Annotated in this window: 108 protein-coding genes, 3 tRNA genes, 3 rRNA genes and 1 riboswitch (2 of these 115 running past the window's edge); of the genes, 102 read left to right on the top strand and 12 right to left on the bottom strand. The window is 30.4% G+C overall.

Translation table 11 applies throughout. The annotated features are described in order from the left end of the window. The 17 genes from DY249_RS05980 to DY249_RS05900 all read left to right on the top strand — a co-directional run. Positions 1-188: the end of a DNA-3-methyladenine glycosylase family protein gene (locus tag DY249_RS05980; RefSeq protein WP_115595515.1), read on the top strand. Its footprint begins 718 nt before the window's first position; 188 of the gene's 906 nt are visible here — the last part of the coding sequence; the start codon falls outside the window, past its left edge; it ends in the stop codon at positions 186-188. 207 nt (positions 189-395) lie between these two features. Further along, complete coding sequence (locus DY249_RS05975; protein ID WP_101539369.1) at positions 396-941, top strand: TIGR01440 family protein; 546 nt, start codon at positions 396-398, stop codon at positions 939-941. A 66-nt stretch (positions 942-1,007) separates the two neighbouring features. Continuing rightward, positions 1,008-2,387 (top strand): NAD(P)/FAD-dependent oxidoreductase, encoded by a 1,380-nt coding sequence (locus DY249_RS05970; protein WP_101539368.1) that lies wholly within the window; start codon positions 1,008-1,010, stop codon positions 2,385-2,387. 1 nt (position 2,388) lies between these two features. Beyond that, positions 2,389-3,210 (top strand): alpha/beta hydrolase family protein, encoded by an 822-nt coding sequence (locus DY249_RS05965; protein ID WP_115595514.1) that lies wholly within the window; start codon positions 2,389-2,391, stop codon positions 3,208-3,210. Between the two features lie 82 nt (positions 3,211-3,292). After that, complete coding sequence (locus DY249_RS05960) at positions 3,293-4,432, top strand: THUMP domain-containing class I SAM-dependent RNA methyltransferase (RefSeq protein WP_115595513.1); 1,140 nt, start codon at positions 3,293-3,295, stop codon at positions 4,430-4,432. Then, the gene (locus tag DY249_RS05955) at positions 4,429-5,847 is read left to right on the top strand and encodes a L,D-transpeptidase family protein (RefSeq protein ID WP_245943540.1); all 1,419 of its coding nucleotides are present in this window, start codon (positions 4,429-4,431) and stop codon (positions 5,845-5,847) included. The genes DY249_RS05960 and DY249_RS05955 overlap by 4 nt, the downstream gene beginning before the upstream one ends. An 8-nt stretch (positions 5,848-5,855) precedes the next feature. Beyond that, positions 5,856-6,677, top strand: a complete 822-nt coding sequence (locus DY249_RS05950; protein WP_115595512.1) for an energy-coupling factor transporter ATPase — start codon at positions 5,856-5,858, stop codon at positions 6,675-6,677. Continuing rightward, complete coding sequence (locus DY249_RS05945) at positions 6,674-7,531, top strand: energy-coupling factor transporter ATPase (RefSeq protein ID WP_115595511.1); 858 nt, start codon at positions 6,674-6,676, stop codon at positions 7,529-7,531. The genes DY249_RS05950 and DY249_RS05945 overlap by 4 nt, the downstream gene beginning before the upstream one ends. Continuing rightward, positions 7,524-8,318, top strand: coding sequence for an energy-coupling factor transporter transmembrane component T family protein (locus tag DY249_RS05940; protein ID WP_101539363.1), 795 nt, complete (start codon positions 7,524-7,526; stop codon positions 8,316-8,318). Before DY249_RS05945 ends, DY249_RS05940 begins: the two co-directional genes overlap by 8 nt. Beyond that, positions 8,315-9,058 (top strand): tRNA pseudouridine(38-40) synthase TruA, encoded by a 744-nt coding sequence (gene truA / locus DY249_RS05935; RefSeq protein ID WP_115595510.1) that lies wholly within the window; start codon positions 8,315-8,317, stop codon positions 9,056-9,058. The genes DY249_RS05940 and truA overlap by 4 nt, the downstream gene beginning before the upstream one ends. Beyond that, positions 9,051-9,482: a hypothetical protein gene (locus DY249_RS05930; RefSeq protein ID WP_115595509.1), complete on the top strand. Its 432-nt coding sequence runs from the start codon at positions 9,051-9,053 to the stop codon at positions 9,480-9,482. The genes truA and DY249_RS05930 overlap by 8 nt, the downstream gene beginning before the upstream one ends. Further along, entirely contained in the window at positions 9,472-10,668 is a 1,197-nt protein-coding gene (locus DY249_RS05925; protein ID WP_115595508.1) for a DUF4097 family beta strand repeat-containing protein, read from the top strand. Before DY249_RS05930 ends, DY249_RS05925 begins: the two co-directional genes overlap by 11 nt. 37 nt (positions 10,669-10,705) lie before the next feature. Continuing rightward, positions 10,706-12,508, top strand: coding sequence for a DNA helicase RecQ (recQ, locus tag DY249_RS05920; RefSeq protein WP_115595507.1), 1,803 nt, complete (start codon positions 10,706-10,708; stop codon positions 12,506-12,508). A 37-nt stretch (positions 12,509-12,545) separates the two neighbouring features. Then, a riboswitch (TPP riboswitch) is annotated at positions 12,546-12,641 on the top strand. Positions 12,642-12,835: 194 nt separating this feature from the next. Then, complete coding sequence (locus DY249_RS05915) at positions 12,836-13,129, top strand: thiamine-binding protein (protein WP_101539358.1); 294 nt, start codon at positions 12,836-12,838, stop codon at positions 13,127-13,129. Beyond that, a complete protein-coding gene (locus DY249_RS05910) occupies positions 13,098-13,871 on the top strand; it encodes an ABC transporter permease (protein WP_245943538.1) in 774 nt (257 codons plus the stop codon). Before DY249_RS05915 ends, DY249_RS05910 begins: the two co-directional genes overlap by 32 nt. Positions 13,872-13,874: 3 nt before the next feature. Further along, positions 13,875-14,969, top strand: a complete 1,095-nt coding sequence (locus DY249_RS05905) for an ABC transporter substrate-binding protein (protein WP_115595505.1) — start codon at positions 13,875-13,877, stop codon at positions 14,967-14,969. Then, complete coding sequence (locus tag DY249_RS05900; RefSeq protein WP_101539355.1) at positions 14,966-15,703, top strand: ABC transporter ATP-binding protein; 738 nt, start codon at positions 14,966-14,968, stop codon at positions 15,701-15,703. Before DY249_RS05905 ends, DY249_RS05900 begins: the two co-directional genes overlap by 4 nt. 29 nt (positions 15,704-15,732) lie before the next feature. Here the strand turns inward: DY249_RS05900 and asnA are convergent, their stop codons facing one another. Beyond that, positions 15,733-16,746, bottom strand: a complete 1,014-nt coding sequence (gene asnA, locus DY249_RS05895) for an aspartate--ammonia ligase (protein ID WP_115595504.1) — start codon at positions 16,744-16,746, stop codon at positions 15,733-15,735. A 220-nt stretch (positions 16,747-16,966) separates the two neighbouring features. Here asnA and DY249_RS05890 point away from each other — a divergent pair, with 220 nt between their 5' ends. The 17 genes from DY249_RS05890 (at position 16,967) to DY249_RS05810 (ending at position 33,572) form a co-directional block, all read left to right on the top strand. Beyond that, a complete protein-coding gene (locus DY249_RS05890; protein WP_115595503.1) occupies positions 16,967-18,322 on the top strand; it encodes a uracil-xanthine permease family protein in 1,356 nt (451 codons plus the stop codon). 158 nt (positions 18,323-18,480) lie between these two features. Continuing rightward, on the top strand, positions 18,481-19,500 hold the full coding sequence (locus DY249_RS05885) for a substrate-binding domain-containing protein (RefSeq protein ID WP_101539352.1): 1,020 nt from the start codon (positions 18,481-18,483) through the stop codon (positions 19,498-19,500). A gap of 4 nt (positions 19,501-19,504) precedes the next feature. Beyond that, entirely contained in the window at positions 19,505-20,365 is an 861-nt protein-coding gene (gene pstC, locus DY249_RS05880) for a phosphate ABC transporter permease subunit PstC (RefSeq protein WP_101539351.1), read from the top strand. Positions 20,366-20,384: 19 nt separating this feature from the next. Further along, positions 20,385-21,197 carry a phosphate ABC transporter permease PstA gene (gene pstA, locus DY249_RS05875; protein ID WP_101539350.1) on the top strand — a complete coding sequence of 271 codons (813 nt, stop codon included), beginning with the start codon at positions 20,385-20,387 and terminating at the stop codon, positions 21,195-21,197. A gap of 186 nt (positions 21,198-21,383) precedes the next feature. Beyond that, positions 21,384-22,175, top strand: a complete 792-nt coding sequence (gene pstB, locus DY249_RS05870; protein WP_172540097.1) for a phosphate ABC transporter ATP-binding protein PstB — start codon at positions 21,384-21,386, stop codon at positions 22,173-22,175. Between the two features lies 1 nt (position 22,176). After that, positions 22,177-22,794 (top strand): phosphate signaling complex PhoU family protein, encoded by a 618-nt coding sequence (locus DY249_RS05865; protein ID WP_115595502.1) that lies wholly within the window; start codon positions 22,177-22,179, stop codon positions 22,792-22,794. 2 nt (positions 22,795-22,796) lie between these two features. After that, positions 22,797-23,456, top strand: a complete 660-nt coding sequence (locus DY249_RS05860) for a response regulator transcription factor (RefSeq protein WP_101539348.1) — start codon at positions 22,797-22,799, stop codon at positions 23,454-23,456. Next, a complete protein-coding gene (locus DY249_RS05855; RefSeq protein ID WP_115595501.1) occupies positions 23,453-25,105 on the top strand; it encodes a sensor histidine kinase in 1,653 nt (550 codons plus the stop codon). Before DY249_RS05860 ends, DY249_RS05855 begins: the two co-directional genes overlap by 4 nt. Before the next feature lie 73 nt (positions 25,106-25,178). Continuing rightward, positions 25,179-25,472 carry a hypothetical protein gene (locus tag DY249_RS05850; protein ID WP_115595500.1) on the top strand — a complete coding sequence of 98 codons (294 nt, stop codon included), beginning with the start codon at positions 25,179-25,181 and terminating at the stop codon, positions 25,470-25,472. After that, on the top strand, positions 25,469-26,992 hold the full coding sequence (locus DY249_RS05845; RefSeq protein WP_115595499.1) for a 4Fe-4S dicluster domain-containing protein: 1,524 nt from the start codon (positions 25,469-25,471) through the stop codon (positions 26,990-26,992). The genes DY249_RS05850 and DY249_RS05845 overlap by 4 nt, the downstream gene beginning before the upstream one ends. Before the next feature lie 19 nt (positions 26,993-27,011). Continuing rightward, a complete protein-coding gene (locus tag DY249_RS05840; protein WP_115595498.1) occupies positions 27,012-28,088 on the top strand; it encodes an ABC transporter substrate-binding protein in 1,077 nt (358 codons plus the stop codon). Then, positions 28,066-28,809 (top strand): ABC transporter permease, encoded by a 744-nt coding sequence (locus tag DY249_RS05835; RefSeq protein ID WP_115595497.1) that lies wholly within the window; start codon positions 28,066-28,068, stop codon positions 28,807-28,809. The genes DY249_RS05840 and DY249_RS05835 overlap by 23 nt, the downstream gene beginning before the upstream one ends. Next, positions 28,802-29,362, top strand: coding sequence for an ATP-binding cassette domain-containing protein (locus DY249_RS05830; RefSeq protein ID WP_115595496.1), 561 nt, complete (start codon positions 28,802-28,804; stop codon positions 29,360-29,362). The genes DY249_RS05835 and DY249_RS05830 overlap by 8 nt, the downstream gene beginning before the upstream one ends. Before the next feature lie 58 nt (positions 29,363-29,420). Continuing rightward, a complete protein-coding gene (murJ, locus tag DY249_RS05825; RefSeq protein WP_115595495.1) occupies positions 29,421-31,052 on the top strand; it encodes a murein biosynthesis integral membrane protein MurJ in 1,632 nt (543 codons plus the stop codon). A gap of 358 nt (positions 31,053-31,410) precedes the next feature. Beyond that, positions 31,411-32,163 carry a hypothetical protein gene (locus DY249_RS05820; protein WP_115595494.1) on the top strand — a complete coding sequence of 251 codons (753 nt, stop codon included), beginning with the start codon at positions 31,411-31,413 and terminating at the stop codon, positions 32,161-32,163. Beyond that, entirely contained in the window at positions 32,147-32,944 is a 798-nt protein-coding gene (locus tag DY249_RS05815; protein WP_115595493.1) for a hypothetical protein, read from the top strand. The genes DY249_RS05820 and DY249_RS05815 overlap by 17 nt, the downstream gene beginning before the upstream one ends. Next, complete coding sequence (locus tag DY249_RS05810) at positions 32,925-33,572, top strand: ABC transporter ATP-binding protein (protein ID WP_115595492.1); 648 nt, start codon at positions 32,925-32,927, stop codon at positions 33,570-33,572. Before DY249_RS05815 ends, DY249_RS05810 begins: the two co-directional genes overlap by 20 nt. Before the next feature lie 107 nt (positions 33,573-33,679). On the opposite strand, the gene DY249_RS05805 is transcribed toward DY249_RS05810, so the two are convergent. After that, positions 33,680-35,401, bottom strand: coding sequence for a vWA domain-containing protein (locus tag DY249_RS05805; protein WP_115595491.1), 1,722 nt, complete (start codon positions 35,399-35,401; stop codon positions 33,680-33,682). After that, positions 35,394-36,299: an AAA family ATPase gene (locus tag DY249_RS05800; protein WP_115595490.1), complete on the bottom strand. Its 906-nt coding sequence runs from the start codon at positions 36,297-36,299 to the stop codon at positions 35,394-35,396. The genes DY249_RS05805 and DY249_RS05800 overlap by 8 nt, the downstream gene beginning before the upstream one ends. Positions 36,300-36,406: 107 nt before the next feature. On the opposite strand from DY249_RS05800, the gene DY249_RS05795 reads away from it, so the two are divergent. The 3 genes from DY249_RS05795 to DY249_RS05785 are packed head-to-tail and all read left to right on the top strand — an operon-like array spanning position 36,407 to position 40,489. Then, positions 36,407-36,850, top strand: a complete 444-nt coding sequence (locus tag DY249_RS05795) for a MarR family winged helix-turn-helix transcriptional regulator (protein ID WP_101539335.1) — start codon at positions 36,407-36,409, stop codon at positions 36,848-36,850. Next, complete coding sequence (locus DY249_RS05790; protein WP_115595489.1) at positions 36,847-38,607, top strand: ABC transporter ATP-binding protein; 1,761 nt, start codon at positions 36,847-36,849, stop codon at positions 38,605-38,607. Before DY249_RS05795 ends, DY249_RS05790 begins: the two co-directional genes overlap by 4 nt. Further along, positions 38,600-40,489: an ABC transporter ATP-binding protein gene (locus DY249_RS05785; protein WP_115595488.1), complete on the top strand. Its 1,890-nt coding sequence runs from the start codon at positions 38,600-38,602 to the stop codon at positions 40,487-40,489. Before DY249_RS05790 ends, DY249_RS05785 begins: the two co-directional genes overlap by 8 nt. 166 nt (positions 40,490-40,655) lie before the next feature. On the opposite strand, the gene DY249_RS05780 is transcribed toward DY249_RS05785, so the two are convergent. Together DY249_RS05780 and DY249_RS05775 are read right to left on the bottom strand one after the other, a co-directional pair. Beyond that, the gene (locus DY249_RS05780) at positions 40,656-41,447 is read right to left on the bottom strand and encodes an ABC transporter permease (RefSeq protein ID WP_101539332.1); all 792 of its coding nucleotides are present in this window, start codon (positions 41,445-41,447) and stop codon (positions 40,656-40,658) included. After that, a complete protein-coding gene (locus tag DY249_RS05775) occupies positions 41,440-42,069 on the bottom strand; it encodes an ABC transporter ATP-binding protein (protein ID WP_115595487.1) in 630 nt (209 codons plus the stop codon). The genes DY249_RS05780 and DY249_RS05775 overlap by 8 nt, the downstream gene beginning before the upstream one ends. Before the next feature lie 197 nt (positions 42,070-42,266). Here DY249_RS05775 and DY249_RS05770 point away from each other — a divergent pair. From DY249_RS05770 to DY249_RS05680, 19 genes are all read left to right on the top strand, one after another. Next, positions 42,267-42,341: transfer RNA gene (locus tag DY249_RS05770), tRNA-Gly, on the top strand. A gap of 193 nt (positions 42,342-42,534) precedes the next feature. Beyond that, positions 42,535-42,608, top strand: a tRNA-Cys gene (locus DY249_RS05765). A 47-nt stretch (positions 42,609-42,655) separates the two neighbouring features. Further along, on the top strand, positions 42,656-43,336 hold the full coding sequence (locus tag DY249_RS05760; RefSeq protein ID WP_115595486.1) for a DUF6873 family GME fold protein: 681 nt from the start codon (positions 42,656-42,658) through the stop codon (positions 43,334-43,336). Positions 43,337-43,572: 236 nt separating this feature from the next. Then, positions 43,573-44,880 (top strand): branched-chain amino acid transport system II carrier protein, encoded by a 1,308-nt coding sequence (brnQ, locus tag DY249_RS05755; protein ID WP_115595485.1) that lies wholly within the window; start codon positions 43,573-43,575, stop codon positions 44,878-44,880. A gap of 667 nt (positions 44,881-45,547) precedes the next feature. Next, positions 45,548-46,102 carry an ATP-binding protein gene (locus DY249_RS05750; RefSeq protein ID WP_245943537.1) on the top strand — a complete coding sequence of 185 codons (555 nt, stop codon included), beginning with the start codon at positions 45,548-45,550 and terminating at the stop codon, positions 46,100-46,102. Between the two features lie 9 nt (positions 46,103-46,111). Beyond that, positions 46,112-46,345, top strand: coding sequence for a 4Fe-4S dicluster domain-containing protein (locus DY249_RS05745; RefSeq protein ID WP_218565046.1), 234 nt, complete (start codon positions 46,112-46,114; stop codon positions 46,343-46,345). Positions 46,346-46,354: 9 nt separating this feature from the next. Then, entirely contained in the window at positions 46,355-47,422 is a 1,068-nt protein-coding gene (gene vorB / locus DY249_RS05740; RefSeq protein ID WP_115595484.1) for a 3-methyl-2-oxobutanoate dehydrogenase subunit VorB, read from the top strand. Then, complete coding sequence (locus DY249_RS05735; protein ID WP_115595483.1) at positions 47,415-48,164, top strand: thiamine pyrophosphate-dependent enzyme; 750 nt, start codon at positions 47,415-47,417, stop codon at positions 48,162-48,164. The genes vorB and DY249_RS05735 overlap by 8 nt, the downstream gene beginning before the upstream one ends. 1 nt (position 48,165) lies before the next feature. Beyond that, the gene (locus DY249_RS05730) at positions 48,166-49,296 is read left to right on the top strand and encodes a 2-oxoacid:acceptor oxidoreductase family protein (RefSeq protein WP_101539325.1); all 1,131 of its coding nucleotides are present in this window, start codon (positions 48,166-48,168) and stop codon (positions 49,294-49,296) included. Between the two features lie 14 nt (positions 49,297-49,310). Further along, a complete protein-coding gene (locus tag DY249_RS05725) occupies positions 49,311-50,402 on the top strand; it encodes a Leu/Phe/Val dehydrogenase (protein ID WP_101539324.1) in 1,092 nt (363 codons plus the stop codon). Between the two features lie 198 nt (positions 50,403-50,600). Beyond that, a complete protein-coding gene (gene hisS / locus DY249_RS05720; protein ID WP_101539323.1) occupies positions 50,601-51,890 on the top strand; it encodes a histidine--tRNA ligase in 1,290 nt (429 codons plus the stop codon). A 75-nt stretch (positions 51,891-51,965) separates the two neighbouring features. After that, positions 51,966-52,328: a desulfoferrodoxin family protein gene (locus DY249_RS05715; RefSeq protein WP_101539322.1), complete on the top strand. Its 363-nt coding sequence runs from the start codon at positions 51,966-51,968 to the stop codon at positions 52,326-52,328. 371 nt (positions 52,329-52,699) lie between these two features. Continuing rightward, positions 52,700-53,845: an acyl-CoA dehydrogenase gene (locus DY249_RS05710; RefSeq protein ID WP_115595482.1), complete on the top strand. Its 1,146-nt coding sequence runs from the start codon at positions 52,700-52,702 to the stop codon at positions 53,843-53,845. A 9-nt stretch (positions 53,846-53,854) separates the two neighbouring features. Then, positions 53,855-54,640: an electron transfer flavoprotein subunit beta/FixA family protein gene (locus tag DY249_RS05705; RefSeq protein WP_101539320.1), complete on the top strand. Its 786-nt coding sequence runs from the start codon at positions 53,855-53,857 to the stop codon at positions 54,638-54,640. A gap of 10 nt (positions 54,641-54,650) precedes the next feature. Continuing rightward, positions 54,651-55,655, top strand: coding sequence for an electron transfer flavoprotein subunit alpha/FixB family protein (locus DY249_RS05700; protein WP_101539319.1), 1,005 nt, complete (start codon positions 54,651-54,653; stop codon positions 55,653-55,655). Between the two features lie 72 nt (positions 55,656-55,727). Then, positions 55,728-56,507, top strand: coding sequence for an enoyl-CoA hydratase-related protein (locus DY249_RS05695; RefSeq protein WP_101539318.1), 780 nt, complete (start codon positions 55,728-55,730; stop codon positions 56,505-56,507). A gap of 10 nt (positions 56,508-56,517) precedes the next feature. Further along, positions 56,518-57,360 (top strand): 3-hydroxyacyl-CoA dehydrogenase family protein, encoded by an 843-nt coding sequence (locus DY249_RS05690; protein ID WP_101539317.1) that lies wholly within the window; start codon positions 56,518-56,520, stop codon positions 57,358-57,360. 62 nt (positions 57,361-57,422) lie between these two features. Beyond that, positions 57,423-58,607, top strand: coding sequence for an acetyl-CoA C-acetyltransferase (locus DY249_RS05685; RefSeq protein WP_101539316.1), 1,185 nt, complete (start codon positions 57,423-57,425; stop codon positions 58,605-58,607). 198 nt (positions 58,608-58,805) lie between these two features. Then, complete coding sequence (locus DY249_RS05680; RefSeq protein ID WP_101539315.1) at positions 58,806-60,146, top strand: acetyl-CoA hydrolase/transferase C-terminal domain-containing protein; 1,341 nt, start codon at positions 58,806-58,808, stop codon at positions 60,144-60,146. Between the two features lie 114 nt (positions 60,147-60,260). On the opposite strand, the gene DY249_RS05675 is transcribed toward DY249_RS05680, so the two are convergent. From DY249_RS05675 to DY249_RS05665, 3 genes are all read right to left on the bottom strand, one after another. Beyond that, positions 60,261-60,671 carry a PaaI family thioesterase gene (locus DY249_RS05675; protein ID WP_115595481.1) on the bottom strand — a complete coding sequence of 137 codons (411 nt, stop codon included), beginning with the start codon at positions 60,669-60,671 and terminating at the stop codon, positions 60,261-60,263. A gap of 143 nt (positions 60,672-60,814) precedes the next feature. After that, positions 60,815-61,429 carry a hypothetical protein gene (locus DY249_RS05670; protein ID WP_115595480.1) on the bottom strand — a complete coding sequence of 205 codons (615 nt, stop codon included), beginning with the start codon at positions 61,427-61,429 and terminating at the stop codon, positions 60,815-60,817. Beyond that, positions 61,429-61,911 carry an aminoacyl-tRNA deacylase gene (locus DY249_RS05665; protein WP_101539312.1) on the bottom strand — a complete coding sequence of 161 codons (483 nt, stop codon included), beginning with the start codon at positions 61,909-61,911 and terminating at the stop codon, positions 61,429-61,431. The genes DY249_RS05670 and DY249_RS05665 overlap by 1 nt, the downstream gene beginning before the upstream one ends. Before the next feature lie 81 nt (positions 61,912-61,992). Between DY249_RS05665 and DY249_RS05660 the strand changes: the two genes are divergently transcribed. The 20 genes from DY249_RS05660 to DY249_RS05565 all read left to right on the top strand — a co-directional run bounded on the left by DY249_RS05660 (position 61,993) and on the right by DY249_RS05565 (position 86,306). Then, entirely contained in the window at positions 61,993-62,769 is a 777-nt protein-coding gene (locus DY249_RS05660) for an MBL fold metallo-hydrolase (protein ID WP_115595479.1), read from the top strand. Positions 62,770-62,814: 45 nt separating this feature from the next. Beyond that, entirely contained in the window at positions 62,815-63,669 is an 855-nt protein-coding gene (locus DY249_RS05655) for a DegV family protein (RefSeq protein WP_115595478.1), read from the top strand. 176 nt (positions 63,670-63,845) lie between these two features. Beyond that, entirely contained in the window at positions 63,846-64,382 is a 537-nt protein-coding gene (gene infC / locus DY249_RS05650; protein WP_115595477.1) for a translation initiation factor IF-3, read from the top strand. Continuing rightward, positions 64,372-64,569 (top strand): 50S ribosomal protein L35, encoded by a 198-nt coding sequence (gene rpmI / locus DY249_RS05645; protein WP_101539308.1) that lies wholly within the window; start codon positions 64,372-64,374, stop codon positions 64,567-64,569. The genes infC and rpmI overlap by 11 nt, the downstream gene beginning before the upstream one ends. 18 nt (positions 64,570-64,587) lie before the next feature. Beyond that, on the top strand, positions 64,588-64,941 hold the full coding sequence (rplT, locus tag DY249_RS05640) for a 50S ribosomal protein L20 (protein ID WP_101539307.1): 354 nt from the start codon (positions 64,588-64,590) through the stop codon (positions 64,939-64,941). Next, positions 64,941-65,663 (top strand): TrmH family RNA methyltransferase, encoded by a 723-nt coding sequence (locus tag DY249_RS05635; protein WP_115595476.1) that lies wholly within the window; start codon positions 64,941-64,943, stop codon positions 65,661-65,663. The genes rplT and DY249_RS05635 overlap by 1 nt, the downstream gene beginning before the upstream one ends. Before the next feature lie 233 nt (positions 65,664-65,896). Further along, positions 65,897-66,919, top strand: a complete 1,023-nt coding sequence (pheS, locus tag DY249_RS05630; RefSeq protein WP_101539305.1) for a phenylalanine--tRNA ligase subunit alpha — start codon at positions 65,897-65,899, stop codon at positions 66,917-66,919. An 8-nt stretch (positions 66,920-66,927) separates the two neighbouring features. Next, positions 66,928-69,315: a phenylalanine--tRNA ligase subunit beta gene (gene pheT / locus DY249_RS05625; protein WP_115595475.1), complete on the top strand. Its 2,388-nt coding sequence runs from the start codon at positions 66,928-66,930 to the stop codon at positions 69,313-69,315. Positions 69,316-69,323: 8 nt separating this feature from the next. Next, positions 69,324-69,815, top strand: a complete 492-nt coding sequence (locus DY249_RS05620; protein ID WP_115595474.1) for a cell division protein ZapA — start codon at positions 69,324-69,326, stop codon at positions 69,813-69,815. Further along, positions 69,815-72,019, top strand: a complete 2,205-nt coding sequence (locus tag DY249_RS05615; RefSeq protein WP_115595473.1) for a peptidase U32 family protein — start codon at positions 69,815-69,817, stop codon at positions 72,017-72,019. The genes DY249_RS05620 and DY249_RS05615 overlap by 1 nt, the downstream gene beginning before the upstream one ends. Next, positions 72,019-74,364: an endonuclease MutS2 gene (locus DY249_RS05610; RefSeq protein WP_115595472.1), complete on the top strand. Its 2,346-nt coding sequence runs from the start codon at positions 72,019-72,021 to the stop codon at positions 74,362-74,364. The genes DY249_RS05615 and DY249_RS05610 overlap by 1 nt, the downstream gene beginning before the upstream one ends. Before the next feature lie 9 nt (positions 74,365-74,373). Continuing rightward, entirely contained in the window at positions 74,374-76,071 is a 1,698-nt protein-coding gene (argS, locus tag DY249_RS05605; protein ID WP_115595471.1) for an arginine--tRNA ligase, read from the top strand. Then, positions 76,071-76,757, top strand: a complete 687-nt coding sequence (locus DY249_RS05600) for a hypothetical protein (protein WP_115595470.1) — start codon at positions 76,071-76,073, stop codon at positions 76,755-76,757. Before argS ends, DY249_RS05600 begins: the two co-directional genes overlap by 1 nt. A 1-nt stretch (position 76,758) precedes the next feature. Then, positions 76,759-77,856, top strand: a complete 1,098-nt coding sequence (locus tag DY249_RS05595; RefSeq protein ID WP_115595469.1) for a tetratricopeptide repeat protein — start codon at positions 76,759-76,761, stop codon at positions 77,854-77,856. A 45-nt stretch (positions 77,857-77,901) separates the two neighbouring features. Continuing rightward, entirely contained in the window at positions 77,902-79,452 is a 1,551-nt protein-coding gene (locus DY249_RS05590) for an NAD(P)/FAD-dependent oxidoreductase (RefSeq protein ID WP_115595468.1), read from the top strand. Between the two features lie 489 nt (positions 79,453-79,941). Further along, a 16S ribosomal RNA gene (locus DY249_RS05585) occupies positions 79,942-81,469 on the top strand. A gap of 141 nt (positions 81,470-81,610) precedes the next feature. Continuing rightward, a tRNA-Ala gene (locus DY249_RS05580) sits at positions 81,611-81,686 on the top strand. Positions 81,687-82,044: 358 nt separating this feature from the next. After that, positions 82,045-85,213: ribosomal RNA gene (locus DY249_RS05575) — 23S ribosomal RNA — on the top strand. Positions 85,214-85,376: 163 nt separating this feature from the next. Further along, a 5S ribosomal RNA gene (gene rrf, locus DY249_RS05570) occupies positions 85,377-85,493 on the top strand. Together the 16S, 23S and 5S rRNA genes with 1 tRNA gene alongside form the textbook arrangement of a ribosomal RNA operon. A gap of 528 nt (positions 85,494-86,021) precedes the next feature. Further along, complete coding sequence (locus tag DY249_RS05565) at positions 86,022-86,306, top strand: hypothetical protein (protein ID WP_115595467.1); 285 nt, start codon at positions 86,022-86,024, stop codon at positions 86,304-86,306. Positions 86,307-87,069: 763 nt separating this feature from the next. Here DY249_RS05565 and DY249_RS05560 read toward each other — a convergent pair. The 3 genes from DY249_RS05560 to DY249_RS05545 all read right to left on the bottom strand — a co-directional run bounded on the left by DY249_RS05560 (position 87,070) and on the right by DY249_RS05545 (position 91,423). Further along, the gene (locus DY249_RS05560) at positions 87,070-87,612 is read right to left on the bottom strand and encodes a hypothetical protein (protein ID WP_101540872.1); all 543 of its coding nucleotides are present in this window, start codon (positions 87,610-87,612) and stop codon (positions 87,070-87,072) included. 1,019 nt (positions 87,613-88,631) lie between these two features. Then, a complete protein-coding gene (locus DY249_RS05555; protein ID WP_115595466.1) occupies positions 88,632-89,324 on the bottom strand; it encodes a ZinT/AdcA family metal-binding protein in 693 nt (230 codons plus the stop codon). A 500-nt stretch (positions 89,325-89,824) separates the two neighbouring features. Further along, positions 89,825-91,423 (bottom strand): Na/Pi cotransporter family protein, encoded by a 1,599-nt coding sequence (locus DY249_RS05545; protein WP_115595465.1) that lies wholly within the window; start codon positions 91,421-91,423, stop codon positions 89,825-89,827. A 232-nt stretch (positions 91,424-91,655) separates the two neighbouring features. On the opposite strand from DY249_RS05545, the gene DY249_RS05540 reads away from it, so the two are divergent. The 14 genes from DY249_RS05540 to DY249_RS05480 all read left to right on the top strand — a co-directional run bounded on the left by DY249_RS05540 (position 91,656) and on the right by DY249_RS05480 (position 104,626). Further along, complete coding sequence (locus tag DY249_RS05540; protein WP_172540064.1) at positions 91,656-92,765, top strand: GH25 family lysozyme; 1,110 nt, start codon at positions 91,656-91,658, stop codon at positions 92,763-92,765. Positions 92,766-92,782: 17 nt separating this feature from the next. Then, complete coding sequence (locus DY249_RS05535; protein ID WP_101540868.1) at positions 92,783-93,007, top strand: YdbC family protein; 225 nt, start codon at positions 92,783-92,785, stop codon at positions 93,005-93,007. 95 nt (positions 93,008-93,102) lie between these two features. Further along, on the top strand, positions 93,103-94,164 hold the full coding sequence (locus DY249_RS05530; RefSeq protein ID WP_115595463.1) for a cysteine desulfurase family protein: 1,062 nt from the start codon (positions 93,103-93,105) through the stop codon (positions 94,162-94,164). 111 nt (positions 94,165-94,275) lie between these two features. Continuing rightward, positions 94,276-94,950 carry an ABC transporter ATP-binding protein gene (locus DY249_RS05525; RefSeq protein ID WP_115595462.1) on the top strand — a complete coding sequence of 225 codons (675 nt, stop codon included), beginning with the start codon at positions 94,276-94,278 and terminating at the stop codon, positions 94,948-94,950. Further along, entirely contained in the window at positions 94,937-95,698 is a 762-nt protein-coding gene (locus tag DY249_RS05520; RefSeq protein ID WP_115595461.1) for a hypothetical protein, read from the top strand. The genes DY249_RS05525 and DY249_RS05520 overlap by 14 nt, the downstream gene beginning before the upstream one ends. Then, positions 95,688-96,602: a hypothetical protein gene (locus DY249_RS05515; RefSeq protein WP_115595460.1), complete on the top strand. Its 915-nt coding sequence runs from the start codon at positions 95,688-95,690 to the stop codon at positions 96,600-96,602. The genes DY249_RS05520 and DY249_RS05515 overlap by 11 nt, the downstream gene beginning before the upstream one ends. Then, entirely contained in the window at positions 96,599-97,282 is a 684-nt protein-coding gene (locus DY249_RS05510; RefSeq protein ID WP_115595459.1) for a response regulator transcription factor, read from the top strand. The genes DY249_RS05515 and DY249_RS05510 overlap by 4 nt, the downstream gene beginning before the upstream one ends. Further along, positions 97,279-98,463, top strand: coding sequence for a sensor histidine kinase (locus tag DY249_RS05505; protein ID WP_115595458.1), 1,185 nt, complete (start codon positions 97,279-97,281; stop codon positions 98,461-98,463). The genes DY249_RS05510 and DY249_RS05505 overlap by 4 nt, the downstream gene beginning before the upstream one ends. A gap of 38 nt (positions 98,464-98,501) precedes the next feature. Continuing rightward, a complete protein-coding gene (mnmA, locus tag DY249_RS05500) occupies positions 98,502-99,605 on the top strand; it encodes a tRNA 2-thiouridine(34) synthase MnmA (protein WP_115595457.1) in 1,104 nt (367 codons plus the stop codon). A gap of 26 nt (positions 99,606-99,631) precedes the next feature. Beyond that, complete coding sequence (locus DY249_RS05495) at positions 99,632-100,546, top strand: helix-turn-helix domain-containing protein (protein WP_115595456.1); 915 nt, start codon at positions 99,632-99,634, stop codon at positions 100,544-100,546. A gap of 83 nt (positions 100,547-100,629) precedes the next feature. Then, complete coding sequence (locus tag DY249_RS09160; protein WP_172540063.1) at positions 100,630-100,770, top strand: hypothetical protein; 141 nt, start codon at positions 100,630-100,632, stop codon at positions 100,768-100,770. Positions 100,771-100,973: 203 nt separating this feature from the next. Further along, positions 100,974-102,242, top strand: a complete 1,269-nt coding sequence (locus DY249_RS05490; protein ID WP_115595455.1) for a CAMP factor family pore-forming toxin — start codon at positions 100,974-100,976, stop codon at positions 102,240-102,242. Between the two features lie 144 nt (positions 102,243-102,386). Then, positions 102,387-103,427 carry a hypothetical protein gene (locus tag DY249_RS05485; RefSeq protein ID WP_115595454.1) on the top strand — a complete coding sequence of 347 codons (1,041 nt, stop codon included), beginning with the start codon at positions 102,387-102,389 and terminating at the stop codon, positions 103,425-103,427. A 56-nt stretch (positions 103,428-103,483) separates the two neighbouring features. Continuing rightward, the gene (locus DY249_RS05480) at positions 103,484-104,626 is read left to right on the top strand and encodes a hypothetical protein (protein WP_115595453.1); all 1,143 of its coding nucleotides are present in this window, start codon (positions 103,484-103,486) and stop codon (positions 104,624-104,626) included. Between the two features lie 35 nt (positions 104,627-104,661). On the opposite strand, the gene DY249_RS05475 is transcribed toward DY249_RS05480, so the two are convergent. Beyond that, positions 104,662-105,489: an exodeoxyribonuclease III gene (locus DY249_RS05475; RefSeq protein WP_115595452.1), complete on the bottom strand. Its 828-nt coding sequence runs from the start codon at positions 105,487-105,489 to the stop codon at positions 104,662-104,664. A 147-nt stretch (positions 105,490-105,636) separates the two neighbouring features. Here DY249_RS05475 and DY249_RS05470 point away from each other — a divergent pair, with 147 nt between their 5' ends. The 12 genes from DY249_RS05470 to DY249_RS05415 all read left to right on the top strand — a co-directional run. Beyond that, positions 105,637-106,968, top strand: coding sequence for a hypothetical protein (locus tag DY249_RS05470; RefSeq protein ID WP_115595451.1), 1,332 nt, complete (start codon positions 105,637-105,639; stop codon positions 106,966-106,968). A 66-nt stretch (positions 106,969-107,034) separates the two neighbouring features. After that, positions 107,035-107,934, top strand: a complete 900-nt coding sequence (locus DY249_RS05465) for an RluA family pseudouridine synthase (RefSeq protein ID WP_101540854.1) — start codon at positions 107,035-107,037, stop codon at positions 107,932-107,934. Between the two features lies 1 nt (position 107,935). Further along, the gene (locus DY249_RS05460) at positions 107,936-109,465 is read left to right on the top strand and encodes a YifB family Mg chelatase-like AAA ATPase (RefSeq protein WP_101540853.1); all 1,530 of its coding nucleotides are present in this window, start codon (positions 107,936-107,938) and stop codon (positions 109,463-109,465) included. Further along, on the top strand, positions 109,465-110,025 hold the full coding sequence (locus DY249_RS05455) for an ATPase, T2SS/T4P/T4SS family (protein WP_174919109.1): 561 nt from the start codon (positions 109,465-109,467) through the stop codon (positions 110,023-110,025). The genes DY249_RS05460 and DY249_RS05455 overlap by 1 nt, the downstream gene beginning before the upstream one ends. 65 nt (positions 110,026-110,090) lie before the next feature. Further along, on the top strand, positions 110,091-110,381 hold the full coding sequence (locus DY249_RS05450; RefSeq protein ID WP_000587722.1) for a CD1845 family protein: 291 nt from the start codon (positions 110,091-110,093) through the stop codon (positions 110,379-110,381). An 85-nt stretch (positions 110,382-110,466) separates the two neighbouring features. Next, entirely contained in the window at positions 110,467-111,450 is a 984-nt protein-coding gene (locus DY249_RS05445; protein ID WP_115595450.1) for a replication initiator protein A, read from the top strand. 14 nt (positions 111,451-111,464) lie between these two features. Beyond that, positions 111,465-112,322 carry an ATP-binding protein gene (locus tag DY249_RS05440; protein WP_115595449.1) on the top strand — a complete coding sequence of 286 codons (858 nt, stop codon included), beginning with the start codon at positions 111,465-111,467 and terminating at the stop codon, positions 112,320-112,322. A 14-nt stretch (positions 112,323-112,336) separates the two neighbouring features. Beyond that, positions 112,337-112,828, top strand: coding sequence for a PcfB family protein (locus DY249_RS05435; protein ID WP_115595448.1), 492 nt, complete (start codon positions 112,337-112,339; stop codon positions 112,826-112,828). 55 nt (positions 112,829-112,883) lie between these two features. Continuing rightward, complete coding sequence (locus tag DY249_RS05430; RefSeq protein WP_010245415.1) at positions 112,884-113,243, top strand: type II toxin-antitoxin system RelE/ParE family toxin; 360 nt, start codon at positions 112,884-112,886, stop codon at positions 113,241-113,243. Next, the gene (locus DY249_RS05425) at positions 113,236-113,520 is read left to right on the top strand and encodes a helix-turn-helix domain-containing protein (RefSeq protein ID WP_010245412.1); all 285 of its coding nucleotides are present in this window, start codon (positions 113,236-113,238) and stop codon (positions 113,518-113,520) included. The genes DY249_RS05430 and DY249_RS05425 overlap by 8 nt, the downstream gene beginning before the upstream one ends. Positions 113,521-113,574: 54 nt before the next feature. Next, entirely contained in the window at positions 113,575-113,736 is a 162-nt protein-coding gene (locus DY249_RS05420) for a hypothetical protein (protein WP_245943536.1), read from the top strand. A 70-nt stretch (positions 113,737-113,806) separates the two neighbouring features. Then, positions 113,807-115,343: the 5' portion of a VirD4-like conjugal transfer protein, CD1115 family gene (locus tag DY249_RS05415; protein ID WP_115595446.1), read on the top strand. The gene runs 236 nt beyond the window's last position; 1,537 of the gene's 1,773 nt are visible here — the first part of the coding sequence; the start codon lies at positions 113,807-113,809; its stop codon lies off the right edge, out of view.

Below are 115,343 nucleotides of genomic sequence, written 5' to 3'. Positions count from 1 at the left end.
CCTATCATAGACGAGAAACTTTTCCGGTAGATGTGTGGATAAAACGTGTTATGGAAACACTTTTTATAGGTCATGACGTTCCAAAAAAACAAGTAGATAATTATGCTCGTGATTATTTTGGAGACCTTGCTGGTTATGCTCAACAATATTTGTTTTACTATGGCAGAGAAGAAAAAATTGGTAAATGAGGCTGTTGCAGAATGAATAAACCATCCTAAAATCATTAGAAGAACCTCCACGGAAATTTTGCCTCCACTAGCCGGCAGGCTATGTAAAAAATTTCTAAGAGAAGCTTCTAATGATGGGACGGTATTTATTCATAGTTTTGCAATAGCCCCATATTTTTTTGCCTAAAAATCTTTTTTGACCGTATAGTAAAAACAAGGAGAGATTAAATGCAAGATATTAAAAAAATTAAAGAACAAACTAAAAATGCTATAGTTGAATTAATTGAAGAAGCATCCTTAAAAGAAAATGATATTTTAGTCTTAGGTGGATCTACAAGCGAAATAGCCGGGGGGACTATAGGTAAGGACTCAAGTCTTGATATTGGAAAAGCAGTTATTGAGGAAATTTTAAAAATAACAAATGATAAAAAAATATATTTAGCTGTCCAATGCTGCGAACATCTAAATCGTGCTATAGTAGTAGAAAGAGAAGTAGCAGAGAAAAATAATTTTGAGATTGTATCAGTTATACCAGCTCTTCATGCAGGTGGAGCAATGTCTGTTGCTGCATATGATCAAATGAATGATCCGGTTTTGATTGAACATGTAGACGCAAAAGCTGGTATAGATATTGGCGATACAGAAATAGGCATGCATGTAAAATTTGTCCAAGTTCCTCTAAGATTAAAAGAAAAGTACATAGGTCAAGCAAGGATAACAGCTCTTAAATCTCGTCCAAAACTTATAGGTGGAGTTAGAGCTATATACGAGTAAATTTCTTGTTATTTATATTTAATATCGTATAATACCTTAGGTTAAAGACAGAAATGAGGAATAATAATGGAAAATTATGATGTGATAGTTGTAGGGGCTGGAGCTGCTGGGGCTTTTATGGCCTATGAGTTTAAAAAATTGAATACTGATAAAAAAGTTTTGGTTATTGACGGGGGTAGGCAAGTAGCTAGTAGAAATTGCCCGATTACTTCTGGTAAAGTAGACCATTGCATTCACTGTGATCCTTGTAATATTATGTATGGTTTTGGTGGAGCTGGTACACTTTCGGATGGAAAATATAATATAACTACAAGTTTTGGTGGAGATCTTCACCAATATATAGGCGATGATAAAGCCATGGAGCTAATGGAGTATGTTGACTCTGTTTTGATGAAATTTGATGGAGGCAATGATTTAGCTCTTTATTCTACAGATAGAAATGATTTAAAAACAAAATGTCTTCAACATGATTTGCACCTTTTGGATGCAAAAGTACGTCACTTTGGTACAGAAAGAAATAAAGTTATTTTACAAAAAATATATGATTATGTAAAAGAGAATATAGACTTTAAGTTTAAAACTATGGTTACAGATGTTTCCTATGAAAATGAATTATACACTGTAAAAACAAATGATGGTAAAATTTTCACTTGTAAAGACCTAGTCTTAGCTGCTGGTCGTTCTGGATCAAAATGGATATCAGAGGTTTGTGATAAATTTAAAGTACCTACCCGCAAAAACCGTGTAGATATAGGAGTGCGTGTAGAAGTACCAGCAGAAGTTTTTAAACACATTACAGATGATGTTTATGAAGCAAAAATAATGTATCAAACTAAACAATACAATGATATAGTGCGAACATTTTGTATGAATCCAAATGGGCAAGTAGTTGTAGAAAATACTAATGGAATCCAAACAGTAAATGGGCATTCATTTACAGACCCATCTTTGCAATCAAAAAATACAAACTTTGCCCTTCTAGTTACAAATAGATTTACAGAACCATTTGAAGATTCTAATGAATATGGGGAATCCATTGCAAGACTTTCCAATATGCTTGGTGGTGGAGTGTTGATGCAAAGATTTGGAGACTTAGTAAAAGGTCGCCGCTCATCAGAAAGACGTATGGCAAAATCATTTACAAAACCAACCTTAAATGCAACAGCAGGAGACTTATCCCTTGTTATGCCTAAAAGACAATTGGATGATATTATAGAAATGATCTATCAATTAGATAAAATTGCACCAGGTATGGCAAATGATGATACCCTTTTATATGGTATAGAAGTTAAATTTTATAATTCTGTAGTAGATGTAGATGGCAACTTTGAAACAAAGCAAAAAGGCTTATACTGTCTAGGAGATGGATCTGGTGTAACACACTCCTTATCCCAAGCATCAGCATCTGGTGTTCAAATGGCTAGAATCTTAACTGAAAGAGAGTAACATGCAATATTTCTATGAACAAATGTCAAAAAAAGATGGAATTATTTTAAGAGGAGTAGTCAATACCCCTGATGATTTTAATCCTAGCAAAAAATATCCAACTGCTATTTTCTATCATGGTTTTGGTGGAGATCGCAATGGTAGTGCTTGGTTTCGTGGACAAAATTCTCAGTATTTAACAGATAGAGGCTACATTACAGTTCGCTTTGATTTTTCTGGGACTAATGAGTCAGACGGTGACTTTTATGATATGACTGTTAGCCGAGAGGAAGAAGAAGCTATAATGATTTATGATTTCACTAAGCTTCGCCAGTTTGTAGATAGAGATAGGATTTATTTAGTTGGGCATTCTTTGGGAGGAGTTATTTCTACCCTTATTGCTCCAAAAGTAAATCCAAAAGCCATAGTACTACTAGCTCCAGCAAGTGATATGAATGATCTTAATTATTTAAAAATAATGGGAATAAACTTTTTAGAAGAAAAATCTGAAGAAGAAATAAAATTAGATAAAAAAGAAATTTTAAAAAAAGCCCATGATTTAGCGGCTGTAGATATTGGTGGTGAAAAACTAAACATAGGATTTTTAAGAGATTTTCTGCCAAAAGATATTTATGGTCAAGCTAGCAAATATCAAGGAAATGTTTTAATTATGCGTGGAACTGAGGATGAATTGGTTTTTAATGATTCCAACGAAAAATTAGAAAAAGCTTATCCGAATGCAAGTTACCAGCAAATAGAAGGGGCAGATCATTCCTTTAAAAATTATGACCATAGGCAAATAATCTTTAAAAAAATGTATGATTTTTTAGAGTCTAATAAATAAAATTCCACCTAAGGGTGGTTTTTTATTGTAAAATACTAGTATTTCAAGATGAAAAATTAGTATTTAAAGTTATAATAAAGGTATGACAAAATTTTTGATTACCACTAGCTTTGGACTAGAAGCCCTCGTTAAAAGACAGCTTTACGATATGGCTTATAAAGACTTTAAGGTTAGTGATGGGATGATTAGCTTAGAAGGCAAATTATCAGATATTTCAAAACTAAATATAAACTTGCGAGAAGCAGATAGAGTCTACCTAGTAGTAGATTCTTTTAAAGCGAGTAATTTTGATGATCTTTTTGAAAAAGTAAAAAATATACCATGGGCAGACTTTTTAGCTAAGGATAATAACTTTATAGTAAATGCAAGAAGTCATAAATCCAAATTATTTTCTTTAAGAACTATTCAATCAGTTAGTGAAAAAGCTATAATTGAGTCTATGAGAGAAAAGTATAAGATAAATCATTTTGAAAAATCTGGATTTAGAGTACAGATAGAAATTATGCTAGATAATGATATAGCTACTATTGCTATAGATACTTCTGGCGAAGGATTACACAAGCGTGGCTACCGTGAGGATACAGTAAAAGCACCTCTTCGTGAAAATTTAGCTGCAGCACTTGTAGATTTATCTTTTTATAATCCAGATAGATTTTTATTTGATGGATTTTGCGGATCGGGAACTATATTAATAGAAGCCGCTCGTAAGGCTCGCAATATTGCCCCTGGCATAGATAGAGATTTTGATTATGAAAAATTTATTTTTATAGATAAAGATCATCATAAAAATGCTAAAAAAGAGGCTCTATCACTTATCAATTATGACAAGAAACTTAATCTACTCGGCTCAGATATATCTGGTAGAGCAGTTAGCCTTGCAAAAAATAATGCTATTAATGCTGGTGTTGAAGAAGATATTTCATTTATTAGTCGTGATATTTCTAATGTAGCCTTAAAGGATGATTATGGAATAATAATTACAAATCCGCCCTATGGCAAAAGACTCTCACAGACTAATACTGATGATATTTATAAAAAGATAAATGATAAGTTTAAAAATATGAACACATGGTCTTGTTATTTTATAACTAGCGATGAAAAATTTGATCAAAAATTTAAAAGAAAACTTTCAAAGAAAAGAAAGCTATATAATGGTGGAGAAAAAGTAGATTTTTACCAATATTATGGCAAAAAACCTGATAATAAGGGAGGAAATAATTGACTGAAAGAAAAAATGGAAAAGACGGAAAAAGAATTGGACTTATAATTCTTTCCGTACTTGTAGCAATTTATTTAATAGGAACAATAATATTTTCAAATATAGCTTTGCCAGGAACATATTTAAATGGCAAAGACATTTCATATGCTTCAAAAAAAGAAGCCCTAGAATCAGCACCAGATGATTTTAGCTTAACTATAAATGCTCGTTCTGATAAAAGTTTAAAAATTAATCCTTCAGATATAGATTATAATGCAGAAGTACCTAGCGATGCAAAAATAGATCAAAATCCATTTACTTGGCCAAGTGCTTTGTTTGGCAATAAAAAAGAAAATTTTGATTTTGACTATAAGGTATCTTATGACAAAGATAAACTTGATAAAGTAATCGATAATTCAAGTTTGATGAGCAATGTTACCGAACCCAAAAATGCAAAAATTGCTATGAAAAATGGAGAATTTTATATTGAAGATGAAGTCCCAGGTAATAAAGTTGATAAGGAAAAATTAAAAAAAGCAGTAATAGATAATATCAATACCAAAAGTAATGAATTAGATTTAGATGATAGCTATTATGTAAATCCAGAAGTCACAAGTAAATCAAAACAAATTAAAGATGCATTATTAGATGCACAAAAATTAAAAGACATGTCAATTAAATTTAATTTCAATGGTTTTGACTTAAAACTTGAAGGAGATTCACTACTTGATTTATTTGACATGAACGATGTAGGTCCAGAATTAAATTATGATAAAGTATATGAATATGCGAAATATCTTGCAAGTGAAACTGATACTTATGGAAAAAATCGTAAATTTAATGCAACAGGAATTGGCGAAATAGTGGTAGGTCCTGGAGTTTATGGTTTTAAACTTGATGTAGAGGGTATGGTTGATAAAATTTATGAACAAGTAAACTCTAGAAAAAGTGGTGTTATCGAACCAGTTTATTCAAATATTGCCTATGTAAGAACAGATGATGGTGGAGATATTGGTGATACCTATGTAGAAGTAGACATTTCTCGTCAACATTTATGGTTCTATAAAGATGGCAATCTAATTGTAGAATCTGATTTAGTTTCAGGAAGACCAGTTGATGGTTGGGCAAGTAATGTTGGAGTTGGACAAATCGTAAATAAAGTTGCTAATACAAAATTAAGAGGCTTAAACTTTGATGGTCAAACTTCATATGAAACACCAGTATCATATTGGATGCCAATAGGTTGGGATGGTGAAGGATTCCACGATGCCCCATGGCGTAGTGCTTTTGGAGGAAATATTTATCTAACAAAAGGATCTCATGGATGTTATAATTTACCACCATCAGTAGCAGGTGCTTTGTTTAAAAATGTAGATTATGTAACTCCGGTTGTAGTTTACGAATCAAGCACAAATAATTCACCAGGGATGGCTTACTAATATAAATTATGATTAAAATAGAAAACTTAAGTTATTCTTATCCAAGTAATGATGAAAAAGAAAGCCATTTTGCTTTAAACGGCATAAACCTTGAGGCCAATAAAGGAGATTTTATTGCTGTTTTAGGACATAATGGATCTGGCAAGTCAACTTTAGGAAAACTTTTGAATGCTCAAATTTTTCCAAGCATAGGTGATATTTGGATAGATGATTTAAATAGTAAAGATGATAATTCAATATGGGACTATAGATCAAAATGTTCAATGGTTTTTCAAAACCCTGATAACCAGATGGTAGCAACTACTGTAGAAGAAGAGGTGGCCTTTGGTGTTGAAAACTTGCAAGTACCAAACCCACAGTTGCGTGAGAGAGTAGACAATGCTATCGAACTTGTTGGCATGAGTGATTTTAAAACGAGAAATCCAGCCAACCTTTCTGGGGGTCAAAAGCAAAGAGTTTCTATAGCTGGTGTAGTTGCTATGATGAGCGACTACATTATTTTTGATGAACCAACTGCTATGCTTGATCCAAAGGGGCGTAAAGACGTTATAAAACTTGTAGAAGAGCTAAATAAAAATTATGGCAAGACAATAATATACATTACCCATTATATGGAAGAAGCAATAATAGCTGATAAAATAATAGTTTTAGATAAGGGTAAAGTTGCCCTAGAAGGCGGGGCTCGTGAAGTTTTTTCTAAAGTCGATCAAATGAAAGCTTTAGGGCTTACAGTTCCACAAGTTACTGAAACTGCCTACGAACTTAGCAAAAAGGGTGTAAAATTTGATAAGCTACCTTTAAGTATTGATGAATTTTTGGAGAGTATATGAATATAGATATAAAAAATGTAGATTATATTTACAATCAAGGTATGCCTGGGGAAGTATATGCTCTAAGAGACATCAATTTAAATATAGGTAGCCATGAAGTTATAGGTTTAATTGGGCAAACAGGATCAGGAAAATCAACGTTAGTACAGCTGTTAAATGGTCTTTTGATTCCATCAAATGGTGATGTCATCGTAGATGGTATCAATACCAAAGATAAGGAAAATCGTAGGAATATACGATTTAAAGTAGGCTTAGTTTTTCAATATCCAGAACATCAACTTTTTGAAGAAACTATTGCAAAGGATGTAGCTTTTGGTCCGACAAATATGGACTTATCAGAAGATGAAGTATATATACGAGTAAAAGAGGCTATGAATAAGGTAGGTCTTGAATATGAAACTTATAAAGATGTTTCACCTTTTGAAATATCTGGTGGTCAACAAAGAAGAGTTGCTGTAGCAGGTATTATATCCATGAATCCAAAAGTTTTGGTATTAGATGAACTTACAGCAGGTCTTGATCCTGCCGGTCGTGAAGAGATTTTTAAAGAGATTATAAGCATTTATGAAAATGACCCAGAACTTACTATTGTCTTAGTTAGCCATTCTATGGAGGATGTAGCAGAGTATGTAGATAGGGTCATTGTTATGAATAAAGGTGAAGTTTATAGTAATGCTTCAACCTATGATACATTTACAAAAGTTGATTTAGAAAAAATTGGTTTAGATGTTCCACAAATTTCTAAATTTATGAGAGCTTATAAAAAACAAGGCAATAATATAAGAGATGATATATATACTATACAAGATGCAGTAGAAGAGCTTAGCAAATATTTAGGAGTAACTGATGAATAAAGTAACAATAGGACAATACTTACCCTTTGATACATTTATGCATAGGTTAGATCCTAGGGTAAAACTTATAGGGGTTTTTGCCTATATCATTACAATATTTTTTGTAGATGACTTTATAACCTTTATTCCATTTGCAATCTTACTTTTTGCTATGCTTTATACCGCAAAAATCCCTGTAAAAAGTGTATTTAAATCCTTAAGGCCTCTATTATTTATTATAATAGTTACAGCGATTATTAACCTTTTTACTGCACCTGGTAATACATTGTTAAGCTTTGGACATTTAACTATTACAGATGAGGGTGTATATAAAACGCTTTTTACAGTTATTAGATTGATATTAATAATACTTTCAACATCTATTTTAACTTATACAACTAGCCCTATGGAGCTTACTTATGGTCTTGAGAAATTATTTTCTCCATTAAAAAGATTTGGATTTCCAGCAGGAGAACTTGCTATGATGATAAGTATCTCTCTTAGATTTATACCAACATTATTTGATGAAGCGAATAAAATAAGAATGGCTCAAATGGCTAGGGGAGCAGATTTTGAATCGGGTAATATAATAAACCGTGCAAAAGCTATGATTCCACTATTAGTTCCACTTTTTATAAATTCATTTAAAAGAAGTGATGAACTAGCTACAGCTATGGAAGCTAGAATGTATAGGATAGGTGAAGAGCGTACAAGGCTAAATGAAATATTTATGGATAAAACGGACTATACTACTCTATATGTGTTTCTTGGATTTTGTGTATTAGTAATTTTAAAACATTATATATGATAAAAAATATACTCTTAAAAATTGCTTATGATGGAACAAATTTTCATGGTTACCAATATCAAGAAGATTTAAGAAACGTAGAAAGTGAAGTCAAAAAAGCAATCCATAAAGTTACTGGAGAAAGTAATCGCATAATTGCAGCAGGTAGGACTGATGCAGGAGTCCATGCCTATGCACAATATGTAAATTTCTTGACAGCTACAAATATTAATCCAAAAGCTTTTAAATATCATATAGAGCCATTTTTACCAGAAGATATCATATCTTTAGAATCCCAAGAAGTAGCTCTAGCTTTTCATGCTAGATTTTCTGCAAAAACAAAAACCTATAAATACGTCATTTGTAGAGATAAGATAGTGCATCCTATTTATAGAAACTATATGGAACAAATTACCTATAATTTGGATTTAGAAAAACTTCAAAAGGGTCTTGATATATTAAAAGGAGAGCATGACTTTAAGGCTTTTATGAGAGTAGATAAGGATTTGAAAATAAATACTGTTCGTACTATAGAAGATGCTTACTTTAGAGAAAATGAAAATAAACTTGAGATATACTTTAAGGGCAATAGCTTTTTGCATAATCAAGTAAGAATTATGACAGGAGCTTTAATTGAGCTAAGCCGAGGAAGACTTAACATAGATGATTTTAGAAGATTTTTTGATCCGAATAATACAAAAAAAGCCAATCCAGCCCTTTCAGCTAGCGGCTTATATTTATGGAGCATAGATTATGAGTGATATGAATGAAGAAAAAAAATCAAAAATTAGTTTTATGGAAGAATTTAAAATATTTTTGCTGATTCTCACAGCGGTTTTTGGATTTTTATATGTGCCAGAAGAAAAATTAATGTTTTTTGCTTTTTTTTCTTCCATATTATTAATTATAGCGACAATATACATAAAAGATAGGGGCTTAAATTTTACAAAACACATATTAAATATCCTTATAAGCCTATATAATATAATTAGTTTGTTTTTTATGGTACAATATTTTATATCAAAAGATGTAGAAACCAAAGTATATGAAAAATTATTAATGCCTTTTTTTAATAATGCTAGCTTTAATATTCCACTTATAATATGGATTTTTGTCCTTACTTTGTTTTTACAAATTTTACAATATCAGTTAAATAAGCCTAAGGGAGAAACCTATGGAAGATAATAATAAAAATAATAATCAAGAAGAGCTATACGATCCAGAACTTGAAGAAATTTTAGATGAAGAAAGTAAGAATCAAAGCAAAAGAAGAAAAAAAACAGAAAGTTTAAATCGTAAAAATCTTTTAATAGCTGTCCTAGTAGTTATTATTTTAATAGCTGCTCTTTACTTTGTAAATAAAAAACAAAATTCTGATCCGAATGAAAGCCAAACATCTGAAGTTATAGATCAAAATTCATATAATGAATCTACAATAATGCGTGTAGATTTAGATCAAGTAAATAAAATTAATATTGATTTGGATACTGTGGATATTCGTATACAACGTTCAAATACAAATCCTTATATTGAATATACCAAATTATCTAAGGGTGATGAGGATGAATATTCTATAGATGTTTCTTATGAAAATGGTAATCTAAATCTAAAATCCGATATCAAGGGTAAGGAACTAAATATGAAAAATAAGGTGCCTATCCTTAGGATATTTTTGCCAATGGATAAAAACTTAGATGAAATAAAAGCAAACATCAAAGCAGGAGATGTTAAAGTAACTGATCTTGAAGTAAGAAATTTAGATTTAAATGTAAAGTCAGGTAATATCGGTTTTGAAAATTCATTTTTTGGTGGAAGTGTATCAACTGAGTCGGGAGATATTATTTTTGACAAATCAGAACTTTTAGATACAAAACTTTCAACAAATACTGGAGATATTATCGTAAATGATAGTAAATTAGGCACTAAATCGGATTTTACTACTCAAACAGGAGATATTATAATTAGCTCAACAGATGCTATAGATAATTACAATGTAAAAGCAAGTTTAGAAGTGGGTAATTTTGTTTTGGGTAATATTTCATATAGAAATATAAAAGATGGCTTTAGTAAAAATAATAAAGCACAAAAAGACATCACTTTAAAAACAAAAGTTGGTGATATAAGCTTCAATAAAGGAGAAGGGGCTATCCTTGAAGAAGAAGAATATATCACTAATAAAAGTTCTAGAGATAGCGATGGTGAAGAGGATGATCAAACAGGTCAAGACCAAGAACAAAGCGAAGAAAAAACTCAAACTGATACAAATCAAGAAGAAAATAAAGAAGATTTAACTGAAGATTCAAAAGAAGATGTAAATCAAGAAAATAATAGTGAAAATAAAGTTAATGAAACTGAAGAAAAAGATAATTAAGTTCTTAGGAGCTTAATTATTTTTTTTAGGATTAATTATGACAGAAAATTTATTAAAAGAAAACTTAAAAAAATATTTTGGATACGAAACTTTTCGAGCAGGCCAAGAAGAAATAATTACTAATATTTTAGATGGTAATGATGTACTGGGAGTTCTACCTACCGGTGGGGGAAAATCTATTTGCTATCAATTACCAGCAATGATTATGGAAGGAATTACTCTGGTTATTTCTCCACTGATATCACTTATGAAAGATCAGGTAGATGCTTTAAATGAAAATGGAATTAGCTCAGCTTACATAAATTCCACTTTAAATAAAGATGAATACAAAAAAACTTTAAGTGACATTAGCCGTGGCAATATAAAATTATTATATATTTCACCAGAGCGTTTAGAAAATGACTTTTTTATAGATTTTATAAAAAGTTTAAATATAAATTTTGTTGCGGTAGATGAGGCACATTGCATTAGCCAGTGGGGACATGATTTTAGACCGGCTTATAAAATAATACCATCCATATATGAAGTTTTGGGAGATATACCAGTAGCAGCTTTTACAGCTACGGCTACTAAAGAAGTGCGCGATGATATTATAAAAAATTTAGAGCTTAATACTCCCTTTGTAAAAGTAACAGGTTTTGATAGGGAAAACTTAACCTACATTGTAGAAAAACCTAAGGATAAGCTAAGATTTCTAAAAACATACTTGAAGAATCATAAAGATAAATCAGGTATAATTTATGCATCAACTAGAAAAAAAGTAGATGAAGTCTATAAATCTTTGAAAAAAATGAACCTAGATGTAAGTAAATACCATGCAGGTCTTGCTGAAAAAACAAGAATCAAAAACCAAGATGACTTTATTTATGATCGCAAAAAAATAATTGTAGCAACCAATGCTTTTGGTATGGGTATTGATAAGAGTAACGTAAGATATGTTATACACTATAATATGCCCAAGGATATGGAGTCTTACTACCAAGAAGCAGGACGTGCAGGTCGAGATGGAGAAGATGCTGATTGCATTTTACTTTACAATGCTCAAGATATTATTATCAACAAATTTTTGATAAATCAGACTAATAATTTTGCTTTCAAAAGATATCAGTTAGAAAAGCTACAGATTATTATAAACTATGTAAATACAAGCAATTGTCTTAGAGCTTTTATTTTAGATTATTTTGGTAGTGAAAGCATGGACTTTTGTGATAATTGTTCAAACTGTTTAAGTAAAGTAGATAAAATTGATGCCACAATCGATAGCCAAAAAATATTATCTTGCATTTATAGGCTAGATCAAAGATATGGTTCAAAAACAGTTGTTGATTGCCTAAAAGGATCTAAAAATAAAAATGCACGTGAGAAAAATTTATCTAGCCTTTCTACTTTTGCCATTATGAAAGAAAAAGATGAGAAATATATAAAGGATCTAATAGGGACTTTGATTGCAGATGGATATATAAGAGTAAGTGGTGGACAATATCCTATTTTAAAGTTAACAGAAAAATCAAAAGATGTTCTTTTTGATAATGAAAAAGTATTTGTATTTGAAAATAAAACTGATCCAGTAAAACAAATGGAAAACAAAACAATTAATCGAAGAGACTATGATGATAAATTATTTAACCACCTTAAAAAAGTTAGGTTAGAATTGTCCAAGGATAGAAATATACCCCCATTTATAATATTCTCAGATGCATCTTTAAAAGATATGGCAACTTTAAAACCTCAAACAGAACAAGCATTCTTAGAGATAAAAGGTGTTGGTGATAAAAAACTTCTTCAGTACGGAGATATATTTATAGCAGAAATTTCAGAATTTATTAGTGATAGTAATTGATAAGATTGCAAAAAAAGTAAGAAAGTTTTATAATGATAAGCAAGGCTAGGGGTGCTTAAGCTGAGAAGTCAACAGACTAACCCTTTAACTTGATGCGGTTAAAATCGTCGTAAGGAAGCAAGAGATTATTTTGGGGCTGTTGCAAAACTATGAATAACTATCGTCCCATCATTAGAAGTTTATCTTAGGAAACTTTACCTCCCATGACCGGTGGGTCAATTTTAGCCTGACGGCTCGTTTAGGTAAAATTTCTGTGGAGGTTCTTCTATTGATTTTGGTACGGTTTATTCATTCTGCAACAGTCCCTTTTTTATTTAAGGAGGATTTATGCAAGGATCAATAGCAATTCAAGTTTTACCTGAAACTGATAGAGAAGATATTTTTAATAAAGTTGATAAGGTAATTGCCTATATAGATCAAACTGGCTTAGACTACGAAGTTGGAGCATTTGAAACTACTGTTGATGGAGAATTTGATGAGCTTATGGATATTATCAAAAAAGCTCACGAACTTATGCTTGAGGAAGATATGGATGGAGTAAATTGTTACATAAAAACAAGTTTTAGAAAAAATGGAGATGGATGGTCTATTGAAGACAAGACAAAAAAATACAGGAAATAAACTTATACCTATTGGATTATTTATACTTATTCTTATCATCTGGCAATATATAGTTGCTAAAGGCAAGGTAGAAAGATATATATTGCCAGCTCCATCAGATATTATAAAAGTATTTAAAACAGAATCAGCTATACTTTTTGAACACTCACTAGTAACTATGAATGAAACCATAATTGGTCTTTTGATAGGAATTATGCTTGGATTTATCCTTGCAATCTTAATGGATAGATTTAATTTTGTTAGAAGTGCTTTTTATCCTTTTATAGTTTTATCACAAACTATACCAACTGTATCAATAGCGCCAATACTTGTAATTTGGTTTGGCTATGAGATGCTACCAAAAGTTATTTTGATAGTTCTAACTACTTTTTATCCTATAGCTATGGGAGTATATGATGCCTTACAACAAATTGATAGTGACTATATGGTTTTACTAGATAGTATGAAAGCTAGTTCATTTGATAAATATAAGTACGCAAAAATCCCTATGATAGGTCCAAATTTTTTCTCATCATTAAAAATTTCTACCTCATATGCAGTGATAGCAGCGGTAGTTTCAGAATGGCTTGGTGGATTCAAAGGACTTGGTGTTTATATGACCAGGGTTAGAAAAGCTTACGCCCTTGATAAGATGTTTGCGGTTATATTAATAACATCTCTATTAAGTATGGTTTTGGTTGGAATTGTAACTATAATTGAAAGATCCATTTTAAAATGGAATTATGTAGATAAAGAGGAATAGAATATGCAAAAAAGATTAATACCAGCTGTATTTGCATTAGTAATGGGACTTACAGCTTGTTCAAATAATCAAGATGTAAATAAAGCTGATGATAAAAATACAGTTACTAGTGATAATAATAAAAAGTCTAGTAGGAAAGCAGAAAATAAGAGTGATGAAGTTGTAAAAGAAGAAAAAGATCCAGATACAAATGAACTCAAAAAAGTAACGGTTGTTCTTGATTACACACCAAATACAAATCATACAGGACTTTATGTTGCAAAAGAGAAAGGATATTTCAAAGAAAAAGGCATAGATGTAGATATAGTTCAACCACCAGAAAATGGTGCAGAAGCCTTAGTTGCATCAGGAAAAGCAGATTTTGGTGTTTCTTACCAAGATAGCATGGCAAATGTTTTAGCTGGTGATGCCAAAATGCCTATCACAGCAATAGCAGCTATTATTCAACACAACACTTCTGGAATTATGGCACGTACAAATGAAGGAATAGATAGACCAAAAGGTCTTGAAGGAAAGAGATACTCAACTTGGAATTCTCCAGTTGAATTAAATACTATCAAAAAAGTTATGGAAGTAGATGGTGGAGATTTTGACAAACTTAGCCTTATACCATCTACTCCACTTGATGAAGTAGCAGCTTTAAAAGAAAAACAAACAGATGCTATTTGGGTTTTTGAAGGATGGGGCAAAGTAAACGCTGATATAAAAGATTATCCAGTGGATTATTGGAACTTTAAAGATATAGATGATACATTTGATTTTTATACTCCAGTATTAATTGCAAATAACAGTACAATTGAAAATGACAAAGAATTAGTCCAAGACTTTGTAGATGCAACACGCAAAGGTTATGAATATGCAATTGATAACCCAAAAGAATCTGCAGATATACTTTTAGAAAATGATGATTCCCTAGACAAAGACCTAGTTTATGCATCACAAAAATTTTTAAGCAAAGAATATAAAAAAGATACTGACAAGTGGGGTATCTTTGATAAAGAAAGATGGGCAAAGTACTATACTTGGCTAAATGACAATGACCTTGTGGATGAAAAATTAGATGTAAACTCAGGGTTTACTAACGAATTTGTAGAATGAATGTATTAAAACTAGATAATATTTATAAATCATTTGGAGAAAAAGATGTGCTCAATGGCATATCTTTTTCTGTTGATAAAGGAGAAATTATTGGCTTACTTGGCGTAAGTGGGAGCGGTAAATCAACCATTTTTAATATAATTTCAGGAAATTTACTCCCTAACCAAGGTAAAGTTTTTATAAAGGGTGAGCAGACAACAGGAGAAACTGGCCATGTTTCATATATGCTTCAAAAAGATTTGCTTTTTGATCACATGAAAGTTATAGATAATGCTGCTTTGCCCCTTAGAATAAAAGGAGTAAGCAAAAATGAGGCTAGAAAAGAGGCAAGTTCATATTTTAAAGAATTTGGTTTGGAAAATCAAGATAATAAATACCCTAGAGAATTATCAGGTGGCATGAGACAGAGGGTAGCACTTCTTAGAACATATTTAAATAAAGAACCCTTAATCTTACTTGATGAACCATTTTCGGCTTTAGATCAGCTTACAAAAAATAAACTACACACTTGGTTTTTAGATATTATTAAAAAATATGATATGACAGGCATTTTTATAAGCCATGATATAGATGAAGCCATTTATTTATCAGATAGAATATTAATTTTAAAAACAGATGGAAAATTACATGACCAAATAGTCATCAAAGAAAAAAATAGAAATGAAGATTTTAAGCTTTCAGAAGAATTTTTAGCTTACAAAAGAGAAATTGTAAATAAACTTAATGAGAATTAAAAGATTCGGTATGGTTACCGAATCTTTTTTTACAATAATGTAACTCCCTTATTTTCTAGAGCCATTCTGTAATCATCTGGCCAATAAGAAACTTGTACTTCACCAATGTGAGCTTTTTGTAAAAAGAACATACAAAGTCTTGATTGACCTATACCGCCACCAACGGTTTGAGGTAATTTGCCATCAATTAGCATTTGGTGGTAGTTATATTTTAATCTATCAAGTTTATCGGATTGTTTTAATTGTTCGTTTAATCTATCAGGATTTACTCTAATACCCATAGATGATAATTCTAATTGATCATCTAAAATAGGGTTATAAACTATTAAATCGCCATTTAGTAACCAATCATCATAGTCTGGTGCTCTATTATCGTGTTTTTTGCCATTTGAAAGAGTAGTTCCGATTTGCATTAAAAATATAGCACCATATTCTTTAACTGCAAGTCTTTCACGCTCTGTAGAATCTTCTATATCAGGATACTTGTCTAAAAGTTCTTGACTAGTTATAAATGTAATTTGATCTTTTAATAGTTTGTGCCTTTGTGGAACTAAGTTGCAAAGATATTCATCCAAAGATTTTAAAGTACGATAAATAACATTTACTACTTTTTTTAAATACTCTTCGCTGCGTTCATCATCTTGCATTATTAATTCCCAGTCCCATTGGTCTACATAAAATGAATGTGTATTATCAGGAACCTCACAACGACGTATAGCATTCATATCTGTATATAGACCCTCATGCATTTTAAAATTGTAATTTTTTAGGGCATAGCGTTTCCATTTTGCAAGAGAGTGAACTATTTCAAGTTCTTCATTATTTGCTTCTGGTACATCAAAAATAACTGGACCTTCAAAACCGTTTAAGTTATCATTTAGACCTGAGTCTGTTGATACAAATAAAGGTGCAGATACTCTTTTTAAATTTAAATTATTTGCCAAATTTATTTGAAAGTAATCTTTTATTTCTTTTATTAGCAATTGTGTAGTATATAAATCTGGATCTGATATGTACCCTTCTGGTACTATTATTTTGCTCATATAAAACCTCTTTTTCTCTGTAATTACTTAATGATTATAATTTTTTACAATTTGTTGTCAAGGATAACGTTTTTAGCTACTCATTTTTAATAAAATTTTATATTTTACCAATTATATACAAAAATTTTTTATAAAATTGTTATAAAATAAAAACAGATTATTATTAAGGAGGTTAATCTGTCGGCTGTTACTTTTTATATTTAAATGTTAAGGAGAGATAATGGATAAAAATTATTCTAATTTATTTACTAATGATGGAACTATTAGTTTAAAACAATCATTGCCTCTAGCTTTTGAACACCTTATTGCAATGATTGCAGGTTGTATAGCACCAACTTTAATTTTTGCAGGAGCTGCAGGACTTACATATGCTGATTCTATTTTGTTGGTACAAATGTCTTTAATTGGTTCTGCTTTAACAACTCTTTTAATTATTATGGCTCCAGCACATCTTATTGGAAATAAACTCCCTATGATATATGGGGTAAGTTTTTCTTATGTTCCAACTATGATTGCACTTGCTAATCAGTTTCAAAACTTGGGTTCTAAAGGTATCGTTGCTATTGTTTTGGGAGCACAATTAATTGCTGCTATTGTTTCTTTTATTTTTGGATTTGCTCTTAAATATGTTTTGCCATATTTCCCACCACTAGTAGCTGGTACTGTTGTTTTATCAATAGGTCTTTCACTATACCCAGTAGCTTTAAATTATATGGGTGGTGGTGGAGATGTTAGTATGGCTGGTTGGGGATCATGGCAATATTGGTTTATTGCAGCTGTTACCCTTCTTGCAAATATTATATTCACCCATTTTGGTAAGGGAATGGTTTCTTTAGCATCAGTTTTACTTTCAATGATTGTTGGCTATATTTTGGCATTTTTTATGGGATATGTAGATTTGACTCCTGTAAGTGATGCAAATTGGTTTTCTTTTATAAGACCAATGTATTTTGGTATAAAATTTGAGCCATCAGCTATAGCTGCCTTTATAATTATTTTCATAGTTTCTTGTATTGAAGGTATAGGAGATATGAACTCAACAACTATAGGTGGTATGGATAGACCGGCAACAGATGATGAGTTGCGTGGAGGAATAATGGGTTTTTCTCTAGCTAATATGCTTGGAGCGTTTATTGGTACTCTACCAACAGCAACTTTTTCCCAAAATGCAGGTATTGTTTCTATTAATAAGGTAATTAACAAAAAAGTATTTATTACTTCATCTATTATGATTTTAATAGCAGGTCTTGTACCAAAATTCTCATCGCTTTTACTTACAATTCCTTATCCAGTTATAGGTGGAGCTACTATTTCAGTTTTTGCAGCTATAACAATGAATGGAATTAGAATGATAACTAGCCAACCACTTTCTATGAGGAATACATATATAGTAGGTGTATCTGTTGCAATCGGATTTGGTTTTACACAGGTTGTTACTGCAGCTCATAATGCAGGAGTAACATTTATGCCAGAAAGTTTAGAAGTAGCTATAGGGTCATCACCAGTAGTTCTTACAACTTTATTTGCCTTTTTAATGAACCTAGCTATACCAGAAAAAGAAGAAGATAAGGCTTGATGTTTTAAAATTTTTAAGTGGGTATATAGATAATGTAGGAAAAGCTAATGTTAAGGGCGAATTTTACATAAACTTTACAAAACTTTAAAATAGATTAAATAAAGTTTATGTAGAATACTGAAGTAAAGAAATATATGGAAACTATAAGGAGATTTTTCATGACACTTAAAAATTCAAAAATTATTGCTGCAGCACTATCCCTAGGATTAGTTCTAACAGCATGTGGTAACAATAACGAAGATAATAAAGCTGAAGATCAAAATTCTACAGAAACAACAGATAATGCAGCTGAAACAACTGATGATTCTAACAAAGAAGATGAAAAAACAGATGATACAGCTGATGAAGCAAAAGATGATGATAAATCAGAAGACTCTGATACAGCTAATGCTGAAGACTATGACTTTACAGTAGTATCAAGAGAAGATGGTTCAGGTACAAGAGGAGCTTTCATCGAACTTGTTGGTCTTGAAGAAGAAGCTTCAGACGGAAGCAAAGAAGATAAAACAACTACAGACGCTGTTGTTCAAAACTCAACAAACGGAGTTATGACAACTGTGGCTCAAGATCCAACTGCTATAGGATATATATCACTTGGTTCATTAAATGATACAGTAAAAGCAGTTAAAGTTGAAGGTATAGAAGCAACAGAAGAAAATATCGAATCTGGAGATTACAAAATCTCAAGACCATTCAACCTTGCATACAAAGAAGATGGACTAGATGATGTTTCTAAAGACTTCTTAGATTACTGTCTATCAAAAGAAGCTCAAGATATTGTAAAGGAAGAAGGCTATGTACCTTTAAAAGAAGCTGAAGAATACAAAGCTCCAGAAGGATTAAAAGGATCAATCACAGTAGCAGGTTCTACATCTGTAACTCCATTAATGGAAAAATTCATCGAAGCATACCAAGAACTTAACCCAGATGTAAGCATTGAATTACAATCTAATGGTTCATCTGCAGGCATTGAAGCAGTTATTGATGGAGCAGCAAATATTGCTATGGCTTCAAGAGACTTAAAAGATGAAGAAAAAGATGAATTGAAACCAGAAGTAATCGCAACAGACGGAATCGCTGTTATTGTTAATAAAGATAGCAAAGTTGAAGACTTAACAGTAGATCAACTTAAAGACATCTTTTCAGGCGAACTTAAAAATACTGGAGATTTAAACTAAAAAAATGAAAAATACAAAGGAAAGATTTGGTGAAATCTTATTCCTTATATCAGCAGCAATGTCCGTAATACTTATATTTTTAATTATATTCTTTATCTTTAGATCAGGAATAAAATTCGTAAGTAAATACGGACTTGTTCCGTTTATAACGGGAGAAAAATGGGCGCCTACAGCAAAACCAGCAAGCTTTGGAATCTTGCCTATGATTGTAGGCTCTCTTATTGTTACAGGCTTATCCACTCTGATAGCCCTACCATTTGGTCTAGCAGTGTCTATATTTATGGCTTATTATGCTGATAAAAGTTATAACTTTCTCAAATCATTAATAAATTTATTGGCAGCTATCCCTTCAGTAGTATATGGTTTCTTTGCTATGGTTGTATTAGCACCTAGAATTGGCAAAATATTCCATACAGCTCAATTTAATATGCTCACAGCATCTATATTGCTAAGTATTATGATTTTACCTACCATGGTAAATATTTCAGAAAACTCTCTTCGCCAAGTACCAAAAGTATTTTATACTGGATCTCTAGCACTTGGGGCTACAAAAGAAGAAACTATTCATCATGTTATGATTCCTTATGCTAAAAGCGGTATTTTTTCTTCAATAATCCTAGCTATTGGTCGTGCTATAGGTGAAACAATGGCGGTTTACTTAGTTGTAGGTAACCAACCAAGAATGCCAGGTTCTATTTTAGATGGATCTCGTACATTAACAACAAATATCGTTCTTGAAATGGGTTACGCATCTGGTATGCACAGAGAATCGTTAATTGCAACAGGCATGGTTTTATTCTTCTTTATTTTATTAATAAATATTATATTTAATATCATAAGAAGTAAAAACCAACAAAAGTATTAATTATTAACTAGGAGTATATATGACTAAAGCTTATAAAATTTTTGTATGGCTATTTACAGTATTGGCATATGCTTTTGGTGGGATAATTATTCTTTACATCTTAACTCAAGGTATACCAAACATATCGCCTTCACTTTTTGAATGGAAATACACTTCAACTAACGTTTCAATAATGCCATCATTGATAGCGACATTATTTACTATAATTTTAACATTACTTATTACTTTACCTATTGGTATTTTTACAGCTATATACTTATCAAATTATGCTGAGAACAAATATGCAATAAAAGCTGTAAGATTTGCTACTGAAATTTTATCTTCAATTCCATCTATTGTTTATGGATTATTTGGATATTTATTTTTCGTAACAGATGCAAATTTAGGTTTAGGTATGGGGTATTCTCTAATAGCTGGTTGTCTTACAGTAGCTATTATGATTTTGCCAACAATAATTAGAACTACAGAAGAAGCGATTTTAACAGTAAATCCACTTCAAGCTCATGCTTCTCTAGCTCTTGGTGCTACAAAAATACAAACTATTTTTAAAGTTGTATTACCAGAAGCCATGGATGGTATTCTAGGTGGTATATTCCTAGCAACAGGAAGAATTGTTGGAGAATCAGCAGCATTAATTTATACAATGGGTACCCAACCATCTATACCAAAAAATGTAGGAAGTTCAGCAAGAACACTAGCAGTACACATGTATATGCTTTCTTCAGAGGGTTTCCACGTAAATGAAGCTTACGCTACTGCAGTTTTACTATTGGTATTCGTTATATTAATTAACTGGATATCAGGAAAAATTACTAAAAGCTTAGTTAACTAAGAGGAGAAATAAATGGATAAAAAGACATTCGGACCTTCCGATAAAAGAAAGGCTAGAGTAGATGAAAATCTAGAAAATAATTCAGATGTAAATGATAAAAATACATCTGATATTAGTGAGGTTAATAAAACTAATATTGATACAGCTTCTAATCTAGATAATGCTCAAAAATCTGATAGCAAATCAGTGCATACACTTGATCTAAAAAATAAATACTCTGATCTCGAAACAGCCATTTTAGTAAAAGATCTTGACTTATACTATGGTGACTTTAAAGCACTAAAAAAAGTAAATATGGATATTAAAAAAGGTCAAGTTACAGCTTTTATAGGACCATCAGGTTGTGGTAAATCAACAACTCTAAAATGTTTTAACAGAATGAATGACCTTGTAAAAAATTGTAAAATAGACGGTCTTATAGAAATAAATGGAAGAGATATTTACAAGCCAGATGTAGACGTTGTAAAATTACGTCGCAACGTAGGTATGGTTTTCCAAACACCAAACCCATTTTCAAAATCAGTTTACGACAATTTAACTTATGGACCAAAACTAGATGGTATTAAAGATAAGGATTCTCTTGATGAGATAGTAGAAACATCTTTAAAACAAGCTGCAATCTGGGATGAAGTAAAAGATAAATTAGATCAAAATGCTCTTTCATTTTCAGGTGGTCAACAACAAAGAATTTGTATAGCAAGAACACTTTCTGTAAAACCTGAAATTGTTTTAATGGATGAACCAACCTCAGCGCTAGATCCTATTTCTACATCTTCAATAGAAGATTTGATGCAAGATTTAAAAGAACAATATACAATAGTTATTGTAACTCACAATATGCAACAAGCAGCTCGTATATCAGATCAAACTGCATTTTTCTTAACAGGAGAAGTTATAGAAATGGATGATACAAAACAAATCTTCGAAGATCCTAGAGATAAGAGAACAGAAGATTATATCACAGGAAGGTTTGGCTAATATGAGAACAAGATATAGACAAGATCTAGATTCTATTAGAAATATGAGCAATGAACTAATGGAGCTTGTTATTCTTTGCTATGACAAAGTAGATTTATTTTTAGAAAATAATAATAAGAAGAATTTAGAAGAAATAATTGAACTAAATGATGATATTAGACGCAATGCAGCTGATGTAGAGAGATTTTGTTTTGAACTACTAGCTCTACAACAACCAGTAGCCAGAGATTTGAGATTTTTACAAATGTCTATTAAGCTTGCTTCAACTTTTAAAAGAATAGCAAGTCATCTTGCCCAAGCTTCTATGATAATGATAGAATATCCACTTACAGAAGAAGAAGTTGATTTTGTAAAAAGATTTATTTCTAATCAAAAACAAATGGCTAGTGATAGTATAAATAGCTTCATCAATAATGATAATGACCTAGGTCTTAAAACTATCGAAGATGATGAAGTAAATAATAAGCTATTTGTAGAAGCGGTAAATTATATAGCTGATTTAAATAAAAATAATAGTATAGGTGCTATTGAACTTTCTGAAAAAGTTCTACTTTATAAATATTTCGAAAGACTAGGCGATCGCTTAGCAAGAGTCGGCGATTTAGCTACGAGGCTGTAATAATGATTTATGTAGTTGAAGATGATAAGTCTATAAGAAATCTAGTAGACTATGCTTTAACTGAAAAAGGATACGAAGTGGCTAGCTTTGAAGATGGACTTGATATAGTAAATATCATTAAGCAAAAAGGTGGTCAACTTTTAATACTTGATATTATGCTACCAGAAAAAGATGGTATAGAAATATTAGAAGAAATTAGAGAATTTTCTGATATACCAGTAATCTTGTTAACAGCTAGAACAGATGAATTTGATAAAGTTTTAGGCCTAGAATCAGGAGCAGATGACTATATAACGAAACCATTTTCAATTCTTGAGCTTATATCAAGAGTCAAAGCCGTTTTAAGAAGATCTGTAAAAAAAGATAGTGACCATATAAATTATGAAAATATCACTATAAATACTAAAAAAAGAACTGTAAAAATAGATGGCAAACCTATAGACTTAACATTTAAAGAATTTGAAATGCTATTATTATTTATGAATAATATCGGAAATGTTATAACTAGAGAAGACTTCTTATTAAAAATATGGGGTTATGATTATGAAGGAGAAACCAGAACAGTAGATGTTCATATAGCCTCTCTTCGTAATAAACTTTTAAATGAAGGTCGCCATATAAAAACAGTTAGAAATTTAGGATATAAATTTGGGGAAATATGAAACAACTTGCAAAAAAATCTATGAAAAGACTGGCATTTACAATTTTAGCCATAACTTTTTTAATTAGCAATGGTATTTCTTATAGGATAGAAGATGAAGCTCAAAGTGATTTTGCAAAAAATGCTTTGAGCTTTCTTTTAATGAAAGAAGAAGACGATGACTTTATAGAAAGTTTAGAAAAATTTAATGATGAACATAATAATCTTTCAGTAGTCTATATAGATGATAAAAATCAAATTTTATATAATCCAGATAAGATTAATATTAAAAACTATCAGAAAAATTACTTTGAAAGTAAAAATTATGCAAATGACGAAAACTTTTACTCTGCTTTAGAAGAACAAGAAGTTTACGGTGCAAAATCTAAAAATATATTGTTAATTGCTTATGATAATAATATTTGGTACTACTTAAATTTATATCTTTTATTAGCTCATGCTTTTATGGCTATTTTGGCAAATTTTCTAATTAATAGATATGTTGATAAAGAAATTGATGAGTATATTTCTCAAATAAGCTTTGAAAATTATGGTAATATTTTAAAAGATAACAAATACAAAGAAATTAATTATTATCTAAAAGATTACATAGATAAAATAGATGAATTAAGTGAAGAAAGAGATATATTAAAATCGAGATTATTTGAGTTTATAAATATAACTGGCAATATGAAAGAAGGATTTATCTTATTTGATGGTAAGGGAAATGTTGAATTGATAAACTCATCTGCTAAAAAATACTTGAAAGTTGATGATGATGCACACATTAGCAATTTAATTGATAATAAAGAATACAATCTTGCCCTTAGAGAAGCTTCTATTTTAAAACGAAGTAAAAGCCTAGATTTATATATAAATGAATACTATCTAAGAATATTTATAGATCCTTTAAGCACGAGTGAGAAAAAAGCTTATGCAATGATTATTGTAGATAATTCAGAGAATGTCCGTGCAGAGCAAATGCGTAGGGAGTTTTCTGCAAATGTAACCCATGAGCTAAAAAGTCCTCTTACATCAATAAATGGCTATGCAGAATTAATTGCTACAGGTATTGCTAAAGAAGATGATGTAGAGAAATTTGCGGAAATTATTTATACAGAAGGAAATCGACTGCTTGATATAATAGATGATATTCTTAAAATTTCTAGACTAGATGAAAATAATTTCGATAAGGATTTTGTGTTAGTAGATATATATGATGTGGTAGCTGATAGTATAGAAAAATATAAAAGATTAACTGACAAAAAAAATATTGTGGTTACAAATAATTTAGAATCTTTTAAAATAAAAACATCGCAGTCTTTATTTTATGATTTGATTTCAAATATTTATGAAAATGCAATTAAATACAATAAATTAGGTGGCTCTATAACTTTTAACTATTATTTAGATCAAAATTCTTATTTTTTATCTATAGAAGATACTGGAATAGGTATGGCAACTTCAGATACAAAAAGGATTTTTGAAAGATTCTATGTAGTAGATAAGTCAAGAAAGAGAAATCAAAAATCTACAGGATTAGGTTTATCTATCGTAAAACATATTATTAATTACTTAGATTATGATATAAAAGTAGAATCAAAACTAAATGAGGGAAGTAAATTTATTATAGAAATACCACTTGAGTTGGATAGGAAAGATAGTTTATAATCACTGATAATTTTTTATCATTGATTATAAACTTTTTCTTTGCTATAATTTAATTAAACAATAAGGAGGATTTATGAAAGTTGTAATTTGTTCATGCGCTAGATGCACATCAGCTGGAAGTGAGGTTCTATTAGACTCAGTATATGAAGTAAAAAGTGATTTACAAAAAGCTTATGCATATGGGAAAATAGATAAAAAACCCGATATAGAAGTGGAATTCACAAATATTATGAATGATATGGATCAATTAGGTAATGTTTCGACGTTAGCCAAAGTTGATGATACATATTATGAAAAAATAATGCCTGAACAACTTATGGAACAAATATATGATGAATATAGCCCAAAAGATGAGGTAAATAAATGAAAGAAACTTACATAGATATATTAAATATTAGAAGAGCTGCCTTTGAGCATATTGCAAAAATTGCTTATGAAAATAGATCAATAACAGATATAGCATTAGAAGTATATGACATATTACCAGGTGAACAAAGTATATTTAGAGGAAATATATTTTTAGAAAGAGCAGTAATGGGTGAAAGACTTAGACTTGGTATAGGTCTTGATGCTAGAACTGCTGATAAAACTGATGCTGTCACTAAAGGCTTAGATGAAATGGACGTAAACCATAGAATTTACAATCCTCCTCTAGTAAGCGTAATAAAAATTGCCTGCCAAGCTTGTCCAGAAAATAAAGTCACAGTTACAGATCAATGTATGGCTTGTATCGGTCATCCATGTGTGAATGTCTGCCCCAAGAATGCAATTACATATACTCCAAAGGGATCTATTATTGATCAAGATAAGTGTATCAAATGTGGAAAATGTGTTGAAGCTTGTCCATATAATGCAATTAACCATCAAAAAAGACCTTGTGCATCTAGCTGTGGTGTAAATGCTATTCATTCAGATGAATTAGGACGCGCAGATATAGATTCAGATACTTGTGTAGCTTGCGGTAGATGTATAAGTACTTGTCCATTTGGAGCAATTTCTGATAAATCTGAGATTTATCAATTAGTTAAGTCTATTCAATCTGCTAAAAAAACTTATGCGATAATTGCTCCGTCTTTTGTAGGACAATTTGGACCAAATGTTAGTCCAGAGCAAACTCGTGAAGCTATCAAGAAATTAGGTTTTGATGAAGTTATAGAAGTAGGACTTGGAGCGGATTTAACCACTATGAATGAAGCTCATGAATATTTAGAAAAAGTACCTACTGGTGAATTTCCATTTATGGGTACATCATGCTGCTTTTCTTGGAAATTAATGGTTAGACAAAAATTCCCTGAGATTAATGATTATATTTCAGAATCATCTACACCTATGATATATACAGGATTACAACTTAAAAAGAAAGATCCTAATTGTGAAATAACCTTTATAGGACCTTGCATATCTAAAAAATTAGAAGCCTTAGAACCAGAAGTAGCTGAGGTTATAGACTTTGTAATTACCTATGAAGAGCTTTTAGGAATGTTTTTGGCAAAAGGCATAGAGCCATCTGAAATAGAAGCAGATGAAATAATGATGGACGCATCAGAGACAGGTAGAAATTATGCCAATAGTGGTGGAGTTGCTGAAGCGGTTGTAAGACGTGCCAAAGAAATTAAACCAGGCATAGAAGTTGATGTTGAAGGAGCAGAAGGACTTGGAAATTGTGTGAAACTAGCTCAAATGGCAAAACTTGGTCGTATGGACGGTAAACTTATCGAAGGTATGGCTTGCCAAGGAGGATGTGTTGGTGGACCAGGAGTAGTTATAGCCGAAAATAAAACAGGTAAAGCAGTAAAAGCATTTGCCAAAGCATCTGAATTCAAGTCTCCAGCTGATAATATTCATATACCTAAGCAAGATAGACCAAATGATGAAATACTAAAATAAAACTAAAAGGAATTAATGAATGAAATTTAATAAAAAGTCACTAGCTATTCTATTAGCCTTAGGTCTAGCAGGATGTGCAAATAATGCAGAAACTGAAAATAATACCAAACGAGAAGTAGAGACAAAAGAAGAAGTTAATAATAACGATCAAAGCGAAAAACCAGAAGAAAAAGAAGAACAAATAGTTGAAGATAAAAATCAAGCTCATTATGATGTAAATCTCTCTATGTTAAAAGGTCCAACATCTGCTGGAGCAATAAATATGGTTGATTGGTCAAAAAATGATGATGACCCAAATTTCTCCTTTAATGAATCAGTAGAGGGAGCTCCAGATGCAGTAATTCCTCAACTTGTTTCAGGAGAAAGCGATATGGCGATCATTCCTCCAAACCTAGCAGCTACTGTTTATAACAAAACTGAAGGGAAAATTAAAGTTTTAGCTATAAATAATCTAGGTGTTTTATATTTAGTAGAAAACGCAGATCTAAATATAAATTCAATTGAAGATTTGGTAAATAGTGGAGAAACTATCTATACATCTGCTAAAGGAGCAACTCCAGATCTTGCTATTAATGAAGTTATAAAAGATGCTGGATTTAATGAAAGTGATGTAGATATTGAGTATCTAGCAGAGGCAAGCGAAGTAGCTCAAAAAATGATAGCTGGAGAAGCAAAAGTAGCTTTACTTCCAGAACCAATGGTAACAAATGTTCTAATGAAAAGTGAAAATGCAAAAGTGGCTCTAGATATAAATGAACTTTACGAAAAAGAAACAGGCAACCCACTTATATCAGCAGTTTTAGTAGCAAGAAGTGATTACTTAAAAGATATAGATGTGCCATTACTGTTAGAAACATATAAAAAATCAATTGAAGAAGCAAATTCAAATATAGATGCTACCGCAGCATTACTTGATAAATATGATATAATGCCAGAAGCTGTAGCAAAAAAGGCTTTACCAAAACTTGCTTTAACATATATTGATGGCGAACAGATGCAAACTATGATTAAAAATCATTTGGAATATTTATACCAAAGTAATCCACAATTAGTGGGTGGATCATTACCAGAAGATGACTTCTACTACACAAAATAAATTTAGAAAAATAATTATAGCTATAATTTGGATAATAATATGGCAAATTATGGCAAGTTTTATAAAAGAGGAGATACTTTTACCATCTCCTCTTATTGTATTTAAAAAATTTATATACTTACTAGGTCAAGTAGATTTTTATAAGGCTATATTTCTTTCTACAATAAAGATCATAGCTGGTTTTTTAATTTCTATTGCAATTGGAGTAATATTTGCATATTTAGCTTATAAAAATAAATTATTCTATGATTTTATTAGCCCACTTATTCGTATTTTTAGGTCAATACCATTAGCTAGTTTAGTAATATTTTTATTATTTTGGGCTAATAAAGATTATTTATCCATATATATAAGTTTTATTATGGCAATGCCTTTAATATTTCAAAATGTATATGATGGATTATCAGATATTGATAAGAATATTTTACAAATGGCTGATATTTATAAAGTAAGTGAGATAAAAAAAATAAAATATATTTACAAAATAAAGGTAAAAACTTTTTTGTATTCTTCTATAGTAAGTATATCAGGCTTAGTTTTTAAAGCAGGTATTGCTGCCGAAGTCATAGGACTTCCAAAAAATTCTATAGGTAATAATTTATACAATGCAAAAATTTACTTAGATATGCCAAACTTATTTGCATGGACTTTGGCAATTTTGCTAATATCTTCTTTTTTTGAAATAACCCTTAAAAAGCTTTTAGGAGCAAAAAATGATTGAGTTTAAAAAAGTAAGTAAATCCTATGATAAAAAAGTTTTACATAATTTATCGTTTAAAATAGCTGATGGAAATAGTATGGGTATTTTTGGTAAATCTGGAATTGGGAAAACTACTATTTTAAAATTGCTTTTAAACTTAGAAAAGGCGGATCAAGGATTTATAGAAACAAATTTTACAAATGCTTCTGTAGTTTTTCAAGAAAATAGACTGATTAATGAAATATCTGCCCTAGATAATCTAAAATTAATTGAAAATGATGAACAATTATTAATTGATACATTAAAAAGATTCGGAATTAATGATGTAAATCAAAAAATATATTTATTAAGTGGAGGTATGCAAAGAAAAGTAGCTCTAGCTAGAGCCTATGTGTTTGATGGGGATATTTTAATTATGGATGAACCTTTTACAGGCATAGATTATGCTAGTAAGATCTATTTAGCTAGTACAATCAAAGAAAGATTTATGGACAAATCTATAATAATTGTTTCTCATAATACTTGTGATTTTGAACTTTTTGATATAAAAAAAGATAATATACTATTTTTATAGTTGTATTTAACTTTTTTTATAGATATAATAAGTAGATGAAATAATAAGAGAGGTTGTTATGGGTCAAACGACATTTATGCTCATGTTTATAACTATAATCTCAAAAGTCTTTGGATTTATTAGAGAAGCGGTTATGGCAAATTATATAGGAGCGGGTGAATTAAAATCTATATATACAACTGCAAATACTTTGCCTGTAGTGGTATCAAACTTTGTTGCTGTTGGAATTATATCAGGATTTATTCCCATCTATAATAGAGCAAAAAACGAAGAAGGTGAAGCTTCCGCTGAGAAGTTCACTTCAAACATTTTTAATATATTGATGGTATTTGCAACTATTGCATTAGTAATAGGATTAATCTTTGCAAAACCATTTTCTAAGATTCTTTCTCCAGATTTAGATGGTCAGTGGTTGGACTTAGCTGCTGATTATACAAGAATAATGATGTTTGCAGTCTATGCTTATCTTTATTCTGCAGTATTTAGAGGGTATCTAAACATTAAGGGAGATTTCTTTAATCCTGCTATTACTGGAATAATAATGAATATTGTTATTATTATATTTACAGTACTAACAGGAAAAACTGGCAATGCTTATCTATTGATAATAGGAGCTTTATTAGGAAATATTTTACAATACATATTATTTCCTAAAGCTACTAGAAATGCAGGCTATCACCATGAAAAACTTATAGATTTTTCAAATAAATATGTCAGACAACTGATGATTATTGCTATACCAGTTATAGTATCGTCTGCAGCTGGTGAGATTTCAATAATTGTTGATAACTCTATGGCTTCAGCATATTTTGGAAAAGCATCTATTTCAAAATTATTTTATGCAAAAACTATGCTAACACTAATTACTGGTGTAATTACAGTTTCTGTTACAACTGCTCTTTATCCAAGAATTGCAGAATTAGGTCAATCAAATAAGATAAATGCTATGAAGAAATCTATTTCTTCAGCAGTGGTTACAACTCTTTTACTTGTTGTGCCAGCAACTATTGGTATGTCAGTACTTTCTCAACCAATAATTGAGCTAGTGTTTCAAAGAAATGCTTTTAAATCTGAAGATACTATAATTGTAGCAAGTTTATTATCATCATATGCACCATTTATTATTTTTCAATCAATATCTGACGTAGTTGACCGTGGATTCTATGCAGTAGGAGATTCTAAAACTCCAGTTATAATTGTAGTTATCCAACAAATTATTAATATCATTTTTAATATAATTTTGATAAACTTTTTTGGTATAAACGGATTAGCACTTTCAACAGTAGTTTCTACTATAGTTGGATCTATTTTAATGATTTATAAATTTAGAGCTAATTTTGGTTCATTTAATTTCAAAACTGCTCTATTATCTATAATCAAAATCTCAATTGCAACAGCTATGATGGCTGTAACTGCTAGTGGTGTGTATAATTTAACAAGTGGAAAGATGCCACACATACTAGCTATTTTCATAGCGATAATATTAGCGGCTATTGTATATTTATTTTTAATATTAATAGCTAGAATACCAGAGGTAATGAATACGGTAAATACCATATACCACAAGAAGTTTAAAAAGCGTAGTGCAAAAAAACATTTGAAAAATAATCAAAACTCAATTCAAAAAACAAAAATTAAGAATTCAAATAAAATTATATATTCAGATGTAGATAAAAAAAGTAATAGATAATTATATATAGTATTTTATATAAATATAAAATCAACAATTCAATAATAAGTACAGAAAAATTATTGTGTTAATGATATCTGGAAAAGACTATGGATAAATCATCTTTAGTCTTTTTTTTATAAAAAATTACTAAGTTAGAATACACTTTTCAATTTGATTTAATCGTTTTTATTTATAATTTTGTAATTTGTATTTTTTCAGATTTTTATTTAACTTTAGATATATGTATATAAAAGTATATTGTTTTCCAAATTAATTATCTAATGAAAATTTAACAATCTTAACTATTGACAAAACAATGAAAGTTATTATAATTAGTAGTGTATGGTGAGCGCCATAACACTAAAAGGAGATTTTTATGAGTTTATTTTATAAATTAGTCAAAAGAAAAATACCACTAACTGTTATATGGGGATCTATATATTTAATCATCCTTATTTTATCTATTATAAGTACTAACAAAAACTTTTTAATAGATTATCCTATAGAACCATATATATCTGGATCAGATTTTCCAGATTTTATTTTCCCTTTGATAGTTTCATTGCCATTTGTTTACTATAGTTTTTATTTAACTAAAAACAACTTTTTGGATTATGTATCTATGAGAATAAAATCCAAAGATTATATAAAAAAGCAAATTATATCTTGTGTATTATCAATTTTCATAATGGTATTTATAGTAAATTTCATTGGAATTATTTTTTCGATTAATATAGCATCTGTTAGATCAAGCGTACAAAAGCCTGATTATAATGGATATATTTTAGGAAGCATGCAAATAAATAAACCTATTGCCTTTGGATTTTTATGGTCTTTACATAAAGCCCTTATAGGGGCAATGATTTGTTTATTTGGTCAAATTGTTTCTTTATATGTAAATAATTTATTTTTAGCACTTACAGGGACTTTTTTATTTACTATGTTAGAAAATTTTATTACAGCTACTATGGGACTTCAAAGGTTTAGTTTAACTACAGCATTTGTTCTAGACCGTTTAGACCCTAGTGTAATGGATTATAAAAATATATTAATAGCCATATTTGTCTTTGCAGCAGTTATATTTATAATGGAAAAGATATTCAGGAAAAAATATGAAGAAAAACGTTAAAGAAAATTTAATAAATATATTTTATAAAAATCGTGTTTTATTATTAATTTGCTATCTTTTATCAATCCTTACTTCTATACAAGATAGAATAATTTATAAAAATATGGATATTAGTATATTTGATTTCATGCTATTAATGTATGCAGATCATTATAATACAATGTATTTTATTTTACCAATAGTTTTTATAATTATTGCAAGAGATATAAAAGAGATTAATGATATAGAAGTTTTAAGATATAGGAATATTTTCTCATATACTTCTCAAAAAATATTAAAATTTAGTATTTTTATATTTGTCCATATATTTATAATTTCTATTATTAGGTTTATGATAGGACTGGGTTGTTTTTCGTTTACTAGCATATTAAAGCCTATAGAATTTAGTGGAGTTAATGAAGTTTTGGATATTTTTAATACTTATACAGAGTATTTTAATAATGGTTTAGTTGCACTTATATGTACGAGTCTTTATTTAAGTTTGGGATTGATATTTTTCTATGCAGTACTTTCTATTATAAATCAGAAATTTTCTTATCAACTTATGGTAGGTTTAGGAATAATACTATATATAATGGCTTATATAGGTTTTAGGAGTCGCTCTAATATACTTGCATTTATTTTTTTAAATAATTATTTACTTTTACATCAAGGACTGTTTAGAAATAATTTGTGTGTGCTTGTAATATTAATTTTTGTAGAAATTATAACAATGATTTACAATCTTGTTAGGTCATATTATCTATTGAAGGGAGAAAAGCATGAATTTTGTAGAAATTAAAAATATTAGTAAAAGCTTTGGGGATCATATAATATTTGATGATGTATCTTTATCTATTGATCAAGGGCAATGTGTAGGTTTTATTGGAGAAAATGGAGTAGGTAAAAGTGTATTATTTAAGATGATAGCCGGTCTAGTAGAAGCCGATAAGGGTCAAATTTATGTTAAGGATCAATTAGTAGGTAGGAATGAAAATTTCCCGACAAATATAGGATTTTTTGTTAACCAACCAAGTTTTGTAGATATTTTTGATGGATTTGAAAATCTTAAACTTCTTGCTGAAATTAAAAATAGTATTGATGATAAAAAAATAAGAGATACTATGATAGCAGTTGGTCTAGATCCAGATAATAAAACAAAATTTAAAAGTTATTCTACTGGAATGAAGCAAAAATTAGCAATAGCTCAGGCAATTATGGAAGATCAAGATTTAGTTTTGCTAGATGAACCTTTTAATGCTTTAGATACGAAATCAAATTTAGAAATTATAAATGTTATAAATAAACTTAAAGAAGAAGATAAAACCATTTTTTTGACATCCCACCAAGAAGAATATTTAAGAAAACTTTGTAATGAAATATATTTAGTCAATGATAATAAAATTAAAAGGATTGATAATAAAATATAGTTGCATAAAAATTAGACTACGATAAATTAAATATCATACGAATTATGCCATGCATTAGCTCTATTATATATACAAAAGCGGATTAACTTTTTGTAATTAATCCGCCTTTAATTTAATATTTGATTTTTCATAAAAATTGAAACTATTTTACTAAAGTTTTCTAAGTTAGTTATCCTTACAAAATCTTTATTATATATAAGTTTTGCATTTTCTACATCTTCATCTTCTCCAGTGAAAACTCCTAGGATAGAAACATTGTCGTTTCTCAAATTTCTAATTTCAAAAGCTGTATCATCAACGGCAATCTCACCTGTATATTGGTCTTTATCTTTTATTTTGGAAGTATTTATATTTGCTTTCTCATCATTTGGTTTACCATCGGATAATACAATCATTATATGGCGTACATCATCATTTGTATCTATAAGATGGTGCAAGGTTTTAAAAGCTAGACCATCTCTATTGGAACCTGCTGCAAAAAATTTATAAATCTCAGTATTTTTGTTTTTTTCGTTATAATCTCTAAAAACATTAAAAACTGTATGCTCGCGCAAGGTTGAATAGCTTGTTACTCTTATAGGTATACTTACTTCATCCATTGCTTTTTCTATAATATAGGCTTGGTTAGCGACAATATGTTGGCGCCTTATTTGGCTTGCTGATGCATCTAAGATTAAGTCTACTTGAAATTTAGCAACTTCATCATTTTCTTGGTTAAAAAAAACATCGTAATCATTAATGACTGGTGCTCTCCATACTTTTGAAGAATCGATTGTCCCATAGTTTTTAGTTATATCCACGTATTCTTCAAAGGTTGCAAGTGAATTTTTTATAGCAAGGGAGAGTTGGTTTATATTTCTGTGGTTAATAGCAAAGTTACTTTCTATATAGCTTTTATTCTTTTCAAATTGCTCTCGCCTTGTCTGCTTATAAAACCTTGCATTTGGTTTATGAGAGTATTCACCTTTTGTAAAATAAAGCTTTTTATTAGAGTGAATTCCTGTTGCTACTTTTTTTTCTAATTTTTCTACTTGTCCTAGGGGCAATATTGGTTTACCAAAAAAATCTTCTATAAATTCACTAGAAGAGTGGTAGTCATCTTGGGAAGAATTTAAAAACATCAAGTTTTTATTTAAATCTTCTTTTTTATCTTCATAGTAAATAAGACCAGTAAATTCTGCAGCACCTATAGCAAATTGCTCTTCGATATTCTCATCGCTATATTCTTCATGGCTATTATCATCTTTACTTTTGAAATCTTGAGGCTTATTTTCCTCAACCATTTTTTCAAATAGTTCATCTTCTTCTTTTGCTCTTTCAAAGTTAAAATAAGTTTTAAAAACAACATTTAATTCATCTACTAGAGTACTGGTATCTGTTGTATATATTTTAAAAATAGCATCATAAATTGACTTAAAAATAGGTCCTTCGGTTATAGGTTTATTTAAAACTTTGCCGTAATAAGCTTTTTCTATTTGTTCAATAAGATTATCTGGATCATGGTAGCGGTATCTTACTAGCTTTTTTTTAGCATATTCTTTTTGTAAATCTTCTATAACTAGATTTTGCTTTTTAAGTTGTCTAAATGATATATCCTCTACTAAGAGATTTGTTATAAATTTAAATTCTTCATAAAATGGATTTTCATTTCTTAAATATGCAAAAAACGAATTTAGTATCTTAGTATCAAAACTTTTATACGTAAATCCATAGATAATATTTTTGTAAACTTCATCCATAGGATAGGATTTACTTGGGGTAAATCTATAATTGCCAGCAAAATCCCATATAATGTTGTATTGACGGATTCTATCGATAGTTTCAGTCATTAAAAATATTCTCCTCAATAACCGGTGGTACTTTAGTTTTTATAGTATCAATTACAATTTGTCTTTCAAATTCATCAAATGATTTATTAGCAAGACCCATTAGGACAGCATCATAAGGGTTTAGCCCAATTTCTATAGTTTGGATTGCAGATATTAGTCCACGCAAGTCTACAGATTTTGTAGAAATTTCGTTATTTTCACTTTTAAATTGTAGAGATATAAACATATCTAAAAATGCTTCTCTATATTTTTCTTTAAGTTTAGGGAAAGTATCGATTAGTAATTGATTTAGATTTTCATGAGTAATATTTGGCATATTTATAATCATAAATCTTGAAGCTAAAGCCTCATTTACTTCACGAGTGCCTACATAGCCATAGTTCATTGTTGCAATAAATCTAGTATTAGGATCTAAAGTTATTTTTTCATAACCTGGTAAATCTATTATTCTTCTATGGTCTAAAGTAGCATGCAAAACAGAAATTGCTTCGTTCTTTGCCATATTAATTTCATCTAATACTGCAAAACCGCCATTAATTGCTGCTTCATATATAGGACCTTTTCTAAAAACAACTTCTCCATCTTTAAAGGTATCAGCACCTATTAGCGAATTAAAATCAGTATTTACGTGGAAAGATACATTCCATGATGGTCTAGAAAAAAGGTAGGAAAGATTAGATGCAAGCACATTTTTACCGGTGGCTTTTGCTCCAGTAAGTAAGATATTTTTGCCAGCTAGAATTGCTGCAATAGCTTCTTCTAAAACTTCTTTGCCATAATACTGAAACTCTGGCTTTGTTATGCGTGGATCATCAATTAATCCATTTTTTTCTCTGTATATTTCAACTTGTTTTATAAGATTTTTATTTACATTTTGTTTTTCTAAATATTCAATCATTATTACTCCTTTTAATCATAATATTATACAATTTATTTGCAAAAAATCACTTGACAAAGTCCATTTATAGACTATACTAATATAGTATTTATAAAGGAGGTCTATAATTGGACGAAAAATCATGTGAACTTTTTAATATATTTAGCTTAGTAAAGAAACTAAGTGGTCTTAATAAGCAGAGAGTAGAAGCTTTTGGCTTAAATAATCTAGAAACTATAATTTTATTTCATATAGATAAAATAGACAATTTGACTCAAAAAGATTTGGTAAATAAATTACAAATGCCAAAGCAAACAGTAAATAGTATTATTTTAAATTTAAAAGAGAATAATCTAATTAGCATGCAAGCATCAAGTTATGACAAAAGAGTGAAAACTTTAGTACTTACAAGTAAAGGAGAAGATGAGGTAAAAAAAATAACCCGTTCTCTTAGTTTATCCAACCAAAAAATTTATGATCAATTAGGTGAAGATAAAATAAATGCTATTGAACAAGATTTAAATGAACTAATATTTGTTTTAGAAAAAAATATTAATGAGGAGGTTATATGAGTAGTTTAAAAGAGTTTAATAAAGCTTTTTCTTATTTAAAGCAATATTTAAATCAATACAGTAAAAATAGAATAATATCTATGATAATGACCGTTTTAGAAACTATTTTTGAACTTTTGATACCTGCTGTAATGGGGATTATATTAAATGAAGTCATATATCAAAAAGATTCAAGTGAGGCTTTAAAATATGGAGCTTTAATAATTGCCTTATCTTTACTTTCTATGTTTACAGGCATAAAAGCTTCACAAAATGCTGGTTTAACATCTACAGGTCTTACTGATAATGTAAGAAAAGCTCAGTTTAGAAGAATTCAAGTTTTTGCTTTTGAAGATTTTGAGTATTTTGGTGTACCGTCACTCTTAACGAGATTAACAACTGATATGCAATCTTTAGCTCAATCAACATTTATGACTACAAGATTTGTTATAAAAACTATAGTAATGGCTCTTGTTTCATTTATACTAGCCTTTAGAACTAGTTCAAAACTATCTATTATATTCTTAATTTTGATGCCAGTTTTAGTAATATTATTATTATCCATTACATCAAAGGCTATACCAAAATTTAGGCAAACTCGTAAGCAATACGATAAATTAAACTTAATTATTGAAGAAAATTTAAACAATATGAGAGTTGTAAAAGCCTTTGTTAGAAAAAAATATGAAATGGAAAAATTTGCTATGGCAAATGAAGAAATGTTTAAGCTTGCCGATAGTTCTGAAGGAGCAGTTTCATATGTATTCCCAACTGCAAATGCCATTCTTTATGCAGCCTTTGTAGCTCTTACATGGTTTGGTGGTATTGAAATAATAAATGGTAGACTTGGTGTAGGAGATTTGGTCTCATTTAATATGTATGCAATGATGCTTTTAGGCTCTCTTATTGGATTATCAATGGTTATCACTATGCTAATGACAGCATCTCCATCAGTAACTCGTGTAAAAGAAGTATTAACTCGTGAAATTTCAATGGATAATGATGATAAAATTGATGGACTAAGCTTAGAAGATGGTTCAATTGATTTTGATAATGTAAGTTTTAAATATGAAGAGGATACTGATGCTTACCAACTAAAAGATATAGATTTGCACATAAAATCAGGTGAAGTAATCGGTATTTTAGGTCCTACAGGCTCATCAAAATCAACTTTAGTACAACTTATACCAAGACTATATGATATAACTGAGGGAAGTTTAAAAGTTGGAGGTCATGATATAAGAGATTATGATTTACAAACTTTAAGAGATGATGTTTCAATAGTTTTACAAAAAAACACTTTATTTTCAGGAAGTATTTTAGAAAACTTAAAATGGGGAGATCCTGATGCTAGCTTCAAAGAAGTAGTAGCCATGGCTAAACTTGCTCAAGCAGATGAATTTGTAAAAGAAAGAAATGATGAATACGAATCAGAGCTAGGTCAAGGTGGTACAGGAGTTTCTGGTGGTCAAAAGCAAAGATTAACCATAGCTAGATCACTACTTAAAAAGCCTAAAATTTTAATCCTTGATAACTCTACTAGTGCTGTTGATACTAAAACAGAATCCAAACTTTTAGAAGGATTTTCTAAATTAGATAAAGATATGACCCAAATTATTATATCACAAAGGCTATCATCCTTTGACCAAGCTGACAGAATAGTAGTCATGGATAACGGAAGTATTGCTGATGTAGGAACATCAGAAGAATTATATCAAAGAAATGAAATATATAGATTGACATATGATATACAAAATAAAGGAGGGGAAGATGAGTAATAGTAAAGCTGAAGTAAAAACAGAAGAAGTTAAAATTTCTACTGATAAAAAATCCCATGATCTTGACTGGACTTCATTAAAAAAACTTTTTGCCTATCTTTTTGATCATAAATGGCAAATGATATTAGTATTTGTCTGTGTAATCGTATCATCTGTTACTCAAGTTTTAGGTATATCAATGATGCAGCCTATTATAGATAATCACATTTTAAAATCTGATATGGGAGGCTTAAAATCAGCAGTTATAAAAATGGCCTTTGTATATTTAGTGTCTGTAATTACTACATTTATTTACAATAGGCTAATGATTCGTATCGGTCAAAGATCAATAAAAAAACTTAGAAATGACCTTTTTGTAAAAATTCAAAAAATGCCTATAAACTTTTTTGATAGCAACCAACATGGTCAAATAATGAGTAGATTTACAAATGATACAGATACTTTATCTCAATCATTATCATCAACCTTACCAACGCTAATTAGATCGGTTTTAATGATAATTGGGACTATAGTAGTGATGATTACTCTATCACCAATGCTTACAATAGTTATGTTTATAGGCCTTATAGTTATGGTTTTTATTTTAAAAAACATTGTAAGTACAACTGGAAAATTATTTAAAGAATCACAAAAAAATGTATCAATTTTGCATGGTTTTGATGAAGAGATGCTTTCTGGTCAAAAAGTTATAAAAGTATTTAATAAAGAAGATGATATTATAGAACAATTTGATAAAAAATCTGAAAATCTTAGATCATCAATGGCAGAAGCTTTAATAAATGCAGGTAAAATGATGCCTTTTTTAGTGAATTCTATTAATATAATGTATGCTATCCTTGCGGTAATTGGAGTTATGTTAACTATAAATGGATCAATCACTGTAGGTATCCTTGCGACATTTTTGACAACGGCTCGTCAACTTCAAGGACCTATTTCAAATATATCCCAACAAGCAAATGCTGTTTTCTCAGCCATGGCAGGTGCTAGCCGTATATTTGAAATAATTGAAATGCCAATAGAAAAAGATACTGGCTACGTAGAGCTAGTAAATGCAAGAGTAGATGAGAATGGCAATGCTATCGAATGTACTGGGGAAAGATGCTATTGTTGGAAATGGACAGAAAATGGAAAGACTGTATACAAGCAACTTCAAGGAAGAATAGACTTTGAACATGTAGATTTTTCATATAATGGTGAAGATAAAATCCTAAAAGATGTTACATTTTATGCAAATCCGGGTGAAAAGATTGCCCTTGTAGGATCAACTGGAGCTGGGAAGACAACAGTTACCAATGTAATTACTAGATTTTATGAAATAGATAGTGGATCTATAAAAATAGATGGCATAGATACAAGAGATATTAAAAAAGATCATTTAAGAAAAGCCTTTGGTATGGTACTTCAAGAAGTAAACTTATTTACAGAAAGTGTCAGTGACAATATAAGATATGGAAAACTAGATGCCGATCAACAAGAGATTATGGAGGCTGCAAAGCTTGCAGGCGCAAATGGATTTATAAATCATTTGCCAGAAGGATATAAAACAGAAATCAGCGGAGATGGATCAACTTTATCTGATGGTCAAAATCAGTTGATTTCTATATCAAGAGCAGCTATTGCTAATCCACCAATGCTTATTTTGGATGAGGCTACAAGCTCAATTGATACAACAACAGAAATAAAAGTTACTAAAGCCATGGATAAGCTAATGCAAGGTTCTACTTCTATAGTAATTGCTCATAGGCTATCTACTATACAAAATGCAGATGTAATTATGGTTATGGAACATGGAAGAATAATAGAACGTGGTAACCACCAACAACTAATGCAAAAACATGGAACGTACTATCAATTATATACTGGTGCCTTGGAACTTGATTAAGCAAATCGCTCACATAAGTGAGCGATTTTTTACATTAATATTAAATTATTTTTACGAAAAATTTACCAATTCTTAGATAAATGTGGATATATAAATAATGTAAGGACAAAGAATTTCGCAACCCTATGACTTACATAAAAAAAGCACCAGCAGGTGCTTTTTATTTTTATTCTTCATTTCTAATTAATTGGTATTGTTTATTAAAGAATTTTTTATAACCTAGTCGTAAAAACAAAAATACGGAAATGGTTACAGCACTTAGGATTGCAGTCATTATAGCTATTTGATATTTTATAGCAACTAATGGAGAAATTCCACTTAAAATTTGACCGCTCATCATGCCAGGAAGAGTTATAATTCCGATATTTTTGATTTTATTTATAGTAGGAATTATGGCTGTATCAAATGATTCTTGGATGATTTTATCCATAGCCATCCTTGGAGTTGCTCCAAGCATTAAGGCGCCTTCAATATTTACTCTTTTTGAATCAATTGCATTTAAAATTTGGTTAAGGGCAAGGTCTATACCGGTCATTGCATTTCCAATAATCATACCACCTAGCGGAATTAAGTATTGTGGATCATAAAATGGGTCTGGTCTGACAACAATTAGTAAGAAAAATATTAGGACAAAGATTGTACCTATTAATTGCGAGATAGTTATAATAAATATTATCTTATTATTTAATCTTTTCTTCTTATTGGAGACAATATTATAAACGCCAAAAAACTCCATTAGCAAGATCATTAATGCCGATAGTATAATAGAAGACTTATCGAATATATAAACTAAAACATATCCAGCTATAAAAAGCTGAACAGTCATTCTTATAGATGATATTATAAACTCTTTATTACGATTTATTCCATTTATAGTCGTAATAATCATTGCAATAATTACAAAAGTATAAGTTAAAAGCAATTGACTATTACTTATATCTATTACAGACTTATCCATTATAAACTCTCCCGTCAACAATCTTTATCACTTTATCGCTATATTTATCAGCCATTGATTTAGAATGAGTTACATAAATTATTGTTTTATTTTGATCATTTGCCATATCAACCATAGATTTTATTACAAAATCCTCAGTTAAATCATCCAAGGCAGAAGAAGGCTCATCTAGTAAATAAATATCGCTGTCTAAAAGCATTAGCCTTGCTATAGAGACTCTTTGTTGTTCTCCACCAGATAAGTTTTCAATGTCTTTATCTAATGATTCATCTAAACTTACAGCTTTTAAAGCTTTTTTTAGTTGGTCATCACCTGGTTCATCTTTAGCTTGGAATTTTCTACCTATTAGTAAATTTTCTCTAATGTCACCAGGAAAAGTAACTGGACTTTGAGAGAGCATAGGAACTCTTCTTCTATAGTCAACAGAATTAATATCAGCAATATCTTCGCCATTTAGAGTGATAATTCCAGAATCGGGAGATATTAATTTATTAATAAGTCTAAGCAAAGTAGACTTACCAGACCCACTAGGACCTGTAATACAAGTTATTTTGCCAAGCTCTATTTTTAGATCATCTATGGCAAGTATATCCTTGTACTTAACATTTTCAAAAGTAAACATAAAATCCTCTATTTCTATTAATATTTATGTATAATATTGTATTTTTCAAATATAAAATTTCAATAGATAAATTTGACAAATTATTAAAAATAGATTAGACTAGATAGGTAAGCAATTAAGATTATAAAATAATAGTAAATATTATATTAAAAAAACTTTACAAATCGATAATAAAGTTGTATACTATAAGAGTACCTGCGGATGTGGCTCAGTGGTAGAGCATCGCCTTGCCAAGGCGAGGGTCGCGAGTTCGAATCTCGTCATCCGCTCCAAATCCTTTTTAAGGTTAAAAATGCTAGGTATTTTAATTTTTAGGGCAAACTAAGTAAGTCCAAAGAACTAAGCAAAAGAAGCAGGAGTTTTTTGAGCGTATGCACCTTACCACAGAATAATGATAATTCTGATTTGTAAGGTTTTTTATTGTCCATGTCTTATATCTACTTAGATAATTTTGTACTAATATGTGGCGCCATAGCCAAGTGGTAAGGCAGAGGTCTGCAACACCTTTACCCCCAGTTCAAATCTGGGTGGCGCCTCCAAATTTAGCTCTCATTATTATAATGAGAGTTTTTTTATTGAGGATTTTATGCTGATTATAAGTAATAAGTCAAAAAAAGAATTTAGAGATTTTTTAGATGATAAAAAATTTGAATATATAGAAACAATTGATAATCCTAATCTTGATATTAGAATAGCGGATCACCCTGATTTATCTATATTTATTCTAGATGAAGAAAATGTAGTCATTGATAAGGCAGTAGTTGATTATTATAAAGAAAAAATCTCGGGTGTAAATTTTATTAATGGTGAAAATGTAGAAGCTAAATATCCAAGGGATTCAATTTATAATATATATATGGGATCTGATTATTTTATACATAATGACCAAACTGAAAAAAATATTTTACAATTTATGAATAAAAATATTTATAAGCATTATTTTACAAGGCAAGGTTATTCTAGATGTTCCGTTGTTCCTATGGGAGATAAAATTTTAACTAGTGATTATGGAATTTATAAAACTTTAAAAGATAAAATAGAAGTGGTTTTATTAAGCGAAGAAAATATTCCTTTAGATGGATTTGATAATGGCTTTTTGGGTGGTACTTGTGGATTTTTTGAAAATACTCTAATTTTCAATGGAAATATAGAAAAATTAAATAGTTATGAAACTATAAAAATGGAAGCGAAAAAATCTGGAATAAAGCTTTTGTATCCCAATAACTGTGACTTATTTGATACTGGATCACTTATATTTGTAAAGTAAAAAGTAATTTTATTATTATAGATGATTGATAATAGTTTTCATAATATTTAGTATAGCATAAAATACTGACTTATTTATTCAAATTAACATATTATTTGAAAAATATAAAAATATAAATAACCATTATATTTATTTAGAATAGTAAAATAGTTAAAAAAATATTTTCTACTTTTATGTGTTATAAATTTTAAACAGTGGGTATTTGTTTAGAAAATATAATAATAAAGGAGGAAAATATGGATATTATTATTATCGGTTTTGCACTATTTTCTCTATTCTTTGGAGCAGGAAATTTAATTTTTCCTCCATATCTAGGGAAAACGTTTGGTAGTTGTTGGCTAGTAGCTAGTATAGGTTTTTTGTTAACTGGAGTTGGTCTTGCATCATGTGCTGTAATAGCAATGTCCAAAAAAAGAGGCAATGTTAAGGAGTTTACGAATGTAGCTGGTAATAAATTGGGATTTATTGTAACTTTACTTGTAATTTTAGTTATTGGTCCTCTAGGTGCTATACCAAGAACGGGGGCAACTAGTGGGGAAGTTGTAATTGCATCAGGAATACATATTCCGTACATATTGTTTATTCTGATTTTTTTTGGAATAACTCTTTTACTAAATGTAACTAATAATAAAATAGTGGACATAATAGGTAAATATCTTACACCTGCACTATTAATAGTATTAGCCATTATGATAATTTCAGGCATAATACATCCTATTGGAGAAAAAATCATACCTAATGAAAGTACTTCTGAGGTTTTTTCACAATCTATAACTGAAGGATATAACACTATGGATGCCTTGGCAGCGATAGTTTTTTCTCCTATTATAATTAATGCATTAATTGATAAGGGTTATGAAAACGATTTGCTTAAAAGAACAGGCCAGGTCATAGCCATTGCTGCAATAGGGTTATTGTTAGTATATGTATCTTTGACTTACTTAGGAGCAACAGCATCAGGAATATATCAAGATAAGACCGAAAGGGTCGATTTACTTATTAGTATCACTAATTCGATTTTAGGACCAGTAGGAAAATATATATTAGCTGCAATAATAGCTTTAGCTTGTTTAACAACTTCAGTTGGACTAACAAGCTCTATATCAGAAATATTTGTTGAAATATTTCACAATAAGATCTCATATAAATTGATGGTTACAATAATTATTGTAATATCTGTAATTTTATCATTGATTGGGGTTGATAGGATAGTAACATTTACTTTTCCTATATTAAATTATGCTTATCCTGTAGTCTTAACAATGATAATTTACAATTTGAGGAATAAGCAAGTTGATTATAAATATAGAAAAATAACGTTTGTAGTTGTATCCATTATAGCCATAATACAAACTATAATAAATTATTTAAATATTTTTAATGTTAATACAGATAACTTAACCAAAACCATTTCTTGGTTACCTTTTTATAAATCCGGTTTCCCATGGATTATCCCATTTATAATAGTATTTTTAATAGGAGTGTTAGCGACAAATAAAAAAAGCAAATATAATAAAAATATCAAGACAAATGTACAAGTATAAATAATTAAAAAAATACTCTAGATTATATTTAGAGTATTTTTTTATATAATATAAGACAATGAAAATTAATATATATTTATTATTTTTATAAATATTGGTTTTTTGAAAATTAAATTTTCGATAAAAATAATTAATTATACATAAAAAAATCGTTTTCTATTCAAGTTTATAATCATTTTAATAGTTAATTTATATACAAAAGATTATGATGTAGAAAAATATATATCTAAAAAAACTAATCTTAAGCTAATTTACAATATCAAGCTAATTCATAATAGATTGTTCATATTTTATCATTTGGATTCTTAAAAAAAAATAAAAATAAATTATCATTTTGATTATATAATTATAAAAATGTTTGGAATATTATAAATATTTAGTCGAGTGAAAACGCTTGTATTTTTTGAAAACAGGATGTAAAATTGAATTAAGATAAGTACTTAGTCTTAGTGTAATCGAATACTTATTTCATTATTACATATAAAGCTATTAAATATTTTTAATTGTAATTATTCGGTTTTTGGGAGGTGGATGAATTATAGAAAAAAGATTACATATAGTTTACGGACATTTTGGTTCGGGTAAAAGTGAGTTTTCTATAAATTATGCTCTATATTTAAAAAAGTTTTTTGACAATGTTGCAATTTGTGATTTAGACATTATTAATATGTACTTTAGAGTAAGAGAGAAAACTGATTTTTTAAAAGAAAAGGGTGTAGAGGTTTATTCATCTTCTAGAGGACATCAAGATGTACTAGATGTTCCAGCTTTGGATCCGAGTATTCTAAAAGCTATTCAGAATAAATCGTATCAAAGTATTCTAGATGTTGGAGGAGATCCGAAAGGTGCACTCATTCTTAGAACATATGAGCCATATTTAAAAGATACTGAAAATATTTTTGTGATTAATACTAATAGACCGGAAACTTCAAAAACAGAAGATATTATATCTTATATGAAATTAATTGAATCTATGGGTGGTATTAGGACAAATGTATTAGTAAATACTACGCATATGTTAAAAGATACTACATCTTTAGATATTTTAAAAGGTCATGATATAGTTAGTGAAGTATCTGAAAAACTTAATATTGAGTTTAGATATAACGTTTGCAATATAAATATTGCCAATGTTTTAAAAAATGATCCTAATGTTTCAGATGAAGTAAAAGATAAGCTTTTTCCAATAAACTTATATTTAAGACAAGACTGGATGAGCTAAGGAGGAATTATGAGTGATACTAAAAAAAGAATGGGAAAGGTAGTTATAAACCAAGATATATGCAAAGGATGTGGACTTTGTGTAAGTGTATGTCCAAAACATGTATTAGAACTAGATATGGATACTATAAATGTAAAAGGTTACTCACCATCTTCAGCTGTTAGACCTGATGAATGTATAGCTTGTGGTAATTGTGCAATAACTTGTCCAGACTCAGTTATATCTGTTTATAAATTAGTGTAGGAGGAAAATATGACAAAGGTTTTAATGAAAGGAAACGAAGCTCTAGCTGAAGCGGCTATTAGAGCTGGTTGTAGAAGCTATTTTGGTTATCCTATAACCCCTCAATCAGAAGTTCCAGAATATTTTGCTAGGAAGTTGCCGGATGTAGGAGGAGTTTTTTTACAAGCTGAAAGTGAAATAGCATCAATTTATATGCTATATGGTGCAGCAGCAGCAGGTCATAGAACAATGACATCATCATCAGGACCAGGTATATCTTTGATGCAAGAAGGTATATCATCAGCAGCTGGATCAGATTTACCTATGGTTATAGTAAATATGATGAGGGGTGGTCCAGGACTAGGATCCATTCAACCATCACAAACGGATTATTTCCAAACAACCAGAGGTGGAGGTAATGGAGATTATAGAGTATTAGCTTATGCACCTAGCAATGTTCAAGAACTCGTTGATTACACTATGCTAGCTTTTGAAAAAGCTGATGAATGGAGAATGCCTGCTTTTATCATGTCTGATGGAATGCTTGGACAAATGATGGAACCAGTTGAATTTCCAGAATCCAACAAAGAAGTTTTAAATAGACAAGCAAAAGAGTGGACTACTGATGGTAGAAGAGATGAAAGAGGACACAGAAATGTAATAACTTCATTAGAACTATCAACACCAGAGCTTGAAAAAATAAATAGAAAAAGATATGAAAAATATCAACAAGTCATGGAAAAAGAAGTTATATTTGAAGAAGATGGTGTCAAAGATTGTGAACTATTAATAACAGCATATGGATCTGCAGCTAGGATTGTAAAAACTGCTATACAAATATTAAGAGAAAACGGTTATAAAGTTGGATTAATTAGACCTATATCAGTTTGGCCATTTCCTTACGAAGCTTACAAAGATGTTCCATGTGATGACATATTAGTTGTTGAATTAAATAATGGACAAATGCTTGATGATGTAAAAATTGCAACAGAAGGTAGACAAAATATTTATTTTTATAACAGACTTGGTGGAATGGTACCTACCGCTCAAGAAATTGTTGATAAAGCAATAGAAATATTAGGAGGGAAAAATGACTGAAGTAAAAGAAAAAGTGGTTTATGAAAAATCAACCGCTTTGACAGATGTGCCTCTACATTTTTGTCCGGGTTGTACTCATGGTATTGTACATAAACTTGTAGCTGAATGTTTAGTTGAATTGGGGGTTGATGGAAAAACTGTTGGAGTTGCTCCAGTAGGTTGTGCTGCTCCTTCAACAGCATATTGGAATGTAGATATGACTTTAGCAGATCATGGTAGAGCTCCAGCCCTAGCTACTGGTATAAAAAGAGTAGAACCTGATAAATTTGTTTTTACATATCAAGGAGATGGCGATTTAGCATCTATTGGTACAAATGAAATAGTACAGGCAGCTCATAGAGGAGAAAATATATCTGTTGTTTTTATAAATAATGCTATTTATGGTATGACAGGTGGACAAATGGCACCAACTACATTAGTAGGTCAGGTAACTACAACATCTCCAAAAGGTCGTGATGAAGCATGGTCTGGAAAACCATTAAAAGTTGCAGAAATGCTTGCTACAATAGATGGGGCAAAATTTGTAGAAAGGGTAGCGGTTAACTCACCAGGCAATATAAGAAAAGCAAAGGTGGCTATCAAAAAATGTTTTGAATATCAAATCGAGGGAAAAGGTTTTGGTATAGTTGAAGTTTTATCAACATGCTCCACCAACTGGGGAATGACACCTGTAGATGCCATGAAATGGGTTGATGATAATATGATACCTTATTATCCATTAGGAAGAATAAAGGAGGAATAATATGGAACGACGTATTTTATGTGCAGGCTTTGGTGGCCAAGGTGTTCTAGCTATGGGGCAAATGATAACCTATGCAGGAATGGTAGAAAATTTGGAAGTTTCATGGATGCCATCTTATGGCCCAGAAATGAGAGGAGGTGCTGCGAATTGTTCAGTGGTATTATCAGATAGTCCAGTGGGTGCTCCTAATATAGATGTAGCTACTGATGTTATTGTAATGAACCAACCATCTTTTGATAAATTTAAAGATATAGTTGGAGCAGGCGGCAATTTATTTATTAACTCTTCATTGATAGATACAAAAGGCTATGGAAATGATGAAATTAATATATATAAAGTGCCAGTCTCTTCTAAAGCAAAAGATCTTGGAAATATAAAGATGGCAAATATGGTTATGCTTGGTTCATTTTTACAGGTTACTAATTTATTAAAATTGGAATCCATAATTGAAGCATTTACTAAAGTATTTGGTGATAAAAAGAAACACTTGATACCTGCTAATAAGGAAGCTTTAAATGCTGGTATGCAACTTATATTAGATAATGAAACTGGAGATGAGTGTGCAAATGAAGGATATAGAAAAACTCCAGAAGAATTTGCATATGATGAAGATATAAGATCTGAAATAACATTTGAATACGATGATAATATTTTTGATAGTCCATTAAAAACTGCAGAGTATGCTTTGCAATTTGAACAAAATGCTGTAGATTACTATACTTATTTAAGTAAAAATTTAAATGATAGCTATAGGGGTATATTTGAATCTGTAGCTATGCAAGAAGTAGAGCATGTTGATTATATTAAAGCTTTGCTAGAAAAATTAGAAAATCACGGTGATAATTTAAATCAAGATTTTGAAGCTTACAAAAATATAGCTTTATTTGAAGATGAAAATTATGAAAATGATGAAGACGAAATGACAATATCAGCTTTAAAGAATGCTTTATATATTGAATATAACGAATTAGAATTTTATAAAAAAGCTAGCGAAAAAGTTGATGACAAACAATCAAAAGAACTATATAGCGAATTAGTAAAATGGGAAAATGATCACTATAATCAATTTGATGAACACACAAAATTACATCAAGAGCAATGGTGGGCAGACCAATCATTTTCTAAACTTTAATAAAGGAGAGAGTTATGAATATATTTGAAAGAATGGATGAATACGATTACGAACAACTTATTTTTATGAACGATTCTGAAACTGGCTTAAGAGCTGTAACATGTATTCATAATACAGTGCTAGGTCCAGCTATTGGTGGATGCAGAATATGGACTTATGATAGCGAAGAAGATGCTATAGAAGATGCACTAAGATTAGCACGTGGTATGGCTTATAAAAATGCTGCTTGTGGTATTTGGGCAGGTGGAGCAAAAACTGTAGTTATGGTTGATGAAGATCACCCAAAAACAGAAGCTATGCTTAGATCTTTGGGAAGATATGTAAATGCTATGGGTGGTAGATACATAACAGCAGAAGATGTTGGAACAACAGAAGATGATATGGATAGTATTTATCAAGAAACTGATTATGTTTTAGGAACATCTATGAAACCTGGAACAGGTGGAAACCCTTCACCATCTACAGCACGTGGCGTATATATGTCTATAAAAGCTAGCGCTAAAGAAAAATACGGTGATGATTCATTAAAAGACAAAAAAATCCTAGTACAAGGTTTAGGTAATGTAGGATTGAATGTTGCAAAATATTGTCAAGAAGAAGGTGCTAAAGTATATGGTTGCGATATTAATGAAAAATCAGTGAAAAATGCTGAAGAATGTGGTATCGAAATCGTTGAACCAAATAAAATGTGGGACTGGGAAGGAGACATTTATGCTCCATGTGCACTAGGAGCTACTGTAAATGACGAAACAATTCCTCAAATGAAATTTGATATAATTTGTGGCTCTGCAAATAACCAATTAAAAGAAGAACGTCATGGTCAAGTTTTGAAAGATAAAGGTATATTATATGCTCCAGACTTTATAGTTAACGCTGGTGGAGTTGTTCATTGCCACGATGAATTATATGGTGGATTTGATAGAGAAAGAGCTAATAAAAAAATCGATAAAATTGGTGATGAAATAGCAAAAGTATTTGAAATTTCTAAAAAAGAAGATATTCCTACAAATGTAGCAGCAAATAGATTAGCTGAAGATAGAATTAAAAGCGTAGAAAAAACAAAAGGAATATTTAACCTAAATCCAAGCTCATCATTAAATAAATAAGTTTAGAATCATTTGATGAAAAATAATTATAAGTGATAAAAGTGAAACTAATTGTAGTAGCTGTTTATTTCATAGGCATACTTACAATAGTTTCACTTTTTAATTAAAAAAATCAGGTGCTTATCACTTTTGTATTCTAAAATTTTTATCAAGTTTTATATTATATGTTATAATAAACTAAAAAGTTAGGAGATAGCAATGAATATAGTAAAGCCCTCAACAATTGCAGGTGTAATGGAGTTACTTCCAGAAGAACAAGCAGTTTTTGATAGGATGAAAAATACAATAGAAGAAACATTTAAAGATTATAACTTTTTAGCAATAGATACTCCTGTAATAGAAAAAAACGAAATTCTTTTTGCTAAAGGTGGTGGAGAAACTGAAAAGCAAATTTTTGAAATAGCAAGTGAATCAAAAGATATGAGCTTGCGTTTTGATCTAACAGTGCCTCTTGCTCGTTATGTTTCAGAACACTTTTCTGAATTAAATTTTCCTTTTAAACGCTATCAAATAGGAAAGGTGTACAGAGGTGAACGTAATCAAAAAGGCAGATATAAGGAGTTTTACCAAGCTGATATTGATATAATAGGCAATAATGAACTATCCATATATAATGATGCCATACTTGCACGCGTGATTTTTGAAGCTTTTAATAGAATCGATTTTCCAAATATTACTTTTCATATAAATAACAGAAAATTATTAAATGGATTTTTTGAATCCTTAGAAATAGAGGATAGTACAGAAGTTTTAAGAACAATTGATAAAAAAGATAAGATAGGTATTGAAAAGACAAAAGCACTCCTTGATGAGATCATAGGAACTAAAAGTGCAAAAAGGACATTGGAATTTATAGACTTAGATAAAAATAATTCTGAAATTCTAAACGATTTAGAAAAGTTATCTGATAATGAGCTATTTTTAGAAGGACTAGATGAATTAAAAACCGTATATGAATATATGCTCAAATTTGGCATAGATGATAAAAATATTAATATAGATCTTTCCATAACCAGAGGCTTAGATTATTATACATCTACAGTTTATGAAACTTTCATAGATGGATATGAAGCAATAGGTTCGGTTTGTTCAGGCGGCAGATATGAAAATTTGGCAAGTAATTTCAGCAAGCAAAAACTTCCTGGAGTAGGAATGTCCATAGGTTTAACTCGTTTATTTTATCAACTTATAGAGCTAGGATTAATTGAAGATAAAAAACAAAGCCAAACAAATTATTTAATTTTACCAATGGAAGAAAAATTAAATTTCTATGCGATAGATGTTTTAAATAAATTGAAAGCACAAGATAAAAAAGCTGATATATACTTAGAAAAAGGCAAATTTAAAAAGAAAATAAATTATGCAGATAAAATTAATGCCAAATATGTAGTGATAATTGGAGAAGAAGAAGCCTCTAAAAATGAAGTATCTATTAAAAATATGCAAACTGGTGAACAAGTTAATAAAAGCATAGAAAATTTAGATTAAAAGAATTGATTTTATTTATAATTCCTGTTATATTATAAATAGATAACATATTATCAAAATATTTTGGAGGTACATATGAGCAAATTAACTGAAACAGTACAAACTGGAGATTGGTCAAGCGAAAAACACGTTCCAGAAATTGATTTTGAAAGTGTTGAAAATGGCAAAGTAAGAATAAGAGCTGCAGTAGGAACAGAAATTGAACACCCAAATACTTTAGAACATCATATTGCATGGATAAAAGTATTTTTTAAAGCAGAAGATGCTCAATTCCCTGTAGAAATAGCTTCATCTGAATTTACAGCTCATGGAGAAGATGATTTATTTACAATCCCATGTGCAACAGGATACATTAAAGCAGGTAAAAAGGGTACAATTTACGCTTTAAGTTATTGTAATATTCATGGATTATGGGAAAATTCTGCTGAATTAAACTAAGATAATAATAAAAAAATTAGACATGACTATTCTGTATGTCTAATTTTTTTTAAAAATTTAGATAATTGGAAATCGTTTTTATTACTAGTGATAAAATGTTATCTTAAATATTTTAAATAAACAACTATATAAAAAATCTTTAATTAAGAAAGTTTTTTAAAACTTAATAATATGGAAAATTAGTATGAGATAAGGAATATTATTTAACAAAAAATTAACTTTTATTAAATAATAAATGAATAATATTGTTAAAATAGATTCATTATATATAAAACCCGATTATAAATTTGATTAAAATTTTGACAAAGCTGTCGAATGGGTATATTATATATATGAAAGTTAAATAAATAACAAATTTGAAAGGAGTTTGTATGGATTTTACTATTGATAGTACCCACAAAATGCTAAGAGATATGTATAAAGACTTTGCTGTTCGTGAAGTTGAACCTTTAGCAGCAATTATTGACGAAGAAGAAAGACCACCTTATGAAAACATTCCCAAATTAAAAGAAGCGGGATTTTTTGGAATACCTATTCCTAAAGAATATGGTGGAGAAGGTGGAGACTATTTAGGTTACATAATGGCTATAGAAGAGTTGTCCAAGGCTTGTGCTTCTACTGGAGTTATTATTTCAGGACATACATCACTTTGTGCTTGGCCAATTGAAAAATATGGTACTGAAGAACAAAAGCAAAAATATCTAACTAAACTTGCAACAGGTGAACATATTGGTGCATTTGCATTGACAGAACCTATGGCTGGTACAGATGCTTCAATGCAACAAACAACAGCTACCTTAACAGATGATGGAAAACATTATATTTTAAACGGTTCAAAAATATTCATCACAAATGCCACATTAGCTGATACGTTTGTCATAATTGCTATGACTGATAAAACAAAAGGTAATCGTGGAATATCTGCTTTCATAGTAGAAAAAGATACTCCTGGATTTACTGTAGGATTACCTGAGAAAAAACTTGGTATTCATGGATCTCTTACATGCGAATTGATATTTGAAGATTGTAAAATCCCTTCTGAAAATTTACTTGGTAAAGAAGGCAAAGGATTTAAAGTTGCTATGTCAACTCTAGATGGTGGACGTATAGGAATTGCAGCTCAAGCTTTAGGTATAGCTGAAGGTGCTCTTGAAAAAACAATTGACTATGTAAAAGAAAGAGAACAATTTGGTAGAAGTCTATCAAAATTCCAAAATACCCAATTCCAATTAGCAAATCTTGCTAACGAAATTGAAGCTGCCAGACTTTTAGTTTACAAAGCTGCATGCGATAAAGATAATGGAAATCCATATACAGTATCTGCTGCTCATGCAAAATTATTTGCTGCTGAATGCGCAATGAATGTTACTACAAAGTGTGTTCAATTATATGGTGGATATGGTTACACAAGAGATTATCCTGTTGAACGTATGATGCGTGATGCAAAAATCACAGAAATCTATGAAGGAACATCAGAAGTTCAAAGAATGGTAATTTCAGGAAACTTATTAGCATAGGAGTTTAGTGTGAATATAGTAGTATTAGTAAAACAAGTTCCAGACACAAACGAAGTAAAAATAGACCCAGAAACAGGAAGAATAATGAGAGAAGGTCTTCCTTCAATCATAAATCCAGATGATAAAGCAGGTATAGAAGAAGCATTAAAGATTAAAGATGAAAATGGAGCTCATGTAACAGTATTATCAATGGGACCTCCACAAGCAGCAGAAGCGCTTAAAGAAGCATATGCAATGGGATGTGATGAAGTTATCCTATTAACAGATAGAGCTTTTGGTGGAGCTGACACATGGGCAACCTCAACAGCTATAGCTGCAGCAATTAACAATTTAGATTATGATTTGATTATTGCAGGTAGACAAGCTATTGATGGAGATACAGCTCAAGTAGGTCCACAAACTGCTGAACACTTGGCAATACCATCAATTTCATATGTAGAAGATATTAAAGAAGTAAATGGATCTAACATTACAGTTCAAAGACAATATGAAGATAGATATCAAATATTAAAGGCAAAATTCCCAGTGTTAATAACTACTTTAGGAGAAATGAATAGTCCAAGATATATGAGAGTATCAAGAATATATGATATAAATAAAGAAGATTTAGTTAAAGTTTGGACTGTTGAAGACATAGAAGTAGATAAATCAAATATAGGACTAGCTGGTTCTCCTACTAGAGTAAAAGCTTCATTTACTAAAGGAGCTAAACAAGCAGGAAAAGTATTTGATGTTGATTCAGAAGAAGGCGCTAATATCATAATTGATAAATTAGCCGAAGAGTTTTTGATTTAAGGAGTTTTTAATGAACGAATATAAAAATGTATTAGTGGTTTGCGAACAAAGAGATGGCAATCTACAAAGCGTGTCATTAGAACTAATCGGTAAAGCGCGCGAATTAGCAGATGAATTAAAAGAGGAAGTAATCGCAGTAATAGCAGGCAAAAAAGTTTCAGATTTAACTCAAGAATTAATTTCATATGGTGCTGATAAAGTTTACTATGTAGAAGATGATAAACTTGATAAATATATTACAGAACCTTATGTAAAAGTAATGACAACAATTATAAATGATTTAAAACCACAAATTGTTTTATTTGGTGCCACATCAATTGGTCGTGATCTTGCACCTAGAGTATCTTCTAGAATTGGCTGCGGTCTTACAGCAGATTGTACAAAATTAGAGATAGATGAAGAAGTTGGTTTATTAAATATGACACGTCCAACTTTTGGTGGAAACTTACTAGCAACCATCCAATCACCAGAAGCTCGCCCACAAATGTCAACAGTAAGGCCTGGGGTAATGCCAAAACAAGATGAAGATAAAAATAGAACTGGCGAAGTAAACAAATACGATATAGATATAGAAGATAAAGATATAAATATAGAAGTTATTGAAGAAAAACTTGCTGACAAGAAGAAAATTAAAATCGAAGATGCCCAAGTACTTGTTTCAGTAGGTCGTGGAATTGGTTCTGCTGATAATATGAAACTTGCTTATGATTTAGCAGAAGTATTGGAAGGCGAAGTATCTTCTTCAAGAGCAGTTGTAGATGCAGGTTGGGTTGAAAAAGATCGTCAAGTTGGACAAACAGGAAAAACTGTAAGACCAAACTTATACATAGCTTTAGGTATTTCTGGAGCTATCCAACACTTAGCTGGTATGGAAGAATCCGATTTGATTATAGCTGTTAATAAAAATCCAGATGCCAATATATTCAACGTAGCAGATGTTGGTATAGTTGGTGATATTAATGAAGTTGTACCAGAACTAATTAAAAAAATAAAAGTAGCAAAAGCAAGTAATTAAAAAATTACCTTATAAATCTATTAGTATTATTTTTACTATATAAAATTAGATGTAAAGTTAACGGAGGTCACTATGGGCTATAATACTATTAAATATGAAACAAATGAAAATATTGGAAAGTTAACTATAAATAGACCAGATGCCTTAAACGCACTTAATTCAGAAGTTTTAGATGAGTTAGACAATCTCTTAAATGAAATTAAAAATGATAAAGATTTAAGGGTATTAATCATAACAGGCGAAGGTAGAAGTTTTGTAGCTGGCGCAGACATTAAAGAAATGAGCGTGCTAAGTCCAATAGAAGCTAACAAATTTGGTAAAAAAGGTATTGGAGTTTTTAGAAAAATAGAAACCTTGCCTATCCCTGTAATTGCCGCAGTTAATGGATTTGCCTTAGGTGGTGGATGCGAGCTAGCTATGGCTTGTGATATTAGAATTGCAAGTGAAAAAGCATTATTTGGACAACCAGAAGTTGGTCTTGGAATCATGCCAGGATTTGGAGGAACTCAAAGACTTCAAAGATTAGTTGGTCAAGGTTGGGCTAAGTATTTAATTCTTTCAGCTGAAAATATAAAAGCTGAAAAAGCATTAGAAATTGGTTTGGTTCAAGATGTAGTTGAAAAAGAAAGACTAGAAGAAAGAGTTAATGAATTAGCTAAAAGTATAGCTAAACAAGCTCCAATAGCTGTAAAATTAGCAAAAGAAGCTATAAATACTGGCGGACAAACTGATATAGACTCTGCTTTAAGAATAGAAGAGTTAGCTTTTGGAATGACATTCTCAACTGAAGATATGAAAACAGGAACTGAAGCTTTTGTAAATAAACAAAAAGCAGAATTCGAGAATAAATAAGGAGAATAGTATGAAAATTGGTGTTATTGGTGCAGGTACAATGGGTGCTGGAATTGCTGAAGTAGCAAGCAAAAAATACGAAGTAGTAGTTAGAGATATAAAAGATGAATTTGTTGAAAGAGGAAAATCCATTATAACAAAATCATTTGAAAAATCTGTAGCTAAAGAAAGAATTACAGAAGATCAAAAAGATGAATACCTAGGAAGACTTACATTTACTACAGATGTAAATGAATTAAAAGATTGCGATCTAATTGTTGAAGCAGCAAGCGAAAATCCAGAAATAAAAAAATCTATTTTTAAAGAATTAGACGAGATTTGTAAAGAAGATACAATACTTGCTTCAAATACATCATCAATTTCTATTACAGAAATTGCAGCAGCTACAAAAAGACCTGATAAAGTAATAGGTATGCACTTCTTTAATCCGGCTACAATAATGAAACTAGTAGAAATTATTAAAGGTATTACAACTAGTGATGAAACAGTAGAAAAAGTCAAAAAAATTGCTGAAGAAATGGGAAAAACAGGAGTTGAAGTAAATGAAGCTCCAGGATTTGTAGTAAATAGAATATTAGTTCCAATGATAAGCGAAGGTATTTATGCGCTTCAAGAAGGATTATCAACACCAGAAGGAATTGATACTGCAATGAAATTAGGAGCAAACCATCCAATGGGACCACTAGAATTAGCTGATCTTATAGGTCTTGATATAGTTTTAAATATCATGGACTACTTAAAAGATACAATAGGTTCTGATAAATATGCAGCTCCAGTATTATTAAGACAAAAAGTAGCAGCGGGCGAATTAGGTAGAAAAACTGGTAAAGGATTTTACGATTACAGTAAATAATTTATCATACAGAAGTTAGTGAATAATTTTCATATATAAGGAATTTAAAAGGAGATATAATAATGACTAGAAAAGTAGTTATAGCAAGTGCGGTAAGAACTCCAGTAGGATCAAATGGTGGAGCATTAAAATCATTGACAGCTGTTGACTTAGGTGAAATTGTAGCAAAAGAAGCAATTAAAAGAGCTGGTATAAAACCAGAAGATATAGATGAAACAGTATTAGGATGCGTTCTTCAAGCGGGTCAAGGACAAAACGTTGCTCGTCAAATATCAATAAATTCAGGGATTCCAAAAGAAAAACCAGCTATGACTTTAAATATTCTTTGTGGATCAGGTCTAAGATCAGTATCATTAGCAGCTCAAATGATTATGGCAGGAGATGACGAAGTAGTGCTTGCAGGTGGTACAGAATCAATGTCAAATGCACCTTATCTAATTCAAGATGCTAGATGGGGAGCAAAAATGGGCGATAAAAAATTAGTTGATGATATGATGAGAGACGGTCTTACAGATGCTTTTGAAGGTTATCCAATGGGTATGACAGCTGAAAATATCGTCGAAAAATATGGTCTAACACGTCAAGAACAAGATGAACTTGCAGCAGAAAGCCAAAATAGAGCTGAAAAAGCTAGAAAAGAAGGTAGATTTAAAGACGAAATCGTACCAGTAGAAATTAAAGATAGAAAAGGCAATGTTACAGTAGTTGAAGATGATGAATATATTAAAGAAGGCGTAACGGTTGAAGGTATTTCAAAACTTAAACCAGCATTTAAAAGAGACGGTGGTTCTGTTACAGCAGCTAACTCATCTGGAATCAACGATGGAGCTGCAGCTTTAATTCTTATGAGTGAAGAAAAAGCTAAAGAATTAGGTGTAACCCCACTTGCAACAATTGTATCTTATGCCACAGAAGGTGTAGATCCTGCAATAATGGGTACAGGTCCAATCCCAACAGTAAGAAAAGCATTAGAAAAAGCTAATTTAACTTTAGATGATATGGAATTAATCGAAGCTAACGAAGCCTTTGCAGCTCAAGCTTTATCAGTTATCAAAGAACTAGGACTTAATACAGATATAGTAAATGTTAATGGAGGAGCTATTGCACTTGGTCACCCAATAGGAGCAAGTGGAGCAAGAATTTTAACAACATTATTATATGAAATGCAAAAAAGAGATGCTAAAAAAGGTCTTGCCACATTATGTATAGGTGGTGGAATGGGTACAGCTGTTATAGTTGAAAGATAAATTTCCAACTTTTGTACTAAAAAAATAATCACATTATCTCCCAAATAATTAGATTTACTTGGGAGATTTTTGATTACTTAAAATAAAACGCAGTATTATTATTTTTTATTATCCAGTATTAATTAAGTAGATATATATCAATGCTGGTGATATAATAATAAAAGAAAACGATTTTTTAAGGTGGAAAGAGAGGGCTTTATGGATTTTAGTCAACAATATAATGAAAAGTTAATTACAGCTAAAGAGGCTGCAAATTTAGTAAAAGATGGAGATTGGATAGATATTGGATGGGGAGCATTAACAGCCAAAGCTTTTGATCAAGCTTTAGCAAAAAGAGTTGATGAACTACATGATGTTAAAGTTAGAGGAGGAGTAGTACCTTATGAATTAGATATTTCCAAAGCGGATTCTACTGGTGAACATTTTGTTTATCACTCATTTCACTCTTCAGGCACTGAAAGAGGACTTATAAATAACAATAAATATGGGGCTTATTTTATCCCTGTAAAATACAGTGAAATTGGAAGATATTTTAATGAAAATCTTGATAAAGCTAGTATATCAGTAATCCAAGTTTCACCAATGGACAAAAATGGTAATTTTAACTTTGGTCTATCAGCTAGTCATGCTTGGGCAACTTTTAAGAATGCTGATAAAGTAATATTAGAAGTAAACGAAAATGTTCCGGTAGCTCTTGGTGGTTACTTAAATTACATAAATATCAAAGATGTAGATTACATTTACGAAGCAAATGAAGAAATGTTAACTTTAGGCAAAGCTAATTATGGCGAAGTAGAGTTAAAAGTTGCTGAATATGTAGTGGATTTGCTTAAAGATGGTGATTGTTTACAAATTGGTATAGGTGCTCTGCCAAATGCAATAGGATCTGAGATTGCAAAATCAGATTTAAAAGACCTTGGTATTCATACAGAAATGTATGTGGATGCTTTTGTTGAAATGGCAAAAGCAGGTAAAATCACTGGCATGAAAAAAAATCGTGATATAGGTCGTCAAACTTATGCCTTTGCAGCAGGTAGCCAAGAGCTATATGACTATGTAGACCATAACGAAGACCTCATGGCTGTTCCTGTAAATTATGCAAATGATGTAGATATAATAGCATCACTTGATAATTTTGTATCAATAAATACAGCTATGCAAGTTGACCTTTGGGGACAAATTTCATCCGAGACTGTAGGTACTAGACATATCTCTGGTGCTGGTGGGGCTTTAGATTTCATCTTAGGAGCTTATAGATCAAAAGGAGGACGTTCAATAGTAGCCTTAAAATCATCTAGAGTAGATAAGAATGGAAATAGAACTTCAAATATAGTACCAACATTTAAGGCAGGCACTCAAGCTACAGCAGTGAGAAGTAATACTCATTATATTGCAACAGAACAAGGCATAAGAAACTTTAAAGGTCTATCTACTTGGCAAGCAGCTGAAGCATTAATAGATTTAGCTCATCCTGACAATAGAGATGAATTAATAAAACAAGCTGATGATTTAGGTATTTGGAGAAAATCAAATAAATAATTTAATAAAAAAACTATTAGAAGCTATTTATAGTTAGATTAGTGATCTTTTTCTATAGATTAGCTTCTATTTTTTTAAAAAAATAAATCTGTATATTATTTATTATAGCTAAAACTACTCTAATGAAGATATTTGTTCCTGTATTTCATTTGGAGATTTTTTATCATCAATTACACTAAAAGATGTAGTTGCTTTAGCGGCTAGATTGTGACTTTCATCGTAAACTTCACAATCCATCACTATAATGCTCTTGCCTCTTTTTATGACGTTAGCGTTGGCATATACATATGCATTTTTTTCAACCATAATAGGTCTTAAATAATATATACTCATGTTATTTGTTGTTACACTACAGTTTTCATAGCTTGCTAAATAGCCGCTTACAGTATCTATTATTGTTGCTGTTACTCCTCCGTGGAGGCTTTGAATACCATTAGCAAATTGATCTTCTAAAGGCATTTTAACCTTAGCATAATCTTGATTTAATTCTAAAAAATCTATGTTTAATAGTTTGTTAAATGTCATATTGACTCCTTAATATTATAAATTATTATAATAGAAAGCATATTAAATATATTATGATTGTATTAGCATACACCCAATAACTAAGACTTCAATATTTTCGCTTAGACTGTTTAACCATCAATATTAAAAAAATAATATCATAATTAATGAATTTTGGAAATTTTCGTATCTCTTATAGTTTTTAAATTACTAGAAAGTTCATAAATGGTATTTACATCATTATACAAAGATGGGGTGTTGATTTTTATATAATGACATAAGTCCATCATCCAAACAAGGACATATTTATTTAGATAAAAGCCTTGTATGCCATTTGCGATTATAGATCTTCTACCATTAATAACTATATCATTCCTTATATTTTTAAAATAATTTGTCCAATAAATATTTGCTTTATTGTTTATAATTAATCCTTCAATTAGACTCTTTAATGCCAATACATATATTTCATCCATAGGATTTATATAAAAATCTATAGTATCATCAGAATTTAAAATTATATCTTCCTTGGGAATTACATCTTTATATGCTTTAAAATACTTTTCTTTATTAAATCCTTCGAAATAATTCGGATATATGGCATAAGGGAAATTAGAATTTTCGATAGTTTTTTTCAAAAATTCTAATTCGTAGTTTCCGTTATCAAAGCAAGCTATAAATATAGGAGATAAGGTTACAAGTAATTTTAATCTAGTATTTTTTTTATCATTAGGAAAAGAATATTTTATAAAATTTTTATTTTTATTAATCTCAATCATTATTTTTGAATAACATCAAAAAACTTTGCGTCATTTGCTTTTGCTAAGTCTTCTGCTTTTATTTTTATGCTGTGACCTACTTTACCTGCTGATACTTTTATATAATCATGTTCTTTGGAACTTTCGTCAATAACTACATCGTAATTTTTTTTCATAGCAAGGCTAGTTGTAGCACCTCTTTCATATCCTACTTTGGATTTTAAATCTTTAAGTGGCAACATTTCTAAAGATTTTACTCCTACACATCTACTAGCCTTCTTAAAGTCAATATTTTCTGCACCTGGTATTACAAAAATATAAATATCCTTGGTATTTGAGATAGTAGCCAATGTTTTATAAACTACACTTATATCCTGGTGGGTTTCTTCGGTTAAATCAACTGTAGATTTAAATTCACCCTCAAAGCCATAATCTATATGTTCATATTCTATATTTAATTTATCTAAAGCTCTCATTGCATTTGTTTTAATTTCTTTTTTCATAAAAAAATCACTTCCTTTTTAATATTATACTCTATCATTTACCCTTTAATGGGTATAAATTTTTAGAGAATGGAGTTGTTTATGAAAGAAAATATTGTAATCACATATATTTACCACTCTTGTTATACTGTGGAAACTGGGGATTTATTTATCATTTTTGATTATTATAAGGGTATTTTAAATATTCCGGAAGATAAGCAAGTTGTATTTTTTGCTAGTCATGGTCACAGTGACCACTACACTTCTGAAATTTTAAAAGTACCAGATATGGAAAATAAAACTTATATTCTAAGCTCGGATATTGTGAAGCTTCCGTCAAATGAGAACATTATTTATATAAGAGATGATAAGATCTCTATGGATCAGCTGAAAAGTTTATACAATTCTAAAAATGTAAATTTTATTAGTGAAAATCATACTTATAATATTAAGCTAAATAATGGTAAAATTTTAAAAGTAAAAACTTTTGGATCAACAGATAAGGGAGTTTCTATATTGTTGTATTTAGATGGTATGACAATTTTCCATACAGGTGATCTTAATTTTTGGGCATGGCCTTATTATGATGATAAAAAAATGCAAGTAGAATACGATGATTTTATGGCAGAAATAGAAAAAATTAAGAAAGAAGAAGTTGATATAGCTTTTTTTCCAGTTGATCCAAGGCTAAATGAAAACTATTATAAGGGCGGGGATATTTTTATAAAAGAAGTACGTCCACAAATATTTTTCCCTTTGCATTTTGCAGACAATGTAAAGATTACAAGCAAGTTTAAAAAAAACTTTAGTTACGATTTTACAGACGTAAGAGAAATATTTGAGACTAACCAAAGAATACTTATAGACATTAATGATTAAATCAAATATGATATATAAGTCTAAGTAAATAAAGTTAGGAGTTTTATGGAAAAAATAGCAATTTTAACAGATACGGCATCTGATATAGATATAGAATTAGCGGAAAGTTTGGGTATATATTTACTTTCCTTATATGTAAATCTAGATAGCAAGTATTTTAAGGATAGAAAAGAAATTAGCCCAGAAAAATTTTATGATTGGGTAATAGAAAATAACAAATTGCCAAAGACGAGCGCAGCTTCTCCTATGGATCTTACAGAAATTTTAGAGCAAATAAAAGATGATGGCTATGAAAAAGTAATTATAGTTAGTTTAGGATCAAAATTCTCATCAACTTATAATTTATTTAATATGATAAAAATAGATGGATTGCAATCTTTCGTATTTGATACGTCAAATCTAACCTTGTCTGAAGGAGTTTTTGCCATATATGCAAAAGAACTTGTAGACGAAGGATATAGTTTTGAGCAAATTATTGATAAATTAGAAGAAAAAAAGAGAGATTCTAAAGTCTTTTTTACACTTAAAAACTTTAGATACATAGTAGAGGGTGGTAGAGTTCCAAGAACTTTTGGAAAGATAGGTAATGCTCTATCAGTAAAACCAATTATCAGCATAAATCCAGAAGAATGTAGTTTTAAACTTTTAAAAATTACTAGAGGCGAAAAAAAACTTTTAAATGAATTTAAAAAAATAGCGTTAAATGAGCTAGAAAATGTAAAAGATTATTACTTTTATATAGGACACGGTGGCTATGAAGAAAGTTTAGAAAAACTTGAAGAAACTTTTAAAGATATAATAGTAAATGCTAGAAAATATTATCCTATACAAATATCTCCAACTCTTGGTGCGAATACAGGTCCAGGATTGTTTGGCTTTGGCTTATTTAAATTAGATTGATTAAAGTTTAAAAAATATTTGACAAATATATATTTGGCTAGTATTATATAGAGCATAGACAACAAAGAAGTACCCAGATACTCACCTGCCGATTGATATTTGTAGGTTAATAATTTTTAAGATTATTTAAAAATTCAAACGGGTACTTTGTGCCCGCTTTTTTTATGTAATTATACATTGGAGGTATAACTATAAAAGATTTAAGAATAAATGATGAAATTAGAGCTGCCCAAGTAAGATTGATCGATGAAAATGGTAACCAAGTTGGTATAACAAGTTTAAGAGATGCACAAAATCGTGCTGATGACGCAAAATTAGACTTGGTATTAATGAGTCCAAAGGCAAAACCACCTGTTACTAGAATCATGGATTATGGAAAGTTTAAATACGATCAAGAAAAAAAGGAAAAAGAAAATAAGAAAAAACAAAAGAACGCTCAACTAAAAGAGACAAGATTTTCCTTAAAAATTGAGGACAATGATTTACAAACTAAAGCAAATCAAGCCAAAAAATTCTTAAACAACGGGGATAAAGTAAAAGTTTCTATAAGATTTAGAGGACGTGAGCTAGGTCGTAAAGAACCGGGTTATGAATTGATGGATAAATTTAAGGGCATGCTTGGCGATGGAGTAGAAGTCTACAAAAAACCAAAAATGGAGGGTAGATCCCTAGTAATGTTTCTAGAACCAAAAGGAGAAGAAAATGGCAAATAAAAATAAAACAAGAAGAGCTGCTGCAAAAAGATTTAAAGTAACAGGCAGCGGAAAAGTTACAAGAAGAAAAGCATACAAAGGTCACTTAACAGCTAAAAAATCACCAGCTAGAAAAAGAAAACTTAGAAAAGGAACAGTAGTTTCTAAAGCTGATGAAAGAAATGTTAAAAATTTATTAGGAATGTAATTAGGAGGCAGTATAAAAATGGCAAGAGTAAAAAGAGCAACAAACGCTAAGAAAAAACATAAAAAAATATTAAGACAAGCTAAAGGTTACTATGGTTCAAAAAGCCTTCTATACAGAACAGCTAACCAAGCTGTAATGAAATCATTAAACTATGCTTACATTGGACGTAAACATAGAAAAAGAGATTTCAGAAAATTATGGATTGCTAGAATCAATGCTGCAGCAAGACTTAACGGAACAACATACTCACAATTAATGGGCAAGCTTAAGAAGGCAAACATTGATATTAACAGAAAAATGCTTGCAGAAATTGCTGTAGAAAATCCAGCTGAATTTACAAAAATTGTTGAATTAGCTAACCAAAACGCTTAATGGTAATAAATTCTACATCCAATCAAAAATTTAAATATATATCAAAACTTAAAAATAAAAAGTATAGGGATATAGAAGATAAATTTATTATAGAATCTAAGAAATTAGTAGAAGAGGCTATCTCTTCTGCTGATGTAGATTTTATTTTTTTATCTGAAAGTAATAAAGACTATCAAACAAGCCTATATAAAGTAATCTTTGATGATAAACTTTTTAAAAAACTATCCAGCTTAAAATCTCCAGATGGATTTGCAGCAGTAGTTAAAAAGAAAAAAGAAAATGATATTTCATCAAATAGAGTTTTACTTCTGGATGGTTTAAATGATCCAGGTAATATGGGAACTATTATCCGTTCTGCAGAAGCCTTTGGTTTTAATGATATATTACTTGCTCCAAATACAGTTGATATATATAATGAAAAAACTTTAAGAGCCTCAATGGGCTCCATTTTTAGATTAAATATAAAACAAACAAGTTATGATGATATAGCTTTGTTAAAAAAATCTTACAAATTGGTAGCAGCCGACATGAGTGGGTATGATATTAATACATGTAAGATTGATGAGGATATTATCCTAGTTATAGGAAATGAAGCAAATGGCTTGTCAGATAAAGTAAAATCTATGACAGATATATTTGTAAAAATACCTATGAAAGGGAAAATTGAGTCTTTAAATGCAGCTATAGCAGCTAGCATTTTGATGAATATTCTTAGCTTATGATTCGGAAAAAACTTTAGTTATTCTTTACCAGCAAGAGGGGATGATGGAAGCTCTCAAAGTTACGGCTAAATATATTCACCGATGAAGTTTGATATGAAATTAGTAATTGATACGATTTGCTGCGTTATAAGCTTTTAAGTGGGTTAATATTAACCAATTAAGGTGGTACCGCAGTTAGATTCTGTCCTTTTATAGGGCAGAATTTTTTATTGCAAAATTTGAAAGGAAAAATAATGGAAGAAAATTTAAAGCAAAGTTTAAGCAAGGCTCAAAATGAGATTGAAGCTGCAGACAGCCTGGAAGTCTTAGAAAAAATAAGAGTATCCTATCTTGGTAAAAAAGGTATTATAACTGATCTTAAGAAAAATATTTCCAAATTACCAAATGAAGAAAAACCAATGGCTGGAAAATTGATAAATGAAACAAGTACTAAAATAGAAAATGCTCTTTTAGAAAAATCTGAAATACTAAAAGAAGAATTATTAAAAGAAAAAGTAGAAGAAGAAACTATTGATGTTACTGCTCATTTTGAAAGACATGATAGTGGGCATCTGGCTTTAATAAATCAAACCCTAGAAGAGCTTGAAAGTATTTTCCAAAATATGGGATTTGATGTTGTAGAAGGACCAGAAATAGATACTGTAAAAAATGTATTTGATGATTTAAATTCTCCAGCAGATCATCCTGCAAGGTCAACTAGCGATACTTTTTATATAACAGATGATACATTACTTCGTCCTCATACTTCATCTATGCAAATACGTGTAATGAATGAGGGGAAATTACCAATAAAAATGGTATCAGCAGGTCGTGTATTTAGAAATGATGAGGTGGATGCTACCCACTCACCAATGTTCCACCAATTAGAATGCTTAGTTGTAGATGAGAATGTATCTATGGCAAATCTAAAGGCAACGCTCGAAACATTTATCAAAGAAATGTTTGGAGATGATATGGAACTTAGATACCGTCCACACCACTTCCCATTTACAGAACCATCTTTAGAAGTAGATGCAACTTGTCCAGTTTGCCGTGGTGAAGGTTGTCCAGCTTGTGGAAATACTGGTTGGTCAATGGAACTCTTAGGTGGCGGAATGGTACATCCAAATGTACTAGAAGCTTGTGGAATCGATAGCGAAAAATATACTGGATTTGCTTTTGGCCTTGGAGTTGATAGGATAGCCATGGTTAAATATGGCTTAGATGATATCAGATTACTTTATGACAATGACAAAAGATTTTTGGAACAATTTTAGGAGAAATAATGTTAGTACCTTTAGTTTGGCAAGATAATTACGTAAAGATAGATAAAGATTTAAAAACTATTACAGATAGACTTTCAGAAACTGGTTCCCATGTTGAAGAAGTGACAATTACAACCAGTGCACTAGAAAGTGTAGTTGTAGGTCATGTTCTAGAACAAGAAAAGCATCCAGACGCTGACAGGCTAAAAGTTTTAAAAATAGATATAGGACGCGAAAAACCTGCAACAATTATAACTGCAGCAAAAAATACAAAAAAAGGTGATTACTTATTTGTAATTACAAGTGGAACAACCATGGACAATGGTGACTATATAGGAGACCACGACTTTTTTGGTATCAATTCCGAAGGAATGCTTACATCATACGCAGAGCTAGGCTATCCTGATAATGTAATCCCAAAAGAATTTAGAGATGGAGTTATTATTTTAAATGAAGAATACAAAGCAGGAACTCCTGTTAGTGAAGTTTTAAAATCAAATGCTCCTGTTATAGAATATGAAATTACACCAAATAGACCAGATTGTCTATCAATCATTGGTATGGCAAGAGAAACGGCTGCAAGTTTTGGTGAAAAAATAACTATGCCATCAATAGATTTTAAAGAAAGTAATGAAGACATAAGTGATTACTTTAATGGTGTTAGTATTGAAAGTGATAAATGTGATAAATTTACAGCTAGACTAGTAAGAAATGTCACTATAGGCAAGTCACCTCAATGGCTACAAAATTATTTGATTTTAGCGGGTATGCGTCCAATAAATAATATTGTAGATATAACAAATTTTGTAATGCTTGAAACAGGTCAACCACTCCATGCTTATGACTTAGATAAATTAACTGACAAAAAACTTATAGTTAGAAATGCAAAAGATGGAGAAGTTTTAAAAACTCTTGATGGAGAAGAAAGAAAACTTGATCCTTCAATGCTTGTAATTGCAGATGGAAAAAATGCAATTGGACTAGCTGGGGTTATGGGTGGATTTGACACAGAAGTTACAGGTGAAACTAAGAATATAGTTTTAGAAGCGGCTAATTTTAGTGGAGCAAGTATAAGAGAAACTTCAAAAAAGATAGGTCTTAGAAGTGAAGCATCAACTCGTTTTGAAAAAGGACTGCCACTTGAAATGGCAGATTTTGCTAGCCGACGTGCTATGAAATTAATATCTGATTTAGGAATTGGAGAAATTGTTGGTGGCTATATAGAAGAAGGTAAAGAAAATTCTAATGAAAAAACAGTAGATCTTCGTATTTCCAGATTAAACTCTCTAACAGGAGTAGAATTTAGCAAAGAAGAAGCTATCAAAAACTTAGAGCTTTTAGAGTTTGAAGTAGAAGATATAGATGAAGATACAATTCGTGCTAAAGTTCCATTCTTTAGAACAGATATAGATATAGAAGCAGATTTGATTGAAGAAGTAGTAAGGCTATATGGTATGGGAAAAATTGAATCCAAACCATTACACTCTAGCCTTCAAAGAGGAATAAGATCAGATGCCAGACTTTTAAGAGATGATTTAAAAAAAGCATTGGCAGGACAAAAATTCTCAGAACTTACAACATATTCTTTTATATCTCCAAGAGAGTTTGATAGAATGGGTCTTGGAGAAGATTCTTATTTAAGAGAATATATAAAATTAGAAAACCCTTTAGGTGAAGATTTCTCTGTAATGAGAACCACACAAATTTCTAATATGTTAGATGTTATTTCGAAAAATATCAATCGTGGTCAAAAAGACTTAAAACTGTTTGAACTTGGAAAAACTTTTGAAAAAACAACATCTAATCTGCCAAATGAAAATGATACCTTAACTATGGGACTTTATGGATCATATAATTTCTATGATTTGAAAGATATATTTGAAATTTCTATGGTTAAGGTTGGATTTGGTGGATTTACTTATAAAACTCAAAAAGAAAATCCTATTTTCCATGCTGGAAGATGTGCAGATATTTATTATGGTGAAGAGTTTATTGGGACTATGGGTGAAATATCATATCAAATACGTGATGAATACAGTATCAAAAAGGGATGTTTGATTTTAGAAATCAATCTATCAAAAATTAGAGATCAAAGAATTAAGAATAAAAAATACCAAGAACTTCCAAAATATCCAGCAATCACCCGTGACTATTCATTTGTAACAGACCGTAATGTTGAATCTAGCTTTATAGAAGATACAATTATAAATAATGGAGGAGAACTTGTAAAAAATATCGAATTATTTGATATTTACACAGGTGATCAAATTGCCAAAAATAAAAAATCTATATCTTATAAGGTCGAATATAGAGATAATGATAAAACTCTAAAAGAAGAAGATATTAAAGAAATAGAAGAAAATATATTAGCTGATTTAGAGAAATCAGGAATAGTATTACGTAGTTAGGAGCAAAAGTGAGCGAAAAAAAAGTTCAAGTAGAAATAGATGGGGCAAGCTATACACTTGTTACCGATGAAAGCGAAGAACAAATAAAAGATATAGCTGCCTATGTTAGTAGCAAAATTGCAGAAGTGAAATCAAATAAACTAAGCTATGATAGAGAACTTGTTTTAGCAAGTGTAAATATTGCTAACGACCTTTACCATGTAGGCAATAGATATAGAAATTTACGAGATGAATCATCAGAAGCTATGGAAAAATATCCAGGTCTTGTAGAAAACTACAAAAAAGCAGTAACTCATAATGATGAATTGATAAATAAAGTTGAAGAGCTTACAAGTAGAATTAAAGATTTAGAAACTGATAATGAATCTCTAAATAAAAAAATAAAAGTTAATGAAGAAAGTGAAAAAACTATTGATAAGCTTAGAAAAGAAGTAGAAAAACTTCAAAGAGAAACTGTCACATTAAAATCAGAAAATGACCAATTAAAGGGGTCTATTTAATGAAAAAAACTGAAATATTAGCTCCAGTAGGCAAGGCAGATATGCTTTATGCAGGTCTTGCTGCAGGAGCTGATAGTTTTTATCTAGCCTTAGATGATTTTGGCGCTCGTGCCTATGCAGAAAATTTCACTTTAGAAAATATAAAAGAAACCATAGACTACATTCATCTTTTTGGTAAAAGAGTATTTATCACTATGAATACCTTGATAAAAGATTACGAAATGCCAAAGGCACTTTCTTATGTAGAAAAGCTTTATGAATATGGAGTCGATGGCTTAATTATCCAAGATTTAGGATTCTTTTCAATAATAAAAGATCAAGTACCAGCAATGGAGCTCCATGCTTCGACACAGATGGCAGTTCGTGAATACTACGGTGCAAAATATTTAGCTGATTTGGGATTTGATAGAATTGTTATAGCAAGAGAGACTCCTATTGAAGAAATAAGAAAAATTGTAAAACTACCCGTTGAAACAGAAGTATTTGTTCACGGGTCACTTTGCGTGAGTTTTTCTGGTGAGTGCCTTATGAGTTCGTATTTTGGTGGTAGATCTGCAAATCGTGGTAGATGTGCTGGGCCATGTAGGCAAAAGTATAGACTACTATATGATGGCAAAGTTTTGGGTGATGATTATTATTTAAATATGAAAGATCTAAACACTATCGATAAATTGGAAGAACTAATTGATATAGGAGTAGATTGTCTAAAAATCGAAGGACGTATGAAAACTCCAGAATATGTTTTTGCAGCAGTGGCTAACTATAAAAGTAAAATTGAAGAAAATACCTATAATAAAAATCAAATGCTAGATAGCTCAAATAGAGGTTACACTAAAGGATTTATTTTTGGTCAAAAAAGAGACTATATAACTTTAAAAGATGATAGCAAACATAGAAGTGTAGGCAAAGTTTCATCTAAGAAGGGTAAAAAGTATTTTATAAGTAATTCTGATTTATACTTAGGAGATAATTTAGAAATTACAACTAAGAAGGGAAAGAGATTACCCTTTACTACAACTAGAAATTACAAAATAAATGAAAAAATATTTTTGGAAAAATATCCGGATGCAGCGATAGATTCTGATGTTCTTATTGTAAATTCAAATAAAGTAACCGATCAAAAAGACCAAGCCTTAGAAGCTTACAGAAGTTTACCGATAAAAATTGATTTTAAGGCCCGTCTTGGAGAAAATCCACAAATTACACTTACTTATAAAAATATATCAGCAAGCTATACTCATCCAGTAACCATAGAGACGGCAAAAAATATTTCCCTTACTCCAGAAGCCATAAAAGAAAACTTAGCAAAATTTAATGATGAAATTTTTAGTCCAAGTGCAATAAATATTGAAATTGATGAGGGGATATTTTTAAGAAAAAAAGATATAAATGAGTGTCGTAGGATGGGAGTAGCCTCCTTAGAAGAGGAAATATTAAAAAACTACCATAGGGATGAAATAAAAATTGGCCTACCACAAATAGAAAGTGGCCATAATCATAAAGCTGAGAGAAATATAGAACTACTTACAAATAATATATCAAATGATTTATTAAGTGATTTTGACAATGTCTACATTAGATCTTTTGATGAAAAATATAAGGGGAATAATTTATACTTAAACCTAGATGCCCATGATGAATATGATGTAGATAATTTGATCTCTTATATAAAGGCAAATGGTATAAGAGGGGTTATTTGTAATAACTACAGGGATTTCGCTTTTGTTGATAATTTTAAAAATAATGATATAAAAATAAGAATAGGTAGGTATTTAAATATATTCAATTCCTATACTGTAAATTTTTATAAGGATTTTGCAGAAAATATTTGTGTATCAAGTGAGATAGACCTTGACATTATAAATAATATTAGCCAAAACCAAGCAGTAGAAGCCTTAGTTTATTCTAGAATTGAGCTTATGAATATGCGCCACTGCCCATTTTCTGTAATCAAAAAATGTGGTCTATCTGGATGCGAAACTTGTAAGTTTAACAAGGGAGTTTTAGAATCCCACGATGGAGAAAAGATGCAAGTAATCCGCTATGGGTATTATTCTAGAATATATCCAGCAAAACCGAGTCGTTTTGACAGTGATAAATTTTCTGATAAGGTTTCACTCTTATATTCAGTAATGGATGATAATGACATTTTAAATATGAACCAGGCAAAAATTCGCGATTCTTACACAAAAGGAGTGATTTAATGCAAGAGCGAACTTTAGAAGTTTTAGAATATGAGAAAATTTTAGAAAAAGTAGCCAGCCAAGCACGTTCCAGTGTTATTAAGAATAAAATTTTAAATCTAGCTCCTATGACAGATGCTGATGAGATTAAAGAAGAATTAGAAAACACAGCACAGATGGTAGGGGTTATTTCACGTTTTGGAAATATAGATTTATTTGGTCTTTATGACTTTACTTCTATGATTGGTTATGTTAGAAAAAGAGGAATTCTAGAGCCTTATGAATTATTGCAAGTAAATGATCTATTAAGAGTTTCTGAATATTTAAAAAATTATGGAAAAGATATAGAAGAAGTCTATATAAAAGATCTTTTTTCTAGGATTTCTACTAATGATTTTATAAAAAAGGAGATTGAAAGATCTATCATTAGTGAAGATGAGATTGCAGATAATGCATCAAGCGAGCTTAGAAATATCCGCCGCCAAAAAGCTCGCAAGGAAGCTGATATAAAAGCAAAACTTAATTCCTATATTTCGAGTGATAGGTACGATGATGCCTTGCAAGACAAAGTAGTGTCTATGCGTGATGGCCGTTATGTAGTACCAGTTAAAACTAATAAAAAATCTGTAATAGGTGGGATTATCCATGATAAGTCTTCATCTGGGAACACTATATTTGTAGAACCTGCTGCTATTGTTGAGCTAAACAACCAGCTAAAAGATTTAGAGCTTAAAGAAGATGATGAAATTAGAAGAATCTTAGATAGACTTTCACGTTTTGTAGAAAAGTTTGATGTAGAGATTTTAGAAAACCAAAAGTTAATTTCTCGCATAGATTTCCTAGCAGCTAAGGCTGAATTTGCTATAAATAATGAATACACTAAACCAAAGATAACTACAGATAAGATTATAAAGTTAAATCAAGCTCGTCATCCACTTCTAACAGGTAAGGTTGTGCCAATAGATGTAGTTATTGGTGGAGATTACAAAACCCTTATAATCACAGGACCAAATACAGGGGGTAAAACAGTATCCTTAAAAACTGTTGGTTTAATATCTATTATGGCCCAAACTGGTTTTTATATACCAGCTGAGGAAAATAGTATAGTAAATGTTTTTGATGATATTTTTGTAGATATAGGTGACACCCAATCTCTTGAGATGAGCTTATCAACCTTTTCTGCATCCCTTACAAAAATTGTAAAAATAACTGAAAGCGCTAGTCCTAATTCTTTAGTACTTTTAGATGAGCTAGGATCTGGTACTGACCCAACTGAAGGAGCAGCCCTTGCTATATCTATTCTGGATTATCTAAGGAAAAAAGAAATAATGACCTTTGCAACAACCCACTATAGCGAATTAAAATACTACGCAGTAGAAACTGCTGGTGTTATGAATGCTTCTGTAGAATTTGATGTAAATACCCTATCTCCAACTTACAAACTAGAGATAGGTACTCCAGGAAAATCAAATGCTTTTGAAATTTCAAGACGACTGGGACTTGATGAGAGTATATTAAAAAGTGCCCAAAATCTTTTAGGTGAAGATACTAAAAACGTAAACAAAATCCTAGATGAAATAGAAGAAAACAAAGAAGAAATAGAAGCTAAAAATGCTGAAATAGACCGCTACAAAAGAGAAATTCAAAAAGCTAAAAGAGACTTAGAAGAAAAGTCAAAAGAAGTAGAAAAACAAAGAGCGGCTATAATTAGAGATGCAGAAGATAGGGCAAATGAGATTTTAGAAAAAGCTAATACAGAGTCTCAAGAAATGCTAAAAGAAGCCAAAAAATCTAAAAATGCCAATACTTCTGACATAGATCGTAGCTTAAATAATATTAGAAATAGGTATAAGTCTAGCAAAATCGAAAGAAAACAAAAAGGACTTAGAATTGGAAAATCAGATGATGCTCCAGAAGATTTAAAACTAGGAGATATAGTAATCATCGAAGGGATTAACGAACGAGCTGAGGTCATTTCTGAACCAGATGATAAAGGCAATATCAAGCTACAAATGGGAATTTTGAAGATGGATTCAAATATAAAAAATGTCACCAAAGTAGAAAGTGATAGCAAAACAGAAAAAAATATCCAAAAAGTGTATAGTGCTAAAAAAGCAATGAACATATCACCAACCCTAGATTTGCGTGGACAAAGATATGATGATGCTATGAGAAGTCTAGATAAATATTTAGATGATGCTATGCTTGCAGGAATTTCAAAAGCAAAAATCATCCACGGCAAGGGAACAGGTGCTTTGATAAATGGTGTTACAGAAAATTTAAAAAATGATAAAAGAATCGCAGATTTTAGGCTAGGCGATGACAAAGAAGGCGGCTATGGAGTAACAATAGTTAGCTTCGACTAGGGAGGATTAATGAAAGATTTTAAAGAAATAATTGCAAAAAAATTAGAAAATGAAGACATAAATTTATCTTATGAGGAGATTTATAATTTAATAGAGATTCCGCCACAAGATGATATGGGAGATTATTCCTTCCCTTGCTTTACTCTCGCGAAAGTTTTAAGAAAAAGTCCAGTACAAATTGCTAGCGGTCTAGCAGAAAATCTTGGAATAGAAGAGTTTGAAAGAATCGAAAATATAAACGCTTATTTAAATTTTTATGTAGATAGAGACCTTTATCAAAATTCGGTTTTAAATGAAATTTTAGATAAAAAAGAAGACTATGGAAAATCTGATGAGGGTAAGAATAAAAATATAGTAATTGACTTTTCATCAGTAAATATTGCCAAGCCTTTTCATATAGGGCACATTAGATCAACAGTTCAAGGTGATGCTATTAGAAATATCCACGAATTTTTAGGATACAATGTCATAGCAACAAACTACCTAGGTGATTATGGAACCCAATTTGGAACTATGATAGCAGCTTACAAGCTCTGGGGAGATGAAAATGCTATAAATAAAGATCCTATCAATGAACTTTTAAAACTTTATGTAAGATATAACGCCGAGGCTAGTGAAAATCAAGAAATGATGGATGCTGCTCGTGCTGAGTTTAAAAATTTAGAAGATGGAGATCCTGAAGCAACAAAATTATGGCAATGGTTTAAGGATATTTCACTTCGTGAATTTGAAAGAGTTTATGGATTACTAGATATTCATTTTGATGATTACAATGGAGAAAGTTACAATTCGCAGTTTATACCTCAAACTTTAGAACTTTTAAAAGAAAAAGATCTACTAGTGGAAAGCGATGGAGCACAAATTATAGACCTAAGCCCATATGATTTAACACCAGCAATTATTATTAAATCAAATGGTTCAAGCTCATATATTACCCGAGATATAGGTACAGCTATAAATCGTAAAAGAGAATATGATTTTAAAGAGAATTTATATGTAGTAGCAACCCAACAAAATTTACACTACCAACAACTAAGAAAAATCTTAGAACTTATGGGCTATGAATGGTGGGATGATAACAAACACATAGCTTTTGGTATGGTAAGCTTAAAAGATCAAACAATGTCAACTCGTAAAGGACAAGTGGTTTTCCTAGAAGATGTACTAAACAAAGCAATTGATAAGACAAAATCAATTATGAAAGAACGTGGCACTGATATAGAAGATATAGATGAAACTGCAAAAATTGTAGGTATAGGTGCTGTAAAATTCCAAGAATTATATAATAATCGCATTAAAGACTATGTGTTTGATTGGGATGAAGTATTAAACTTTGATGGTGAAACAGGCCCATATGTTCAATATACTTATGCCCGTGCCAAATCTGTTTTAAGAAAAGCAGGAGCAGATAGCTTTGATTCTATAAAGTTTACTAATTTAAAAACTGATGAAGAGTTTGCCTTAGTAAAAAGTTTAGCAGAATTTGGTAACGTAGTAACAAAAGCTCGTGAAAAATATGAGCCATCACTTGTTACTCGCCATCTAACAGATATTGCAAAAGCATTTAATAAATTCTACAACTCTTCGCAAATAATGGTTGATGATAAAGAACTTAGAAAAGAGCGTCTTGCTCTAACCTACGCTACATCTATTATTTTAAAATCATCCCTAGGCTTACTAGGAATTAAAACTGTGGAGAAGATGTAATGAACGATAAGTTTCAGGACTTTTTAGAAATAACTAGAAAAGCATTTAAAGAAAGTTTTAGCAAAATAAACAAAATTTATATTGGTTTTTTTGTTTTTTTGATTAGGGCTATATTTATGAATTCTAGAGCCTTGTCCATGATGGGGGGAGGATTTGTAGGTGGACTTATAAATTATTTTATAGAAGTTGCTATACTTTGTTTTGTCGCTCAGTCTATGCGATCAGTAGTTGTTTATGGAAATACTGGGAAAAAATCTATATCAAATTCAATAAATAATTACTGGCAAGCTATGCTTAGCACTTTTTTTTACTTTTACTTAATAGAAATGATTATTAATTTTTTGCCAGTATATTCTGATATGAGAGTATTTCTGTATGTTGCTTTCAACTTTTTAATGTCAGCCTTACTAGAAGAAGTTTACATGAATGGAAATGCTGGTTTTGATGCTTTAAAAAAATCAGCTAAATTTGTATGTGACAACTTCCTAACATATGGAATATTTTCTTTAATTTGCTTGATAGTAATTACAAAATTAACATTTAATGGCAGCATTGAATTTACCAGCAAGGCTTTGTATATTTTGCTAATAGCTGCAGTAGATTTGATATTTTATTTAGTAAGAGGGCACTTATTTAAATACTTAAACAAGCACTCTTACCGTCAAAGAAAATTTATGAGAGGTTAATATGAGACTTGATGATTATTTTTTAACTTTTACAAAAAATCTTGCATATTTAGACTTAAAAGAATCTAGTGATTATCCAGTTTTAGAAGATATACCCTTGCCAATTTATGTAGATGATATGCAAAGCGGAATAATGACTGGAACTATGAGTGAAAGAATAGAAATAGAAAATTTTATTGATGGGATGCTTATAAACATAGGGGCAGATCGAGAATTTCTCTATAATGAAGAATATAAAGCTATCCTTACTCAATTTTTAGATGATATTAGTAAGTATGCGTCAAGCAAGGCCATAGCTGTTGCAGATGAAGATTTAAATAAAGCTTTATTATTACTAAGGGGTGGATATATTTTAAATTCAAGTGATAATTACAATTCTTATTTATACGCTAGATTTTTATGGCCTAAAGCTTATGATTCTGATGACAAATATAAAGAAGACTTTATTAGAGAGTCTTTGGATATATTACAAAATACGATTGTAAATGACGAAAATTTTGCTATATCTTATTATGAATTAGGTAATATTTATGCAAATCTTGGAGAATATATAAAGGCACGTAGTTTTTATGACAAGGCTTTACAAAAAACTGATGCACCAGAAGCTGAAAATGAAATAAGAGATAAGCTAACAGAGATAAATGATAATGCAGAAATAGAAGAATCACTATACTTTATAGGTAAGGGAGATTATAACAATGCTATTAAAAAATTAACAGGATTATTATCCAATAAAAAACGAGCTGATGCTTATTATTATCTAGGAGTTGCCTATCAAAATATTGGCCAATACGAAAATTCAATTATGGCATTTGAAAACGCTCTAGATGCGGGAACAGAGTTTAGAGAACTTTATAATGATTATGCAGTTTCGCTATTTTTAAACGATAGGCAATTAGATGCATTAAGTGTTATTGCAGAAGGTTTGGAGAAATTTCCTCAAGATCCAAGATTAGTTTATAATAAAATACAAATAAACTTAACCATTGGTAATATTGGAAAAGCTAAAGAAGATATAGATGAATTATTAACCTATGATGATCTGACAGATGAAATTAGGGGTAATTTATTAATAATTAAAGATCAATATAAAATTTAAAGACCCATAGAGGTCTTTTTAAATTGAAAAAATGAAAGAGGTTTTATGATTATAATTAGAAATATTAATCTAGAATCGGATAATCCTGAAAAACTTAGGCAAAAAATATCAAAACTTATTAATAAAAAGAAATTTGATTATGAAATATATAGAAAGTCCATAGATTCTAGGAAGGGAATTAAATTTTCCTACCAAGTTTTAGTAGATATAAATCCTAGTGACAAAGAATTAAAGAAAATAAAAAATGCAGATAGATTTGAATTTAGGAATTCGGAAATTGAAATCAATAATCCACCAGAAGAAGTAGCTATCATAGGATCAGGACCATCTGGATTATTTACTGCCTATGTCCTTTCACAAAATGGAGTAAAGGTAAAAGTTTATGAACGTGGTGAAGCTATAGAAGATAGAATAAAAACTATTGATGATTTTAAAAATAGTGGAAAACTTAATACGGAATCAAACATCCAATTTGGAGAGGGCGGAGCAGGAACATATTCAGATGGAAAATTAACAGCTCGCAGCAAAGACCCTAGAGTAAGAATGGTTTTGGATACTTTTCACAAATATGGAGCTCCTGATGACATAATGATAGATGCAAAACCTCATATAGGAACGGACTTACTTCGTGACGTAATTATAAATATGAGAGAAGAAATCAAAGCTAATGGGGGAGAATTTTATTTTTCACACCACTTAGATGATATTGAAATTAAAGATGATAATGTAGTAAATATTATTGTAAATGAAGAAAATATAAAATCAGGTGCCTATGTCTTAGCTATAGGACATTCTGCAAGGGATACTTTCGAAATGCTCAGTGAAAAAATACCTATGGAAAATAAGAACTTTGCAGTTGGATTTAGGATAGAACATAAAAGAGAAACGATAAACGAAGCTCAATATAATGGAAAAAATACAGATATAGAAGGCAATATATTACCAGCCGCTTCTTATAATCTTTCATACAATAATAAAGAAAACGGACTTTCCTCCTACACTTTTTGTATGTGTCCAGGTGGATATGTTGTAAATGCAAGTAGTGAGGAAAATATGACTTGTGTAAATGGAATGAGTTACCATGATCGTAATGGAGAAAATTCAAATGCAGCTCTCATAGTAACTATAGGCGAAGAAATTTATGGTAAAAAATTATTGGATGGAATGAGATTTCAAAGAGAAGTAGAAAATAAAGCCTATGAATTAGCAGAAGGCAAAGTTCCTGTACAAAGATTTATAGATTTTAAAAATAATAAAAAAACAAAAGAAATAGGTAATATAAAACCATCGGTAGAATCAGCTTATGAATTAGCAAATCTAAGAAATCTATACCCAGCAATCATAGATGAAATGATAATTGAAGCAATAGAATACATGGGAAATAAATTAGACGGATTTTCAGATGACGATTCCATATTATCAGGAGTAGAAACTAGATCATCTTCCCCTATAAAAATGTTAAGAGATAAGGAAAATAAATCATTGGGATTAAGTAATTTATATACAATAGGAGAAGGCAGTGGACATTCTGGAGGGATAGTATCCTCAGCAGTAGATGGGATTAAAGCTGCAGAAGCAATCTTAAATAGAAAATGAAAAAAATCGAAAAAACATTTGACAATATATAAATATGGGTGTATATTTCTATAGTCACTACGAAAGACACTGAGCTTTAAAAAAGTTTTTTTAAAAAAAGTTTTAAAAAATCCTTGACAAGTTCAAAAAATAGTAGTACACTATAAAAGTCGTTACAAACAAACGACAACAATGAACCAGATGTTTAAAGCAAACATCTAAAATGAAATTTAATATCAATGATTATGTAAAACAAAAACATAATCAACCTATCAATAAATAACTAATAAGTTATTGACAACTTTAACCAAGTTGATTTCTTTAAGGATGATTAATAGGCCAGTCCGGCCAGAAGAGGACCCTCCACGGAGTGGTCGCAGGACGGAACGGCCGAGAAATAAATCACGCATTGATTATAAAGATCAGTGTAAATGAAAAGAGCTTGAATCAAAAAGCTTTTATGAACAAAAGATAAACTACATTAGTAAATAAAAAATGTAGAAAAATATTTTTCATGAGAGTTTGATCCTGGCTCAGGATTAACGCTGGCGGCGTGCATAACACATGCAAGTCGAACGATGAAGATTATTAGACTTCTTCGGAATGAAAATAATTGGATTAGTGGCGGACGGGTGAGTAACGCGTGAGTAACCTGCCTTACACAAGGGGATAGCCGTTGGAAACGACGAATAATACCCTATGAAACTATCACTTCGCATGAAGCGATAGTCAAAGTGTTAGCGGTGTAAGATGGACTTGCGTCTGATTAGCTAGTTGGTGAGAAAAAAGCCCACCAAGGCAACGATCAGTAGCCGGCTTGAGAGAGTGTACGGCCACATTGGGACTGAGACACGGCCCAGACTCCTACGGGAGGCAGCAGTGGGGAATTTTGCACAATGGGGGAAACCCTGATGCAGCGACGCCGCGTGATTTAGAAGGCCTTCGGGTTGTAAAAATCTTTTGTATAGGAAGAAAATGACAGTACTATACGAATAAGGTCCGGCTAATTACGTGCCAGCAGCCGCGGTAATACGTAAGGACCGAGCGTTGTCCGGAATCATTGGGCGTAAAGGGTACGTAGGCGGGTCATTAAGTTAGAAGTCAAAGGCTATAGCTCAACTATAGTAAGCTTCTAAAACTGGAGACCTTGAGTAATGGAAGGGAAAGTGGAATTCCTAGTGTAGCGGTGGAATGCGCAGATATTAGGAGGAATACCGGTGGCGAAGGCGACTTTCTGGCCATTAACTGACGCTGAGGTACGAAAGCGTGGGTAGCAAACAGGATTAGATACCCTGGTAGTCCACGCCGTAAACGATGAGTGTTAGGTGTCTGGAGTAAATCTGGGTGCCGCAGCTAACGCATTAAACACTCCGCCTGGGGAGTACGCACGCAAGTGTGAAACTCAAAGGAATTGACGGGGACCCGCACAAGCAGCGGAGCATGTGGTTTAATTCGAAGCAACGCGAAGAACCTTACCAAGTCTTGACATATTTTGGAAACACTTAGAGATAAGTGCCTATATCTTCGGATAACTGAAATACAGGTGGTGCATGGTTGTCGTCAGCTCGTGTCGTGAGATGTTGGGTTAAGTCCCATAACGAGCGCAACCCCTATGGCTAGTTACCATCATTAAGTTGGGGACTCTAGCAATACTGCCGGTGACAAACCGGAGGAAGGTGGGGATGACGTCAAATCATCATGCCCTTTATGACTTGGGCTACACACGTGCTACAATGGCAGGTACAGAGGGCAGCAAGACAGCGATGTTAAGCAAAACTCAAAAAGCCTGTCCCAGTTCGGATTGCACTCTGCAACTCGAGTGCATGAAGTTGGAGTTGCTAGTAATCGTGGATCAGAATGCCACGGTGAATGCGTTCCCGGGTCTTGTACACACCGCCCGTCACACCATGGAAGTTGGCAATACCCGAAGCCTGTGAGCGAACCATTAAGGACGCAGCAGTCGAAGGTAGGGTCAGTAACTGGGGTGAAGTCGTAACAAGGTAGCCGTATCGGAAGGTGCGGCTGGATCACCTCCTTTCTAAGGATTGAGGAAACGACACGTCGTTTCCTCAACGAAGAACATTTAAAAGTTCTTGTTAGAAATACAGACATAATCATTGATATAAATTAAATTTCAATAATCCACTATATAATATAAAATAATATAAATAGTAAATATGGGGATATAGCTCAGTTGGGAGAGCACCTGCCTTGCACGCAGGGGGTCAAGAGTTCGAATCTCTTTATCTCCACCATAATGACCTATCACCATTTGCAAATCAAATGGAATGAAGGTCAGACGTCGCGGCGCTTTAAAGTTGTTTACAACTTTGTCAGCAAGCCGACGAGTTTGGCTGAAAGATATGGTCATTAATATAGTAGTTTCTAAGCTTTACAAATAAACTTACGAAATCTACGACGCTAATAGTATGGATGATTAATCCGTATATTAGAAAAAAAATGAACCACTTAAACTGAAGCAAAATAGTACAAACAAGTACTAGCGTTATTTTGTCTCTGCCATTAAAAATGACAGAATTCAAAATAATTCGAAATCAAAGATTTCGAACTCACTCAGTATAAGCTGAAAATTAAATAGCAAACAATATTTCCAGTCAAGAAGAAAAGGGCACAAGGTGGATGCCTTGGCACATGAAGACTAAGAAGGACGTAAGTGAACGAAAACTAGGGCAAGCTCACAAAAAGCAATGACCCCTAGGTCTCCGAATGGGGAAACCCGGCTGTGGAAGACACAGTCATCATAAAGTAAATACATAGCTTTATGAAGTAAGACCCTGCGAACTGAAACATCTAAGTAGCAGGAGGAAAAGAAAGAAAACTCGATTTTCCAAGTAGCGGCGAGCGAACAGAAAACAGCCCAACCCAGTAAGAAATATATTTTTTAGTTAAATCATTTGGGAAGATGAACCAAAGAAAGTGACAGTCTTGTAAACAAAAGAAAATATATTGTGGGGGCAAGTAGCAGTGAACACGAGAAATTTGCTGTGAAGATAGGGGGACCATCCCCTAAGGCTAAATACTAACATGTGACCGATAGCGAACAAGTACCGTGAGGGAAAGGTGAAAAGAACCCCGAAAGGGGAGTGAAAAAGAACCTGAAACCTTGAGCCTACAAGCAGACAGAGGGCAAGAGCCTGATGTCGTACCTTTTGTAGAATGGGCCAGCGAGTTATCATATATAGCAAGGTTAAATCTTTAAGAGATGAAGCCTTAGCGAAAGCGAGTCTTAATAGGGCGAAAGTTAGATATGATAGACCCGAAACCGGGTGATCTATCCATGGTCAGAGTGAAGGTGAAGTAAAATTCACTGGAGGCTCGAACCGGGTGCGGTTTAAAACGCATCGGATGAACTGTGGATAGGGGCGAAAAACCAAACGAACCCGGAGATAGCTGGTTCTCCTCGAAATAGCTTTAGGGCTAGCCTATGACCAAAGATTTAAGGAGGTAGAGCACTGACTGGCCTAGGGCGGCTAACCGTACCAAAGCCTATCAAACTCCGAATGCCAAAAAATCAAGTCATGGAGTCAGACTTAGAGGGATAAGCTCCTAAGTCGAAAGGGAAACAGCCCAGACCGACAGCTAAGGTCCCAAAATCTGAATTAAGTGGAAAAGGATGTGAACCTACTAAGACAACCAGGACGTTGGCTTAGAAGCAGCCATACATTTAAAGAATGCGTAATAGCTCACTGGTCAAGTGGGTTTGCGCCGAAAATAAACGGGGCTAAAATTCAGTACCGAAGCTTCGGATTGATAGAGAATTTAAAATTGCTCAATCAACTCTAGAACAAACATAAAGAGAAGAAAAGGTAAAACTTAGACGGAAATATTACAATACAATCAAGATAAAACGAGTTATTCAAAATTTACGCAAATATCAAACACTAAGATAAAGGTAAGTTGTAAATAACTACGATTATCACCGAAAACAATCGCATATATTAATATATGTAACTGGTTTAAAATATAGTCGGCACTTTGACAAATCTAAGATTTGAAACAGTGCGACATTTGACCTACTAACAAATCAAAGATTTGAGTTAGGTCAAGAAAACGTCAAAGTATTTACCAGCAATTTTAAATACTCTATCAGTGGTAGAGGAGCATTGTATTAGGGAAGAAGCCCAAGCGAAAGCAGGCGTGGACTTAATACAAGAGAGAATGCTGGCATGAGTAGCGAGAAGGAGTGTGAGAATCACTCCCGTCGAAACCCTAAGGACTCCTGAGCAAGGCTCGTCCCCTCAGGGAAAGTCGGGACCTAAGGCGAGGCCAAAAGGCGTAGCCGATGGATAACAGGTCTATATTCCTGTACCGCTTAAAGTCGCTATAGAGAAGTGATGACGCAAGAGGATAAGCTAAGCTGCCCGATGGAAGGCAGTCTAAGCACAAAGGCCGATTAGTAGGCAAATCCGCTAATCATAAAGCTGATGTGTGATAGGTATCGAAAACATGAGTAGAGAAGTAGCCGATTTCAAATTGCCAAGAAAAGTCACTATCAATGACCAAAGCGCCCGTACCAAAACCGACACAGGTAGGGAGGTAGAGAATACCAAGACGCGCGGAAGAACCTTTGTTAAGGAACTCGGCAAAATGTCCCCGTAACTTCGGGAGAAGGGGAGCCAGAGCGATCTGGCCACAGAAACCAGGCCCAAGCGACTGTTTACCAAAAACACAAGTTTCTGCAAAATCGTAAGATGAAGTATAGGAGCTGACACCTGCCCGGTGCTGGAAGGTTAAGGGGAAGGCTTAGCAAACGCGAAGGCTAGAACTTAAGCCCCAGTAAACGGCGGCCGTAACTATAACGGTCCTAAGGTAGCGAAATTCCTTGTCGGGTAAGTTCCGACCCGCACGAAAGGTGTAACGATTTGGGCACTGTCTCAACAAAGGATCCGGTGAAATTGTAGTAGTCGTGAAGATGCGACTTACCCACGCTAGGACGGAAAGACCCCGTGGAGCTTTACTGTAGGCTGATATTGGATTTTGAGATTAGATGTACAGGATAGTTGGGAGGCATTGATCCGTGCACGCCAGTGTGCGAGGAGCCAAGCTTGGGATACCAACCCTCTAATATCAAAATTCTAACATTGACCCTTAATCAGGGCAAAGGACATTGTCAGTTGGGCAGTTTGACTGGGGCGGTCGCCTCCCAAAAAGTAACGGAGGCGTTCAAAGGTTCGCTCAGAATGGACGGAAACCATTCGCAGAGTACAAAGGCATAAGCGAGCTTAACTGCGAGAGAAACAGCTCAAGCAGAGTAGAAATACGGACTTAGTGATCCGGTGGCACCGCATGGAAGGGCCATCGCTCAACGGATAAAAGCTACCCCGGGGATAACAGGCTTATCTCCCCCAAGAGTCCACATCGACGGGGAGGTTTGGCACCTCGATGTCGGCTCGTCTCATCCTGGGGCTGAAGTAGGTCCCAAGGGTTGGGCTGTTCGCCCATTAAAGAGGCACGCGAGCTGGGTTCAGAACGTCGTGAGACAGTTCGGTCCCTATCCAGCGTGGGCGTAAGAAATTTGCGAGGACCTGTCCTTAGTACGAGAGGACCGGGATGGACATACCACTGGTGTACCAGTTGTTCCGCCAGGAGCATAGCTGGGTAGCTAAGTATGGAATTGATAAGTACTGAAAGCATCTAAGTACGAAACAACCCTCAAGATAAGATTTCTAAAAGTACGTAAAGAAAATACGTTAGATAGGTCCAAGGTGTAAGTGCAGTAATGCATTAAGCTAATGGATACTAAACTTTATATCTTGACTGGAAATATGGTTTGCTATTCAATGGTTCATAAATACCAACCTAAACTTTAAAATTGGCAGGTCGGCTTCAGAACGAAATCAGTCCTATAGCGTGCGGACATCATGTTTTCTATTTCGCGAGATTTGACCTACCAACGAAAACAAGTTTTCAGGTTAGGTCAAGAATATAGTAACGATAGCGTTGGGGATACACCTATATCCATACCGAACATAGAAGTTAAGCCCAACTACGCCGATGGTACTCGGAGGGTGACCTCCCGGTAGAGTAGGAAGTTGCTAAATAACTAAGACTTAGTCATTGGCTAAGTCTTTTTTAGTATAAATATACACTTGACACGAAAATCCTTTTGCCATTGCAAACTCATTCGTGCTATCACACTAAGTTTTAGCCTTAAATATGCAAAATCAAGGCATATTTAAGCCCGGTAGAGTAGGAAGTTGCTAAATAAAAGAAAACCAGTCCAGTCAGTGGAAGACATAGCTTGTCCCTGTATAATGGGAAGCCATGAAATGATGGAGTGAAGCGAGACTTAGTCATTTAGCCGAGTCTTTTTTAGTGCAAAGATTATCTAATAAAACTTTTTTGTTCTAGTTTTAAGTTTTAAAAATGTCATTAATTGTTTATTTAAATTGTATATAATTGGAAATTTTTATATAATAAAGATATAGTTATTCTAATATGTGTTTTGATATGTAATTATTAATGTGGAGGTCTTATGGATTCGAATTTAAAAAAGCAATTACTAAATGATTTTTTTATCATGATATACCGTAGTAAAGAGTTGGGGTAATACTACAAACTATTTTATTGTGAATAAATCTAATATAGATTTTCTTACATTTAATAATTATAAATTAGCTATAAATATTTTATCAAACAAAATTTTATTTAGATCTGATAACAAAGATCTAATAGACAGATTAATAGATGAATATAATGATTATCCAACGGCTTGGTTTCTTGAGTTTGATAATATATTAAAGCTTCAAAATATTTTAAATGATTTTGATATGTCTATAAGAAATATGGGTCCTATATTTGTACCTAATAATAATTTTGAGAAATTAGAAGCTTTTTATAAATTACTAGGATAGAAAGAAAAGATTTTAAAAGTTTTAAAGATATTACTAATTTCTGCTTTACTTTTGATGATGGATACTATAAAGATATAGATGCTCTTGCTTTTTATGATGATAATAATTTAATTGGTCTTACAGCTGTAAATGTTAATTCTAAGTATTTGTGGAAATTTGGGGTAGAGAAGTTTTGTCTTAATAAAAGTTATAAGAATCTTAAGCCTATACTTGTTAATCATTTAGCTTATAGAGTTATTAAGAATTACTCCCATATACTCTACTCAGTTTTCTCACATTAGATCTATAAATCTAGCTAATAAAGCTAATTTTTGTATGGTTATGACTTTTATTAGTGCTAATTAATTTCATTTTCTAAGTTGCATGATGTTTTATTTCATATAGGGGACATAATTTTAATAATATTCTTCATAGAAAATTGGTTCTATTGAACTATTCTTCGTTTCCTAACTATCAAAAATTAACAAGATTTATCTAAACTAAGTCTTCGGGATCATTTGTCCATACCTAATATGAAATAGAAAATCCATATATTCGTATATGTAAATGTTGCTTGTTGCTAGTTTATTCAGCAAGCTTGGCAGAATATAAATTAAAAGATGATATTTTTTCCATAACAGTAAGAGTTTTTATTAGAATTGAACTTAATTATATATGCTAATGACTAAGTTTTAGTCCACTAAAAAAGCCCATAAAAGTTTAATTGATAGAACTTTTATGGGCTAGGTTACTTATTTAAATCATTTATTTAAATTTTATATTTTTATTCATAAATTGTAATTTCTGTTACTAAGCCATCTTTTACTTCTATATTTATAGCATAGCCTAAATCTTTTACTTCATCATAATGTTTAAGAAACTCATCTTCATCATAGAATTGTGGATTTACAGAGCCTCCTTGAACATTATAAATAGTATCTTTACTTACTGTAAAAAAGTGAGTTTTGTTTTCAAGCATCTTGTCTACATTTGTGGAATCAGGATCTTTGTTATAGTCTAAAGTTCCTTTTACTTCTAAGACATCTGCATATTTATTAATTGCATATATTGAAGGACTTTGAAATTCATTATTTCTTTTACCTCCATTTTTAGAAAGTAATTGAGAAAAGTAAGCACCATCATCTTTTTTTAAGCACTTTTCATCTGAAGTTGGTGAATTTTTACTTTCTTTATTTACTACTTGGTTAACATTTTCTTTACAATTATTTTCACTAGCAGCATTTACCTTGATCATGTTAGATCCGCATACTATGCTTGTTGATAAAGCTGTCACTAATAGTAACTTATTTAATTTTTTGTAATTCATTTTCTTCCTCCTAGCCATATTCATCATTAGTGTCTAAACTCTAGATATTTAGACTAGATAAATAGTTTTCAAATAATTTAAAGTTTAAATTATTTAATTAGCTTTTAATATTTGAAGTAAGTACTTAACTTCAATAAACATAATACCCACATATTTCATCATGTCTACTTTAAAAGAAAAAAATATCTAAGAAAATTTACGCTAATAACTACTTTTTAAAATATTATATAAAAATAATTTTAATTGAAAACGATAGTGTCCATATAATTGTGTAGAAACGGTTATTTACAACCTTAATTGCTACAGTGTTTTAAGCAAAGAATAATGAATTATCTAATTATACTTTCTAATTAAGAAGTAATATAAAATTTAGTGGACAATCTATCGACAATAGAATTACTAAATCCGTTTTATGAAAAGTATTTAATAAACTTATGTAAAAAGTGAGATGGATATCTATAAAATTAAAAATTTTAGAAAAGAAATTGTATGGTAGTATCAAAATATTTAAAAATTACTAGGTGAATTTAACCTGATTACAGTATTATTCCTTTTATCAATATTTATAATTTGCTTCCAATTATTAATGATTTTAGTTATATTCCTGTATAAAATATATTATAGGTCTTGATACTATTTTGTCAGAGTTATATAATTATTATGGTAAAAATTTATTGGAATATAGTTCAAATTGATAAGATTCTAGATTCTGACTATGGAGAGCTTAGATTCGATCTACCTCAAAATTTTAATAAAGGATTATAAATTATACTGTACATAAGAATTTTAAATTGTTAATAAGCATTAGAATGCTGACTAAAGATTACAAAAGCTAAAGTCAAATTAATTTTTTTAGCTGTGTATATAGGAAGAAGTTTGTATTAATGAAAAGGAACTATTATGTAACTATAATTTATCGATACTTTTAAGTTAGATAATGTATAGTAAAAATCATTACAAACAATTACACAATAGTCCCTTAAAATAAATTTTAATTAAAGAAATATATAATATAAATATTATTCTGTAATCTCATCGATTAATTGTTCATTAGTAGTTTGTGGAGATACTACTGTTGGAAACCAGTCTTCTTTATCTAGTATTTCATCTAAATCATCTCCATATCTGAAGTGGAAATGTAGTAAATCTTCATTAGGATCTATTTTCATCAAAGTTAGATATTTATAGGGAGCATCTTCATTTGTAGCTTCAAATATATTCCAAGTTATTTTATGTTCTCCTAGCATTTGTTCTTCTGTTTTAAAAAACTTATAAGTTCCTTCTCCTATAGTTTTTCCGTCTTTTTCTGGAAAGTTATCTAAGAAAGTTACCTTATCTTCATCCACAATTAGACCAGCAAAATCTGCTTTTCTTTTTGCCAGATAATCTTCTTTTGCTTTATTTTCATCAACACCTTCATTTTCTGCAAGAGTTGAGTAAGCTGGTTGGATATCAGGTTCTTCTAAGTATTCATACATACTATTCCAATTACCATTCCAATCAGATAAACTTACTTGAGAATATGTATCGTCTTTTTTATCATTTTCATCAGTTTTTGCGGATTCATTTGTTGTAGTATTATTAGATTTTTCTACTTTTTGACTAGCTTCATTTGAAGTTTTATCTTCTTTTGATTGATCATTACCGCACGCACTAAATACTAATCCTAGTGATAGAGCACTTACAATTATCAATTTTCTTTTATTTTTCATATGACTTCTCCTTTAATAACAATTACTTTTTAAACATTTATAAAAGAATGTTAACATTAAACTGCAAAACTGTCAATAATGATTTTCAATATCAACAAAATAAAATATTTTTATTCATTAGAATGGAATATAGGTAAGAAGATAATTTAAGTTATTGACTAAATTTAATAAGCTCTTAGTTTATAAATATTTAATCATTCTGTATATTAAAATATCACAAACATAATTGTCGAATATAATTGTTTAAAAAAATTAAAGCTTATCAGATTAAATCATTATCGTATAGATACTTATTCAATTTATAATAGTTTTATATTTAATCTTTTAGTTATTTAATATTATTAAAATATTGAGGTATAGCCAAATTTCTAAGGTGACAGATTCTGACTCTGGAGAGTGCAGGTTCGAGTTTTGTTGTCTTAACCAAATTAATACAATTTTTTAAATATATATGTATACAAAATAATCGGCAGATGTTATGTCTGTCGATTGTTTTTAGCTTATATAGAAAGCTTAGCAGAATTTGATAAATATGATGATATTCTTTCCATTGCTGTTAATGTTTTTTCATAAATTAGTCCGCTTTCTGGATCACAGGTACGATCTCTCATTCTTAGCATATGATCATATCTAAATTCGGTAATATATTTTTGTACTTTTTGGTATAGTGATTTTGTTATTTTTACTCTTTTATCTTTAGATAGATCTTCTAAAGTTGCATCAAATATTTGATTTATATTATCGTTTAAGGTTTTTAAATCATCATAGGCTGTATCTGTAAATTCCAAATTTTCTTCGCTTTTTACTTTTGCTGCATCTGCAATATTTTTGGAGTGGTCTCCAACTCTCTCTAAGTTACGTGATATTCTCATGTAAGATACAAAGTTTGAAGATGTTTCTTCATCCATTGGTAGAGATAAAGAATCTATTATAAATGCAGAAATTTCTTTATTTAAATGATTAATAGTTTTTTCTCTATGAAATATTTCCTCATATCTATCTTTATCAAAGTTTACTAGTATTTCTATTGATTCTCTATAATTTGTATTTACTATAGCTAAAAGTCTGTTTATTTCTGCTCTGACATCTGTAAATGTAGCATGAGCATCTTTATTTACATTTTTATTTATATATTGCAAGCTCATTTCTTCTAGTTCTTTGTCTTTTCCTGGTATTAATCTAACTGATAATTCTGCAAGTTTTTTAGAAAAAGGAAGTAAGAGAATAGTTGTAGCAACATTAAATATAGTATGCAAATTTGCAATTTGTGCAGCTGGTAAATCTCTTGAAAAACTTAGAACTATTTTATCTATTGGAATAAATACTGATAAAATAATGAAAATTACTGTTCCTATAATATTAAATAATACGTGTGCTAATGCAGTTCTCTTAGCATTTTTAGATGATCCTAATGACGATAGTACTGATGTTATACATGTTCCTATATTAAAACCAAATACTATATACATTGATGATCTAAGTGGTATAACTCCTTGGTTTGCAATAGCTTGCAAAATTCCTAAGGCTGCTGATGATGATTGAATAATAGCGGTTATAATTGTACCTGCTAAAACCCCTAGTAATGGATTTTCAAATTTTGTCATCAATGTAACAAATCCAGGATAGTCCCTTAATGGCTCCATAGCTTGACTCATAAGCTCCATACCCATAAATAAAAATCCAAGTCCCATTATTGCTTGACCAAGCGATGCTTTTTTCTTATCATTTGCAAAAGAATGCAAGCAAAATCCAACAAAAGCAATAATTGGTGCCATAGCGGATATATTTAAGGCTACCAGCTGACCTGTAATAGTTGTACCTATATTTGCACCCATTATTATCCCAATAGCTTGGTATATGTTCATAAGTCCTGCATTTACAAAACCTACTACCATAACTGTCGTAGCTGATGAAGACTGGATAATGGCCGTAACAAAGGTACCAACCAAGATGGCTTTAAAGAAATTGGAAGTCATTTTTTCTATAACAACTCTAAGCTTATCCCCAGCGACTAGTTCAAGCCCGTTGCTCATCATCTCCATACCATATAAAAATATGGCAAGACCTCCTAAAAGCCCGATAAAATAATTAATTGACATAAACCCTCCGTAATCAGTTATTATTTTTATCTAATATGAAATTTTTTCTTTTATAACATACTAACCCATTGATGTTATAAAGTGTTCATAAAACTCTTTCAATTTGACTATTTAAAAATAGCCTATAATAAACATTTTACCATATTATATATTTTAATGCCTCACAGCTTTATTAATTTGAAAATATTTTATATTTATTTTATAATATAGCTACTAAATGAAAGGATTTTTTATGGATAGTTTTAAAATAAAATGGGCTGGAATGGGGGTTGCTTTAGTAGTTTTGTTTGCAAAACCAGTTTATGCTGCAGATGTAATAAAATATGACGATTCCAATTTAGACCAAATATTTGAAGAAAATAATATTTATTATGATAAAGAAGCTGTTGAGAAAAGAAAATCTGAGTTTATATCCGATCCAAATAATGCTATAGCTCCAGATTATGAAGTTGAAGATGTAATTATATCAGAGGAATTAAATGTGGATGATGATGGAGATGTAGAAAAAACGGTTACTAAGGAAACAAGTCTTATTGATAAAAACCCTGCACCTATTTATTCTAAAAGTCCAGTTTATAAAAAAGTTGTTGACATATCAGAACACCAAGATCCTGATAAAATTGATTATAATGAGTTTGCAAATGACATAGACGGAGCTATTTTAAGAACATCTATAACCCCTGCAGATGATTTACAAATTCGAAAAGATTATCAAATAGAAAGACATTATAAGGAATTAAATAAACGCAATGTGCCTGTTGGCTTTTACCACTATTCTAGGGCAATAAATGCTGCAGAAGCCTTGCTTGAAGCTGACTATGTATATAATATTATAAAAGATAAAAATGTTTCTTTGCCAGTGTATATAGATATAGAAGATAATAAAAGACAAGCGAAAGCTAGCATAGGAGAAATATCAGAAGTTGCAGAAACTTTCGTAAAATCTATGCAAGCACATGGATATGTTTCTGGCATATATTCTTATCCATGGTTTGCTAATAAATACTTGACACGAGATGTTAAGAATAAATATAATTTTTGGATAGCTGATTACGATTCAAAAGAATTTACTAAATATAATAAATCTGACTTTGACTCCTGGCAATATACCAATAAAGGAAAGGTAAATGGTTATAGTGGAAATATTGATATGAGTGTTCTATATAAGGATTATCCATATATAATAAAAGGTGTTTCAAAAAAGCCGATTAATGTTTTAATAGATGAAATCCTTGCTGGGAAATGGGGAGTAGGATCTGAAAGGCAAAGAAGACTTGCTTACGCTGGGTATAATTACAATATAGTACAAAAAGCAGTCAATCAAAGACTAGCAAATTTATAAAAAGGAGAAATTAATTAATGGCTGAAATTAAATATGATATAGTAGAAAATATTGGAGTTTTATCTGATAATGGAAAAGGATGGACAAAAGAGTTAAATCTTGTAAGTTGGAATGAACGCGAAGCTAAATATGATATTCGCGATTGGAATGAAGATCATACTAGGATGAGAAAAGGTGTTACCCTTACTAACGAGGAAGCAGAAGTGCTTTTTAATGTATTAAGCGAAGAATTTGGTGAATAAAAACTAGACCTTAAGAATTAATTTTCTTAAGGTTTTTTACTTTCAAAAGCTTTAAATATCAAGCTTTTGAAGTATATTTACAATTAGGTGATATAATGATATATTTAGATAATGCAGCTACTGCAATAAAAAGAGAAGAAATTTTAAAAGATATTTTGGAAAATAAAGAAGCTTTTGATGGCAATCCTGATAGCCTTCATACAAAGGGAAGAGAAGCTAAAAAAATCCTAGAAGACTCAAGAAAAAAAATAGCTAAGTCTATAGGAGCAAATCCTAAAAATGTTATTTTTACATCAGGAGCCAGCGAAGGGAATAATACAGTTATAAATAACTTTGAGGGTAATGAAATTATAACAAGTGCTATAGAGCATGATTCAATACTCAATACTATAGATAAAAATAATGCTATTTTATTAGATGCAAATGAAGATGGTATTATTAGTTTGGATGATTTAAAATCAAAAATTACAGATAAAACCAAACTTGTTGTAATAATGTATGTTAATAATGAAACAGGAGCGATCCAACCTGTAAAAGAAATAGGAGCTTATCTGAAGGATAAAGATATACGGTTTCATGTAGATAGTGTCCAAGCCTATGGTCATATAGATATTGATGTAGATGAAATAAATTGTGATTCCCTGTCCTTATCAGGACACAAGATAGGAGGAATAAATGGATTTGGGATTTTTTATATGAGAGAGAATTTAAAACCATTTATTACAGGCGGTGAGCAAGAAAAAGATAGGAGAGCCGGAACTTCCTTTGTAGCTGGTGCTTATTCTATGGCTAAGAGTTATCCGAAAATGCTTGAAGAAAGAGAACAAATAATAAATTTAAAAAAACACTTCATTGATCATTTAGAAAATTTAAACATAGATTGGCAAATAAATGGGAATCCCAATATTTGTTCTAGCCATGTTCTAAATATTTATTTTCCAGATTATAAATCAGACTTCTTACTTACTTATTTAGATATGAATGACATTTGTGCATCAGCAGGTTCTGCATGTAGGGCGGGTAGTATTTTACCAAGCCATGTTATATCAAATATGTATGATGAAAATCGAGCGATGCATTCCATAAGATTTTCTTTCGGATATCAAAATAAAAAAGAAGAAATAGATAAAGTTATAGAAGTTTTATCAAATTTATAAGATCAGCCAATAAGGCTGATTTTTTTTGTGCCAATATTTAAGAAAGATTTAAGATTATTTTAAGTTTAATCAAATGTTAGTATTTTATAATATTAACAAGGAGGAAGGAAAATGCTAACAGTAAAGAATTTAAATAAAAAATTTGATAAAAAAATTATCTATGAAAATTTAAACCTGGAGCTTAAAAAAGGAGAAATATTTGCTTTAATAGGCCCAAATGGGATTGGAAAAACAACACTCATTCGTATGATATTGGGACTGGATGATGATTTTACAGGAGAGATCGAAAATAATCAACATAAAATAGGGTACAGTCCTGAAACTCCAGATTTTCCAGAAATCTTAACAGGCAAAGAATTTTTAGACCTTATCAAATACCACCATGGTTCAGATGATAATATAGATGAATTGATGAAAAAAGTAGGTCTAAATCCAGCTAATAATACTAAAATTTTAAATTATTCCAAGGGGATGCTACAAAGACTAGCAGTAGCTCAGTCATTAATTGGCAATCCAGATATAATTTTACTAGATGAACCATCAAGTGGACTAGACTTTTTTGGACAAATGGCCATGCAAGATTTAATAAATGATCTAAAATCATCAGATAAGGCTATACTTTTAAACTCTCACTTACTCTATGACGTAGAAAAAATAGCAGACAGAGGTCTTATAATTATGGGAGCTAATAATTTTAAAAAATTTTCTAGGGATGATTTTAAGGAAAAACCACTTTCTCAAATATTTTTAGACTTTGCAAAGGAGATAGGATATGAACCTCACTAAGTTACATATAAAAGAAAATTTAAATAAATCTTCATTTATAATATTTGCCATAATAGGATTAATAATCACATTTTTAGCGAGAGGAATGGAAGTTACTGCTCCAGGAGTAAATACCAGTGGAGATATCGGAAAATATGGAATTCAATGGACAATCATAACTTTAATATCTTCTTTGGCTGCCGTTACTTTATCTACAGGAAGCTTTAAAAAATATTTAGCAAGTGATTTACCAGATATTTTAAGAGTACATGGACTAAATTTGCAAAAACAAATTAGCCAAATATTTAAGGCTGATGTTTTTATAAGTATGGTAATGGCAGTTCTGCTTTTAATCGGAATGTTTATAAATATCATTGTTGAAAGACCTCAAATAAGCCTATTAGGTTTTCTAATAGCTATTTTAATTTACCTATTAACTATATTTGTAGTAAATGTAATAATGGGCATTTTAAATTTAATATTTAATCCTGCGGCTGGATCATTATTTGGAATATTTTTTGTTATAGTAGGTGTATTAAGGGGATTGTTAACTTTTATTTTAGAAATGCAAGGTGGATTAATTGCGGAAGTAATGATTAAGATTTTGTATATATTTCCACCTATAGATGATTTTGGAAAAATTGCTAGAGACTTATTTTTGGGAGAATTTACTAATATACGATTACTAGGTCAATGCTTGCTTTATGTATGGATTTTGATTGGTTTATATTATCTGGTAAAGAAATGGAAGGTAGGAAATGAAAAATAAAATTATTTATTCTTTAATTGGACTAGTATTAATAATATTTAATTATCAAAATCGAATAACTACTATTGATAAAACCACATTGGATTTGATAGAAGAAGTAAATTCCTATGATACAGAAAAACTTTGGCCAGAATTTAAAAATAAGGAATATATGAAAGATATTAGGTATAATTCTAGTAAAGAGTTTAGATATGATCACGGTAAAATTATTAAAAAAACTCCAGACCAAGCTGTAGCAAGTCTTGAAGCTCTAAAAGAAGGAAACAAACCACTAATAAAAGCGGTGCCATTTGAAAAATTTAGAGATATTGCCGATCAAGGAACTTCCTCAAATGCCAATTTACAAAAAAAATATAAGTCAGTTATTATTCATGAATCATTCCACTGCTTTCAAATGGATCATGGACTTAGTGAAGTATCAGATATTATGGAAAATGATATTAAATATGATGATCCAGATTATGATAAATTTGTAGAAGTGTGTAAAAAATTAGACGAAGATAAAGTTTATAAAAAGCTTTGGGAAGATGAATATAAATCCTTGTTGTCCTTATATGAAAAAAAAGATTCTAGTGATTATAAAAATGCAAGAGAAAAGCGTTTATCTTATGTAAAAACAAATTTTCCTAGTGAATATAATTATTTTGTAGAAATGGTGAATTATAGGGAATTTATAGAAGGAACAGCTCGTTTTGTAGAGGAAAAATATATGATGGATATAGCAGATGATTCTTATATAAAATATAGAGATAGGGTTTTTAATAGCATTGATGAGTCATATTACTCAGAAGGGTCATTAAAGGCGAAGATACTTGATAAATATTATCCACAATGGAAAGAAAATATAGATTTTTCTAGGGATAATAATTTTGATAAGATGTTTAAAAAAGGAAATATTTTGTGAATGAAAAAATTTTGATAGTTGATGATAATGATGAAATACGCAATATAATTACGCTTTATCTTGAAAATAGTAACTTTGAAGTATTTGAAGCTAATAATGGAAAAGAAGCCTTAGATTTTATAAAAAATAAAAAAATATCTTTGATGATTCTAGATATAATGATGCCAGAAGTAGATGGTATAGAAGTTTTAAAAGCTATTGGCAATGATAGAAGTTTTCCTATAATATTTTTATCAGCTAGATCTAGCGTAAAAGATAAAATAGAAGGCTTATACCTAGGTGCGGATGATTATTTAGCAAAACCCTTTGACCCAGGAGAACTGGTGGCAAGGGTTATTGCGCTTTTAAGAAGAAATAATCGAAAGTTAGATAATAATATAATAAAAATAGGAAATCTAAGTTGGGATAAGTATAAGAGACTTATTTATAAAAATAAAAATGTTTTAAATCTCCGTTCCAAAGAATATGAACTGCTTACTATGTTTATGACCACTCCTGGCAAAGTATTTACCAAACAAGAAATATATGAAAACTTGTGGCAATCATATTATTTTGAAGATGATAATACAATCATGGTTCATATCTCAAATCTTAGAGAAAAAATAGAAGATAATCCTAAAAGTCCCACAAAAATAATTACTATTAGAGGGCTTGGTTATATGCTTAGGAAAGAAGAATGAATACAAAAAAAAATATTTTCAAAAACTCAATTATCTTTATATTGGTATTTTTAATTACAACTGTCTTATTTTTTGCTAGCCTTTCAAAAATTTTAAATGATAATACCTTCGATAGTGTATTTGGTGAATATATACCAGTTTCTAATAATATTGATGATAGTTTATTAAATTGGGACAAAATATCAGAACTTGGTGGATCTGGGTTTGTTGTTGATGGTAATAAGGTAATTAGAACATATAATAAAAAATATAATAAAGAGTATTCTTATTCCAAGCTTTTAGATTTTGTAACTTTAGGTGGTGAAAATCAGAGTACTTTTGTTTTTAATACCTATGATGGAAATAAATTTTTTCTAAATTATCCCAGCGAAAAGGTATCATCAACTGTAAATTTTAATTTAAATAAAGGAAAAAGCTCTCTTAAAACAAATGTATTACTATTTTTACTACTAGCTATAAGCTCTTATATTTTAATAGTATATTTTATAGTGCGTTGGTTATTCTATAAAATAAATAATGAACTAGCAGAAATATATAATAAGCAAGAAAAAGAAAAAGATATTCTATTTAAAGGCATAGCCCATGATGTAAAAACACCTTTATCTGTTATATTATCATATAGCAGAGCAATGGATGAAAATATAATTGCAAGTGAAAAAAGAGAAGAATATATTAAAGCAATAGAAAAAAATGCAGGAATTTTAAATGAAAGAGTAGATGAACTTTTAGAATTTTCGAGCCTGAATAGTTTTAAGGTAAAAAAGGAAAAGAAGGATATTCTAGAGCTTGTTAGAAGATATGTTGGTGATAATTATTCTTACTTTTTAGATAATAAAACCTTTGTAAAGATATTATTTAATGAAGATGACAAATTTTTTATAGATGTTGATGAAAAACTATTTCAAAGAGTTCTTCAAAATTTAATTCAAAATTCTATAGATCATAATAAAAATGAAGTTATAATTACAATTGATTTTAAGATTGATAAACTTATTTTTAAAGATAATGGTAAAGGGATAGATCCTAAAAATATAGAAAATATTTTTGTTCCACTCTTTACACAAGATGCTAGTCGTCAAGGAGAAAAACTTCGCGGCATGGGATTATCCAATGTCAAGAAAATTTGTGATCTACATAAGTGGCAAGTTTACTATAAAGATGGCTTTGTAATCGCCTTTTAATAAAGTATAGTATTTTTCTAATATATAAGGAGGCTGCCATGAAAAATAAAAAAGATACAAAAGTAGTAGTAGGTATCAGTGGTGGAGTGGATTCTTCAGTTGCTGCTTTGCTTTTAAAAGAAGAAGGCTATGATGTCGTAGGGATATTTATGAAAAACTGGGATGATACAGATGAAAATGGAGTATGCACAGCAGAAGAAGATTTTGAAGATGCTGTAGCAATTGCCAATCAAATAGGCATCCCATATTATTCAATAAATTTTGAAAAAGAATACTATGATAGAGTATTTACTTATTTTCTTGAAGAATATAAAAAAGGTAGAACTCCAAATCCTGATATAATGTGCAATAAAGAGATAAAGTTTAAGGCATTTTTAGACTATGCAAAAAATCTAGGAGCAGACTATGTAGCAACTGGTCATTATGCTAGAGTAGATAGATCTGGGGATGAAACTGTAATGCTAAGAGGTCTAGATAATAATAAAGATCAAACGTATTTTTTAAGTCAATTATCCCAAGATCAAATAAAAGATGTATTATTTCCAGTAGGTGAACTTCAAAAATCTGAAGTTAGAGAAATAGCAAGAGAACATGATCTAGCAACAGCAGATAAAAAAGATTCTACTGGTATTTGCTTTATAGGAGAAAGAGATTTTAATGATTTCTTGAGTAATTATTTGCCAGCTCAACCAGGTAATATTGTAGACACTGATAGAAATATTCTTGGACAACACGATGGATTGATGTATCATACAATAGGGCAAAGAAGAGGTCTTGGCATTGGTGGAGATGGTGCAGCTTGGTTTGTTTGTGGGAAAGATTTAGATAAAAATGAACTAATAGTCTGCCAAGGTTCTGATAATCCGCTGCTTTTTTCAAATAGATTATATGCTTCAGAATTTTCTACATTTACAGATAAAAAAATACCAAAAGAATTTGACTGCACAGCAAAATTTAGATATCGTCAAAAAGATATTAATGCACATGTCAAAGTTTTAGATGAAAATCATGTAGAAGTGGTATATGATGATACTAAGGCAGTTACTCCTGGTCAAGCAGCAGTTTTTTATTTGGATGAGATTTGCATAGGTTCAGCTATTATCGATGAAGTTTATAATGGAGATAATAAGCTAAAAGTTTAATTTTAAATAGGGAAAGATTTGATGTTATGATAATACAGAATGATTATAGCTTTATTGGATCTGATATAAGAAAAATTAGAGAATCAAAGGGCATCACTCGTAAAGAAATAGCAGAAAAAATGTTTATTTCAGAAGAGACTATAAGGAGAATAGAAAAAGGAGATAATGACCCTAGGATTTCTACCCTAGTGCCCATTTGTAATTATATAGGGCTAGATCTAAAGGATATCATAAACCACGAGGTTAATGAATACAATAATTTATTATCACTTAGAAAAGAAATCAATTATTTATTAAATAATTCATCAGTGGAAAAGGCAAAAGATTTAATAAACAAGCTTGATTCAATTGATGCGAAATCAAACATTAATTTTGAAAAAGAATTATATGCTACTAAACATTATTTTAATGGAATACTAAGCTTAGAAGATGGACAAAAGAAAAATAATCCATCAGAAGAGCTTGAAGTAGCACTCTCTGATATTAACTCAAAATTTAAAGTAAATAAATTTAAAGATTATAAATATGATGAATTTTCTTTAAGAATTCTTCTAGCTCTATCCATCAGTGAATATAAAAAAGGGAATATGGATTTATATAGGGATATTATGATGGAAATAAGTAAATACTTAGATCCTGAATTAGAGAATTATTTTATTCTATGCTACAATGTCGCAATATTTTATTTTCGTGCAGGCAAACATCAAGAGTCTTTAAAAGTTTGTGATATAGCAATATGTAATGCAAAAAAAGTAAAAGAAACTTATTATTTGAATATGATTTATTATATCAAAGGAATTAATCATTTAAATTTGGAACAAATAAAAGAAGCTAGGGAAAGTTTTAATTACTGCCTTGCCCTAACCAATATTTTCTCAGAAGATAAGCTGGCAAAAAGTTTATCTGTTCAAGTAGAAAAAGCAATGTCGGGATATAAATAATATGTTTTATAAGCATCCACATATTTGTGTGTTTAAAAATTTTGCTTATAGTGGTATTATGTAATCAACAAGGAGGTAGACAAATGAATTTTAAAAAAGGTATCATAGTAGCTTTATTGTTAACAATAGGTGCAGGTCTTAGTTTAAATCAAAATAATAAGCAAGTAGCTGTTGAACATGAAGATATGATTATAAATCAATATTTTGTAATAACTGATTGTTAATTAAGAAACTTTAAGATTATTCCGAAAATCACTGTAGAATTAGAAAAAAATCCCTAAAAACTAAAATCGGGTAAAAATTTGCTCAAATACGCCAATATTTCAAACAAAATTTTACCCTTATAATCGTAAATCCTAAGATTCACTTGTTTACTTTCTTATTATATTATAAAAAACTGATTAAGTAAATATGTAAGGAGAAAATTATGAAAAAAACTAAAGTTTTAGCAAGCGCTCTATCAATAACACTTTTAACAAACGCAATATTACCAGCAACTAAACTTGTGGATAATATAAATACACCATTATCAAGTGTAGCATATGCTGCAGAAGAAAAAACTCCACAAAAAGAAGCTGAAGAAAAAATAAATTATTTACAAGAAATTATAAGTAGCTTAGAAAATATTTCTGGTGGACTAGCTGGAAATCAATTAAGCTGGTTAAAGGAATTAAAACATGCAGCTGAATTTTTAGGTAAAATTGTAAATAAAGGTATAGGTAGTGCAGCTGAACTAAGAAATAAAATTATCCCAAGAGTGGACCTACTAATAAATGTGGCAGAAACAATTACTGCAGATGCTACAGAATTAGCTGACAGTGAACAACAAGCTCACGTAATTATAGGATTTTCTGTAACACGTGCTTTGTTAAAAGCAACAGATTTATTTGAAGGTGCTGAAGGCTTAAACAAAGCTTCTGAAAACTTATCAGCATCATTAGATAAAGCTCGTGAAGTTCCAAAACTAACAGATGATTCTAAAAGAACTCACTATACTCTAGAAAAACTAGATAGAGCTATAGCAAAAGCAAAAGAAATCAGAAACAAAGAATTAAAAAATAAATTAGATCCAAGCAAACTTGCAGATATTGATTTATTAATTAGACAAGCTCAAGATGTTAGAAGAGATGGAAGAGCAACAGTAGGCGAAGTAAATGCTATGGCTGCAGAATTAAATGAAAAAATAGATGAAGCTTACAAAGCTATTCCAGAAGGTGAAAGAACAGCAAACAAAGCTCAAAAAAGAGATTTAGAAAAAGACATTCAAGCTGCAAAAAATCTTCGTGATTTTACTTTAAAAGGTAAAGCTGATTCATCAGTAATCAAACAATTAAATAGAGAAATTGCAGATGCAAATAGAGTACTAAAAAATAATAATGCTACAATAAGTCAAGTAGAATCTGCTGATGAAATGATCGTAGAAGCTATGAACAAAGCATTAGCGAGTGTTAAAGAAGAAAAACCAGCTGAACCAGTAGAAGAAGAAACAGCTCCAGAAGTTGAAGAAAATACTCCAGCCGAAGAAGAAGTTACTGAAGATGAAAGCGAAGAAGAAACTGAAACAGAAGAAGCTTCTGAAGTAGAAGAAACAAGCGAAGAAGAAGCTGAAACGGAAGAAACAGATGAAAAATCTAATGAAGAAGAAGCTCCAGTAGAAGAAGAAACCACTGAAGAAAGTGAAGTTATAGAAGGTTAATAATATATTTCATCTCTTTTAAAAAGAATAGCCACATCTTATAATAAAAATCCACCTATAAGCGTAATTGCTAAAGGTGGATTTTATTATTTTACCAATACGGGTAAGTATACAGTGAGTAGAAATTATGTGAAGGAGATTAAAATGAAAAAATTAGTAAAAGTAGTCCTTGCTGCATCAATATTATTAATTCCAATTAATAAGGTAGATGCAGATTCTTATCCAGTGTATACAAAACCAATATCTTTTAATAAAAATGAATCCATAAATGTAAATGGTAAAAAATACTATGATAGTGGATATGTAGGAACACAAAGAGGTCTTAATAAGTATGATGGTCTAATTAATGATAAATATTTTAATGGCAGGCCAGATGTAAGATATAAAAAAGGGAAAGATCCAAATACTATAATTGTAGATATGGATTATTACACACAAATATTTGTTAGATCAGATTTTCCAAAAGATAAAATGCCAGCAGAGGTATACAGTGCAAGTTATAAAGTGAAAAATATAAATAAAGGAAAAAATGAAATAGAACTTTCCTATCTATCAGGTGGTGGGAAAACAGGAACTATGTTTAAAAACTCAAAATTCTTAGCAGAATTATCTGAATTTGATGGAGCTTCTTTAAAAGTTGGAGATGAAATAAAACTATGGCATTGGTTTCCAACAAATGGCTATGAAGAAATGTTTATACCAGCAGTTTATAAAATAGAAAAGTTTACAGATGATAAAGATGACATCTCAGAAGAAGATTCACAAAAAGTTTTGGCAAACAAGTTATTTGACAACTTAGTAGAAGCAGAAGCTGCTAGAACTCTTATTTCAAATCTACCATCAATGAATAAGGAATATAAGGATAAGCTAAGTTATTCAATTAAAAAATCAGATGCGATTATTAATAAAGGATACAAACTTTTACTAACAGATAAAGAACGATTAGAAAATGATGAATCCAAAGCCATAATTAAAATAATACAAATAAAATATGACAAAAAATTAGAAAGCGACAAAGATAAGACTCTAGCCCTGAAAACATATGATAATATGATTATGGCAAATGCTGGTAAAAAATTATTGAATGACTATCCAAATGCATCAAAATCTATAGAGAAACAGCTTAGAGCATCATTAGATCAATCTGATCAAATAGTACAAAAGGCTCTAAAAAAAATAAAATAAAATTAACTTGATCTTAACATTCCATTTGTTATCATATGAATATGAGGAGGTATAATATGAAAAAAATAGCAACCTTAGCACTAGCATTGCTTGTACTACCAAGTGCAAACATATTTGCAGCTAGCGAAAATGATCAAATTATTAATAAAGACAATAAAATAGAAATTACTAGTCAAGCAAGAGATGAAAAAGTAAGTCAAACTGACTTATACGAAGTAAGTGAAGTTTTTGAAAACACAGTTACTTTAAAATTTGTACAAACTGTAGATGGTAATTCTATTCCAAGTTATAACGGGGCAGAATATAATGTTCCAAAAGAAAAATTTGCAGAAAAAGATATAAATGTTGGTGACTTATATAAAATCAACCATGATGATATTATAATGCCATCAAATCCAGCACAATTTGGAACAATTTATTCAATTGAAAAAGAAGAAAAGTCAGATAACAAAGAAAATGAAGATGTAAAAGAAGAACTCATCACAGAGCAATTTGTAGTAGAAAAAGTAAATGAAGATGGATATACAATTGCTGATACAAAAAATAAAGATAATAAATACATTATTAGCAAAAAAGATGCGAATAATATGGATCTAATTGTTGGAGATCAATTAGAAATAACTCATAATGGAGTAGTACTTGAATCAAATCCAGCACAATTTGGAAAAATATTTGATCTTAAAAAATGTGAAAAAGAAAAAACTGAAAAAAATGAAAACGAAGAAACAATTACTGAAACTTTCATAGTTGATGAAATTACAGAAAAAGGATACAATATCCACGAAAAATCTAACAAAGATAATAAATATTATATCAGCAAAGAAGATACAAAAACTTTAGATTTAGCTATCGGAGATCAATTGAAAATAACACATACAGGCCTAGCAACCAAATCAATTCCTGCACAATTTGTTGGTGATATAAAGGTTCGTAAAATAAACAATAAAGAAAGCGATACTAAAAAAAATATAAATAAGAAAGAAATTGAACAAAAACCATCTAAAAAAACTTCAGAATTTTCTAAAGAAAAAATTAATACAAAGAAAAATACAGGTAATAGCAAAATAAATTCTACAAATAAAAATATAAATGCAAATAAATTAGCCGGCTTAAACCCAAAGACAGGTGTTTTTTCTTCACTTGGAATAGTAGGAGTAGGAGCAGCTGCTGGCATCCTTTCTAAAAATACTAAAGAATAGAAAAAAAACCTTGTGATATACTCACAAGGGTTTTTTTATATATCGATTTCTAAGACTATTGGGGTATGATCTTGCCTTTTTCCTGAGTCGATCATATCTGAGCGGCTAACCTTATACTTTATCCTATCACTAACTAAAAAATAATCTATTCTCCAGCCAGAATTATTAATTTTACTTGTTTTAACTCTTTGTGCCCACCAAGTATATTTACCTTCCACATCCCCGTTTAAATGTCTAAATGTATCTATAAATCCTTTACTTAGAATATGGGTAAATCCTTCACGTTCTTCATCTGTAAAACCAGCTGATCTATGATTATTTTCAGGATGAGCAAGATCGATAGGAGTATGAGCAACATTAAAATCACCTGCGGCAATAACTGGTTTTTCTTTATCTAATTTTGATAAATATTTTGCATATTGCTTATCCCAAACTTGTCTATCAGCTAGTCTTGCCAATTCATTTCCAGCATTTGGTGTATAAACTTGAGTAAAATAAAAATCATCAAATTCTAAAGTGACCATTCTACCCTCAAGATCCATTGGTTCTGGAGCATCTATAATGGGAAAATTACTATTTATATCTAAGTCTTTTTTAAAAAGTGTCATACATCCTGCATATGATTTGCGTGCTCCTTCGGATGAATTTACATGCACATAATTGTAATCTGGGAAAAATTCCGCTAATTTTACTTTATGTTTTTTTGATAAGCCTGTTTGAGGAAGCTTTGTTTCTTGAAAAGCTATAACATCAGGATCTTCTTTTTTTATAGTATTAAAAACTTCACGAGTCATAACAGCTCTATTTGAATCACTAGTCAATGCTGCATTGAGTGAGTCTATATTCCATGAAATAAATTTCAAATTAATCTCCTTTATATAATTCTACTTAAAGCCATTATAAAATTTAATAATAATTATTTCAAGTTTAAATAAATGAAATTTGGGTGAAATATGTTTTTTTTGAGCAAATGAGGGTAATATTCTTATAATAATATTTAGGAGGATTTTATGAAAAATAAAATATTAGCACTAGGAATTAGTTTTACATTTTTATTTGCAATAAATCCTAAGGTTTATGCAAGCGAGAATAGTAAAGTAGAAAATGAACAAGCGAAAGTAAATCTGACAGAAGAGAATGATTATATATTTAATGTAACAGATATAAGTGAAAATCAAGTTACCTTATCATATGTAGGGGAAAATCGAGATGACTCTGTTGTAATTAGTGCTGATGATCAGAATACTAATTTAGTATTAGACCAAGACTTTTTTGAGGATGATATAAGTTTAAAAGACGAGTATCAAATAAAAAGTCACAAAAATATAAAGCAACTAAAAAAAGATGATATAAAAAAAGAAGATCTAACTTTAATTCAAAAATACGAAAAACCAGTAAATATTGATAAAGATAAGATTCCAGAAAATAACGATATAATTGATGTAGAAGTTAGTGAAGTTTTTGCAAATGATCCAGTAAATAAGGCTGCAGATGTTTTTGAAGTAGGAGATGAGAATAATTTATTTTCAGTATCTTTCGATGACTTACGAGATTCAGATGTTCATGTAGGAGATAGGTACAAAATTTACTGGGATGGTATTGTGATGGAATCATATCCTGGACAATTTGGAGAAATTTATAGAGTAGAAAAATTAAGCGGAGAAACTGTAGAAAATTGGCAAAGCAAGGAATTTGAATTAATAGAAATTCGTGATAGCAAGGATGGTAAAGAAGCTTTACTTAAAGAAATAAGAGATGGTCAAAAAACGTATAGGACATATTTAGACAAATTAGAAGATAAAAACGCTAAAATAGGTGATAGATATTTAATAACCTACAATAATAGGGGTGATGAGATGACCCAAATACAAAATGTTGAAAAATGGATGAAAAAAGAAGATCCTAATTTAAAAGCTGATTATAGTGAATTAAACAAAATAATTGATGAAGCATCTAATTATGTTTTTGAAGACCAAACTTATACACAAGAAAGTGCAGATAATTTGCTAGATGCCTTTACAAAAGCTAAAGAACTATTAAAAAAAACTGATGCTAGACAAGAAGAAGTAGATGAAGCTAGTAAAAATTTGAGATATGCAATAGATAATATTAAAGAAAATAAAGATGTGAAAGCAGAAACTACAGAATATAAATCTGTAGATGACAAAAAATCTAAAATAGATAAAAAAGAAAATACTAAGGCTGCAGGAGTAGAAGAAACCAAAAAAGATAAAAAATCGGTTTTTGGAAATCCAAGCACAGGTATTAGTTCAATAGCTCCAATTGCTATTACAGCTATGCTAGCGGGAGCAGGAGTTGTGTCTAGCAAAAAAAATAAATAATCTATTTTATAATGCAGGCAAAGTGCCTGCGTTTTTTTATGTAAAGATCTATGCTATAATAAAACTATGAAATTACAAGCATTTGAAAGTATAAGAGTTGATAAATATATATCTGATGAATTTGAAGAAATTCCTCGTGAAAAAATTAAGACTTTTATAAAAAATAAAAAAATAAAAGTAAATAATAAAGCTATAAAACCAAGCTATAAATTAGAAGTAGATGACGAAATTGACATAGATGATGAACTTTTTGAAGTTCCTGAAATAAAGCCAGAGCCTATGGCTTTAAAGATAGTTTATGAAAATGATGATTATGCAGTTATAGATAAGGATGAAAATGTAATAGTTCATCCTGCAGGTTCAATTATTTCTGGAACTTTAGTTAATGGATTGTTAGATAAATATGGATATGAAGGTCTATCCCATATTGGAGGAGATGACAGACCAGGTATAGTCCATAGACTTGATAAAGATACAACCGGACTAATGGTGATTACAAAAAATAATGATTCTTATAAATATATGAAAACTCTTTTTGAAACTAGAAAAGTTGATAAAGAGTATATAGCTATAGTTCATGGAAATTTTGATAAAAAGTCTGGTAGAATAGAAAATTATATGGATAGAGATATTAATAATCGTAGAAAAATGGCAGTTAGATCATCTGGTCGTATTGCTATTAGTGAATATGAAGTCATAAAGGAAGTAGAAGGATATTCATTAGTAAAAATCCATATAATAACAGGTCGAACTCATCAAATTAGAGTTCATATGACTGATATAAATCATCCTCTTGTAGGAGATCCAGTTTATGGAAATGTAAAAACAAACTTTAACCTAGATCATCAATTATTGCATTGTAGATTTATAGGATTTACTGACCAAAATGGTCAATATATAAGCTTTAAAGCAGATCCTCATGCAATTTTTTTAAAATATCAAAATGTCTTAGGACTTGGAGACTAAAATGTATTCAAAAACAAACACTTGTTCGCTTATAGGACTGTCTGGAAATCTGGTAGAAGTAGAGAGTGACATAACTTCTGGATTGCCAGCATTTTTGATAGTTGGTTTACCTGACTCATCAATAAAAGAGTCAAAAGAAAGGGTAAGAGTAGCCATTAGTAATTCTGGTTATTCATTTCCACCAGGTAGAATTACAGTAAATTTATCACCAGCTGATCTAAAAAAAGAAGGAACTCAATTAGATTTGCCAATAGCTATTTCCTTATTAAATTCTATGGGAGTCATAACTTATAAATATGATGACTATATATTTTTAGGTGAACTAGCCTTAGATGGACGTATTATGCCAGTAAAAGGAGCTCTTGCTATGGTTATTTCTATGAGAGAACTTGGATTTTCTAAATTTATAATAGCTGACGAAAATAAAGATGAATGCGCAATTATAAGCGATGTAGAAATTCTACCATTTAAAAATTTAAATGGTATAGTTTCATTTTTAAATAAAGAAAGTGAAGTAAAAGCATATAAGGTTGATCTTTCAAAGTTAAATGATGAAGTATCTTATGATTTAGATTTTTCTGATCTTAAGGGACAAGAAAGTTTAAAACGCGCTTTGCAAATTGCAGCTGCTGGTAGTCACAATGTTTTAATGATAGGGCCGCCAGGAAGTGGTAAGACTTTTTCTGCAAAACATTTGCCAACTATTTTGCCTGATATGAGTTTTGATGAAAAAGTAGAAGTAACTAAAATATATTCTATTATGGGTCTTTTAGATAAGGGCCGATTGGTTAATGATAGACCATTTAGATCTCCCCACCACTCTGCAAGCGAAGTAGCATTGATCGGTGGAGGTCATTCTATACCAAAGCCTGGAGAAATTTCTCTGGCTCACAGGGGTGTTTTATTCTTAGATGAGTTTCCAGAATTTAACAAGAAAACCATTGAGGCACTTAGAGAGCCTTTGGAAAACAGAGAAATAAATATATCTCGAGCTCAAGCAAGTTTAAAATATCCTTCAGATTTTATATTAATAGCAGCTATGAATCCATGTCCTTGTGGTAATTATGGCAATCCATTAAAGGAATGTACTTGCTCACAAAATGAAATTAGAAGATACTTAAATAAAATTTCTGCACCAATTTTAGATAGAATTGATATACATATAGAAATTTCACCTGTAAAATATGATGATTTAAAAAGTGATGCTCCTTCTAAATCTTCTAAAGAATTAAAAGAAGAGGTAGTAAAGGCAAGAAAAATCCAAGAAGAAAGATATAAAGCTGAAAAAGTATCAGCAAATTCAGAACTTTCCACAGCTTTAATGAAAAAATATATAAAACTTAGTCCTGATGTAGAAAAAATAGCAAAGGTGGCTTTTAATAAATATAATTTTTCTGTAAGAAGCTTTAATAAAATTATAAAAATGGCAAGAACTATTGCGGATTTGGATGATAGTGAAAACATCGAACAAAAACACTTACTAGAAGCAGTAAGATATAGAACACTTGAGGGAAAATATTGGGGAGAATAATGGTAGATCAACGTGATATTGCTATAAATATAGATAAATTTGTATATGATTTATTTGACTATGCTCTATTTTATAGGGCAAGTGACATTCACATTGAACCAGAAGAAAACTATGGGCGTATAAGATTTAGGGTAGATGGCAGACTAGATGAAGTTTTAAGAATTACTAGAAAAAATTATGAAATGGTAGTTTCTAAAATAAAACTCTTAGCAAATATGGATATTAGTGAACATCGTAGACCCCAAGATCAAAACTTAAAGTTAAAAGCTTATCCAAGTATAGATTTTCGAGTATCTGTTATTGGGACCATAAATGGAGAAAAGTTAGTAATCAGAATCTTATCCTTAGGAGAATTTAGATCAAATGCGAATTTATTAGGATTTACTAAAGAATCTAAGGATTCTATTAGTGAAGCTTTAAAAAATCGATCAGGAATGATAATTTTTTCAGGACCCACAGGTTCAGGGGAGAATAGTATAATAGTGACAGATACAATAATTAAGTTAAATCAAGGTTTAAAGGCTTCCACAAAATTTTTAAACAAGATGATTTTACTTTGAGTCTGTCATCTTTTTGTTGAATTCACAAAATAAATTTAATTTAGGTAAAAAGGATTGAAGAGGATATGATAATAGTTAGAGTGATTTTTAAAATCATACTTTTTCCTATTAGTATAGCACTAAGTATTATTGCTATGTTTTTAACTTTTATATTGGGACTTAGTACGGTATTTTTTAAATTAATATCTTTTATTGCAATAATGGGTTTTTTAGGATCTGTTATTAACGGAGAAAAAAATCTTGCAGTTGAAGCCATTATATTAGCATTTCTTTTTAGTCCTTATGGAATTCCAGCGTTAGGATATGTTGTAGTAGAATTAATAGAAGAGGTGAATGAAAAAATAAAATTAATATAAAAACAAAACATAAAAATTAATTCAAGAAGAGATAGCAAATTAAGATATGCTGTCTCTTTTTCTGTACTAAGAAAGGGGGTGTAAGATGAAAGAAATAGTAGAATTTGAATATTACTATGGTAATGAAGCAGAACAATATTCGTTTTTTAGAATTCCAAAATCTTTATTTACTAATCAATATTTTAATAGTATGTCAGTAGAAGCTAAAGTCTTATATGGAATTTTATTAGATAGAATGAGTTTGTCACTAAAAAATAAATGGTTAGATGAGGCAAATAAAGTATATATCATCTACACCATAGAAGAAATTATGGAAGTGTTAAATTGGGGTAGAAATAAGTCCGTTAAGATAATGAAAGAAATTGAAGAAATAGGACTATTAGAAAAAAAGAGACAGGGACTTGGCAAGCCAAATCTACTTTATGTAAAGAACTTTATATACACAGGAAACAATAAACCTACAGAAGTTTTAAAAGTAAACTTGCAGAAGTTTAAAAATCAAACTTCAAGAAGTTTCAATAATAAATCTCAAGAAGTTTTAAAAGAGGACTCTAATAATACTAATATTAATAATACTGATATTAGTAATACTGATTTTAATAATACCACCTCCATAGCATTCTTAAAAGATGAAGAAGAAAATTTAGATAGAACAATTTTGGAGGAGGCAAAATTAAAAGAAAAGATTAAAAATAATATATCTTATGAAATATTTGAAGAATCAAGAATAGAAGATAAGAAACAAGTAGATGTAATTATAAATGTTCTGGTAAGAGCATTAAATAATTCTAAAAGCTTTCACATAGGTGGGCAGAAGATAGATCATAAAAAGTTAAAAGAAAAGATTCTAAATCTAAACTATAAGCATATAGATTATGTATTGACATATTTAAAAGAAAACGCACCTAAAGATATAAGAAACATAAACGCTTACTTGCTTACACTCTTATGTAATGCAGATGAAAATATTAAAAATATGGAAATTATAAAAGGCAGTAATAATAACAATAAAAAATATGACTATAGTAGGGATGAAGATATCTGGCAAGAATTTTTAAATACGAAATAGGAGGCGAAATTTCTATGGAATCAATTAGAGATATTTTAGAAAACAATATAGAACCATTAGAAAAAATATATTCTTCAAAAAAAGACAATAATGAAAGTTATATAGATCAAAAAACAGGACTAAAATATTGCTCACATTGTAAAAGTCCAATGGAAAAAGAAATTGACTTTTTAGGAAAAAGAAAAAAAGTACCTATTTTATGTAAGTGTAAACAAGAAAAACAAAAACAGCAGGAAGAAGAAAGGCAGAAGATTAATCATCTTTTAAAGATTGATAGATTAAAAAAAGAATGCTTTGATGATCCTATACTTTTAAATTGGAACTTTGCTAACATGGATAAAGACAGCGAACATGAAGAAGTAGCAAGAAATTATGTAGAAAAATTTGATGATATATATATAAATAATATAGGTTTAATTTTAACAGGAGATGTAGGATGTGGAAAAACTTATCTTGCAAGTTCCATAGCTAATAGTCTTTTAGAAAAAGAAATAAAAGTTAAGATGACAAACTTTTCAGTAATTTTAAATGATATGACAAACTTTGAAATTGACAAAAGTAAATATATTGAAAAGCTAAATAATAAGCAACTACTTATTATAGATGACTTTGGAATGGAAAGAGACACAGCTTTTGCAGCAGAACACATCTTTAATATCATCGATAGTAGATATAGAGTAGGTAAACCTCTGATTATAACTACGAATTTAAGTATATCAGCCTTAACAAACCCTCAAACAATAAAAGATAAAAGAATTTACTCAAGAATACTTGAAATATGTAGCCCGATCATATTTACGGGGAAAAACAGAAGAATAGAAAAAATGAAAGAAAAATCGAAATTAGCCTATGGAATATTAAAAAATAAATGAAAGTAGGTGAGTAAATGCAAAATGACGATGTCAATAGTAGAACAATTGCCATAATGAAAAAAGCTGGAGTAGTAACAGCTAAGCAAGTTATAAACTTAATGAAAAAAATATTAGAAATAAATAAGCAAAAAGCAAGCTTAGAAAAGACAGGGGCAATTAGTAAATTTAAGAAAGTTAAAGTAAAAGATCTGGTAAAAAAAGGAAAAGTAGAAACCTTAGAGCTTAATGATATAGATTTAAGGACTTTAAAAAGAGAATTAAAAAGATATGGAGTTAAATTTTCAATAAAAAAAGATTTGGAAAGCGGAAATAATATTATATTTTTTCAAGCAAAAGATGAAAAGATAATGGAACAAGCCTTTAAGAAAACTGTATATAAATTTACTCAAGAAAAGTCCATGAAAAAAGAATCTGTTATAGAAAAATTAGCTAACTTCAAAGAGAAAGTAAAAGCTACAACGGATAAGGATAAGGTTAAGCATAAACATCAAGAGCAAAGTTTATAAGGGAAAAGATTGACAATATAGGATATATCCTATAAAATGAAAGTGAAAAGATAGAATGAATCAATTTATAGTTGAATATTATGAAAAGGAAGATGGAAGCTATCCAGTAGAAGAATTCCTCTTATCTTTGGATATAAAAATGAGGGCTAAAGTATTTAGAAACTTAGAACTCTTAGAAATAAAGGGGAATCAACTTAGAGAGCCATATTCAAAACATTTAGAAGATGGAATATTTGAGTTAAGAGTGAAACTAGGAAAAAACATAACAAGAGTTCTATATTTTTTTGTCATAGGAAACAAAGTGATATTGACTAATGGATTTATAAAGAAAACACAAAAAACACCAAGGTCAGAAATTAAATTAGCCAAGCAATATAGGGAAGATTATCAGAGAAGGAGTTATAAAAATGAGTAAAAATTTTAGAGATACCTTAAAGGAAGAAATGGAAAATCCCGAATTTAAAAAAGAATGGGATAATTTAGAGGTGGAATTTCAAATAATAAAGGCTATGATAGATGGAAGAAATGAGAATCACCTTACTCAAAGAGAACTCTCAGATATGACAGGTATTGCCCAAGGGGATATTAGTAAAATAGAAAATGGTAATGCTAATCCTTCTATTAAAACCTTGGATAGACTTGCAGATGCATTAGGAAAGAAATTGAAAGTTACCTTTGAAAGTAAAATATAACATATAAGTAATAAAATGATGAAGAAAAAAATATGTCCTAGATGTAAAGGAGAAATGAGACAACAGTTTATAGGCTTATTACATTGTAAATGTGGAATGAGTTATCATAAAAAGTTAGGATATTTTGAAAGAAGTGAAGATATGATTTTTGCTTTGGAAAGAAAAAGAATAGGTAAAAAGGTAAAACAAGTTCCAGTAGTAAGGTATAAAAAATAAACAAAACTGATAAAAGAGTTATTAATTTTTTAGAAAGGGAGTGAACAAGACGAAAATACTTAATGAAGTAATGAAAGATATAAAGAATGTATTTCACATACGAGATAAGAAAAGATTTATTTTAGAAAATCTTCCATATCTCGTATTTTTTTATATAGGAAATATACTAGCTAGCCATATAAACTCCTATGAAGGAGGAGATATATTAGATAGAATTATGGTAGCCTCTAGTCAAATTGATAGTTTAAATTATTTTCTTTCGTTTAAAATAAGAAATATATTAGCAGGGTTAATACTAGCATTAATTATTAAATTGGTTTTAATACAAAAGAAGAAAAAAGCAAAAAAATTTAGAGAAGGTAAAGAGTATGGATCTGCAAGATGGGGAAATGAAAAAGATATAGAGCCATATATTGATAAAAAGTTTGAAAATAACATTCTACTTACTCAAACAGAGAGACTTACAATAAATAATCGCCCTCAGAACCCTAAATATGCAAGAAATAAAAATGTGCTTGTCATTGGTGGTTCTGGTTCAGGGAAGACAAGATTTTTCGTAAAGCCAAATCTCATGCAAATGCATTCGTCTTATGTAGTTACTGATCCTAAAGGAACATTAGTATTAGAATGTGGGAAAATGCTAGAAAAAAATGGATACGAGATTAAAATTTTAAATACCATTAACTTTAAAAAGTCTATGAAGTACAATCCATTCGCTTACATTAGAAGTGAAAAAGATATACTCAAATTGGTGCAAACAATCATTGCAAACACAAAAGGTGAAGGTGAAAAGTCAACTGAAGATTTTTGGATTAAGGCAGAAAAGCTCTATTATACTGCCCTCATCGGTTATATTTACTATGAAGCACCAAAAGAAGAACAAAATTTTTCAACCTTGTTAGCTATGATAGATGCATCAGAAGTTAGAGAAGAAGATGAAAATTTTAAAAATGCTGTTGATTATATGTTTGAAGCTTTAGAAAAAGAAAAGCCAGATCATTTTGCAGTAAAACAATACAAAAAATACAAACTTGCTGCGGGTAAGACTGCTAAATCTATTCTTATTTCTTGTGGAGCAAGACTTGCACCATTTGATATCGAAGAATTAAGGGGCTTAATGAGCGAAGATGAATTAGAGCTTGATAAAATTGGAGATAGAAAAACTGCTTTATTCGTAATAATATCAGATACAGATGATACCTTTAACTTTGTAGTATCAATAATGTATTCTCAGTTATTTAATCTATTATGTGATAAGGCAGATGATGAGTATGGTGGAAGACTTCCAGTTCATGTAAGATGTCTACTTGATGAGTTTAGCAATATAGGTCAGATTCCAAAGTTTGAAAAGCTAATTGCCACAATTAGAAGCAGAGAAATATCAGCTTGCATTATTTTGCAAGCTCAGTCTCAACTAAAAGCAATTTATAAAGATAATGCGGATACCATAGTAGGCAATTGTGATTCCACATTATTTTTAGGTGGCAAAGAAAGGACAACCTTAAAAGAGCTATCTGAAAGTTTAGGCAAAGAAACAATAGATTTATATAATACGTCGGAAACTAGATCAAATCAAAAAAGTTTTGGTTTAAATTATCAAAAAACTG

This window comes from Anaerococcus octavius, from assembly GCF_900445265.1.
Classification (GTDB): Bacteria; Bacillota; Clostridia; order Tissierellales; family Peptoniphilaceae; genus Anaerococcus; species Anaerococcus octavius.
Note: the sequence above shows the minus strand (reverse complement) of the source record. Positions and strands in the feature narration are given on the sequence as shown.

Coding starts and splice junctions, on each gene's coding strand:
- DY249_RS05975 (WP_101539369.1), top strand. CDS start 396: ATGCAAGATATTAAAAAAATTAAAGAACAAACTAAAAATGCTATAGTT.
- DY249_RS05970 (WP_101539368.1), top strand. CDS start 1,008: ATGGAAAATTATGATGTGATAGTTGTAGGGGCTGGAGCTGCTGGGGCT.
- DY249_RS05965 (WP_115595514.1), top strand. CDS start 2,389: ATGCAATATTTCTATGAACAAATGTCAAAAAAAGATGGAATTATTTTA.
- DY249_RS05960 (WP_115595513.1), top strand. CDS start 3,293: ATGACAAAATTTTTGATTACCACTAGCTTTGGACTAGAAGCCCTCGTT.
- DY249_RS05950 (WP_115595512.1), top strand. CDS start 5,856: ATGATTAAAATAGAAAACTTAAGTTATTCTTATCCAAGTAATGATGAA.
- DY249_RS05945 (WP_115595511.1), top strand. CDS start 6,674: ATGAATATAGATATAAAAAATGTAGATTATATTTACAATCAAGGTATG.
- DY249_RS05940 (WP_101539363.1), top strand. CDS start 7,524: ATGAATAAAGTAACAATAGGACAATACTTACCCTTTGATACATTTATG.
- truA (WP_115595510.1), top strand. CDS start 8,315: ATGATAAAAAATATACTCTTAAAAATTGCTTATGATGGAACAAATTTT.
- DY249_RS05930 (WP_115595509.1), top strand. CDS start 9,051: ATGAGTGATATGAATGAAGAAAAAAAATCAAAAATTAGTTTTATGGAA.
- DY249_RS05925 (WP_115595508.1), top strand. CDS start 9,472: ATGGAAGATAATAATAAAAATAATAATCAAGAAGAGCTATACGATCCA.
- recQ (WP_115595507.1), top strand. CDS start 10,706: ATGACAGAAAATTTATTAAAAGAAAACTTAAAAAAATATTTTGGATAC.
- DY249_RS05915 (WP_101539358.1), top strand. CDS start 12,836: ATGCAAGGATCAATAGCAATTCAAGTTTTACCTGAAACTGATAGAGAA.
- DY249_RS05905 (WP_115595505.1), top strand. CDS start 13,875: ATGCAAAAAAGATTAATACCAGCTGTATTTGCATTAGTAATGGGACTT.
- DY249_RS05900 (WP_101539355.1), top strand. CDS start 14,966: ATGAATGTATTAAAACTAGATAATATTTATAAATCATTTGGAGAAAAA.
- asnA (WP_115595504.1), bottom strand. CDS start 16,746: ATGAGCAAAATAATAGTACCAGAAGGGTACATATCAGATCCAGATTTA.
- DY249_RS05890 (WP_115595503.1), top strand. CDS start 16,967: ATGGATAAAAATTATTCTAATTTATTTACTAATGATGGAACTATTAGT.
- DY249_RS05885 (WP_101539352.1), top strand. CDS start 18,481: ATGACACTTAAAAATTCAAAAATTATTGCTGCAGCACTATCCCTAGGA.
- pstC (WP_101539351.1), top strand. CDS start 19,505: ATGAAAAATACAAAGGAAAGATTTGGTGAAATCTTATTCCTTATATCA.
- pstA (WP_101539350.1), top strand. CDS start 20,385: ATGACTAAAGCTTATAAAATTTTTGTATGGCTATTTACAGTATTGGCA.
- DY249_RS05865 (WP_115595502.1), top strand. CDS start 22,177: ATGAGAACAAGATATAGACAAGATCTAGATTCTATTAGAAATATGAGC.
- DY249_RS05860 (WP_101539348.1), top strand. CDS start 22,797: ATGATTTATGTAGTTGAAGATGATAAGTCTATAAGAAATCTAGTAGAC.
- DY249_RS05855 (WP_115595501.1), top strand. CDS start 23,453: ATGAAACAACTTGCAAAAAAATCTATGAAAAGACTGGCATTTACAATT.
- DY249_RS05850 (WP_115595500.1), top strand. CDS start 25,179: ATGAAAGTTGTAATTTGTTCATGCGCTAGATGCACATCAGCTGGAAGT.
- DY249_RS05845 (WP_115595499.1), top strand. CDS start 25,469: ATGAAAGAAACTTACATAGATATATTAAATATTAGAAGAGCTGCCTTT.
- DY249_RS05840 (WP_115595498.1), top strand. CDS start 27,012: ATGAAATTTAATAAAAAGTCACTAGCTATTCTATTAGCCTTAGGTCTA.
- DY249_RS05835 (WP_115595497.1), top strand. CDS start 28,066: ATGACTTCTACTACACAAAATAAATTTAGAAAAATAATTATAGCTATA.
- DY249_RS05830 (WP_115595496.1), top strand. CDS start 28,802: ATGATTGAGTTTAAAAAAGTAAGTAAATCCTATGATAAAAAAGTTTTA.
- murJ (WP_115595495.1), top strand. CDS start 29,421: ATGGGTCAAACGACATTTATGCTCATGTTTATAACTATAATCTCAAAA.
- DY249_RS05820 (WP_115595494.1), top strand. CDS start 31,411: ATGAGTTTATTTTATAAATTAGTCAAAAGAAAAATACCACTAACTGTT.
- DY249_RS05815 (WP_115595493.1), top strand. CDS start 32,147: ATGAAGAAAAACGTTAAAGAAAATTTAATAAATATATTTTATAAAAAT.
- DY249_RS05810 (WP_115595492.1), top strand. CDS start 32,925: ATGAATTTTGTAGAAATTAAAAATATTAGTAAAAGCTTTGGGGATCAT.
- DY249_RS05805 (WP_115595491.1), bottom strand. CDS start 35,401: ATGACTGAAACTATCGATAGAATCCGTCAATACAACATTATATGGGAT.
- DY249_RS05800 (WP_115595490.1), bottom strand. CDS start 36,299: ATGATTGAATATTTAGAAAAACAAAATGTAAATAAAAATCTTATAAAA.
- DY249_RS05790 (WP_115595489.1), top strand. CDS start 36,847: ATGAGTAGTTTAAAAGAGTTTAATAAAGCTTTTTCTTATTTAAAGCAA.
- DY249_RS05785 (WP_115595488.1), top strand. CDS start 38,600: ATGAGTAATAGTAAAGCTGAAGTAAAAACAGAAGAAGTTAAAATTTCT.
- DY249_RS05780 (WP_101539332.1), bottom strand. CDS start 41,447: ATGGATAAGTCTGTAATAGATATAAGTAATAGTCAATTGCTTTTAACT.
- DY249_RS05775 (WP_115595487.1), bottom strand. CDS start 42,069: ATGTTTACTTTTGAAAATGTTAAGTACAAGGATATACTTGCCATAGAT.
- DY249_RS05760 (WP_115595486.1), top strand. CDS start 42,656: ATGCTGATTATAAGTAATAAGTCAAAAAAAGAATTTAGAGATTTTTTA.
- brnQ (WP_115595485.1), top strand. CDS start 43,573: ATGGATATTATTATTATCGGTTTTGCACTATTTTCTCTATTCTTTGGA.
- DY249_RS05750 (WP_245943537.1), top strand. CDS start 45,548: ATGTACTTTAGAGTAAGAGAGAAAACTGATTTTTTAAAAGAAAAGGGT.
- DY249_RS05745 (WP_218565046.1), top strand. CDS start 46,112: ATGAGTGATACTAAAAAAAGAATGGGAAAGGTAGTTATAAACCAAGAT.
- vorB (WP_115595484.1), top strand. CDS start 46,355: ATGACAAAGGTTTTAATGAAAGGAAACGAAGCTCTAGCTGAAGCGGCT.
- DY249_RS05735 (WP_115595483.1), top strand. CDS start 47,415: ATGACTGAAGTAAAAGAAAAAGTGGTTTATGAAAAATCAACCGCTTTG.
- DY249_RS05730 (WP_101539325.1), top strand. CDS start 48,166: ATGGAACGACGTATTTTATGTGCAGGCTTTGGTGGCCAAGGTGTTCTA.
- DY249_RS05725 (WP_101539324.1), top strand. CDS start 49,311: ATGAATATATTTGAAAGAATGGATGAATACGATTACGAACAACTTATT.
- hisS (WP_101539323.1), top strand. CDS start 50,601: ATGAATATAGTAAAGCCCTCAACAATTGCAGGTGTAATGGAGTTACTT.
- DY249_RS05715 (WP_101539322.1), top strand. CDS start 51,966: ATGAGCAAATTAACTGAAACAGTACAAACTGGAGATTGGTCAAGCGAA.
- DY249_RS05710 (WP_115595482.1), top strand. CDS start 52,700: ATGGATTTTACTATTGATAGTACCCACAAAATGCTAAGAGATATGTAT.
- DY249_RS05700 (WP_101539319.1), top strand. CDS start 54,651: ATGAACGAATATAAAAATGTATTAGTGGTTTGCGAACAAAGAGATGGC.
- DY249_RS05695 (WP_101539318.1), top strand. CDS start 55,728: ATGGGCTATAATACTATTAAATATGAAACAAATGAAAATATTGGAAAG.
- DY249_RS05690 (WP_101539317.1), top strand. CDS start 56,518: ATGAAAATTGGTGTTATTGGTGCAGGTACAATGGGTGCTGGAATTGCT.
- DY249_RS05685 (WP_101539316.1), top strand. CDS start 57,423: ATGACTAGAAAAGTAGTTATAGCAAGTGCGGTAAGAACTCCAGTAGGA.
- DY249_RS05680 (WP_101539315.1), top strand. CDS start 58,806: ATGGATTTTAGTCAACAATATAATGAAAAGTTAATTACAGCTAAAGAG.
- DY249_RS05675 (WP_115595481.1), bottom strand. CDS start 60,671: ATGACATTTAACAAACTATTAAACATAGATTTTTTAGAATTAAATCAA.
- DY249_RS05670 (WP_115595480.1), bottom strand. CDS start 61,429: ATGATTGAGATTAATAAAAATAAAAATTTTATAAAATATTCTTTTCCT.
- DY249_RS05665 (WP_101539312.1), bottom strand. CDS start 61,911: ATGAAAAAAGAAATTAAAACAAATGCAATGAGAGCTTTAGATAAATTA.
- DY249_RS05660 (WP_115595479.1), top strand. CDS start 61,993: ATGAAAGAAAATATTGTAATCACATATATTTACCACTCTTGTTATACT.
- DY249_RS05655 (WP_115595478.1), top strand. CDS start 62,815: ATGGAAAAAATAGCAATTTTAACAGATACGGCATCTGATATAGATATA.
- rpmI (WP_101539308.1), top strand. CDS start 64,372: ATGGCAAATAAAAATAAAACAAGAAGAGCTGCTGCAAAAAGATTTAAA.
- rplT (WP_101539307.1), top strand. CDS start 64,588: ATGGCAAGAGTAAAAAGAGCAACAAACGCTAAGAAAAAACATAAAAAA.
- DY249_RS05635 (WP_115595476.1), top strand. CDS start 64,941: ATGGTAATAAATTCTACATCCAATCAAAAATTTAAATATATATCAAAA.
- pheS (WP_101539305.1), top strand. CDS start 65,897: ATGGAAGAAAATTTAAAGCAAAGTTTAAGCAAGGCTCAAAATGAGATT.
- pheT (WP_115595475.1), top strand. CDS start 66,928: ATGTTAGTACCTTTAGTTTGGCAAGATAATTACGTAAAGATAGATAAA.
- DY249_RS05615 (WP_115595473.1), top strand. CDS start 69,815: ATGAAAAAAACTGAAATATTAGCTCCAGTAGGCAAGGCAGATATGCTT.
- DY249_RS05610 (WP_115595472.1), top strand. CDS start 72,019: ATGCAAGAGCGAACTTTAGAAGTTTTAGAATATGAGAAAATTTTAGAA.
- argS (WP_115595471.1), top strand. CDS start 74,374: ATGAAAGATTTTAAAGAAATAATTGCAAAAAAATTAGAAAATGAAGAC.
- DY249_RS05600 (WP_115595470.1), top strand. CDS start 76,071: ATGAACGATAAGTTTCAGGACTTTTTAGAAATAACTAGAAAAGCATTT.
- DY249_RS05595 (WP_115595469.1), top strand. CDS start 76,759: ATGAGACTTGATGATTATTTTTTAACTTTTACAAAAAATCTTGCATAT.
- DY249_RS05590 (WP_115595468.1), top strand. CDS start 77,902: ATGATTATAATTAGAAATATTAATCTAGAATCGGATAATCCTGAAAAA.
- DY249_RS05560 (WP_101540872.1), bottom strand. CDS start 87,612: ATGAATTACAAAAAATTAAATAAGTTACTATTAGTGACAGCTTTATCA.
- DY249_RS05555 (WP_115595466.1), bottom strand. CDS start 89,324: ATGAAAAATAAAAGAAAATTGATAATTGTAAGTGCTCTATCACTAGGA.
- DY249_RS05545 (WP_115595465.1), bottom strand. CDS start 91,423: ATGTCAATTAATTATTTTATCGGGCTTTTAGGAGGTCTTGCCATATTT.
- DY249_RS05540 (WP_172540064.1), top strand. CDS start 91,656: ATGGATAGTTTTAAAATAAAATGGGCTGGAATGGGGGTTGCTTTAGTA.
- DY249_RS05535 (WP_101540868.1), top strand. CDS start 92,783: ATGGCTGAAATTAAATATGATATAGTAGAAAATATTGGAGTTTTATCT.
- DY249_RS05530 (WP_115595463.1), top strand. CDS start 93,103: ATGATATATTTAGATAATGCAGCTACTGCAATAAAAAGAGAAGAAATT.
- DY249_RS05525 (WP_115595462.1), top strand. CDS start 94,276: ATGCTAACAGTAAAGAATTTAAATAAAAAATTTGATAAAAAAATTATC.
- DY249_RS05520 (WP_115595461.1), top strand. CDS start 94,937: ATGAACCTCACTAAGTTACATATAAAAGAAAATTTAAATAAATCTTCA.
- DY249_RS05515 (WP_115595460.1), top strand. CDS start 95,688: ATGAAAAATAAAATTATTTATTCTTTAATTGGACTAGTATTAATAATA.
- DY249_RS05505 (WP_115595458.1), top strand. CDS start 97,279: ATGAATACAAAAAAAAATATTTTCAAAAACTCAATTATCTTTATATTG.
- mnmA (WP_115595457.1), top strand. CDS start 98,502: ATGAAAAATAAAAAAGATACAAAAGTAGTAGTAGGTATCAGTGGTGGA.
- DY249_RS05495 (WP_115595456.1), top strand. CDS start 99,632: ATGATAATACAGAATGATTATAGCTTTATTGGATCTGATATAAGAAAA.
- DY249_RS09160 (WP_172540063.1), top strand. CDS start 100,630: ATGAATTTTAAAAAAGGTATCATAGTAGCTTTATTGTTAACAATAGGT.
- DY249_RS05490 (WP_115595455.1), top strand. CDS start 100,974: ATGAAAAAAACTAAAGTTTTAGCAAGCGCTCTATCAATAACACTTTTA.
- DY249_RS05485 (WP_115595454.1), top strand. CDS start 102,387: ATGAAAAAATTAGTAAAAGTAGTCCTTGCTGCATCAATATTATTAATT.
- DY249_RS05480 (WP_115595453.1), top strand. CDS start 103,484: ATGAAAAAAATAGCAACCTTAGCACTAGCATTGCTTGTACTACCAAGT.
- DY249_RS05470 (WP_115595451.1), top strand. CDS start 105,637: ATGAAAAATAAAATATTAGCACTAGGAATTAGTTTTACATTTTTATTT.
- DY249_RS05465 (WP_101540854.1), top strand. CDS start 107,035: ATGAAATTACAAGCATTTGAAAGTATAAGAGTTGATAAATATATATCT.
- DY249_RS05460 (WP_101540853.1), top strand. CDS start 107,936: ATGTATTCAAAAACAAACACTTGTTCGCTTATAGGACTGTCTGGAAAT.
- DY249_RS05455 (WP_174919109.1), top strand. CDS start 109,465: ATGGTAGATCAACGTGATATTGCTATAAATATAGATAAATTTGTATAT.
- DY249_RS05450 (WP_000587722.1), top strand. CDS start 110,091: ATGATAATAGTTAGAGTGATTTTTAAAATCATACTTTTTCCTATTAGT.
- DY249_RS05445 (WP_115595450.1), top strand. CDS start 110,467: ATGAAAGAAATAGTAGAATTTGAATATTACTATGGTAATGAAGCAGAA.
- DY249_RS05440 (WP_115595449.1), top strand. CDS start 111,465: ATGGAATCAATTAGAGATATTTTAGAAAACAATATAGAACCATTAGAA.
- DY249_RS05435 (WP_115595448.1), top strand. CDS start 112,337: ATGCAAAATGACGATGTCAATAGTAGAACAATTGCCATAATGAAAAAA.
- DY249_RS05430 (WP_010245415.1), top strand. CDS start 112,884: ATGAATCAATTTATAGTTGAATATTATGAAAAGGAAGATGGAAGCTAT.
- DY249_RS05425 (WP_010245412.1), top strand. CDS start 113,236: ATGAGTAAAAATTTTAGAGATACCTTAAAGGAAGAAATGGAAAATCCC.
- DY249_RS05420 (WP_245943536.1), top strand. CDS start 113,575: ATGAGACAACAGTTTATAGGCTTATTACATTGTAAATGTGGAATGAGT.